The organism is Capnocytophaga sp. oral taxon 335 str. F0486 (assembly GCF_000277665.1).
Classification (GTDB): domain Bacteria; phylum Bacteroidota; class Bacteroidia; order Flavobacteriales; family Flavobacteriaceae; genus Capnocytophaga; species Capnocytophaga ochracea.
Genome location: NZ_AKFR01000032.1, coordinates 1 through 105,120, shown reverse-complemented (window position 1 = coordinate 105,120; position 105,120 = coordinate 1). Strand labels below are relative to the sequence as shown.

General features: G+C 42.0%; 82 protein-coding genes. 56 read left to right on the top strand and 26 right to left on the bottom strand.

Annotation, left to right across the window (positions count from 1 at the left end):
* Positions 1 to 519: 519 nt before the first annotated feature.
* The 7 genes from HMPREF1320_RS08080 (at position 520) to HMPREF1320_RS08050 (ending at position 6,300) form a co-directional block, all read left to right on the top strand.
* Complete coding sequence (locus tag HMPREF1320_RS08080) at positions 520 to 1,509, top strand: DUF4837 family protein (RefSeq protein ID WP_009418154.1); 990 nt, start codon at positions 520 to 522, stop codon at positions 1,507 to 1,509.
* Positions 1,510 to 1,640: 131 nt separating this feature from the next.
* Positions 1,641 to 1,841, top strand: coding sequence for a twin-arginine translocase TatA/TatE family subunit (tatA, locus tag HMPREF1320_RS08075; RefSeq protein WP_002674610.1), 201 nt, complete (start codon positions 1,641 to 1,643; stop codon positions 1,839 to 1,841).
* Positions 1,842 to 1,899: 58 nt separating this feature from the next.
* The gene (mutY, locus tag HMPREF1320_RS08070) at positions 1,900 to 2,919 is read left to right on the top strand and encodes an A/G-specific adenine glycosylase (protein WP_009418151.1); all 1,020 of its coding nucleotides are present in this window, start codon (positions 1,900 to 1,902) and stop codon (positions 2,917 to 2,919) included.
* Positions 2,920 to 2,981: 62 nt separating this feature from the next.
* Entirely contained in the window at positions 2,982 to 3,404 is a 423-nt protein-coding gene (locus tag HMPREF1320_RS08065; RefSeq protein ID WP_034554409.1) for a single-stranded DNA-binding protein, read from the top strand.
* Between the two features lie 56 nt (positions 3,405 to 3,460).
* On the top strand, positions 3,461 to 4,756 hold the full coding sequence (gene gldE, locus HMPREF1320_RS08060) for a gliding motility-associated protein GldE (protein ID WP_034554407.1): 1,296 nt from the start codon (positions 3,461 to 3,463) through the stop codon (positions 4,754 to 4,756).
* Between the two features lie 6 nt (positions 4,757 to 4,762).
* On the top strand, positions 4,763 to 5,677 hold the full coding sequence (locus tag HMPREF1320_RS08055; RefSeq protein WP_009418159.1) for a glutaminase: 915 nt from the start codon (positions 4,763 to 4,765) through the stop codon (positions 5,675 to 5,677).
* 11 nt (positions 5,678 to 5,688) lie between these two features.
* Positions 5,689 to 6,300 carry a DUF502 domain-containing protein gene (locus HMPREF1320_RS08050; protein ID WP_009418195.1) on the top strand — a complete coding sequence of 204 codons (612 nt, stop codon included), beginning with the start codon at positions 5,689 to 5,691 and terminating at the stop codon, positions 6,298 to 6,300.
* A 50-nt stretch (positions 6,301 to 6,350) separates the two neighbouring features.
* Here HMPREF1320_RS08050 and HMPREF1320_RS08045 read toward each other — a convergent pair whose 3' ends face one another.
* From HMPREF1320_RS08045 to HMPREF1320_RS08020, 7 genes are all read right to left on the bottom strand, one after another.
* Positions 6,351 to 7,295 (bottom strand): cation diffusion facilitator family transporter, encoded by a 945-nt coding sequence (locus HMPREF1320_RS08045; protein WP_009418204.1) that lies wholly within the window; start codon positions 7,293 to 7,295, stop codon positions 6,351 to 6,353.
* Positions 7,296 to 7,453: 158 nt separating this feature from the next.
* Positions 7,454 to 8,017 (bottom strand): hypothetical protein, encoded by a 564-nt coding sequence (locus HMPREF1320_RS08040; protein WP_009418197.1) that lies wholly within the window; start codon positions 8,015 to 8,017, stop codon positions 7,454 to 7,456.
* Between the two features lie 292 nt (positions 8,018 to 8,309).
* Positions 8,310 to 10,055, bottom strand: a complete 1,746-nt coding sequence (locus tag HMPREF1320_RS08035) for a thiamine pyrophosphate-dependent enzyme (RefSeq protein ID WP_009418194.1) — start codon at positions 10,053 to 10,055, stop codon at positions 8,310 to 8,312.
* Positions 10,056 to 10,765: 710 nt separating this feature from the next.
* The gene (locus tag HMPREF1320_RS11490; protein ID WP_157446762.1) at positions 10,766 to 10,939 is read right to left on the bottom strand and encodes a hypothetical protein; all 174 of its coding nucleotides are present in this window, start codon (positions 10,937 to 10,939) and stop codon (positions 10,766 to 10,768) included.
* Between the two features lie 62 nt (positions 10,940 to 11,001).
* The gene (locus HMPREF1320_RS08030; RefSeq protein WP_009418192.1) at positions 11,002 to 13,269 is read right to left on the bottom strand and encodes an aconitate hydratase; all 2,268 of its coding nucleotides are present in this window, start codon (positions 13,267 to 13,269) and stop codon (positions 11,002 to 11,004) included.
* The gene (locus HMPREF1320_RS08025; protein WP_009418202.1) at positions 13,266 to 15,473 is read right to left on the bottom strand and encodes an NADP-dependent isocitrate dehydrogenase; all 2,208 of its coding nucleotides are present in this window, start codon (positions 15,471 to 15,473) and stop codon (positions 13,266 to 13,268) included. The genes HMPREF1320_RS08030 and HMPREF1320_RS08025 overlap by 4 nt, the downstream gene beginning before the upstream one ends.
* Before the next feature lie 2 nt (positions 15,474 to 15,475).
* Complete coding sequence (locus tag HMPREF1320_RS08020; RefSeq protein ID WP_009418207.1) at positions 15,476 to 16,759, bottom strand: citrate synthase; 1,284 nt, start codon at positions 16,757 to 16,759, stop codon at positions 15,476 to 15,478.
* Positions 16,760 to 17,847: 1,088 nt separating this feature from the next.
* Here HMPREF1320_RS08020 and HMPREF1320_RS08015 point away from each other — a divergent pair.
* Entirely contained in the window at positions 17,848 to 21,153 is a 3,306-nt protein-coding gene (locus tag HMPREF1320_RS08015) for a DUF2723 domain-containing protein (protein WP_034554404.1), read from the top strand.
* A gap of 4 nt (positions 21,154 to 21,157) precedes the next feature.
* Here the strand turns inward: HMPREF1320_RS08015 and HMPREF1320_RS08010 are convergent, their stop codons facing one another.
* Both HMPREF1320_RS08010 and HMPREF1320_RS08005 read right to left on the bottom strand, forming a co-directional pair.
* Positions 21,158 to 23,095 (bottom strand): LTA synthase family protein, encoded by a 1,938-nt coding sequence (locus tag HMPREF1320_RS08010; protein ID WP_009418180.1) that lies wholly within the window; start codon positions 23,093 to 23,095, stop codon positions 21,158 to 21,160.
* A gap of 6 nt (positions 23,096 to 23,101) precedes the next feature.
* Positions 23,102 to 24,265, bottom strand: coding sequence for a glycosyltransferase (locus HMPREF1320_RS08005; RefSeq protein WP_009418172.1), 1,164 nt, complete (start codon positions 24,263 to 24,265; stop codon positions 23,102 to 23,104).
* Between the two features lie 62 nt (positions 24,266 to 24,327).
* Here HMPREF1320_RS08005 and HMPREF1320_RS08000 point away from each other — a divergent pair, with 62 nt between their 5' ends.
* From HMPREF1320_RS08000 to hemL, 5 genes are all read left to right on the top strand, one after another.
* Positions 24,328 to 25,101: a glycosyltransferase family 2 protein gene (locus HMPREF1320_RS08000; protein ID WP_009418155.1), complete on the top strand. Its 774-nt coding sequence runs from the start codon at positions 24,328 to 24,330 to the stop codon at positions 25,099 to 25,101.
* Entirely contained in the window at positions 25,091 to 26,116 is a 1,026-nt protein-coding gene (locus HMPREF1320_RS07995; RefSeq protein WP_083835383.1) for a hypothetical protein, read from the top strand. Before HMPREF1320_RS08000 ends, HMPREF1320_RS07995 begins: the two co-directional genes overlap by 11 nt.
* Before the next feature lie 8 nt (positions 26,117 to 26,124).
* Positions 26,125 to 27,483: an O-antigen ligase family protein gene (locus tag HMPREF1320_RS07990; RefSeq protein WP_009418170.1), complete on the top strand. Its 1,359-nt coding sequence runs from the start codon at positions 26,125 to 26,127 to the stop codon at positions 27,481 to 27,483.
* A 201-nt stretch (positions 27,484 to 27,684) separates the two neighbouring features.
* A complete protein-coding gene (locus tag HMPREF1320_RS07985; RefSeq protein ID WP_009418198.1) occupies positions 27,685 to 28,611 on the top strand; it encodes a PfkB family carbohydrate kinase in 927 nt (308 codons plus the stop codon).
* Positions 28,612 to 28,672: 61 nt separating this feature from the next.
* Positions 28,673 to 29,959, top strand: coding sequence for a glutamate-1-semialdehyde 2,1-aminomutase (gene hemL, locus HMPREF1320_RS07980; protein WP_009418191.1), 1,287 nt, complete (start codon positions 28,673 to 28,675; stop codon positions 29,957 to 29,959).
* Positions 29,960 to 30,735: 776 nt separating this feature from the next.
* Here the strand turns inward: hemL and HMPREF1320_RS07975 are convergent.
* The 3 genes from HMPREF1320_RS07975 to HMPREF1320_RS07965 are packed head-to-tail and all read right to left on the bottom strand — an operon-like array spanning position 30,736 to position 34,268.
* Positions 30,736 to 32,907: a glutamine synthetase III gene (locus HMPREF1320_RS07975; protein ID WP_009418164.1), complete on the bottom strand. Its 2,172-nt coding sequence runs from the start codon at positions 32,905 to 32,907 to the stop codon at positions 30,736 to 30,738.
* A 25-nt stretch (positions 32,908 to 32,932) separates the two neighbouring features.
* The gene (dinD, locus tag HMPREF1320_RS07970; protein WP_009418181.1) at positions 32,933 to 33,796 is read right to left on the bottom strand and encodes a DNA damage-inducible protein D; all 864 of its coding nucleotides are present in this window, start codon (positions 33,794 to 33,796) and stop codon (positions 32,933 to 32,935) included.
* A gap of 49 nt (positions 33,797 to 33,845) precedes the next feature.
* The gene (locus HMPREF1320_RS07965; RefSeq protein ID WP_009418185.1) at positions 33,846 to 34,268 is read right to left on the bottom strand and encodes a hypothetical protein; all 423 of its coding nucleotides are present in this window, start codon (positions 34,266 to 34,268) and stop codon (positions 33,846 to 33,848) included.
* Between the two features lie 287 nt (positions 34,269 to 34,555).
* Here HMPREF1320_RS07965 and HMPREF1320_RS07960 point away from each other — a divergent pair, with 287 nt between their 5' ends.
* The 14 genes from HMPREF1320_RS07960 to ilvA all read left to right on the top strand — a co-directional run bounded on the left by HMPREF1320_RS07960 (position 34,556) and on the right by ilvA (position 48,334).
* Entirely contained in the window at positions 34,556 to 35,791 is a 1,236-nt protein-coding gene (locus HMPREF1320_RS07960; RefSeq protein WP_034554402.1) for a hypothetical protein, read from the top strand.
* Between the two features lie 80 nt (positions 35,792 to 35,871).
* On the top strand, positions 35,872 to 36,090 hold the full coding sequence (locus tag HMPREF1320_RS07955; RefSeq protein WP_198006267.1) for a hypothetical protein: 219 nt from the start codon (positions 35,872 to 35,874) through the stop codon (positions 36,088 to 36,090).
* Positions 36,091 to 36,725: 635 nt separating this feature from the next.
* On the top strand, positions 36,726 to 37,376 hold the full coding sequence (locus HMPREF1320_RS07950; protein WP_009418165.1) for a hypothetical protein: 651 nt from the start codon (positions 36,726 to 36,728) through the stop codon (positions 37,374 to 37,376).
* Between the two features lie 158 nt (positions 37,377 to 37,534).
* The gene (locus tag HMPREF1320_RS07945; protein WP_034554399.1) at positions 37,535 to 37,807 is read left to right on the top strand and encodes a hypothetical protein; all 273 of its coding nucleotides are present in this window, start codon (positions 37,535 to 37,537) and stop codon (positions 37,805 to 37,807) included.
* The gene (locus HMPREF1320_RS07940) at positions 37,800 to 38,111 is read left to right on the top strand and encodes a type II toxin-antitoxin system YafQ family toxin (protein WP_009418174.1); all 312 of its coding nucleotides are present in this window, start codon (positions 37,800 to 37,802) and stop codon (positions 38,109 to 38,111) included. Before HMPREF1320_RS07945 ends, HMPREF1320_RS07940 begins: the two co-directional genes overlap by 8 nt.
* A 154-nt stretch (positions 38,112 to 38,265) precedes the next feature.
* Complete coding sequence (gene leuS, locus HMPREF1320_RS07935; RefSeq protein ID WP_009418178.1) at positions 38,266 to 41,220, top strand: leucine--tRNA ligase; 2,955 nt, start codon at positions 38,266 to 38,268, stop codon at positions 41,218 to 41,220.
* 62 nt (positions 41,221 to 41,282) lie between these two features.
* Positions 41,283 to 41,978 carry a hypothetical protein gene (locus HMPREF1320_RS07930; protein WP_009418153.1) on the top strand — a complete coding sequence of 232 codons (696 nt, stop codon included), beginning with the start codon at positions 41,283 to 41,285 and terminating at the stop codon, positions 41,976 to 41,978.
* Between the two features lie 403 nt (positions 41,979 to 42,381).
* On the top strand, positions 42,382 to 43,203 hold the full coding sequence (locus tag HMPREF1320_RS07925; protein ID WP_002674535.1) for a mechanosensitive ion channel family protein: 822 nt from the start codon (positions 42,382 to 42,384) through the stop codon (positions 43,201 to 43,203).
* A gap of 104 nt (positions 43,204 to 43,307) precedes the next feature.
* The gene (locus HMPREF1320_RS07920; RefSeq protein WP_009418193.1) at positions 43,308 to 43,478 is read left to right on the top strand and encodes a hypothetical protein; all 171 of its coding nucleotides are present in this window, start codon (positions 43,308 to 43,310) and stop codon (positions 43,476 to 43,478) included.
* Between the two features lie 46 nt (positions 43,479 to 43,524).
* Entirely contained in the window at positions 43,525 to 43,770 is a 246-nt protein-coding gene (locus HMPREF1320_RS11845; RefSeq protein ID WP_009418176.1) for a type II toxin-antitoxin system RelE/ParE family toxin, read from the top strand.
* A gap of 125 nt (positions 43,771 to 43,895) precedes the next feature.
* Positions 43,896 to 44,732 carry a leucine-rich repeat domain-containing protein gene (locus tag HMPREF1320_RS07915; protein ID WP_009418218.1) on the top strand — a complete coding sequence of 279 codons (837 nt, stop codon included), beginning with the start codon at positions 43,896 to 43,898 and terminating at the stop codon, positions 44,730 to 44,732.
* Positions 44,733 to 45,413: 681 nt separating this feature from the next.
* Entirely contained in the window at positions 45,414 to 46,226 is an 813-nt protein-coding gene (locus HMPREF1320_RS07910; protein WP_009418183.1) for a leucine-rich repeat domain-containing protein, read from the top strand.
* Positions 46,227 to 46,234: 8 nt separating this feature from the next.
* A complete protein-coding gene (locus tag HMPREF1320_RS07905; RefSeq protein WP_009418221.1) occupies positions 46,235 to 47,059 on the top strand; it encodes a leucine-rich repeat domain-containing protein in 825 nt (274 codons plus the stop codon).
* A gap of 87 nt (positions 47,060 to 47,146) precedes the next feature.
* Positions 47,147 to 48,334, top strand: a complete 1,188-nt coding sequence (gene ilvA, locus HMPREF1320_RS07900) for a threonine ammonia-lyase (protein ID WP_009418199.1) — start codon at positions 47,147 to 47,149, stop codon at positions 48,332 to 48,334.
* A gap of 125 nt (positions 48,335 to 48,459) precedes the next feature.
* Here the strand turns inward: ilvA and HMPREF1320_RS07895 are convergent, their stop codons facing one another.
* The 3 genes from HMPREF1320_RS07895 to HMPREF1320_RS07885 form a co-directional block, all read right to left on the bottom strand.
* A complete protein-coding gene (locus HMPREF1320_RS07895) occupies positions 48,460 to 50,046 on the bottom strand; it encodes a DUF5018 domain-containing protein (RefSeq protein ID WP_009418157.1) in 1,587 nt (528 codons plus the stop codon).
* A 95-nt stretch (positions 50,047 to 50,141) separates the two neighbouring features.
* Positions 50,142 to 52,433 carry a hypothetical protein gene (locus tag HMPREF1320_RS07890; protein ID WP_009418206.1) on the bottom strand — a complete coding sequence of 764 codons (2,292 nt, stop codon included), beginning with the start codon at positions 52,431 to 52,433 and terminating at the stop codon, positions 50,142 to 50,144.
* Positions 52,434 to 52,491: 58 nt separating this feature from the next.
* Positions 52,492 to 53,868, bottom strand: coding sequence for a vWA domain-containing protein (locus tag HMPREF1320_RS07885; RefSeq protein WP_009418152.1), 1,377 nt, complete (start codon positions 53,866 to 53,868; stop codon positions 52,492 to 52,494).
* Positions 53,869 to 54,101: 233 nt separating this feature from the next.
* Here HMPREF1320_RS07885 and HMPREF1320_RS07880 point away from each other — a divergent pair, with 233 nt between their 5' ends.
* The 19 genes from HMPREF1320_RS07880 to HMPREF1320_RS07790 all read left to right on the top strand — a co-directional run bounded on the left by HMPREF1320_RS07880 (position 54,102) and on the right by HMPREF1320_RS07790 (position 78,013).
* Positions 54,102 to 54,917 (top strand): leucine-rich repeat domain-containing protein, encoded by an 816-nt coding sequence (locus tag HMPREF1320_RS07880; protein ID WP_009418163.1) that lies wholly within the window; start codon positions 54,102 to 54,104, stop codon positions 54,915 to 54,917.
* 289 nt (positions 54,918 to 55,206) lie between these two features.
* Positions 55,207 to 55,917: a porin family protein gene (locus tag HMPREF1320_RS07875; protein WP_009418171.1), complete on the top strand. Its 711-nt coding sequence runs from the start codon at positions 55,207 to 55,209 to the stop codon at positions 55,915 to 55,917.
* 945 nt (positions 55,918 to 56,862) lie between these two features.
* Positions 56,863 to 57,282, top strand: coding sequence for a SufE family protein (locus HMPREF1320_RS07870; RefSeq protein WP_009418158.1), 420 nt, complete (start codon positions 56,863 to 56,865; stop codon positions 57,280 to 57,282).
* A 112-nt stretch (positions 57,283 to 57,394) separates the two neighbouring features.
* A complete protein-coding gene (locus HMPREF1320_RS07865; RefSeq protein WP_009418169.1) occupies positions 57,395 to 57,718 on the top strand; it encodes an iron-sulfur cluster assembly protein in 324 nt (107 codons plus the stop codon).
* A gap of 20 nt (positions 57,719 to 57,738) precedes the next feature.
* Positions 57,739 to 58,641, top strand: a complete 903-nt coding sequence (locus tag HMPREF1320_RS07860; protein WP_002674497.1) for a DUF3078 domain-containing protein — start codon at positions 57,739 to 57,741, stop codon at positions 58,639 to 58,641.
* 205 nt (positions 58,642 to 58,846) lie between these two features.
* Entirely contained in the window at positions 58,847 to 59,407 is a 561-nt protein-coding gene (locus HMPREF1320_RS07855) for a Crp/Fnr family transcriptional regulator (protein ID WP_034554396.1), read from the top strand.
* A gap of 75 nt (positions 59,408 to 59,482) precedes the next feature.
* Entirely contained in the window at positions 59,483 to 60,157 is a 675-nt protein-coding gene (locus HMPREF1320_RS07850) for an L-2-amino-thiazoline-4-carboxylic acid hydrolase (RefSeq protein ID WP_009418224.1), read from the top strand.
* Entirely contained in the window at positions 60,154 to 60,681 is a 528-nt protein-coding gene (locus tag HMPREF1320_RS07845; RefSeq protein ID WP_009411424.1) for a Crp/Fnr family transcriptional regulator, read from the top strand. The genes HMPREF1320_RS07850 and HMPREF1320_RS07845 overlap by 4 nt, the downstream gene beginning before the upstream one ends.
* 491 nt (positions 60,682 to 61,172) lie before the next feature.
* Positions 61,173 to 64,211: a SusC/RagA family TonB-linked outer membrane protein gene (locus tag HMPREF1320_RS07840; RefSeq protein WP_009418212.1), complete on the top strand. Its 3,039-nt coding sequence runs from the start codon at positions 61,173 to 61,175 to the stop codon at positions 64,209 to 64,211.
* Positions 64,212 to 64,449: 238 nt separating this feature from the next.
* Positions 64,450 to 65,934 carry a RagB/SusD family nutrient uptake outer membrane protein gene (locus HMPREF1320_RS07835; protein WP_009418177.1) on the top strand — a complete coding sequence of 495 codons (1,485 nt, stop codon included), beginning with the start codon at positions 64,450 to 64,452 and terminating at the stop codon, positions 65,932 to 65,934.
* Positions 65,935 to 66,069: 135 nt separating this feature from the next.
* The gene (locus tag HMPREF1320_RS07830) at positions 66,070 to 67,509 is read left to right on the top strand and encodes a SusF/SusE family outer membrane protein (protein WP_034554411.1); all 1,440 of its coding nucleotides are present in this window, start codon (positions 66,070 to 66,072) and stop codon (positions 67,507 to 67,509) included.
* Between the two features lie 204 nt (positions 67,510 to 67,713).
* Entirely contained in the window at positions 67,714 to 69,453 is a 1,740-nt protein-coding gene (locus HMPREF1320_RS07825; protein WP_009418188.1) for a glycoside hydrolase family 66 protein, read from the top strand.
* Positions 69,454 to 69,594: 141 nt separating this feature from the next.
* Positions 69,595 to 71,781 (top strand): glycoside hydrolase family 97 protein, encoded by a 2,187-nt coding sequence (locus HMPREF1320_RS07820; protein ID WP_009418196.1) that lies wholly within the window; start codon positions 69,595 to 69,597, stop codon positions 71,779 to 71,781.
* Positions 71,782 to 72,064: 283 nt separating this feature from the next.
* Complete coding sequence (locus HMPREF1320_RS07815) at positions 72,065 to 73,681, top strand: DUF6377 domain-containing protein (protein WP_034554393.1); 1,617 nt, start codon at positions 72,065 to 72,067, stop codon at positions 73,679 to 73,681.
* A 71-nt stretch (positions 73,682 to 73,752) separates the two neighbouring features.
* Positions 73,753 to 73,992 (top strand): hypothetical protein, encoded by a 240-nt coding sequence (locus HMPREF1320_RS07810; protein WP_009418182.1) that lies wholly within the window; start codon positions 73,753 to 73,755, stop codon positions 73,990 to 73,992.
* A complete protein-coding gene (locus tag HMPREF1320_RS07805) occupies positions 73,982 to 74,359 on the top strand; it encodes a hypothetical protein (RefSeq protein WP_009418167.1) in 378 nt (125 codons plus the stop codon). The genes HMPREF1320_RS07810 and HMPREF1320_RS07805 overlap by 11 nt, the downstream gene beginning before the upstream one ends.
* Before the next feature lie 130 nt (positions 74,360 to 74,489).
* Entirely contained in the window at positions 74,490 to 75,515 is a 1,026-nt protein-coding gene (gene galE, locus HMPREF1320_RS07800) for a UDP-glucose 4-epimerase GalE (protein ID WP_009418161.1), read from the top strand.
* Between the two features lie 686 nt (positions 75,516 to 76,201).
* Positions 76,202 to 76,948 carry an MgtC/SapB family protein gene (locus HMPREF1320_RS07795; protein ID WP_009418211.1) on the top strand — a complete coding sequence of 249 codons (747 nt, stop codon included), beginning with the start codon at positions 76,202 to 76,204 and terminating at the stop codon, positions 76,946 to 76,948.
* A gap of 12 nt (positions 76,949 to 76,960) precedes the next feature.
* Entirely contained in the window at positions 76,961 to 78,013 is a 1,053-nt protein-coding gene (locus tag HMPREF1320_RS07790) for an NAD(P)/FAD-dependent oxidoreductase (protein ID WP_009418223.1), read from the top strand.
* Between the two features lie 59 nt (positions 78,014 to 78,072).
* Here the strand turns inward: HMPREF1320_RS07790 and purD are convergent, their stop codons facing one another.
* The 6 genes from purD to HMPREF1320_RS07760 form a co-directional block, all read right to left on the bottom strand.
* Positions 78,073 to 79,344, bottom strand: coding sequence for a phosphoribosylamine--glycine ligase (purD, locus tag HMPREF1320_RS07785; protein ID WP_009418189.1), 1,272 nt, complete (start codon positions 79,342 to 79,344; stop codon positions 78,073 to 78,075).
* Positions 79,345 to 79,400: 56 nt separating this feature from the next.
* Entirely contained in the window at positions 79,401 to 80,171 is a 771-nt protein-coding gene (gene nadE, locus HMPREF1320_RS07780) for an NAD(+) synthase (protein ID WP_009418214.1), read from the bottom strand.
* A gap of 75 nt (positions 80,172 to 80,246) precedes the next feature.
* Positions 80,247 to 80,924, bottom strand: a complete 678-nt coding sequence (gene radC, locus HMPREF1320_RS07775; protein WP_009418205.1) for a RadC family protein — start codon at positions 80,922 to 80,924, stop codon at positions 80,247 to 80,249.
* Between the two features lie 86 nt (positions 80,925 to 81,010).
* A complete protein-coding gene (locus HMPREF1320_RS07770) occupies positions 81,011 to 81,988 on the bottom strand; it encodes a bile acid:sodium symporter family protein (RefSeq protein ID WP_009418166.1) in 978 nt (325 codons plus the stop codon).
* 267 nt (positions 81,989 to 82,255) lie between these two features.
* Complete coding sequence (locus HMPREF1320_RS07765; RefSeq protein ID WP_009418217.1) at positions 82,256 to 83,428, bottom strand: dicarboxylate/amino acid:cation symporter; 1,173 nt, start codon at positions 83,426 to 83,428, stop codon at positions 82,256 to 82,258.
* Between the two features lie 103 nt (positions 83,429 to 83,531).
* On the bottom strand, positions 83,532 to 84,269 hold the full coding sequence (locus tag HMPREF1320_RS07760; RefSeq protein ID WP_034554390.1) for a Fic family protein: 738 nt from the start codon (positions 84,267 to 84,269) through the stop codon (positions 83,532 to 83,534).
* Positions 84,270 to 84,584: 315 nt separating this feature from the next.
* On the opposite strand from HMPREF1320_RS07760, the gene atpD reads away from it, so the two are divergent.
* The 9 genes from atpD to HMPREF1320_RS07715 all read left to right on the top strand — a co-directional run bounded on the left by atpD (position 84,585) and on the right by HMPREF1320_RS07715 (position 95,100).
* The gene (gene atpD, locus HMPREF1320_RS07755) at positions 84,585 to 86,099 is read left to right on the top strand and encodes a F0F1 ATP synthase subunit beta (protein WP_002674457.1); all 1,515 of its coding nucleotides are present in this window, start codon (positions 84,585 to 84,587) and stop codon (positions 86,097 to 86,099) included.
* Positions 86,100 to 86,154: 55 nt separating this feature from the next.
* A complete protein-coding gene (atpC, locus tag HMPREF1320_RS07750; RefSeq protein ID WP_009418216.1) occupies positions 86,155 to 86,391 on the top strand; it encodes an ATP synthase F1 subunit epsilon in 237 nt (78 codons plus the stop codon).
* A 218-nt stretch (positions 86,392 to 86,609) separates the two neighbouring features.
* Complete coding sequence (locus tag HMPREF1320_RS07745) at positions 86,610 to 87,620, top strand: virulence RhuM family protein (RefSeq protein WP_009418184.1); 1,011 nt, start codon at positions 86,610 to 86,612, stop codon at positions 87,618 to 87,620.
* A 42-nt stretch (positions 87,621 to 87,662) separates the two neighbouring features.
* Complete coding sequence (gene dnaG / locus HMPREF1320_RS07740) at positions 87,663 to 89,633, top strand: DNA primase (RefSeq protein WP_009418215.1); 1,971 nt, start codon at positions 87,663 to 87,665, stop codon at positions 89,631 to 89,633.
* Between the two features lie 187 nt (positions 89,634 to 89,820).
* The gene (locus HMPREF1320_RS07735) at positions 89,821 to 90,591 is read left to right on the top strand and encodes a threonine/serine exporter ThrE family protein (protein WP_009418168.1); all 771 of its coding nucleotides are present in this window, start codon (positions 89,821 to 89,823) and stop codon (positions 90,589 to 90,591) included.
* A complete protein-coding gene (locus tag HMPREF1320_RS07730; RefSeq protein WP_009418222.1) occupies positions 90,578 to 91,159 on the top strand; it encodes a threonine/serine exporter family protein in 582 nt (193 codons plus the stop codon). The genes HMPREF1320_RS07735 and HMPREF1320_RS07730 overlap by 14 nt, the downstream gene beginning before the upstream one ends.
* A 24-nt stretch (positions 91,160 to 91,183) precedes the next feature.
* A complete protein-coding gene (locus tag HMPREF1320_RS07725; RefSeq protein ID WP_009418225.1) occupies positions 91,184 to 91,909 on the top strand; it encodes a YggS family pyridoxal phosphate-dependent enzyme in 726 nt (241 codons plus the stop codon).
* Positions 91,910 to 92,332: 423 nt separating this feature from the next.
* Positions 92,333 to 93,625 (top strand): MFS transporter, encoded by a 1,293-nt coding sequence (locus tag HMPREF1320_RS07720; RefSeq protein ID WP_009411503.1) that lies wholly within the window; start codon positions 92,333 to 92,335, stop codon positions 93,623 to 93,625.
* A gap of 257 nt (positions 93,626 to 93,882) precedes the next feature.
* Positions 93,883 to 95,100 (top strand): beta-ketoacyl-[acyl-carrier-protein] synthase family protein, encoded by a 1,218-nt coding sequence (locus HMPREF1320_RS07715; RefSeq protein WP_009418208.1) that lies wholly within the window; start codon positions 93,883 to 93,885, stop codon positions 95,098 to 95,100.
* Here HMPREF1320_RS07715 and HMPREF1320_RS07710 read toward each other — a convergent pair.
* Together HMPREF1320_RS07710 and HMPREF1320_RS07705 are read right to left on the bottom strand one after the other, a co-directional pair.
* On the bottom strand, positions 95,090 to 97,210 hold the full coding sequence (locus HMPREF1320_RS07710) for a GH92 family glycosyl hydrolase (RefSeq protein ID WP_009418226.1): 2,121 nt from the start codon (positions 97,208 to 97,210) through the stop codon (positions 95,090 to 95,092). The genes HMPREF1320_RS07715 and HMPREF1320_RS07710 overlap by 11 nt on opposite strands.
* 710 nt (positions 97,211 to 97,920) lie before the next feature.
* On the bottom strand, positions 97,921 to 100,143 hold the full coding sequence (locus HMPREF1320_RS07705) for an FAD-dependent oxidoreductase (protein WP_009418201.1): 2,223 nt from the start codon (positions 100,141 to 100,143) through the stop codon (positions 97,921 to 97,923).
* Positions 100,144 to 100,231: 88 nt separating this feature from the next.
* On the opposite strand from HMPREF1320_RS07705, the gene HMPREF1320_RS07700 reads away from it, so the two are divergent.
* Positions 100,232 to 100,939: a response regulator transcription factor gene (locus HMPREF1320_RS07700; RefSeq protein WP_002675838.1), complete on the top strand. Its 708-nt coding sequence runs from the start codon at positions 100,232 to 100,234 to the stop codon at positions 100,937 to 100,939.
* Positions 100,940 to 101,106: 167 nt separating this feature from the next.
* Here HMPREF1320_RS07700 and mutS read toward each other — a convergent pair whose 3' ends face one another.
* The 3 genes from mutS to HMPREF1320_RS07685 all read right to left on the bottom strand — a co-directional run bounded on the left by mutS (position 101,107) and on the right by HMPREF1320_RS07685 (position 104,748).
* Complete coding sequence (gene mutS / locus HMPREF1320_RS07695) at positions 101,107 to 103,689, bottom strand: DNA mismatch repair protein MutS (protein ID WP_009418210.1); 2,583 nt, start codon at positions 103,687 to 103,689, stop codon at positions 101,107 to 101,109.
* Positions 103,690 to 104,013: 324 nt separating this feature from the next.
* Positions 104,014 to 104,460 carry a PIN domain-containing protein gene (locus tag HMPREF1320_RS07690; protein WP_009418162.1) on the bottom strand — a complete coding sequence of 149 codons (447 nt, stop codon included), beginning with the start codon at positions 104,458 to 104,460 and terminating at the stop codon, positions 104,014 to 104,016.
* A gap of 6 nt (positions 104,461 to 104,466) precedes the next feature.
* A complete protein-coding gene (locus HMPREF1320_RS07685; protein ID WP_009418179.1) occupies positions 104,467 to 104,748 on the bottom strand; it encodes a hypothetical protein in 282 nt (93 codons plus the stop codon).
* Between the last annotated feature and the right edge of the window lie 372 nt (positions 104,749 to 105,120).

The following is a 105,120-nucleotide window of genomic DNA, read 5'->3' as shown; positions in this document are numbered from 1 at the left end:
AATCAACTATTTATATACCCTTCCTATACCAATCGTCCAAGATTCGTATAAGCTTCCTATAAGCTCTCTATAAGCTAACCCCACCCTTCTTATACTCTTTTTTCATCAAAAATCCTCCCTCCCCTCTTCCGAACTTCTCCGTTTCCTTCCGAATCCTCCACCATCTCCTCTGACCTGTCCGACTCGTCTGAAAAGTCCGCCCCGCCCCATTGCCTTTGGTGGTATTATTGGTATTTACTTCATTTTCCACCCGCCCGTCCTGCTACAACCGCCCGTCGCTTCTCCCGCATTTCACAAGGCGCAGCCTTGATTTTGTTTAAAATTTGTTTAATTTCTGAGGCACAGCCTCATTCCTCTAATACAACCTCACACCCCATTTTCTCATTTTCTCATTTCCTAATTTAACAGCCCGTGCGGCTCGCACCTTCTTCCTAATCTAACAATATTTTTTATCAAAAAAGTGATTTTGGAACGATTTTAGCTGTATCTTTTCTTATAAAGAAATAATCAGTTATTTTTATGAAACGCTTTTTATTTGCAAGCATCGCCTGCTCCTTGCTCCTATTGGGTTGTAACAATAGCAACAATAAAAACGGAGAAACTTACCTCCCCTCTTCAGTAGGGCAAATCAACACCCTCGCCGTGGTCATCGATAACGATCTCTGGGAAGGCGCCGTAGGCGATACCATTCGCCGTTACTTCGCCGCCCCTATCGATGGGCTACCTACCGAAGAACCCATCTTTTCGTTACATCAAGTGCCCCCACAAGTATTTGAAGGCAACACACGTAACAGTCGCAATGTGCTCATTGTGCATCGTGGTAATAAAAACGAAGCAACTATCAGCGACAATGTATACGCCAAACCACAAGTAGTATGCGAAGTACAAGGCAAACAAGTGCGCGATATAGCCTGTAAAGTCGAAGAATTTCACGACCAGTTTATCCTTGCGTTCAAGAACAACGACCTGAAAGAAACACGTCATCGTTTTAACAATGCCCTTAGCAAAGACAAACAAGTAGAACAAACCTTAGGCTTCAAATTCGTGATGCCCGCCGTGTACCAGGTGAGAAAATACGGCGACAATTTCTTCTGGATAGAACGCCCTATCAAAGGCGGTAGAGCAAGTATTATCCTTTACGAAATGCCTTTGGGAAGTATCCCTGCCGATGAAGAAGGGCGTGCTAAAACCATCGTAAAGATGCGCGATTCCATAGGCAAAAAATATATTCCAGGCCCCAAAGAAGGTATGTATATGGTTACCGAAACCTATTTGGCTCCCAGCATCAGCGAAATGAAAATAAAAGGACGTAAAACCATTGAAAGCAAAGGCTTGTGGGAAGTAAAAGATTTCGCCCTTGGAGGCCCTTATATCAATTATATTATTGAAGACAAAGCCCATAACCGCCTGGTAGTAGCCGAAGGTTTTTTATATGCCCCAGGCGTTGCCAAACGCGATATGCTCTTCGAACTCGAAGCCATTATCAAGTCAATAGAATTTAGTCGTTAGAAAAAGATTGCCAATTCAAAAAAGTTTTGTAATTTTGCACTATTATTATTTCTTTGTTCAGAATCGTCCGTTAAGTTTGACAATTCCGACATACCTAATCACTAATAACTAACAACTAAAATCTAATAACTATGCTAAGTATATTTTTAGGGGTAGTAGGTCCCTGGCAAGTAGTCATCATTGTAGCCCTTATATTGTTGCTCTTTGGAGGCAAGAAAATTCCCGAATTAATGCGCGGTCTGGGCACAGGTATTCGCGAGTTCAAAGATGCTACCAAAGAGAATAACGATACCGACAAGAAAAAAGAAAATACCGAGAAATTAGAAAATTAGCAACGTTGTCGCTTTTGCGTCCCATTGCATCACTCTTCTAACTCCTAAAATTCACAAATTGACAGATTGGCTCATCAATAAACTAACTTCTTGGTATAAAGTTGCGCAAAGGTCTTTGCCTTGGCGTGGCACCGCTAATCCCTATAAGGTGTGGCTCTCCGAAGTAATTTTACAGCAAACGCGCGTAGTGCAAGGTCTGCCTTACTACCAGCGTTTTATCAGTCGGTACCCTACCGTCACCGATTTAGCCAATGCCCCCGAAGAAGAAGTGCTCAAACTATGGCAGGGCTTAGGCTATTACTCGCGCGCTAAGAATCTACACCACACAGCGCAATATATCGCTACTGAATTAGGAGGTGTCTTCCCAAAAACCTATAAAGAACTTGTAAAACTCAAAGGTATAGGCGATTATACCGCAAGTGCCATAGCTTCCTTTTGTTACAACGAACCTTGCGCCGTAGTCGATGGTAATGTATACCGTGTGCTCTCTCGTCTTTTTGGTATTGCAACACCTATTAACAGTCCACAAGGTGCCAAAGAGTTCAAAGCATTAGCTTACGAATGTTTAGACAAGCACAACCCCGGCACTTATAACCAAGCCCTAATGGAGTTCGGCGCCTTGCAGTGCACTCCTCAGAGTCCCGATTGTGCAAATTGTGTATTACGTGACCACTGTTGGGCTTTTCATCATCAGCAAGTGGACGCCCTACCCGTAAAAATCAAGAAAATCACTATTAAAAAACGCTATTTCAACTATCTCGTATGGCTCAATCCTTACGGACAAACCCTTTTGCAAAAGCGCAAAGGCAAAGATATCTGGCACGGGCTCTATGAGTTTCCTCTACTCGAAACTCACGCTCCTGCTACTGCCGAAGAAATGGCCTCTATCTTACCCTCTGCTACCGTGAGCTTGTATAACGAAATGCCTGTAATCCACAAACTCACCCACCAGCATATTTATACTTCTTTTTGGATAGTTACCACCACCGAACTCCTTGATAATAGCATACTTATCGCCGATATACACAGCTATCCCGTATCAGCTCTCACTGCAAATTTCATTACCAAATTTTGGTAGTTTTAAAATTTTGTCGTACTTTTGGAGAATATTTAGATTATCAACTTTATATTTATATATCAATGAACGGAACTTTAAATAAAGTTATTCTCATAGGTCGTATGGGAGATGTTGTGAAGCTTACCTATTTCAGCGAAGGTAACTGCATTGGTCAGTTCCCCTTAGCCACTGACGATGAGTATACCAATCGCGCTACCAACGAGCGCATTAGCAGTACCGAATGGCATACTGTTATCGTTCGCAACAAGCTGGCAGAACTCGTAGAGAAATACACTCACAAAGGCGACCTTATCTATGTCGAAGGGCGCATCAAAACACGTAAATGGCAAACGGAAGATGGCGTGATGCGCCAAACAACTGAAATCCACGCTTCCGATGTAACTTTTCTACCAAATCCTAAACGTGATGGGCAACCTAAACCAGCTCCTAAAACAGCTGAACCTAAGGCTCCTGAACCGCCCGTAAGCACGGAGCCTCCTTTCTAAATGTGTAACGAAATAATAATATTTTGGAAACAGAACCTTTGTCGGTACTCTCATTAATGCCTTTCTTAAGCATTGATGTGGGTATCGTTATTCAATTTGCAGTGTTTATATTACTATTATTCTGCTCTGCTCTTATCTCAGGAGCTGAGGTAGCTCTCTTTTCGCTTACTCCTGCTGAGATTGAAACACTCAAAGAAGAAAAAACGCCTACCGGCAATATTATAGCCAAGCTCGCAGAGAATCCTAAAAAGCTATTGGCAACGGTACTTATTGCCAATAACTTGGCAAACATCAGTATCGTACTCCTCTTTGCCGATTTAGGCGACTTCCTCTTCGGTGGAATTACAACTCCTTGGGTACGGGCAGTACTCGATGTAGGTCTGGTTACCTTTGTGCTTTTGCTCTGCGGTGAAATTCTGCCTAAAATCTATGCCAATCGCAACAATATTTTGTTTTCACGGCGCATAGCTTACTTCATCTATTCTCTCGACACCTTCTTTACGCCCATCAGTATGCCGATGAAAAACTTTACCGTATGGATACAAAAGAAATTGGGCAAACAGAAAAGCAATATTTCAGTAGGACAACTCTCGCAAGCCTTAGAACTTGCCTCCGAAGAAGATACCACCAACGAGGAAAAGAAGATATTAGAGGGTATTGTCTCTTTTGGTAATACTGAAACCCGCGAAGTGATGGTACCCCGTGTAGATATCTTTGCTCTCAGCGAAGAGCTCTCATATCAGGAGTTGCTAAACGAAATCGTGGCGATAGGCTATTCACGCATTCCCGTATACCACGAGAATTTAGACCATATCACAGGGGTAATTTACATCAAAGACCTCTTGCCACATTTAGACAAAACTGATTTCGACTGGAATAGTGTGAAACGCAATGCTTTCTTCGTTCCCGAAAACAAGAAATTAGACGATTTGTTGAGCGAGTTTCAAGAGAAGAAGATACACCTCGCTGTTGTAGTAGATGAGTACGGTGGTACTTGTGGAGTGATTACCTTAGAGGATATTATAGAAGAAATTGTGGGAAATATCAACGATGAGTTTGACGATGAAGATGTAACACACTTCAAAATCAATGATAATGTCTTTATTTTTGAAGGAAAAACGGTTTTGAAGGACTTCTATCGCATTCTTGAATTTACTGATGAAGAAGAGGCTCTATTTGATGAAAATCGCGGTGATGCCGAAACGCTTGCAGGCTTTCTCTTAGAGATTTCGGGCAACTTTCCTCAGAAAGGAACACCTATCCTCTTTGGTAACTATAAATTCATTGTAGAGGCTTTTGACAAGAAACGCATCAAGCAAATCAAAATCATTAGAACGAACAATCCACAATAAATACATATGAAATATTCTAAAATAATTGACACTATATATCAATCTGTTTTATCTGCTGATAATTTAGGTAAAGTTCCTACTTATATCCCAGAATTGGCACAAGTGAACCCCGATAAGTTTGGGGTATATTTTTATAGCCTAAACAAACAATCGTATGGAATTGGTGATTGCGATGAAAAGTTTTCAGCACAGAGTATTTCTAAGGTATTAGCGCTTTCGTTAGCATATAGTATTATAGGCGACCAACTATGGCGACGTGTAGATGTAGAACCTTCGGGCACTTCATTCAATTCATTAATACAGTTAGAAGCCGATAACGGTATTCCACGTAACCCTCTTATCAATTCAGGGGCTATTGTAGTTTGTGATATTCTCCTCTCTATCTTGGAAGATGCTGAAGCCGATTTCTTAACTTTTGTAAGAGAATTAGCTAATGATGATAGTATAAATTACTCTATATTAGTAGCCGAGTCGGAGAAATCAGTAGGATATCGCAATTTTGCCTTATGTTATTATATCAAATCATTAGGGAACATAGAGAATGATCCTATTGAGGTACTCAATTTCTACTTTAAACTCTGTTCATTAGAGCTTACTTGCAAATCGATGGCATATATCTTCTCGTTTCTTGCCAACGATGGTATCCGTATGCACGATAGAGTTCAAATCCTTACTGAAACTTGTACTAAACGGGTAAACGCTTTGATGCAAACGTGCGGTTTCTATGATGAGTCGGGGGAGTTTGCTTTTAAGGTGGGACTACCAGGTAAAAGCGGTGTAGGAGGTGGTATTGTAGCTCTTTTGCCTAATCAATATAGCATTGCGGTATGGAGTCCGAAACTTAATAACAAAGGGAATTCGTATAGAGGAATGAAGTTCTTAGAAGAGTTTACCGCACAAACACATACTTCTATTTTTTAGTAATAAAATATATGTCAAAGAATTATTTCAGTACCTTTATCAAATACTTTTTTCAAGGGATACTTATCATAGGTCCGCTGAGTGCTACTATCTGGATTATTTGGTCGATATTCAAGAGTGTAGATAACCTTGTACCTGATATCTCAAAGGCTTACCCAGGGTTAGTTTTTGCTTTGGTTTTACTTGGTACTACTATTATTGGTTTTATTGGTAGTCGACTGATTTTAGGAAAACTGTTCGTGGGACTATTAGATTATTTAGTAGCTCATATTCCCGGTGTAAAGGTTATTTATTCTTCTATTAAAGATATTTTAGCTTCTTTTGTAGGTGACAAACGAAAACTTACTAATCCGGTATGGGTAAAAGTGAATGAAACGCCCGAAATATGGCGTATTGGGTTCCTTACCCAACCTTCTATGGATTTTGCTGAACTCAGCGAAATGGTAAGTGTTTATCTTCCGCATTCGTATGCTATTTCTGGTTGGGTGATTGTTACTTCTAAAGATAACATAAAGCCTGCTGAAGGTTTCTCTTCCCAAAAAGCAATGGAGTTTGCCCTTAGTGGCGGAATCCTTTCTAATACCAATAATACCAGTAATGCCAATAATACTGGTAATAAATAGTGATTTTATATAGTAGTTTATTCTTCGTTTAGGCTATTAACATTGTGGTATTAATTACATTTTTCTTCTTCGCAGTGGCAATTATCGGTGTCTATTTCAAAAGTGCTGTGGGTAATCCCTTCGTGTGAGAGCTTGTGCTTTAACTCGGCTTTAATATTCATAAATTCTTTAAGCGTAATACACTCTTTTAGTACAATATGAGCCGTGAGAGCGTTCTGTGAGCTACTGAGCGCCCAAATATGCAAGTGATGTACACTCTCTATCATTGGGTGCTCTTCTATAAGATGCTGTATATGCTCCTTATCGATGTCGTGAGGCACTCCATCTAAGATGAGTTTTACACTTTCTTTAAGTAATCCCCAAGTGGAGAACAGAATCACGATACCTACCATAAAACTACTGATAGGGTCGGCTAAGTTCCAACCGGTAAAATATACAATTGCCCCTGAGATAATTACCCCTACCGATACCAAAGCATCGAGCATTAGGTGCAGAAAAGCTCCTTTGACATTGATATCTGTCTTCTGTCCTTTGTAGAATAGGAATGCTGAAACTGCATTGATTATTACTCCTATAAAAGCTGTAAGCATAATTGCTGAACCTACCATTTCGGGTGGATTAGCAAGACGCTCGAAGGCTTCGATAAAGATTTTTATCACAATGTACATCAGTAGTACCGCATTGATGAGCGATGCGAGAATAGATGCTTTTTTGTAGCCATAGGTATAGAGCTGCGTAGCGGTGCGGTGGGCGAGTTTCATACCGATAAGTGAAATCACTAAACTGGCAACATCGCTTAAATTATGACTTGCATCGGAAATAAGTGCTAAGGAATCGACGCGAAAGCCTACTACAAACTCAATTATTGTGTAGAACAAATTCAACCCAATGCCTATGTAGAAGGCACGATTGAGAGTACTGAGGTCGGTTACGGTGTGATGATGGTGGTCGTGACCGTGGTGATGATGGTCGTGTTGGTGGTGTGAATGTTCCATAATAATTTTTTTAAGTAAAAGGTGCGAGCCGTACAAGTAGGTAAAAGGTAACACGCGATGCAAAGGTACGAATTATTTTGTAATAAGGGTGATTTTAAGGTAAAAAATAAAAGGTAAAGCCAGTTTTGCTGGCTTTACCTTTCTTGTTGTTACTCACTTTAAAGGATAAATTCCTTTGTGGTAACATTGGCAGGACGGTCGGTGGCTGTTACTATTACCTTATCGCCGGTAAGAGAAGCGTTTACCACAGTGGTGGTGTACACCCACTTACCTTCTTGAAAGGTAGCATTCCCCTCTTCTACAAGTGTAGCATCGTGGTCGGTGATTTTCACTTTCACGCCTGTTACTTTAAAAGTGTCGGACACTTGTACGACAATCTTTTCTCCGGTAACGGAACCTGTATAGTTTGAGGTATCTACCGCGTCAATCACAGGAGCTTTAAGATAATCGGCAATTGCCATATTATAGGGGGTGGTACCTGGACGCTTTTTAGCTTCCTCGGCATAGCTTTGCTTAAGTGCACTATTTTGCAAAGCGCTTTTAGCATAGAAAGCTGCTCGAGCAAACCTTTGCTGATGTAGCTGTTGTGCTTGGCTTGCTTTCTGAGAGCGAACGGGGGCTTTCCCTACGATGGTTTGTCCTGCGCGTTGGCGAAATACGATTTGGCGAGCTAACATACCGCTCAATCCTTCGGTTACTACATTGTTTCTACTTTTTGCCATAATAATTAATTTTTTAGATAAGAGGTCAAAGAACTAAAAGATGGAAGGCGTCGACTTTATATTTACCTTTTGTCTTTCGGCTGTTCCCCTTATCAAGTTTTTACGGTGCAAAATTCTGGCGATAATTTTTTATGGGCAAATTCTTATTCAAGGGTTGTAGGATTTTAGGACAAGGATTGTGCGTTTGAGATACAAGGCTAAGAATTGAAGAAATGAGAGTAACACAGTAAATACAAGAAAAAAAGTCGCTAAGCGAGATGCTTAGCGACTTTTTTATTATCAAAATTAAAATCTAAAAAACGTCCTTGATGTGTTTCATACTGTTGGCAATACTGCCTTTGGCTTCTGCAAAGTCGCCTTGACCTATTTTCTTGATGATGTTGGTCGCAAAACCTTTCATCTGTTCAAAAGTGATATGAGGAGGCATCGCTAAAGTATCGCGATTGGTGTAGATATTCACCAAAGTAGGTCCGTCGTGCTCGAAAGCTGCTTTTACGGTGGCTTCGAGGTCTTCGGTTTTGCGCACTTCATAGCCTTTGATGTTCATCAGGTCGGCAAGTTTGTCGAAAGGTGGGTTTACCATATTGGTTTGCCAATCGAGGTAGCCCGATACTTCCATTTCGAGTTTCACCATTGCGAGCGAACGGTTGTTGAACACAAATATTTTCACAGGGTATTGGTATTGCATCAGGGTAGCCAAATCGCCCAAGAGCATTGATAGACCGCCATCGCCACACATTGCTACCACTTGCCTGCCTTTGGAGGAAGCCGCTGCCCCAATTGCCATTGGGAGGGCGTTTGCCATAGAACCGTGATTGAACGAACCGGTGAGGTAACGTTTGCCCGTACCTTTGATAAAGCGCGCTGCCCACACTACATTCATACCTGTATCGACGGTGAAAATAGCATCGTTGGCGGCGTATTTATCCAAAAGTTTAGCTGCATATTCGGGGTCTATTTGGTTCTCTTCGGTTTTCTTTTTGGTGTAATCGTCCAATGATTTTTCGAGATCCAAATACTCTTTGTGAATCTCTTTGAGGAAACTATCGTCGGTGTGAGAGGTGAGTTTAGGCAATAAGGCGGTAATGGTGTCTTTCACATCACCTGCAAAACCGTAATCTACTTTGGCACGACGCCCAATGATATCGGGGCGTTCATCTATTTGAATAATAGTGTTTTTCTTAGGTAAGAACTCCGCATAAGGGAAGTCGGTGCCGAGCATTACGAGCACATCGGCTTTGGCGCAAGCATCATAACCTGAACGGTGTCCGAGCAAGCCGTTCATTCCCGCTATATAAGGGCTATCGGTGCGGTCGAAAAATATTTTGCCACGGAAAGAAGCCACGATAGGTGCTTTAAGGGTTTCGGCAAGCTGTTCTACTTCTTTCACCGCATACTGACAACCGTGACCGCAGTAAAGGGCTATTTTCTTGTTTTTAGCGTCGTTTAGTACGGCTGATAATTTGTCGAGTTCACTATCAGAAGGACGTACTACGGGTTTTGCTAAGAAGGTTTGTGTAGCAGTCGGTACCTCTTCGAGGTCGGCACCTGCCACATCGCCAGGGAGTCCCAACACCGCCACGCCTTTCTCGTTGATAGCCGTTTGTATGGCGCGTTGCATCATTGTGGTGAACTGTTTTGGGGTATTGGCTACATACACGTATTTACTGCAATCTTGAAACAGCAAGAAGGGATTGGTTTCTTGGAACCAGTGGGTACCGAATTTATGGGTGGCGCAGGTGCTGGCAATGGCAATCACAGGGTTGCCTGAGCGGTTGGCGTCGTAGAGTCCGTTGATAAGGTGTACGTGTCCAGGTCCTGAACTACCCATACAACAGCCTATGCCGTTTAGTTCGGCGTCCATAGAGGCTGCATAAGCTGCTGATTCCTCGTGGCGGACGTGTATCCACTCAAGGCGACCATCGCGACGGATGGCGTCGTTTACAGGGTTAAGGCTATCGCCGGTAATGGCATAGACTCTTTTTACGCCTGCTTGTACTAACATTTCGACCAATTGGTCGGATACATTTTTACTCATATGTTTTATTATTAATGGTTTTTTGTATGCAAAAATAATACCAATTAATACTTTTTTGAGTCGCACGGGCGAGAGAAATGAGAGAAATGAGGAAATGAGAGAATGAGGTGCGAGCTAGAGGAATGAGGCTACGCCTCAGAAATTAAACAAATTTTAAACAAAATCAAGGCTACGCCTTGTGAAATGCAGGAGAAGCGACAGGCGGTCGTAGCACGACGGGCGGGTGGAAAATGAGGTAAATACCAATAATACTACCAAAGGCAATGGACGGGTCGGACTTTTCAGACGGGAGGTTGGAGGATTCGGAAGGAAACGGAGGGTTTCGGAAGAGGGAAAGAAGGGTTTTTGATGAAAAAAGGGTGTAAGATGGGTGGGGTTAGCTTATAGAGAGCTTATAGGAAGCTTATACGAATCTTGGACGATTGGTATAGAAAGGGTATATAAGTAGTTGATAGATAGTATAATACAACAATGCAAAAAATGATAAAAAGAGGGTTTCGAGACGAAAGAAAAGAGAAGAGGTGATAGGACTTAGGCCATAGGCAATAGGGGGGAGTACGACGGAAAAGGGGAATCTAGAGACAAAAAAAGTGAAGGTAATGTAGGGTCGTAGTATAACAGGAAATAAACTTTGGTAAAGTGTGTACGAGCTACAAGCTCGCACCAGCGAAGGGCACTAGGGGATAACATTCCCCCTATCACATACTCCGCTATCGCGGACTTCCATTCAAAGGGGGAATGTAGCGACGGAAAGAAGAAGCTATCGGGGGAGGGTCGGAGAGGCTCAAAAGGGGAGAACCAAAGACAAAGAGGGCTATATTAACTTTGCCAAAGGTGCGAGTCGCACAGGCAGTCGTAGCACGACGGGCGATTAACTTTGGCAAAGTGTAGCGACGCAAATACTATTTTGAGACTTTTTCAGACAGCTTCTTTTTCACTATTCATTTTATCTTTCACTTTTCTCTTTTAACTGGTTCAGTGCGCTTCCTGCTTTAAACCAACCTATTTGCTGAGCGTTGTAGGTATGGTTACAGGTAATCACATCTTTGCTACCATCTTTATGTACAAATTCTAAGTGCAAAGGAGTGCCAGGCGCAAAGCTGGTAAGGTCGAGGAAGTTGATTACATCGTCTTCTTGAATCTTATCGTAATCGGCTTCATTAGCAAAGGTAAGGGCAAGCATTCCTTGTTTTTTAAGATTGGTTTCGTGAATGCGTGCAAACGATTTTACCAATACCGCTCGTACCCCCAAATGACGAGGTTCCATAGCAGCGTGCTCACGTGAAGAGCCCTCGCCATAGTTGTGGTCGCCTACTACAATAGAAGGGATACCCGCAGCTTTATAAGCGCGTTGTACTTTGGGCACTTCGTCGTATTCGCCTGTAAGTTGGTTTTTCACGGAGTTAGTTTTACCGTTGAAAGCATTTACCGCCCCTATGAGCATATTGTTGGAAATATTGTCTAAATGCCCGCGAAAACGCAACCAAGCCCCTGCCATCGAAATATGGTCGGTAGTGCATTTTCCTTGCGCTTTGATGAGGAGTTTAGCTCCTGTGATGTTCTTGCCGTCCCAAGGAGCGAAAGGCGTGAGCAGTTGGAGGCGGTTGGAAGTAGGTGATACCACGACCTCGATGTTGCTACCATCTTCGGCGGGAGCCTGATAGCCAGGGTCATCAACCGCAAAACCTTTAGAGGGCAACTCTTCGCCATAAGGAGGGGTGAGTTTTACCGCTTCACCTTGGTCGTTAAGCAAGGTATCAGTGATAGGGTTAAAGTCTAACCTACCAGCAATAGCCAAAGCCGCAACGATTTCGGGGGAAGCAACAAAAGCGTGGGTATTAGGGTTACCGTCGGCACGTTTGGAGAAGTTACGGTTGAAGGAATGCACAATCGTATTTTTCTCTTGCTTCTCGGCACCTTCTCTGTCCCACTGACCGATACAAGGGCCACAAGCATTGGTGAATACACGAGTACCCAACTGCTCGAAGATGTCTATGATGCCATCGCGTTCAGTAGTATAGCGTATTTGTTCAGAGCCTGGGTTGATACCAAAGGAAGCTTTAGGGGTAATTCTCTTTTCCAAGGCTTGTTTTACCACCGAAACCGCGCGGGTAAGATCTTCGTAAGACGAGTTAGTACACGAACCGATGAGCCCCCATTGCACCTCGAGAGGCCAATCGTTGGCACGGGCTACCTCCTTCATTTTGGATACAGGAGTGCCTCTATCGGGGGTAAAAGGCCCGTTGATATAAGGCTCTAAAGTAGAAAGGTCTATCTCGATGAGTTGGTCGAAATACTTTTCAGGGTCAGCATATACTTCAGGGTCGGCAGTGAGGTAAGGCGCAATGGCATCGGCAGCAAGGGCTACTTCTTCGCGCCCAGTAGCGAGCAAATAGCGACGCATCGCCTCATCATAGCCAAAAGTAGAGGTGGTTGCCCCTATTTCGGCACCCATATTACAAATAGTACCCTTCCCCGTACAGGAAAGCGATTTAGCACCTTCGCCAAAGTATTCCACAATAGCGCCCGTACCCCCTTTTACGGTGAGTATATCGGCGACTTTAAGAATCACGTCTTTTGGAGCAGTCCAACCGTTGAGTTTACCCGTGAGTTTTACGCCTATGAGCTTAGGAAATTTCAGTTCCCACGGCATTCCTGCCATCACATCTACAGCATCAGCCCCGCCTACGCCAATGGCGAGCATTCCTAATCCTCCAGCATTCACCGTATGCGAATCGGTGCCTATCATCATTCCGCCAGGGAAAGCGTAGTTTTCCAAGACTATTTGGTGAATAATCCCTGCGCCAGGTTTCCAGAAACCAATACCATATTTGTTGGATACCGAAGAGAGGAAATCGAATACTTCTTTAGACTGTTCAGTAGCCACTTTCAGGTCGGTTGCAGCGCCTTCTTTGGCTTGGATAAGGTGGTCGCAGTGCACCGTGGTAGGGACAGCTACTTTGCTTTTTCCCGCTTGCATAAACTGCAAGAGTGCCATTTGGGCGGTCGCATCTTGACAAGCGATGCGGTCGGGAGCGAAATCTACATAGTCTTTCCCACGCTCAAAAGCACGTGAAGGAGTGCCGTCCCATAAGTGGGTATACAATATTTTTTCAGCAAGGGTAAGGGGTCGTCCTACCACTTGGCGAGCTTTGTCTATGCGCTCAGGAAATTGGGCGTAGACCTTCTTTATCATTTCAATATCAAAAATCATAATATCTTTTTTAGTGTTTTACTTCCTTGCATTACTGTTGCTACTTTGGTGAAATCGGGGTGGTAATAACCTCCTAACTCTACCGGCGTACCTTGTATACGGGTGAGTTCTTCCACGATAGTCGCTTCGTTGTCTTTTAGAGCTTTGGCGATAGGAGCAAACTCTTTGGCAAGTGCGCTGTCTTGAGTTTGTTCCGCTAAGGTTTCTGCCCAGTAAAGTGCCAAATAGAAGTGACTTCCGCGATTGTCGATCGTGCCTACTTTGGCTTGTGGCGATTTATCGTTGTTCAACAGCTTACTCGTTGCCTCATCGAGGGTTTGGGCTAAGATTAAGGCTTTGGGGTTCTCGTGTTTTTGCGCAAAATGCTCTAACGAAGCTCCTAAGGCGAGAAATTCTCCTAAGGAATCCCATTGAAGATGATTTTCGGCAAGAAACTGTTCGGTTAATTTAGGCGCCGAGCCCCCTGCACCCGTTTCAAAGAGTCCGCCACCGTTCATCAAAGGGACGATAGAGAGCACTTTGGCACTAGTACCCAATTCCAGGATAGGAAACAAGTCGGTGAGGTAATCGCGCAACACATTGCCCGTTACTGAAATGGTGTCTTTGCCCTTGCGAGTGCGCTCTAAGGTGAAGAGCATCGCCGTTTCGGGCGACATTATACGGATATCTACCCCCTCGGTATCGCGTGTTGCCAAATAGTGTTTTACTTTTTTGATGAGTTGCGCATCGTGAGCGCGGTGCTCGTCCAACCAAAAGACCGCTGGCGTTTTGCTGAGGCGTGCACGTGTTACCGCTAATTTTACCCAATCTTGTATCGCAACATCTTTCGCAGTACACATACGCCAAATATCGCCTTTTTCTACCTTGTGCGATAAGTACACTTTACCATCGGTGCCTACCACCTGTACACGTCCGCTATGAGGGATTTCGAAAGTCTTGTCGTGCGAGCCGTATTCCTCAGCTTTTTGCGCCATTAAGCCCACATTAGCAACGCTTCCCATCGTAGCAGGATTAAACGCCCCGTGTTTCTTACAGAAGTCAATCACCACTTGGTAGATACGCGCATAAGTACTGTCGGGCAGTACCGCCAAAGTATCTTGAGCCTCGCCTTTAGCATTCCACATCTTGCCCCCATTGCGAATCATCGCTGGCATAGAAGCATCTACAATCACATCGTTAGGGAAATGCAAGTTGGTAATCCCCCTATCGGAATTCACCATTGCCAAGGCTGCTGCTCGTGTAAGTGCTCCCTCGATATCGTGCTTTAAAGGTTCTTGTTCTTCAACAGGTAATTGTGCTATTTTCGCCAGAATATCCGAAAGACCATTGCGCGCATTCACCCCTAAGGCTTTCAGTTCGCGTGGGTGTTTTTGGAACAAATTAGCAAAATAAGTCTCTACAGCATAGCCAAAGAGAATGGGGTCGGAAACCTTCATCATTGTAGCTTTCAGGTGCAAAGAGAGGAGTACACCCTTGTCTTTCGCTTCGGAAAAGGCTTTTTTATAGAATTTGCAAAGTGCTTCTTTGCTCATAAAAGTAGCGTCTATCACTTCACCCGTTTGCAAAGGAAGTTCGGCTTTGAGCACCTGTACCTCGTGTTTAGGGCTCATCAACTCTATGCGCACCACATCGGCTTTTTTGAGGGTTACCGATTGCTCGTTGTGGTAGAAATCGCCCGCTTGCATCGTAGCGACTTCCGTGAGACTCTCAGCACTCCACGCTCCCATTGAATGGGGGTGTGTTTGCGCGTACTGTTTTACCGATTTAGGTGCACGCCTATCGGAATTACCCTCGCGCAGTACAGGATTCACCGCACTGCCTTTCACCTTGTCATACCGCTGTTTGATAGCTGTTTCGGCTTCATTTGTAGGATTTTCAGGATAATCGGAGAGGGCATAGCCTTGCGATTGCAGTTCGGCGATAGCCGCTTTTAGTTGGGGTACCGAAGCACTGATATTAGGCAACTTGATGATATTAGCTTCCGGACACGTTGCCAACGCCCCCAATTCACTAAGCGCATCGGGCACCCGTTGTTCTGCTGTGAGAAAATCGGGGAAAGTGGCTAAAATACGCCCTGCCAATGAGATGTCTTTGGCTTCAAAGTTGATTCCTGAAGAAGCGCAAAAGCGTTTGATGATTGGCAATAGCGAATGGGTAGCCAAATAGGGCGACTCATCGGTAATGGTATAGATAATATTTTTCATTCTTATCGTTTATTCAATTCAACAAAAGCTCTTTCGGTGGCACCTACGTATATTTGTCGTGGACGACCGATAGGTTCTCCTCCTTGGCGCATTTCCTTCCATTGGGCAATCCAACCAGGGAGACGACCGATAGCAAAGAGCACAGTGAACATCTCTAAGTGCATACCTAAGGCTTTGTAGATGATACCCGAATAGAAATCTACATTAGGGTAGAGATTACGCGATTTGAAGTAGTCGTCTTCCAAAGCTACTTTTTCAAGATGTTTGGCAATGCTAAAAATTGGATCTTCTATACCCAAAGCATTGAGCACATCATCGGCAGCCACTTTGATGATTTTAGCCCGTGGATCGAAGTTTTTGTACACACGGTGCCCAAAGCCCATCAAACGGAAAGGGTCATTTTTGTCTTTTGCTTTATTAATGAACTTATCGACATCGCCTCCGTCTTTATGAATTTCTTCAAGCATTTCAATCACCGCTTGGTTTGCCCCGCCGTGGAGACGACCCCAAAGGGCTGAAACTCCAGAGGAAATACTCGCAAACAGACCCGCCTCGGAAGACCCCACCAAACGCACCGTAGAAGTAGAGCAGTTCTGTTCGTGGTCGCCGTGAAGGATGAGCAGTTTGTTGAGAGCACTCACTACCGTAGGGTTGATTTTATATTCCTCAGTAGGGATTTCGAAGAAGAGTCGCAAAATGTTCTCGATATAGCCCTTGCTATTGTCGTAATAATTCAGCGGTAAGCCCTCGCGTTTGCGGTATACCCAAGAAGCGATGATGGTTACTTTAGCAATGGCTTTACAGACCGCTTGATACACGTTTTTAGGACAATGTACATTTACTGGTACCGGATTGAAAGCGGTGAGCGCACTGGTAGCTGATGCTAATACCCCCATAGGGTGAGCCGAGCGCGGGAAACCGTCCATAATATGGCGCATATCCTCGTGAACAAGGGTATACTTGTGAATTGTTTTTTTGAAATCGTCATACTCTTCGGCAGTGGGGAGTTCTCCGAAAATAAGAAGATAGGCTACTTCGAGGAACTCGGCTTTAGCAGCTAAATCTTCGATGTTATAGCCACGATAGCGCAAGATGCCCCGTTCGCCGTCGAGGAAGGTAATGGCACTCTTGCAAGAACCCGTGTTTTTGTAACCCGAATCCAAGGTTACCAAACCCGTTAAGGCACGCAATTTTTCGATATTAATCGCTTTTTCGTTTTCGGTGCCTACTACGATAGGAAATTCGTATTCTTTCCCTTCAAAAATCAGTTTTGCTGTGTTTTCCATAGTACAATTTGTTTTTTATTTTTGGGCAAAGTAAGAAAAATTATTTCACATTTACAAATAAAATAGCGATAAATCTATCTTATTTAACAATCTTTAACGTTTTATGATTAAAATATAAGACAAATATATCTATAACGAAAAAAGAAATGAGAGAATGAGAGAATGAGAAAATGAGGTAAATGGCAATAATGCCAGAAATGCCAATAATACCACCAAGGGGAATGGGCAGGGAAAAATTAGCAGATTAGCAAATTTGAAAATTAGCAAATGTAGAGGGTTGGAGGATTCGGAAGGAAACGGAAAAGAACGGAAGTGAGTCGGGAGAAATTTTGGTGAAAAAAGGGTGTAAGATGGGTGGGGTTAGCTTATAGAGAGCTTATAGGAAGCTTATACGAATCTTGGACGATTGGTATAGAAAGGGTGTATAAGTGATTGATTTATACCGTAATACAACAGCGCTAAAAATGGTAAAAATGGGGTTTCGAGGCGAAAGAAAGAGGAAGAGGCACTAGGCCTTAGGCCATAGGCACTAGGGGGGAGTATGACGGGAAGGAGGAGGGATAATTAGGAAATTAGCAAATTTGAAAATGAGAAAATGGGGTGGTGTGGGGGCTTAAGGAATAGGCAATAAGGGGATAACATCCCCCTCTCACATACTCCGCTTCCGCGGACTTCCGTTCAAAAGGGGAATGTGGTGACGGAAAAGCGGAGGAAACCTCCCCCCTCTCACATACTCCGCTCTCGCGGACTTCCCTCGAAGAGGGGGAATTAGGGACGGGAAAAGTGAAGGGAATGTAGGGTCGTAGCATAACGGGAAATTATCTTTGGCAAAGTGTGTACGAGCTACAAGCTCGCAGCAGTGAAGGGTGGCTATATTAACTTTGCCAAAGTTTGAAACTTTGGCAAAGTATAGTGATAACAAATATCCCTCCTATCACATACTCTACTTTTGCGGGGCACAGACCCAACTGTCGTGAACTGGCTCCAAAGGGGAATGTTGTGAGGGTGTGTGGGGTTTATATCTGATTGACAAATTTGCTCATTTGGTAATTGTTTCTTACCTTTGCACTTTGAAATATAAAGTACTGATGACAGATAATCAATTTAAGAAATATAACCTCATTGTGGGGTGGGCTGTTTTTGCCGTAGCTCTTATCACTTATGGGCTTACGGTAGAACCTACGGTTAGCTTTTGGGATTGTGGCGAGTATATTGCTACCTCAGCGAAATTGGAAGTGGGTCACCCTCCCGGAGCGCCTTTATTCCAAATGATGGGCGCTTTTATAGCTGCTTTTGCTCCGAACTCGGATAAGATTGCGCTGTTTGTGAATTATATGTCGGTTTTATCGAGTGCTTTTACGGTTCTTTTCTTGTACTTCATCATTGTAAATTTGACCAAGAAAATCGCTTTAAAGAGAACCGATTCTGTTGAAGAAAAAACGCCTGCTACGCTTACCCAAGGGCAGTTTATCGCTGTTTTGGGGAGTGGGGTTGTAGGGGCTCTTGCCTATACTTTCTCGGATAGTTTTTGGTTTAACGCGGTGGAAGCAGAAGTGTATGCAATGGCAATGCTATTTATGTCGGCTATGTTTTGGGTAGGCATCAAGTGGACGGACAGTTTGCACGAACCACGTGGCGACCGCTGGTTGTTACTGATTTCGTTAGTAGTGGGGCTGTCGTTTGGGGTGCACTTTATGGCGTTACTGACCATTCCTGCCATTGGTATGCTTTATTTCTTCAAGAGTAACTACAAGAAAACGGTAGTGAACTTCATCATTGCTAATGTAGTTTCTATCGCTATTTTGCTGTTGATATTTAAACTAATATTACCTTACACGTTGGCGTACTTTGGTTATTTGGAAGTATTTTTTGTGAATAGCTTCGGTATGCCGTTCAACTCAGGGACTATTATCGCGGGACTCTCGGTTATTGCGTTCTTCTATTTTACGCTGAACTACGCTTATAAGCAAAACAAAGTGCGCTTGCAAACGGGCTTTTTATGCTTGTTGTTTGTGTTTATAGGGTTTTCGTCTTGGCTAATGATACCTATTCGCGCGAATGCTGATACGGTTATCAATGAGAACAGTCCGACTGATGCGCGTTTGCTATTAGCTTATTACAACCTTGAACAATACCCCGAAACGCATTTGTTCTACGGTCCTATGTATTCGGATAAATACGCTGGATTAGACGAAGAGAACCCGTATGAAGATGCGAAGCCAAAATACGAGCGCGATTATGCCTTAGGCAAATACATCATCGTGAATCAGTACAAAAACGCTCAGATGGCGTCGAATAGCAAACAAGAGGGTGTTTTGCCAAGAATGTGGAGTGCGCAACACGCGGCGAATTATATGAAGCTCACAGGACTACTTACGTTTAGAATAAAAGAAGAAGCTTATAACGAGCCGAAGCTCTATCAGTTCTTACAAGAAGTGCAAAGGCAAATGCAAATACAACCGCTTCCGCCTGAGCGTTACGACCAATTCCTTACCGAATATCGGGACTATATAGAAGTAGAGAAGCCAAGTTTTTGGAAGAATATGCACTACTTGTTCGAGTATCAGTTTGGGTATATGTACTTCCGCTATTTTGCTTGGAACTTCATAGGCAGGCAAGACGATGTGCAAGGCAAGATGGAGAATGACCACGGCAACTGGCTATCGGGCATTAAGCCTATTGATAGTTTGCGCCTTGGGTCGCAAGACAACCTTCCTGCCGATGTGCTGAACAATAAAGCTCGTAATACTTACTATTTCCTGCCTCTGCTCTTAGGACTCTTAGGGTTATTTTTTATGGCGACGAAGAGCGAACGCCAAACGTGGGTAGTGATGATGCTTTTCCTCTTTACGGGTTTGGCAATGAAAATATACCTCAACGAACGACCGTTTGAACCGCGAGAGCGAGATTATCCGTTAGTAGGTTCGTTCTACGCTTTTGCTATATGGATAGGAGTGGGTGTATATGCGTTATTCCACGCACTTAGGAGGGTGCTTTCGTCACGAATAGGAGCGCCTTTGGCAGTGGTAGCGAGTTTGCTTGCTGTACCTGTGCTGATGGCAAGTGAGAATTGGGACGACCACAACCGCTCGCAAAAGTATTCGGCAGAGTTTATTGCGGACGCTTATTTGAGCTCGGTAGTTAAAGATAAAGACGCTATGATATTCACCATTGGCGATAACGATACGTTCTTACTGTGGTATGCCCAAGAAATAGAAGGCTATCGCACCGATGTGCGGATAATTAATACGAGCTTGTTGCAAACGGATTGGTATATAGACCAAATGAAGCGCCAAGCGTACCAAAGTAGTCCTATCCCAGGTGAAATGGTGCACAAACAATATGCTCACGGGGTACGTGAAGGAGTGTATTTCCAAAAACGCACCGAGAACCGCTGGAACATTAAAGACTTTGTGAAATGGGTAACCAGCGATGACCCTAATACACAGCTCAGTAGCAGTAGTAGTGAAAGTAGAACCTTTAACTACTACCCTACGAACAAAATACGGATTCCTGTAAATAAAGAAAACGTACTAAAGAGCGGTATTGTAAAACCCGAAGATGCTGATAAAATAGTAGACTATATAGATATCACGCTCCCTAGTGCTATCGATAAAGCACGTATTGTGATGCTGGATATTTTGGCTTATAACGATTGGAAACGCCCGATATACTTCTCAGGAGGTAGTATGGACTCTGCTGAGTATATCTGGATGAAGGAGTACTTGCAATTAGATGGACTGGTGTACAAACTTGTGCCTATTAAAACAGAAATCGATAAGAACCACCCCTTTGATATGGGTCGTATAGACAGTAATTTGATGTACGACATCATAAAGAAATGGGATTGGGGTAATATGGGTAAAGCAGGTATTTACTTAGACCCCGAAACGCGTAAGAACAGTATTATCTTCCGCGGTAATTTGGCACGTCTTACCGAAAAACTGATAGAAGAAGGTAAATTAAATAAAGCCAAAGATATCTTGGATATCGGAATGAAGCATATGCCTTTGGAGGCTTATGGCTATTACTTCACTCTTGACCCTTTTGTACAAGGTTATTTTAGGGTAGGTGAGAAAGAAACCGCTCGTAAATTGGCTTTGCAGATATTTGGGAAATATCAAGAAGAACTGAATTATTACGCACACTTATCGCCAGATGAGCGATACGCTAATACTGCCAGAATACAGTATACCATAGACCGCTATGGAGAATTATTATTGCTCATAGCGCCTTTGGATAAGGATTTTTACGAAAGACAAGTAGAAGTGCTCAGAGCGAAGGCGAGTCCGTTTATGAAATCGCAAGAGCTTGATGAGTATATGAAGATGCTAATGGATGAGGAGGCGGATACGCTTGTTCAGGCAGGAGCGGAGAAAGATAGTGGAAATTAGGTAATCATTGCAGTTTATCATTAATGATTCTATTCATAAAATCTTGCATAAAGGCACGCAAATCAGCGATGCCTTTTTTCATTTCTTCATTATGGGCGATTTGGTCTTTGAGGTTGTGGGTGAGGTTTAAATCGTCCTTAGCATATACACCAACCACTTCACCTTGGAGGTCTAATACATAGATAAAATTACCTTGAATGAGCTGGTAGAACTGCGTATTGGTAACAAAAGCACGAGGAGTTTCATCGGCTTTGTTTGCTAGCAAGCTACGCCCCCAAGAGCGGAAAGGCTTTTGGTACCCCATCAAATCTACGAGAGTAGGAAAAATATCTATTTGTTGCCCCAATACATCTGAGCTCCCCTGTGGGATAAGTGCTTTATTAGGGCTAAACAAAATAATAGGCAAACGGTGGTGTGCTATCTTCTGTTTGTAATAATCGTAATAATCTTCAGTAGTATGGTCAGGGATAATGGCAAAGATAGTGTTCATATACCAATCTTCTTTTTTAACGGTATCAAAGAATTTTCCAATGGAATAATCGGCGTATTCCACTACGTTATGCATAGGCATATCGCCGGTATTAAAACGCTTGTTGAGGGGTTCGGGCACTTTATAAGGACCGTGAGAGGAAAGAGTAAAAACCGTTGCCAAAAACGGACGCTTCATTTGGTTGATGTTTTTTGCGAAGTACTGCAAGAAGGGTTCATCGTCTATACCCCAACTGCCATTATAGTAGCGCTCATCGTTGAATTCAGTGCGCCCTAAGTAAGTTTCATATCCAATTTGGTGGGTATAGCCATCGAAATTCATAGAGCCATTGGTAGCACCGTGCGCAAAGAGCGTTTGGTAACCCAAAGAGCGTGCGATTTCGGGCAAAGATGACACTTTGCGCTGAGCATAGCCCGACCTTACCCAAGCGGTTTGGAAGGTAGGCATACCTGCCGTTACAGCTGAAATGCCTTCAATAGAATGAACACTATTGGCATAAATATTAGTAAAATAGAACCCTTGTTGTGCCAAAGAGTCTAAGAAAGGTGTGTGTGTGCGGTAGTTTGGGATATGAGTATTTTGGTTCATCACTCCGAAGTATTCAGCGCCCATTCCTTCGAGAATGATGACTACTATGTTAGGCTGTTTAGTAATGCTGCGATGATATTGTTTGATTGGTTTGATATTTTGGGTAATATAGTCTTCGGTAGTAAATTTAAACTCTTTAAAACCTTTGTTTTTGCCCATAGTGCGCAGAATGGTAAATGGTGTATTGAGCAGTACATTCACTTGAGAGATATCGCGGGCATATTTGCTAGCGTCCATCACAGTAAGTGGAATCACCCCTTTTTTGAACGAGAAACCACGTATACCAAAAATAAGCGTAGGAGCCAATAGCACCAACACCACTACCGATGTGATAAAGTAAGGTTTTCGATGCATTACATTTTCTTCTTTCAGACGAAGTTTCTTGTAGAGGAATACCCATAGCACTACTGATACTAAAAAGACAGCAAAAATAGCCCAGTACTGCACCAAGAAGCCTGCGAGTAGCGTCAGTGGGTTGTGTTCGTTTTCTACCAAAGCCCAATCGTTAGTCGTAAGGCGTGTTTTATTATATGAAAAATAAGCAATATCGATAAAATCGAGCAGAAAAGCAGGTATATTGCAAATGAAGTACACCCAGAAGAGGACTTTTTGGAAAATAGGCTTGGTATTGATGAGCAGAGGGAGCACACTTAGGAAGATGAACAGAAGGTTCACGTAGATAATGGCGGTAGTATCGAATAGCAAGCCGTAGAAAGCGAGGTGGAAGAAGTCGGCTATGCCGTCTACGCTGAGGTGCGCCTGATTGAAACTATAAAAGGCGATGCGAGCTAAAAAGTAAAATAGGTAGACTAAAGCTAGTCGGTAGGCAAGGATTTTGTATTCGGCAGTGCGGAAAGATTTCATAGGTAATTACAATATGGTTTTAAACAATTCGTCCCATTGTTTTACGATTGTTTCTATACTATAGTCATTTGATTTAGGGATGATATTTTGTTGGATTTTGTTTCTCAAAGAAGCGTTATGCATCAATTCGGAAAGTTGGTGAGCATAATCGTTCATATCGAAAGGTTTTACAAGTATACCATTTACGCCATTAGGAGCAAGGATACCTCTTACCCCAGCAGAACAGTCGAAAGCGATAGGAACGACACCTGCTTGTTGGGCTTCCATTAGGACAGTTCCTTGTCCTTCCATTTGAGAAGAGAGGCAGAAGATAGCAGCCTTATTGTAATAAGGATAGATGTCATCGGTTTTACCGACGAAAGTAATGCGAGGTAGAGAACATTCTTCTACCATAGCGCGTAGTTTAGGGAGCTCTTTGCCGTCGCCAACAAGAAAGAATTGCCAATCAGGAAATTGCTCATATATCATTTCCCATATAGAGACTAATCGGTCTACACGTTTATCTTTATAGGACATACGACCTACGTATAGCAAAACGTTCTCTTTTTGCAAAGAGTAGGGAGTAGACACTGAAGGAATAGGGGTAGAAATCGCTTTTAGTTTGTGATTATCGGTGAGTTGTAGAGCTTGGGTGAGTTCATCTTTATAAGCTTCGCAGAGCACGGTAAAGGCGTTGTAATGTCTGTAGATAACGCGATATTTTTCGATTCTAATTTTTCTATACAGGTGGTAAGAAGGTATCTTGAATCCCCAGAAATAGAGAAAGTGTAATAGACTTTTCTTCGCTTTTTGCTTGAGATTTTCCAATTCATTTTCGGACTGCCAAAAGGTAGCTCCATAATGAGCAAAGATACATTTGCATTGAGTTCTCTTAAAGATACCTTCGCCAGAAGCGCTAAAACTCTTGCCTATGAAAGCTAAAACATCAATACCTAATTCGTTTACTTTATCGGCTAAAGACACATTAGGGCGAGAAAACAGGCGGGTTTTGCCTATATCGACAAAAGTGATATATTGTTTATCTTTATCGGTAAGCTCTTGGTGAGCGATGCGAGAAGAAAACACAAACACTTTATATCCTAAGGTTGTGAGATATGGTGCTATATTAGAGGTGATTTTCTCACCCCCTCCATAAGGGAATCGACCGTGAACAAAACCGATGTTGGGCATAATATTTTTATTTGAAATGCAAAAATACAGAAAAAATACTATCTTTGCAAAAAAATAATAAAATGTCACCTATATCTGAAAAAGTAAGCGGACTGATTATCACTTATAATGAGGAAAAAAACATAGCCGATGTGTTGTCGTGTTTTGACTTCTGCGACGAAATCATAGTAGTGGATTCGTATAGTAAGGATGCTACTGTACGCATTGCTGAGTCTTTCCCGAAAGTAAAGGTGATACAGCATAAGTTTGAAGATTTTGCGAAGCAGCGCAATTTGGCGTTAGCAGAGGCAACCAATGATTGGGTGCTTTTTTTGGATGGTGATGAGCGCATTACTCCTAAGCTTAGAGCTGAGATTATACAGACCTTGAGCTGCACAAACAAGAAAGACGCTTATTATTTTCGGAGATTATTTTTCTTTGCGGGGAAGCCTATATATTATTCGGGTACACAAGGAGATAAGAATTTTCGGTTATTCCGCAAGTCAAAATGCCATTACGTGCCTGAGCGCAAGGTACACGAGACGCTTGCCGTGGAAGGTAGTATAGGGGTACTTAAAAACAAGCTGTTACATTACTCGGTAAGCAATTATGATTCGTACAGACAAAAAGCGGTGTTGTACGGCAAATTACGCGGAGAAGAAATGTACGCTAAGGGAAAACATTACAGTGCTTTAAAGATGTATACTAAAATGTGTTTTGCTTTTTTTAAGACGTATATACTCAAGTTAGGTGTCTTAGATGGTAAAGAAGGCTTTTTGCTCAGTAAGGTTTCAGCCTTATCAGTATATGAGAACTTTAAAGCTTTAAAACGAGAAGAAGAAAAGAATGGAAAATAAAAAAAGTATCATATTATGTGCCCCTAAAGCTTTTGGGATTGACAAGGAAATATATGATCATCTAACAAAATTAGGGTTTGATGTTATATACCTCTCTTTGAATTCTAATTTTGCTTATACACCTTTCAAAAGAATTATAAATTTTTTGTTAAAAACGTTTTTTAACAAACATGATTACAAGAAGAGTATTCCTTTTCAAAGAGACAAAGACTTTTGGACGACTTTCAATCTTATAGAAAAGAAAGCAGATTATGCTCTTGTTTTTCGATCAGATTTATATCCTAAAAGTATTCTAAAAGCTATTAAGAATAAAGCTAACAAGTTTATAGCCTATCAGTGGGATAATTTTCGTATCTTCCCAGAAGGCAAACGTTATATTTCTTTATTCGATACTTTTTATACTTTTGACCCTTATGATGTCGATTTACAAAAAGGAATATTTCCTGCTACTAATTTTTATTTTCAAGACGATGCTCTTCCTAATGAGACTCTTACCCCAAGTGTTTACTTTTTAGGAAGTTTATATCCTAATAAAATGGATAGGGTTGCCTTAGTTTCTTCTATCCTTAAAATAACTCGGAAACTTAACTATCAACAAAATATATATTTTTTTAATACTGACAGAATAAAAGGAGTAGATTCTTATCAATCACAAGGAATCAATTTTATTGAACACCCTATAAGTTATAGTGAAAGTTTAGCTAATACCAAAAAAGCAACTCTTTTAATAGATATTTTAGGAGGAAAGAACAAAGGATTATCTTTTCGTGTTTTTGAAGCATTAAATTATGGCAAAAAACTAATAACCAATAATGTAGAAATTAAAAAATACGATTTCTATAACTCTAATAATATTTATGTTATAGAAAATGGCAATACAGATAATCTCAAAGATTTCCTACTTCTTCCCTATGAAGATATCCCCCAAGAAATTAAGGGGAAGTACTGTTTTGATAATTGGATACATTACATTTTGAACCTTGAGCCTTATACCCCTATTATTCTTCCTAAATAAATATCGTTATGAAACACACCTTATTATTCTCTCAATTATTTTGTTTATTTACTTCAGTAATTTTATTTTTTGCTCCTATTGCAATTAATCCTTATAATTCTACTGATATTCTATTGTTTTTCTATGTTGGGAGTGCAATAGTATTAGGACTTTCTTTTGTAGATATCTATCAAAAAAGAGATTCTTTATTGAAAGGTATTAGTTTTTTTAACGCTTTTATATCTATTTTTGCTTCTCTGATCGTAGCTATATATTTTTATAATCATAAAACCCCTCTAGGTCTTAGTATTGTTTTACTTTTACTTTGCTTGTTTTATGGTATCTATAAGAGGACTTTTTACAAACCTCATATTATAATGATTATTATTTTTATTTTTAGTACAATAAAACTTTTAAGTGTTTTATGGTCTAATAATATTAAAGAAGGGTTTGACCATATTGACTATTATTGCTTATTTATTTTTTTACCTATAGTGAGCTGTTTTTATAAAGTAGAAAAAGCTGACCTAAAATTATTTATTTATACAGTATTTTCTATTTTTTTAGGACTACTTATTTTAGAATTTATCTCCTATATTTTTTTGCTAAAAAGTTTAAATCAGTATTTTTTTGCTTTTTTATCTTTTAACAAAGGTTACTTAGGCTATATGGGTGAAGGGTATTTAGCAAAGTATTACAATATTATTCTTTGGACAAAAACAAGTCACCCAAGTAAGATGGCTTGGATTTGTATGGTTGTTGGTGTAGCAGGATACTGGCTTTGGCAAGAAGGAGAAAAAAAAATAATACCTACTTACCAACTATTATTATATTTTGCAACACTATTAATCTTTTCTTTTGCTGTACAAGCTCGTGTAACTATTTTAGGTATCTTTATACTGATGTCTTTATTCGTTTGGGTATCACTGATGAAACGGGTCAAAAAACCTAAACTGATTGCCCTTTTCACAGTAATAGTTTTTATTATAGGAAGCTTGATTACTAAGGAAATTATTACTAAAACTACGTTTTTTAATGATGAAGGACGTGCTAAAATCAATGAAGCTGCCTTAGTACATTTTAAAGAACACCCCTTTATAGGTGGAGGTGCAGGTTATGAAACCCAGCTAATTCACAGTTTAAACATCAACCTCAATAGCCTTCACAACGAATTCCTCACAGCTCTTTCTGACCAAGGTTTGTTAGGACTCTCTTTCCTATTACTTTTCCACGTATTAGTAATATACTACGGACTCAAAAACAAGTATTTCTTAGGGATTTACGTACTCATTGCCTTCTCCATCTTCAATGCTACCGAAGGTGTAATGGGCTTACCCATTTGCATTCCTTTCTTCCTCTTCTGCCTTATTCCTCCCAAACAAACTTAACATCTCTTTGCTTCTTTTAAAAGTATTCTTCTATCAACCTCCTTTTATAGATTTTTATCCTACACTTCCCTTCTGTTCAGCTTTCTTATTCTCATAAAACTTTTTTCACCTTTCCCTTCTCTCTATCCACTTTTTTCACTACCTTTGCCCCCGAAATCTATTACTCACAGATCCAGTGTTTACTGGTTTTACCTATTTTAAATGAATAAACTACTCATTCTCGGAAGTATCGCTTTCGACCAAATAGAAACTCCTTTCGGAAAAAGCAACGCTATTATGGGGGGCTCGGCTAACTATATAGCCCTTGCTGCCGCTCAGTTCGAAGTCCCCTCAGCTGTCGTCTCTATCGTAGGAGACGACTATCCACAAGACTACTTAAACCTCCTCTCCCAGCGCCATATCGACGTATCGGGCATTGAGATAGTGCACGGAGGAAAAACGCTCTTTTGGAGTGGCAAGTATCGTAACGATATGAACCAACGCGATACCCTCGACACCCAACTGAACGTGCTTGCCAATTTCAAGCCCGTAGTACCCGAAGCCTTCCGCAATGCCGAAGTGCTCTTACTCGGCAACCTCCACCCTACTCTGCAAATGGACGTACTCGACCAGATGCTATCACGCCCCAAATTAGTGGTGATGGACACAATGAACTACTGGATGAACCACACTTGGGACTTGCTAATGGAGGTAATCGCCCGCGTAGATATGATTACAATCAACGATGAAGAAGCACGCCAACTTACCAAAGAGTATTCGCTCGTGAAAGCCGCCCAGCGCATTATGGCAATGGGTGTGAAATTCGTAGTGATTAAAAAAGGCGAACACGGGGCGCTATTATTCCACGACGACAAAGTGTTCTTTGCGCCAGCACTCCCCTTAGCCGAAGTATTCGACCCCACAGGTGCCGGTGATGCTTTTGCTGGCGGACTCGTAGGCTATCTCACCAAAACCCGAGACTATTCGTTCAGCAATCTAAAAAATGCTATTGTTCACGGCTCGAACATCGCCTCGTTTTGCATCGAGAAATTTGGAGCTGAGCGCCTGCTTACCCTTACCCAAGACGAGCGACACGCCCGTTTGCAACAATTCCGTGACCTTACTCAATTTGACATTCAACTTAAGTAAGAGATAAGAAGTAAAAGTGTTATCTATTGCCTCTTATCTCTTACCTCTTACCTAAATAGATATGCTTTACAAAAGAAGTAGCGAACTATTCGCAGCCGCACAACAAGTACTCCCTGGCGGAGTCAATTCTCCCGTACGCGCTTTCAATGCCGTGGGGGGACACCCTATTTTCATCAAAGAAGCCCAAGGCACTTACCTCACCGATGAGGACAACCGCAAGTACATCGATTATATCGCCTCTTGGGGACCGCTCATCTTAGGACACGCCTACCCTCCGGTAATTGAGGCAGTAACCGAGCGCGCCAAGAAAGGTACTTCTTTCGGTATTCCTACCGAAGTCGAAGTCCAAATCGCCGAATTAGCGGTCTCAATGGTGCCTCATATCGATAAGATTCGCTTTGTGAATAGCGGAACTGAGGCTTGTATGAGTGCCGTTCGCTTGGCTCGTGGCTATACCGGTCGTGAGAAGATTATCAAGTTTGCCGGTTGTTACCACGGACATTCCGATGCTTTCCTCATTGAGGCTGGTAGTGGTGGCGCAACTTTTGGTAGTCCCAATAGTCCTGGCGTGACTCAAGGTACAGCTAAAGATACGCTTTTAGCAAACTATAACGATTTAGCCTCCGTAAAAAACCTCTTTGAAGCCAATCCTCAGCAAATTGCTTGCGTAATTATCGAACCCGTAGCAGGAAATATGGGCTGTGTGCCTCCTGCCGAAGGTTTCTTGGAAGGATTGAGAGAACTCTGTACCGAAAACGGGGCGCTTTTGATATTCGATGAAGTGATGACCGGCTTCCGTTTGGCAAAAGGCGGAGCGCAAGAGGTCTTTGGTATCAAAGCCGATATCGTTACCTTCGGAAAAGTGATTGGTGGCGGACTCCCAGTAGGGGCTTTTGCTGGTAGCAAAGAGGTGATGAGCTATTTAGCTCCCGAAGGTCCCGTGTATCAAGCGGGGACTCTTAGCGGAAATCCTTTGGCGATGAGTGCTGGATTGGCAATGCTCACAGCACTGAATGAACAACCTGAGGTGTTCGACAGTTTAGCCAAAAAGACAGCTTACTTGCACGAAGGCTTCGACAACGTACTGAAACGCGCAGGGTTCCCTTACCAAATCAATAGCTTTGGTTCGATGTTTACCCTCTTCTTCGCCGAAGAACCCGTAACCGATTTCGCCAGCTCAGCTAAGAGCAATACAGCACGTTTCCGCAAGTATTTTCACGGAATGCTACGCGAAGGTATCTACTTACCTCCAAGTGCTTTTGAAAGTTATTTCCTCAACGACGCCCTTACTTACGAAGATTTAGATAAGACCATCGGAGCTCTCAACAGAGTAATTATGGAGTTGTAACACTCATAGTTAGCGTCATACTACACTTTGTCAAAGTCTCTAACCGCACGTACTGCTACGATACTTTTTGACAAAGTGTTTTTTTATTATAGCTTATCAAAATTGGTTTGCGAATTTTCGTTTTACACTTTATCAAAGGTTCTACTTGCTCGTCGTACCACGACCCTACATTACCTTCACTTTTCCCGTGACCACATTCCCCCTTTGGAGGTAGCCAGCGACAGCTGGGTATGTGTAAAGGGGGAGGTTATCCCCTATCGTCTATGTGTCATAACACTTTGCCAAAGTCTCAAACTTTGGCAAAGTTAATGGTAATAAATCACGAGTTGTACTACAACCTTTCACCAGCCTGTGTAACTCACACTACTTTTCCGTCACCACACTCCCACTAAACTCCTCCAACAAATTTGCTAATTCCCAAATTTTCTAATTTGCTAATTCCCTTTTCCGTCATACTCCCCCCTAGTGCCTATGGCCTATGGCCTTTTGCCTTTTCTCTTTCTTTCGCCTCGAAACCCCGTTTTTACCATTTTTTGCATCGCTGTATTATACTATGAGTCAACCATTTGTATACCCTTTCTATACCAATCTTCCAAGATTCGTATAAGCTTCCTATAAGCTCTCTATAAGCTAATCTCACCCTTCTTACAGCTCATTTTTTACCTTTTACCCGAATTACTTCTTCCGAACTTCTCCGTTTCCTTCCGAACCCCTCAACTCTCCAAATTTGCTAATTCAACAGCCTGTGTGGCTCACACTGCCTGTGCGGCTCGCACTTAATTAAAAAACAGTTCGCGGTATTTCGTCAGTGTCCAAAGCTCGTCGTCTACCATAAGTTCGAGTTTATCGCAATGGTAGCGTATTACCTCAAAGAAAGGTTTTACTTGCGTGCAATAAGCATCGGCTTTGGCTTCAAAATCGGGTAAGTGATTGGCGTGCTTGCGCGCCTCTACCATTGCCTCTACCTGACTGTGGATCACCTTGATATGCTCGGAAATATGGCGTATGAGCTCCAATTGCTCGGCAGCTACTTCTTGATAGCTATCGCCGAATATTTCTTTTAAGCCTTTTACGTTCTCAATAAGCGTATTTTGGTAGCGCACGGCTGTTGGTACTACGTGATTGCGGGCAATATCGCCTAATACACGTGATTCTATCTGTACGGTTTTCACGTATTCTTCTAAGCCAATTTCATAACGCGCTAAAAGCTCTACTTTGCTCAGTACCCCTGTACTTTCAAACAAAGCCACAGCCTTCTCACTGATGTTTTCTTTGAGGGCTTCTGGTGTTGTTTTATGATTGCTTAAACCACGGCGGGCAGCCTCTTCCTCCCATTCTTTACTATAACCATCGCCTTCAAAGCGTATTTTCTTACTTTCCTTAATGTAGCGGCGCAATACTTTAAAGATAGCATCTTCTTTCTTCTTGCCTCCTTCTATAAGCGCATCAACGGCTTTCTTGAAGTCGGTGAGTTGTTGAGCTACAATGGTGCTCAGTACCATTGTAGGCTTGCCACAGTTGGCTTTAGAGCCCACTGCACGGAACTCGAACTTGTTGCCCGTAAAGGCGAAAGGCGAGGTGCGATTGCGGTCGGTAGTGTCGAGGAAGAGGTCGGGTATTTTGCCTACCACGTTCAGTTTAAGGTCGGTTTTTTCCTCAGGAGATAGGTTATCGGATGATACTTCTAAGGCGTCCAACACTTGGGTGAGTTGTTCGCCTATAAATACCGATACAATGGCAGGCGGTGCTTCGTTGGCACCTAATCGGTAATCGTTAGTCGCCGATGCTACTGAGGCTCTTAACAAAGGCTCGTATTCACATACTGCCTTGATAGTGCAGATGAAGAAAGTGAGAAATTGCAGGTTCTTGATAGGCGTTTTACTAGGTGCTAAGAGGTTTACGCCCGTATCGGTAACCAGCGACCAGTTGTTATGCTTACCAGAGCCATTTACTCCTGCAAAAGGTTTTTCGTGGAAGAGGATTACAAAGTCGTGGCGCTCGGCTACTTTGCGCATCACGTCCATTAGCAAAGAGTTTTGATCGACAGCAAGGTTGGCTTCTTCAAAAATAGGCGCCAACTCAAACTGGTTAGGTGCGACCTCATTATGGCGCGTTTTCACAGGGATACCAAGCAATAGGCACTCTTGTTCCAAATCGCGCATAAAAGCCAACACACGGCTGGGAATTGCCCCTAAATAGTGGTCGTCTAACTGTTGTCCTTTCGCCGCTTGATGTCCTAAAAGCGTTCTGCCGGTAATCATCAAATCGGGACGGGTATTAGCAAGGGCTTTATCGATGAGGAAGTACTCTTGTTCACAGCCTAAGGTAGTGGTGACTTTGCTCACATTCTTGTCGAAATAGCGGGCTACCTCGGTAGCAGCTTGATCGAGAGCGCTAAGGGCTTTGAGCAAAGGCGTTTTATTGTCTAACGCCTCGCCGGTATAGGCGATGAAGATAGTAGGGATACAAAGCACGGTACCATACACAAAAGGCGGTGAAGAAGGATCCCAAGCGGTATAGCCACGCGCCTCAAAAGTATTGCGGATACCGCCATTGGGGAAGCTGGAAGCATCGGACTCTTGTTGTACGAGCTGTCCACCCCCGAAGCGTTCGATAGCGCGGTCGCGGGTAACGGGCTCAAAGAAAGCGTCGTGTTTTTCAGCAGTACCCCCTGTAAGAGGTTGGAACCAGTGAGTATAGTGGGTAGCGCCTTTGGAGATTGCCCAATCGCGCATAGCGGTAGCCACTTGGTCGGCTACACGGCGGTCTATTTTAGTGCCATTGTGAATGGCGTTCATTACAGCGGCAAAGGCATCGCGGGTCATCAGTTGGCGCATAGCCTCTTCGTTGAATACATTTTGGGCAAACAGTTCGGAGCGTTTGCCATTTTCGGGTACTGCCACCGGTTTGCGGTTTTGTGCGGTAGTAAGAGCGGTGAATCTTAGCATAGGTAACAGGTAAGTTATTATTATTTTAGTTTTTAGGTAATTTTTGAGAGTTTTCGGCAATTGCTTTCTCATCACAAGCTACTTTGCGCTCTAATTTCTTAATATCTTCGGCGGGAGGTAATTCTTCTGGCTTGATACCACGTTGTCCTAACATTTGTCGGACGGTTTGGTTATTTTGTATGTGCTCGTGTGTGATGGCAGATTCGCCGTGCAAATCATTACTTTCCACATTGTAATTAGTCATTTCGGTAGCGAGGTTTTTAGCAGCAATGGTAAGCGTTGGCAAGAAATCTGCTAAAGGTCGGTTGGTTTTTACCCCTAACCGTAGCTTCATATCATCAGTAGTATGTCCACCAAAAAGAGCGGTATCTCCTTTGGAGCGGATACGCGAAAAGCCTTTATCATCAACGCCACGCTCATAAATATTCTGTGAGAGTTGCTTTTCGGCACTTCTGAGTTTATCGCGCGTTTCTAAACGAGAAAGCAAGTTAAGGCGTTCTTCGATGAGCTCTGCCTTACGTGTCTGTACCGCAAAATAACTCTGAGCAAAAGCCACTTCTTCTTTTTTAGGATCGCCATTCTGTGCAATGAGATAGCAGGCGTAACGAGTAAGCATAAAATCCATTATTTCACGCTTAGAACCACTGCCTAATTCGACCATTTTCGTGACCTCACGAAAATGGTCATCTACATTGATTTGTTGCGACTTACACGAAGCAACTGCTCGGTGTATCGCTACCGAAAAGTTCTCCCATCGGGCATAGCCCAATATGGTTTGCAACTCACGGGCAAACCACACTTCTATTTTCTCTTTGGCATCTTCACTTTCTATATAATGAGTAATGCCGTCAAACAGATTTTTGTACTGTAAAACACTGTTCTTATCCATAATGTTTTAGCGTTTTTAAGTTTCAAGGAGGAAATCTGTCCGATAACTACTACAACGTAATTGTAATCGTTGATTTTTCTTTCGCTTTAAGGGTAACCGTTTTCACTGTTTTCAAACTGTTCTTAGTAATTTCAGTGCCCGAAAGATTCTTCTTCCCTGCGTTGTCCTCAGTGTAATACACCACAAACTGATACACTTCCTGCTCATCAATCACATCTATACTCAGTACAAACGAGGCTATCCCCTCATCATCAGTCGCCGACTGCTTCGCGTGAAAAGTAGGGTGCGAGTCACTTTTGTGTTCCCACGCCCATTCATCGTAAGCATATACCTCCCAATTCTTTAAGGGCGTACCGTTGTTGTCTTTTACGTAGACGGTAACATCTACCTTTCCCTCTAATTTCTTAATATCCTCTTTACTACAAGAGAGTGCTCCAAAGGCAATAAGGAGCATTAAAATCGTTCTTTTCATTGTTCTATTATTTAGTTTTAAATTTTTACTCGTGAGTTTTTTGTTCTCAAATCGTTTTTATTCTACCTTCCGTGCTACGGATGCCTGTGTGGCTCAAACTACATATATGGTTCACACTTCCTCATTTGCTTATTTACAAATTTGCTAATTTTTCACCTGTGCGACTCATACTGCTTGTCGTGCTACGACTTCTATTGCGACAAAAGTAATCATTTTCCTTCATATCGTCACCTTTTTTACAATTTATTTTGTATTTTTGCACTATCAAGACCATAAATATTACCCAAATGAAAAGATTTCTTTACATCGGTTTAAGCGCTTTATGCCTTTTCACAAGTTGCCAAAAAGACAATAACAGCGAAGATAACGGCACTCTTATCTCCAGCAACACCCCCTTCCCAATGATGGCGTGGATAGGACTTTCCCCTCAATCCTCTACTGAAGCTTATCAAGAGATGAAACAAGCGGGCTTAAATTACAATATGTACACCTATTATTCCCCCCTTTCCCAAGTGAAAGAGGCTTTGAATAAGATGCAAAACCTACAAATGAAGAGTATTGTAAGTTGCTCAGAACTCTCTACCGATACCGAAGCAACCATCAAAGCCCTAAAAGACCACCCTGCTGTGGCGGGCTGGTTTATGGCAGATGAACCCTCAATGAAAGATTTAGATAAGATAGCTGCGAAGATGAAACGCTTTCAGCAAATCGACAAAAAAGGTATCTGCTATGTGAATTTCCTCTCAATAGACACTTCCGAAAAGCAATTAGGCGCCTCCTTTAATGCTTATCTTGAAAAAGCCACCCGCACCCTCCCTCTGCAAATGCTCTCTTCTACCTTCTACCCTATCGTACTCAACAAAGGAGCAAAAGAGAGAACCGTAAACGGATTGTGGTATAAAAACTTAGAAGTTTTCTCGGCAAAAGCCAAAGAATTACGCATTCCTCTATGGACGCTCGTGCTATCATCGTCCCACCCTCTCGGTGAAGGTGGATACCCAGAACCTACTCTTGCCGACCTCCGCTTGCAACTGTACACCAACTTAGCCTATGGTTCGCAACTGATGCAGTTTTTCACCTACACCACCCCTCCTGACAACCTAACTTACAAAGCGCCTATTGCGCCCGACGGCTCTAAAAATGCTACCTATTACCGATTAGCGCAAGCCAATGCCGAAGTACAGAAACTTTCCGGCGTGTTCGTGGGAGCAAAGATGCTCAACGTATGGCATACCGGCAAAAGCATTCCCGCAGGCACAAAAAGATTGGTTTTGCCCAAAAACTTTGAAGTCCTCAAAACAGGTGATATAGGAGCAACTGTTTCGCTTTTGCAGAACGGGTCACGCTACTATTTGATGATTGTAAACCACAGTCCTCTCAAAACGTTGCCCTTAGAAATAAAAGCCACTGCCGAAGTACAAGAAGTAAGCAAAGAAGCCCGCTTGCTCCCCGTCGATTGGACAACCTCTAAAACATACACCTTAGAAGCAGGAGATATGCGCCTTTACTCGTGGACAAAATAAAAGCCTTTCTATCTTATAAACTTCCCCCATCTTACCTCCACCTTTGCTTCACTACACTTTGTCACTCTCATCGCTACACTTTGCCAAAGTTTCTAATTGCTTGTCGTACTATGACCTTTGGCAAAGTTAATATAGCCCTCTTTGTCTTTGGTTCTCCCCTTTTGAGTCTCTCCGACCCTCCCCCGATAGCTTCTTCTTTCCGTCGCCACATTCCCCCTTTTGAAGGTAGCCAGCGACAGCTGGGTATGTGTAAAGAGGGAGGTTTCTATTACACTTTTCCCTTATTGCCTATGACCTAAGACCTCACACGTCCCCATTTACTAATTTTCTAATTTGCCAATTCCCTAATTATCCCTTCTCTTTTCCATCATACTCCCCCCTAGTGCCTATTGCCTAAGGCCTAGTGCCTCTTCCTCTTTCTTTCGCCTCGAAACCTCGTTTTTAACATTTTTACCCCTGTTGTATTATATTATGAATCAATTTTTTACATACCCTTTCTATACCAATCGTCCAAGATTCGTATAAGCTTCCTATAAGCTCTCTATAAGCTAACCCCACCCATCTTACACCCTTTTTTCACCAAAACCTCTCTCAGCTCTCTTCCGTTCTTTTCCGTTTTCTTCCGAATCCCTCAACCTCTCCTCTGACCTGTCCGACCCGTCCATTTCCCTTGCTGGTATTATTGGCATTTACCCCATTTTCTAATTCTCTCATTTGCTAATCTGCTAATTTTCCACCCGCCCGTCGTGCTATGACCCTTGTAATTACTAATGTTTAGAAGGTAGTTATCGAGAACTCTTATAGCACTATCGATAAAATTATAACCCAAAATAGTTGCATTTGGCATTTTTTTTGTAATTTTGCCCCCGAAATAATTTTAAGCAGGTGTACTTCTTATGAAGAACAGATGTAAGTCTTAAAGAAAACAATTTTTATGAAAAATGCAAAAAAGAGGTATTATTGTGCCATAATGATGGCAGTATTTTTTATGTTGGGTTTTACTGTAAAAAGTGATGAAGAGAGAACTACCGTAGTACCGCCCAGCTTTGTAGTAGATATACCTCGTTTGGTTACCGCTATGCCAAAAGAAATAACAAGCGAACCCAATCTGTTTTCCTTAAATCCACCACAAGTAGGAAAAAGTTTTATAGGCTTTAAAGAAGCCTTAGCCTACCGCGAGTCACGAGGCAATTATTTTATAGTGAATAGGTTTGGCTATATGGGAAAATATCAATTTGGAAAATCAGCTTTGCAGTTCTACGGAGTAAAAGACGCTCAGCAATTCCTCAATTCCCCCGAACAACAAGAACGACTTTTTACCCTTAGTCTTCAGCGCAACAAATGGTATTTGCGCAATGAAATCAAGCAATACGTAGGCACTAAAATTAACGGTATAGAAATTACCGAATCAGGCATATTAGCCGCAGCTCACTTAGTCGGAGCGCAATCAGTAAAAAAATATTTGAAGAAAAAAGGACGCTATGCCTTTGCCGATGGCAATGGTACTACGTTGCAAAACTACCTAAAACACTTTGCAGGGTACGACACAGCACACATTATCCCTGAAAAACTCCCACGTTTTTAGAAACATAAGTTAATCGAAAAACATAAACTTTCTTCATCTTTGTCAAGGTTTTATAATCTTGGCAAAGATTTCTATTTTCTTACTTCTCAGCATTTGCCAATCCCTAAATTTGCTCATTTGCTAATTACTTCATACCTTTGCACAAAAATAGAAGAAATATGAGAACTACAAATTACAAAATGATGAATTACAATGTAAGCATTCCTGAAGTTGATATGCCTATTTTTGAATCTCTCTTCAAGAAATACAATGTAATAGTAAAACCCGTGCACATATCCGAACCTACTGAAGAGTATGTACCTAATAAAAAAACTATTGAAGCTATTGAAGAAGGCGATATATTAGTAGAAAAATACAAAAAAGGACTTGTGAAAGGCTATACGAACGCTAAAGAAATGTTTAACGACATATTATCCGAAGATGATGAATGAAGATGATGAAAGCCAAGAGTTTTTGTACACCATTATTCCTACATCCATTTATAAAAAAGAATTGAAGAAATACAAAAAACAACCGAAGAAGTTTGACAAAATAGAGAAGATAGTACAAATCTTAATGAAAAAAGGAAGTGAAGGAATTCCTTTTGATAGATATCCTCATTTGCTGACAGGAAATTATAAAGGTTGTATGGAATGCCATATAGAACCTGACCTACTCTTGATTTGGAAACAATATGAAGAAGAAAAACTAATCACTCTAAATAGAGTAGGAACACATTCCGAATTGTTTAATTAAAACAAAAAAGCCCCGCTGGCGCGAGCTTGTAGCTCGTGCCTACTATAAATAGAGCTTGTAGCTCATACCAAATTTGCTCATTTGCTAATTACTTCATACCTTTGCACCATAATTGGCAAAGTTGCTAATTGACGAATCGACAAATTAACGACGAATGGTTTACAATCACAAAGAAATAGAAGCCTTTTGGCAAGAATATTGGGCTAAACACCAAACTTTCAAAGCCCAAAATAACAGCACTAAACCTAAGTACTATGTGCTCGATATGTTTCCTTACCCCTCAGGAGCGGGCTTACACGTAGGGCATCCGCTGGGGTATATCGCCAGCGATATTGTAGCGCGCTATAAGCGTCATAAAGGCTTTAACGTATTGCACCCTCAGGGTTATGATAGTTTCGGTCTGCCAGCCGAGCAATACGCTATCCAAACAGGGCAACATCCAGCCCTCACTACGGCACAGAATATTGCCCGTTACCGCGAACAATTAGATAAAATGGGCTTTTCATTCGATTGGAGTCGCGAAGTAAAGACCTCCGACCCCGATTACTATCGTCATACCCAGTGGATATTCATACAGTTGTTCAACTCGTGGTATAACAACGCAACCGACAAGGCAGAGCCTATCGAAACGCTTATCGCTCTCTTTGAAACAGAAGGCAATAGCAAGGTAAATGCTGCCTGTGACGACGATACCCCAACCTTCACTGCTGCCCAATGGCACGCAATGACAGCTGAAAGCAAACAACGTCATTTACTAAAATACCGACTTACCTACTTGGCAGAAACCGAAGTAAACTGGTGCCCTGCCTTAGGAACTGTACTCGCCAACGATGAAATTGTCAATGGCGTATCCGAACGCGGGGGTCACCCTGTGATTCGCAAGAAGATGACCCAATGGAGTATGCGCATCACCGCCTATGCCGAACGCCTTTTGCAAGGCTTAGACACCATCGATTGGAGTGAAAGCATCAAAGAAAGCCAACGCAACTGGATAGGAAAATCAGTAGGAGCCGAAGTTGTTTTTCCTCTAGTTCAAGGAGAGAAAACTGTAGTAACTAAAAGCAATAGTATTAATATCAATCAAAAAGAAACCAATAATCATAAGGAAGATAACACAGAAGTCTCTTTTACGGCTTCTCCCCTCTCCTTGGGAGAGGGGCAGGGGGTGAGGATCTTCACCACTCGTCCCGACACCCTCTTCGGCGTTACTTACCTTACTCTTGCTCCCGAGCACCCCTTAGTATTGCAAATTACTACTGAGGAACAACGCGCTGGGGTAGAAGCCTACATCGCTGCTACTGCCAAACGTTCAGAGCGCGACCGTATGGCCGATACCAAAACCGTATCAGGGGCATTTACAGGAGCGTATGCCGTGCACCCACTCACCGGCAAGCAAATCCCTATTTGGATAGGCGATTATGTATTAGCAAGCTATGGCACGGGTGCTGTAATGGCAGTGCCTGCTGGCGACGACCGCGATTATGCCTTTGCCAAACACTTCAAGGGTGCCAAAGGAATGCCCAATGTGATTAACATTTTCGATAAAGATATTTCAGAAAACGCCTTTACCGATAAAGAGGGAATGACTTACCAAAATTCGGATTTCCTCAATGGTTGTACTAACTTTGGCGAAGCCGTTGCCAAAGTGTTAGCAGCCTTAGAAGCCAGAGGAGCAGGCAAAGCCAAAGTGAATTATCGTCTCCGTGATGCTGTCTTCTCACGTCAGCGTTATTGGGGCGAACCTTTCCCAGTATACTATGAAAACGGCTTGCCACAGATGATAGGCGAGGAGCACCTCCCTATTCTCCTACCCGAAGTAGAGAAATACCTCCCTACCGAAGAGGGCAACCCGCCGTTGGGCAATGCCACTGCTTGGGCGTGGGATACCGCAAACCACAAAGTAGTGAGCAACGAGTTGATTGATAATCAAACTGTATTCCCATTAGAATTGAATACAATGCCAGGTTGGGCGGGATCTTCATGGTATTGGTTAGAGTATATGATGGAAAAAGACGCACGTGGAACCTTCCCTACCAAATCCGTAGTAGACTATTGGCAAAACGTAGACCTATATGTAGGGGGTAGTGAACACGCCACAGGGCACCTCTTGTACTCACGTTTCTGGAACAAATTCCTCAAAGACCGTGGTTTTGCCCCTACTGAAGAACCATTTAAGAAACTCATCAATCAAGGGATGATATTGGGAATGAGTGCCTTTGCGTATCGATTAGAAGGTACCAATACTTTTGTATCTAAAAATCAAGTAAAAGGGCAATCGGTACAACCTATTCACGTTGATGTTTCTTTATTAAAAGATACTTCGGATGAGTTAGACATCGAGAAATTCAAGACGTGGCGTAAAGAGTTTGCTAATGCAGAATTTATTTTAGAAGAAGATGGCAAGTATATCACAGGACGTGAAGTAGAAAAGATGTCGAAATCTAAATACAACGTAGTAAACCCTGATGATATTTGCGAGCAATATGGTGCGGATACTTTGCGCCTCTACGAAATGTTCTTAGGTCCTTTGGAACAAGCCAAACCTTGGAACACAGCAGGTATTTCGGGGGTATATAACTTCTTGCGCAAGCTATGGCGTTTGTATTTCAATGATAACGGCTGGCAAGTAACCGATGAAGCCCCTACGTCTGAAATGCTCAAAGCACTGCATAAAACCATCAAAAAGGTAAATGAAGATATCGAGAATTTCTCCTTCAATACCTCGGTGAGTCAGTTTATGATATGCGTGAATGAGTTATCAACGTTAAAATGCCATCATAGAGACGTTTTAGTGCCTCTTGCGGTACTGGTAGCTCCCTTTGCTCCGCATATCGCCGAAGAGCTCTGGAAAAGGCTCGGAAATACCGAAAGTGTAACTTATGCACCTTATCCCGTACACGAGGATAAGTATTTGCAAGAGGATAGCAAGGAGTATCCTGTATCGTTCAACGGCAAAGTACGCTTCAAACGCGCTTATGCTACCAGTATGAGTGTGGCAGAGATAGAGCAAGCTATCCTCTCCGATCCTCAAACCGCAGAACAGCTACAAGGCAACACTCCTAAAAAGGTAATTGTAGTGCCTAATAGGATTATCAATATTGTAATGTAGAAAAAAGTCGTTAGTCAATTAGTGATTAACGACTTTTTTCTTTTGAGTTTTCAGCCAAAATTATGGATACACTTTTTCTCTTCCCGTTTTTTATTTTTCTCTTGATTCTCCTCATTCTCGGTGTTAGTATGTACTTTATAATAGTGCACAAAAACGAATTTGAAGAGCGCTTGGCACTTTATCGTCCTCAGCACCAGCTGTCGCAAAAGCGGGAGGCTTATTTGAAAGGAGTGCGTAAGTTCCGCTTGTGGGTTACCGGTATTATTATTGTGATTTTTATAGCACCTTTGTTTCTTTATCTTGTGCTGATGATACAAGAAGGTGTAGAGGTGCTACACTTGTTGTTTCTTGATGAAATAATAGGGGAAACCCTCCTTTCTTTACTTATTCCCTTTTTGGTGTATTACCTCCTTTCTTATGTATTCAAGCGCAACGAAAAAGCTCTGCGTATGCTGGTAGAACAAATGAGCGATAGTGATTTCGACTTGCTGTTAAAAGTAAAAGATAGTCTATTTGTTCTCACTCGCTACAATCCGCCGTTTGTGTTGTGTAACAAGCAACTGTACTTCTTTATTTTCTATACAATTCGTGAAATTGACCCTGCTAAAATCACAGATATAGATTGGGGTTATGGCAAAAATGGTTTATATGTAAAAATCAAATCGCCTAAAGTCACAAGGATTACAATGTCGCGCGAGGCGTTGTCTCATCTCTTGCAAATCATTAAAAAATATAACTCGAAAATACGAACTTTCTAATTAGCAAATGAGGTGCGAGCTTGAATTAGAGGAATGAGGCTGCGCCTCAGAAATTAAACAAAAATCAAACAAAATTAAGGCTACGCCTTGTGAAATGGGGAGAGAGTTGAGTCGGAGTTTTCGGAGAAGCTTGAAGAGTTCCTGAATTATCGGAGAGAAACGAAAAACATCAAAAGAGAGTTGTAGGGAATTTTGGCGATTGGAAATTAGTTTGTATTTTTGCGCATCAATAGCTAAAAAAGAAAGATGCGAACCAAAGCCTTCGAGAGCTCACAGTTGGATATGTGGAGGTGAGTAATTGGCATATTTAGGATTTAGCAAATGAAGACTGGTCAGACGAGAGAGGACAGAGAGACGAGAGGGGCTGGTGAGATTTAGAAACTAAAAAATAAAACAAACAAAAATGAATGATTTTTCGACTGCGGATTTTGAAGGGCTCATTAAAGAGTGGATTACCGGACTTATTAAATTTGCGCCTACACTATTGTGGGCAATTGCGCTTTATTTTATAGGGCGATACATTATTCGGTTTATTGCAAAACTCCTTAAAGGCTTGATGGTACGCCGTGGAGTAGACGTGGCTTTGCAGGGATTCCTCTTGCAAGTAGTACGGTGGATACTCTATATTGCTCTGTTCCTTACTATCGTGCAAGTAATAGGTTTGCCTGCGACTCAGTTTATCGCGATTATTACCAGTGGTTTTGTAGCAGTGGGGTTAGCCTTACAGGGGTCGCTATCCAACTTTGCGAGCGGGATAATGATTCTTATCTTTAAACCTTTCCGCGTAGGCGATACCATTGAAGGTAATGGCGAAAAGGGGACAGTAAAAAACATTGGACTCTTTGCTACAACTCTTAACAAAGCCAACAACGAGCAGGCGATTATCCCCAATACCCAACTTTTTAGCAATAGCATTATCAATTACAGTAGGGAAGAGAAGCGCAGGGTGTACGTATTAGTAGGCATAGGTTACAGTTCGGATATTCAAAAAGCTCGCGAAGTGCTCTTGCAAATTGCCAAAGAAGAGCCCAAAGCCTTGCCTGACCCTGAGCCTGTGGTATATGTAGAGGAATTGGCTGATAGTTCGGTGAACCTTTCACTGCGCTATTGGTGCTTGACTTCCGAGCACGCAGGGTGTATATTCCGTACTTTAGAGACTATCAAAAACCGCTTCGACGAAGCTGGTATAGAGATACCATTCCCACAAGTGCAAGTGCATCAGTAGAGAGGCAGTGATTAATGGTTAATGATTAGTGATTAAAATTGTCCTTTATTCATTGTTAATTGGTTTTTATTTAGTATTTTTGCAACGTAAAAACATAAAAAACTATGGACGCAGAGCTTATAGATAATATCTTAACTGAAGACGACCTCCTTCTTAAACAACAAAAAGAAGCGAAAAAGTATAGTATACAAAAAGGTTTGGAGGAAGATAAGGCAGGGTTACATATTCCTCAAGAAGATGTAGAACAAGAAATGAATGCGATATTATGGTCGTAGTTTGGACTCCTAAAGCAAAGGAGGAGCTGAAAGAAATTCTTGTTTATTGGAAAAACGGAACAAAAGTAATACTTATTCAGTAAAACTGAATACAGAGGCACAAAAAGTAGTTAAATCTCTTATTGATAATCCATACATCTGGCCTATAGAACAAGGATATGAAGATGTCCGTTCTGTTTTAGTATTTTATAATTACTCTATTTTTTACAGAGTAGAAAACAATATTATTCGTATTCTTTCTTTTTGGGACAATCGAAGAAATCCTAATAGCTTAGATTTATTTGATTTTTAAAAAGAAAAAACATACAGATACCGGCTATAAAGATAGTCGGTATTTTTTTTGTGAATATTTCGTTGTTAATTGTTCTTTATTTAGTACCTTTGTGGCGTCTTTAACATCATAAAAATGATTTTACAATGAGAAAAATCTTCTTTTTGGCCTTCGTGGCTATTGCTTTGGTGAGTTGTCGTAAGAAAGATGACAACGGTAACGAGATAAACGTATCGCCTAATGACTACACTCTCAGTGCCGATGGTCTTACCTTAATAAAATGGACTAATAGTAGTACTATTTCTATTGATATGCAAGGGGATAGCAATTTGCGGAAAGTAAACACTATTGCCGAAAATGCTTTTAAAGATCTTAAAAGTTTAAGAGCGATTACTTTTTCGGACAATTTAAAAGAAATAGGTTCTGAAGCCTTTTCAGGAACGAACCTCAGTGATGGCGTAAACTTCAATTCTTATTCAGACGTTGTTTTTGGCGAGAGGGTTTTTTATCGTTCGAATATTAGAAAAGTGGTGCTCCCCAATACTAAAGCGTTATCTAACCGGATTTTTGCTGAATGTAGAAACTTAAAAGAAGTTACTTTTAAAAGAACGGGTATTATAGGCGATGGGGCTTTTTCGTCTTGTGGAACTCTTGAATTAGTAGATTTAACAGATGCGGGAGTTACTCATATAGGGAAAGAGGCTTTTGCTAACTGTAAACTTTTAAAAAAGGCAATCCTTTCGGTAACTATGAACTTAAAGACGATAGGAGATAAATCGTTTGCGAACTGTACTTCGTTAGAGAGTGTTACTATTCTTGCGCTTTACCCGCCGTATTTAGAGGGAGAGCCTTTTTCTGGAATAGCTAAAACTAAGTTTCCTACTTTTTATATCCCCAGAAAACCTAAGGATTTATTGGATATATACAAAGGGGATAACAATTGGAAAAATTTAGTTGATAAGATTCAGTTAATACCAAAATAATTAGGTGCGAGCCGCACAGGCAGTCGTAGCACGACGGGCGGTGTGAGCCGCACAGGCGGGGGAGAAATGAGAGAATGAGAAAATGAGGAAATTAACAGATTAGTAAATGAAGTAAATGTTAATAATACCTACCGACAATCAACTTTGCCAAAGTTTGAGATGAAAAAGTGATATGCTGGGACTGCTAGGAGCTTTCGAAAGATATCGGAAAAGAACGGAAGAGAGCTGAGAGAAATTTTGGTGAAAAAAGGGTGTAAGGAGGGTGGTCTTAGCTTATAGAGAGCTTATAGGAAGCTTATACGAATCTTGGACGATTGGTATAGAAAGGGTATATAAATGATTGATTCATAGTATAATACAACAATGCAAAAAACGGTAAAAACAGGGTTTCGAGGCGAAAGAAAGAGGAATAGGTGATAGGCCTTAGGCCATAGGCACTAGGGGGAGTATGACGGAAAGGAGAAGGGGTGATTAGAGAATTAACAAATTAGAAAATTAGCAAGGGAGAGCACGAGCTAAAAGCTCGCGACAAAAAAGAGGGAAGGTGGAGACGGAAAAAGTGAAGGTAATGTGAGGTTATAGTGCGACGAGCAGATGAGAAATTAGTGGATTAGTAAATTTGAAAATGAGAAAATTAGTAGCTTACAAAAATTGATAAATACGATAAAAAATAATTATACAATGAGAAAAGTTTTATTATTGGCTTTGGCGGTGGTTGCTTTGGTGGGCTGTCGGAAGAGTGATGATGACAGCAACGGTAACTCCACTGCTGATTATGAGCTCAGCGCTGATGGGCGCACGCTTATCAAATGGAAAAATGCGAACACTACGGTGCTTGATATGCAGGCTGATGAGAAGCTCAGAAATGTGAACACTATCGGGAAAGAGGCTTTTAAAGAACATCAGAACCTCCAATCGATTACATTTCCGAATAACTTGAAGGAGATAGAAAAAAGTGCTTTTGAGGATGCAAATCTCAGCGGTGAGGTTGTCTTTAACACGAAAGCTACCGTTGATTTTGGCGAAAAAGCCTTCTACCACACTCATCTGAAAAAGATAACATTCCCCAATATGAGTGTGTTAGGTATCAATGCTTTTTCAGTTTGTAGGGATTTAAAAGAGGTTACTTTTAACAAAGTAAAGAAATTAGGTGATTTTGCGCTGAGAGATTGCAATGCTGCCTCGCTTACCTTTGAGGGAACGGGGCTTACTGAAATAGGACACGGCACTTTTGTGGGGATGTGGAAGCTAAAAGAGATTACTTTACCTGAGACGCTTGCCAGAATAGAATCAGATGCTTTTTGGCAATGCATAGTGCTGAAAAAGCTTACTATTAAAGCGGTAAATCCACCTGCCTTGCATATAAATAGTATTTTTGGCACTAACGATAAAAGTGTGATACCTACTATTTATGTACCTAAGGGTTCGGTAGAACAATACAAAAAAGCGGCAGGCTGGAAAGATTTTGCGGAGAAAATACAAGCAATTAATTAAATTAAAGAATGAGAAAATTAGGAAATTTGAAAATGAGAAAGGTTTTATTATTAGCTCTTATAGGGATTGCTTTGGTAAGCTGTCGGAAGAGTGATGATGACAACAACGGTAACTCTACCGCTGATTATGAGCTCAGTGCTGATGGGCGTACGCTTATCAAATGGAAAAATGCGAATACTACGGTGCTTGATATGCAAGCTGACGAGAAGCTCAGAAATGTGAATACTATCGGGAAAGAGGCTTTTAAAGAACATCAGAACCTCCAATCGATTACATTCCCAAATAATCTGAAAGAGATAGAAGAGAGTGCTTTTGAAGAAGCAGACCTCAGCGGAGAGGTTATCTTTAACACGAAGGCTACGGTAGTTTTTGGTGAAAAAGCTTTCTTCAAGACAAAAATCAGAAAACTTACCCTGCCCAATGTAAAGGAACTGCCCTATAGCGTATTGTCAATGTCTTATAATCTCGAAGAATTACACTTCAATAAAGTAGAAATATTAGGATTTGGCGCTATTGGGTGGAATTATCTAAAAGAAATTAACTTAGAAAATACTGGACTCACCGATATAGAAACTGTGGGAATTTCGGGGTGTACGGAGATGAAGAGTGTTGTCTTGCCTGCAACACTGAAGACTATAGGGTATGATGCTTTTTGGTATTGCCAACAACTTAAAACAGTAACGATTAATGCAGTAAACCCTCCTGCCTTAGTGAATAACCCGTTTAGGGCTACTCGTATAGAAAAGATATACGTACCTAAAGGCTCGGTAGAGCAATACAAAAGAGCTACTTTCTGGAGTGCTTTTTCTGATAAGATATATCCCAAACCATAAGTATAAGTGTGAGCCACACAGGCGATTAATAGGGGTACAATTATACTATATTGAAGAGACATTAATTATTAACACTATTTGAAAATTATGAACTTTACCACAGCACGTGAGCACCTCAAGAGTGTGCTCCTCCCTACACACCTTATTTATAGTCCGCTCTTCTCAGAAGAATCTGGCAACAAAATCTACATCAAGCCCGAAAACCTTCAAAAGACAGGTGCTTTTAAGATTCGTGGCGCTTATAACAAAATCCTTAAACTCACCGAGGAAGAGAAAAAAAGAGGAGTTATTGCTTCTTCAGCAGGAAACCACGCACAAGGCGTTGCCTACGCAGCACGTGAATTGGGCATCAAAGCCGTGATTGTAATGCCTAAAACTACGCCTCTTATCAAAGTGCAATCTACCAAAAAGTACGGTGCAGAAGTAGTGCTCTACGGCGATGTATACGACGATGCTTACCAAAAAGCGAAAGAGCTAGAAGAGAAAGAAGGCTACGTGTTTGTACACCCTTTCAACGACCCTGATGTGTTGGAAGGACAAGGTACTATCGCCTTAGAGATATTGGAAGAACTGCCTAACACCGATGTGATAGTTGTACCTATAGGTGGTGGCGGACTTATCTCGGGGATCGCTTGCGCTGCTAAACAGCTTAAACCTGATATTAAGATTGTAGGTGTAGAACCCTCAGGAGCTGCTTCGGCAACCGAAGCGCTCAAGAAAAATAAGCTTGTTAGCCTACCTGAAGCCAATACCATTGCTGATGGAACAGCTGTAAAACGGATAGGAGAGCTAAATTTTGAGTATATCAAGAAGTATGTAGACGAGGTGGTGACCGTAGATGACTATGAACTTACGGAAGTTTTTTTGCTATTGGCAGAAAAGCACAAGCTTATCGCTGAGAACTCAGGCGTATTACCTTTGGCAGCACTCAAAAAACTTACCGACCGCGGTAAAAACGTTGTGCCTGTAGTAAGTGGGGGCAATATAGATGTGCTAATGATATCTTCGATGATAGGCAAAGGATTGGTGAGCAGAGACCGTATTTTCAACTTCTCGGTAAGCATTCCTGACCGCCCTGGTGAACTCGCTAAGATTACTCAAATTATTGCAGAAGTGGGAGCTAATGTAGTTAAACTCGCCCACAACCAGTTTAAGAACCTCTCACGTTTCCGCGATAAAGAAGTGCTTATTACGGTAGAGACCAACGGTACCGACCATATCCAGCAGTTGGTAAGAGCTTTTAAAGATAAAGGGTACGAAATTACCGCTAAGTAGTTGTTAGTAGGACAAACGCTTTTAGATTACTAAAAAAGACTTTGCCAAAGGGTCGTAGCACGACAGGCTATTAACCCCTTGGCAAAGTCTTTTTATTTTCTGTTAAGCTATACGACTTATTGACTTCAGACTTTTCTCAAAGAGAATTCTGCTTTATATTCTTTGCCGTTTTCTTCTATGAGCACATAGCCTTTGGGCAAGTCTTTTAATAAATAGTCGTATTCACTATCAGATAGTCTACGTGTACTTACTGCTGCTGGATATCTAGTCATATTTTCTATTTTCAGATTAGGAAATACAATAGCTTTTATAGAAGCATTACCTATTTCTTCATTAAAGAAAATATTAATTTGTTTAGCAAAGAAAGAGGCGTCTTTGTCTATAAGCTCAGCAGTACCTTTAACTTTCAAGCGTGGAGGAATTTCAGGAACAACTTTTTGAACGGTAACTTCTTGACCAAAAACCTCTGATTTCAGGTGTATTTGAGAAGATAATACTACCTTATAAGTACCTGACTCTACACTATTATCTATTTTAAAAGTTGCGGTGGTACCCCGGTGATTATAAGTACTTAAAGTTGCTTTTGTTTCTCCGTTTTTAATTAAAAGTAACTCGCAATATCTGTAATTAGTATTAAAACCTACGCTCATATAGGTAAAGTTTTCTCCTGTTATGGTTAATTCATCACCTGTTTTTAGGGTAGTTGTAGAGAGAGATTTGATTACTGGGGCATAGGTAGGCACTATGTTTATCGCTTGTCCGTCGCTGTTTACAAAGGGAAGCACCTGCTCTTTAGCACCACCTTTTACTACAAACTTAAAGTCATTTCCTCCGCTGAAAGCTCCAGCAGGTGTATTGAACATCTTAAATTCGAGATTGTAACCAGATATTTCTGCAACTGTAAGCTGGTAATCTTGTCCGTTTTCGCGTAGGTAATAGGTGTATTTTTTTAAGGCTTCAGCATTAGCGTATACTAGCACTTTAAAGACTTGCAAGTTGGTAGTTGCTAATGTTTGTACAGGACCTTCAAAAAGATTAATATCTAAAACATCTAAAACAATCTCACTACTATCTAAGGTAAAAACACCACTTTCCACTTCTTCTTTGTCGAAGGTTGCTTTAAAGCGATATTGACCGTTTTTATACGTTGCGGGCAAGACCACATATACACGTCTTTCTTTTTTGTCTATCTTTTGTACTTTGAGGTCGTAAGAGAGCGCGCTTCTGTATTTAAGGAGCTTTACTTTTATTTGCTCTTTTTTGACGGGTAATGTATTTACCTCGAAGAAAATCACCTCGCCTCCTGCTTTGTTTACCGTATATTCATTAGGAACGTGCCCAATTTCTATTGGGACTTGCGGTTGTTCGGTCTTTTCGGTGGTAACCAGTACTTTGTAGGTTTTAGTACTTTTGTTTTCGGCGGTTACAGTGTAGGTTACTTCCTTAGAGAAGTTTTGAGCTACCCCTGTATTGGGGCTTACGGTAGCGCCCTTAGAAACCGTGATGGTAGGAGTAAGGGTGGTGACATCGGTGTCTTCAGGTAATTGGGCGGTGATAGTGGTATTGCTGATAGTACCACTATAAGTGTTACCCTCTACGGTAAAGACAAACGAAAGAATGTCTTTTTCAGCGCTCAGTGGGAGCGTTTCATCATTGTCTTTCTTGCACGCAAAAGCGATGAGCAAGATGCATAAAACGTACAATTTTTTCATTGTAGATAAATTTTTTTGAATTGCTTGCTATTAGAAAGTGCAAAGATAAGACGTAATTAGCAAATGAGCAAATAAGGGAATGAGAAAATGAGGTACTACATCTCTCCTCGTTTCATCTTTTCGAGATTAGCTTTTACCTCCTGGCGTTGGGACTCAAATTCATCATTAGTTTTTGAAAGGAGTTTTACAGCTTTTTCTTCGAGCTTAATAGCTTCTTGTTTTTCACCGCGTGTGTACAAGAGGTGAGCGAGGGTATCTAAGTAATAAGGATTTTCAGGTTCTAACTGTACTGCTGAGCTTGCCCACTGATAGGGTTCTGCTAATTTTGCAGGGTCGTTTTTATGTTCTTCGTACACTTTCCAAGCGATGTTATTGGCGCGGTTAGCAAAGCGCATTTTGTAATACTTCCAGCTGTTTTCTTCATCGCTTTCGGAGAAAGCCTTATCGAGTGCTGCAATGAGGTTACTATCTCTCTTCAATAGGCTTTTATAGTATTCGCCGAAATAAGCACTGGCTTCTTCTACGTTGTTTTCATAGAGAAAATCGATGTAATCATCAGCGGTAAGTACATTCTTTTTGACACCTTCGATATAAACGGCTTTTACAGGTTCAAAAAGAGTTTTGTCGTTAAATACAAGGCGGTCGAGAAGAGTACTGAAGTGTCCATAGTTTGCTTCTATTACGCCTTTCTCTAAGCGTTGTTGATAGTCTGTATTGTCATCGTTTTTAGGAATGAGTTTTTCGTTATGAGCTTTTATTTCCTCGCTGAACTTCACCAAATAAGCGATTGCGTCTACATCAGTAGGGGAAGCGGGCTTTTCGGCATTGAAAATTCGGTAATAATAATCGCTATCGTTGCTATTAAGAGCGAGCAAAAGAGCATATTCAGGATCGAGTTTGCTATCGTTTTTATGAGCGTTTACGATGCGTTGCCATTGGGTAGTTACTTGCTCGGGGGTAAGTTGCATTTGGTAGATGCCTTTGGGGTTTTTGAAATCGGAGAAGTAATCTTCTTGCTCTTGCGCTATATAGTCGAAGGCTTCTTCCTCATTAGAGTCGCCTGTTTTTTGCACGGGACGATTTTTAGCTAACAAATACACACGCTGACTGTCTTTTTTGAGGAAAGTGGTAAAAATAGCTTGTAGGTCTTTTAAAGAAAGTTTAGGGTTACCCAAAGCCTTGTCGAGCGCACGAGCCATTGCTATCGTACCGAACTGCTGTCCGTAAGAATCACTTGTTACTATTTCGTCATTGGCAACCTCTTCGATAGTAGAGGGCTGATTGTAGAGCAGATTACCAGCTACGTCAAGCACAGCCATTTGGTTACCTGTAGGTATGCCTTTGGCTTTGAGGGTTTTCATATCTTTGGTAGTAGCCAAATAGAGTTCATACGGATAGCTTTTATATTGTTCGTTATCATTAAATTGATAGCCATTGCTCCCGCCTTCTTCTTTATATTTGGCAAAAAGGGCAGCGAATTGTTGTTGAGCCTCTTTGTTATCGGGTTGTTGGAAGACTATTACCAAACGGCTATATTTATCGGCTGAAGCAAGGGCAGCTTTTAAGTTCTTGGGCAGTGAAATATCTGCTTGGCTTTTCTGCTTAGCTCTTTTTTCAGGATTATATTCGGGGATATCCTGTTCTTCCTCAAAAGCGATGAGATATTCCCAATTCTTTACATTTTCCTTATTGCTACGGGCTACTTTTGCTGGATTAGGAGTGCTTGCCTTGTTACTGAACAGAATTGCGTTATCGGAATCGCCTTCGGTAAGAGAAATCGTTCCTTTATCGGGGTTGTAAGTCCCTTTTAAATTAAGCATATTATTGGTTCCTAAAAATTCTACTTCGACGGCATTGGTTGTCTTTCCGATAGGATATTTCTCAATAATTACTTCTTTGGATTTATTGTTAAATGCTACTGAATGGGCATTCACTAAGTAAAGGTTTTCAGTACGTGGCACTTCAAAACTTTCTAATACATAGTAACCAACTCCATTGCTGTCTTTTGTTTTTTCTACATTTTCCAATGAAGTGATTTTGTTATGTACACACACATATTCTACTTCACCTTTGTTGTTTTCGTAGCCTACATATAAGAAATGTGGGTCGCCAAAGAGCCCTGTTCCTATTTTAAAGGTTATTTGCAACTGAGAGCTATTGCTCTGTTTCTTCTCAACCAAAAAAGACGACGCATCGGAAGAGAACTCTATTTTTTTGTCCTTTAAGGTATAGTTGCCCGAAGCGCCTACCAATTCGTAAGTGTTGTTATTACCAATCCTAAGCTCCAAAGCATTGCCAAGAGAGCTGGCTTTGTAAGAGCCAGCAGGAATAGGGTTTTGGGCTATGAGAGATAGCGGAAATAGTGCTAATAGGGGAAGTGCTTTCATTTGAGTAAAAAATTAAAAGTTAAAAAGCTGAGACTTGTGTAGCAAAAAGTGAGCCAGATCATTCAGTATACTTTTTGATAAGGCGAATCATTAAGTCGCTGAGTTTTTCGACTTGATACTCCCCTACACTGGGTTCTAAATGGGCGTTACCTATACCGCTGTCGTCGGTGATAAAGACATAGGTACCATTGGTATATATTGCCATAAAACGCATTAAGAACTCGGTGGGCTTATCGATACCACTGGCTACGATAGGAATGAGTTTGATACCTTTCTCGGCAGCGGTTTTAACTGATGCTTGTACGCTTTTGAGTATCTTATCTTCGTGATGTGGGGGAGCATCGAGTACTAAAAAAGCAATACGTGTGCGTGCCTCGCCGTCCCATTGGAGTTTGTTGAGCTGGTTGAGGGCTGTGTGTACTGCTTCGGGGAAGTCGCCACCACCATCAGCTTTTTGGCTATTAATAAACTGAATGGTTTTATTGATATCCTTAGTAAAATCGGAATGTTTGACTACATACTCATCGCCTTCGTCGCGATAAAAGACCGTAGCGGTGCTTATTTTGAGGTTTTTATTTCCTTCTTCTACCTTACTGATTACGTTTTTTAAGTCCATTTTTAGGAACTCTAACTCATCGCTCATTGAGCCCGTAGCATCTACCATAAAGGCAATTTGTACTTCGTTTGATGCTTTTTTTACTTCATTTTTAAGCGCAATACGGTTGAGAGTGTTTTCGGTAATTGCTTTTTCTGTGCTCACCCACTGGTCGTTTACTTTTAGGCGCAAATGCTCGGTGTTAAGCTCTTTTTCTTTTTGGAAGGCACTCACCCATAGTTCAGCTTTACCCGTGTTATCGGTTTTAGCTGTCCATAGCAGGGTATTGTTGCGATAGAGCGCAACGGTAGCATTCACAGCAGGCTTGCCATTAGCGGTTACAAGTACCGCTATACGGTGATTGGTGTACATTTGCCAATGTTCGGGGAAAGAAGCAAATTCATTTTTATTGAGTGTTTTTTGATAGAAATCCCAACTATTGAGGTCGTTCCATTCACCGGCAGTTACCAAGCCGGACTGAGGTTGGGGGTCGCTTTCGAGACGATGTTTGCGGTGCTTAGGTTCAGTGCGTTTTGCTGGTTTGCTGGTTGCTACATCTTTTGCTACCGACATTTTAGCTGACATTGTACTTTCGTCACTTCTGCTAACATCGCCTGTTTTTTTAGAATGTTTTCTCTTAGTGCTCTTTTCGCCGTAGCCAACTACGGCTATCTCGGCTAATTCGCCACTACTTTCTTCTCGGTAATCGGTGGCAGAGTTTTCATCTCGGTATTCGGTGATACTGCTTCCACGATCAACGGGTTTATAAGCGTTTCGGTTGCCACAAGCTCCTATGAGTAGGGCAAGGCATAACAATAAAAAATAAGATATGTTTTTCATTTTGGAATATAGTTTTTGTGTTTCTAAGAGAAAGTATACGAAAATAATGCCAAATTAGTGCAATGATGCCGGAAATGTGGATAAAAAAGATTATTAGGGGGGAATGTAGTGGCAAAAAGACGAATGAAAAATAGTGTTATATGGAATAGCCGTTAAAATTGTCTTTTCGTTGTTTAAGTATAAAAACATTTTTGTACTTTTGTGACATTATTGAATTTTAAAATGTTTATGCAATGAAGAAAGTTTTATTATTGGCTTTGGCGGTGGTTGCTTTGGTGGGCTGTCGGAAGAGTGATGATGACGAGAACGGTAACTCTACTGCTGATTATGAGCTCAGTGCTGATGGGCGTACGCTTATAAAATGGAAAAATGCGAATACTACGGTGCTTGATATGCAAGCTGATGAGAAACTCAGAAACGTGAACACTATCGGGAAAGAGGCTTTTAAAGAACATCAGAACTTACAGTCGATTACATTTCCGAATAACTTGAAGGAGATAGAAGAGAGTGCTTTTGAAGAAGCAAACCTCAGCGGAGAGGTTATCTTTAACACGAAGGCTACTGTTGATTTTGGCAAAAGGGTTTTTTATCACACACATCTGAAAAAAATAGCGCTACCCAATATGAGCGTGTTAAGTAACAACGCTTTTTCAGCTTGTAGTGATTTGGAAGAGGTTACTTTTAGCAAAGTAGAGAAATTAGGTGATTATGCTTTCTTGTGTGACATCAATATTACTACGCTTAACTTGGAGGGAACAGGGCTTACTGAAATAGGATATGGCGTTTTTGAGGTAATGTGGAAACTAAAAGAGGTTACTTTACCCGAGACGCTTGCCAGAATACAGTCGAATGTTTTTTGGGATTGCATAGTGCTGAAAAAGATTACTATTAAAGCGGTAAATCCGCCTACTTTACATATTAACAGTATGTTTGGTACGAAAGATAAAAGTGTGATACCTACTATTTATGTGCCTAAGGGTTCGGTAGAACAATACAAAAAAGCGACAGGCTGGAAAGATTTTGCGGAGAAGATTCAGGCAATTAATTAGCAAATTAGGGAATGAGAGAATGAGAAAATGGGGTAAATGCCAATAATACCAGAAATGCCAATAATGCCAAACAATCAACTTTGCCAAAGGTTCGAGTCGCACAAGCAAAAACTTTGGCAAAGTGCATAAGGGTTTAATTTTAGGCAGAAGCTTTGGTAACGGTTGTGGCAAAGAGCTTGAAAATCAGGGGTTGTATTATATTTAACAAAAACTTTAACATTATTTTAACATATGGGGGGGGGGGGTAAATTCGTACTTTTGCTCTAAATTAATTTATAAAAGAAAAAAAATGTACAGAATTATTACCACTATTGCAGTGGCGTTTGCTACTATTACAGCGGTTAACGCCCAAGAGTTTAAAGTAGGAGCTAAAGCAGGATTACTTTTTCCTACAGTTTCTAATATTAAAACTACTTTTACCGATTCTGAAGGGATAGCAGCCATTGAATATAAAACAGGCTTTAAGACAGGCTTTCATTTTGGAGGTTTTGTAGAATACGGCTTTAACGACCATTTATTTGTAGAAGGAGGTATAGACTATTCTTTTCAAGGAGCTAAATTAAAATCATTTGAAGCTACTACCATAGATAACAATGGTAATATTGACATTCAAAAGGAAGATATTCAAAAAGGGAAATGGAATACGCAACAGCTTAATATTCCTCTTTGGGTGAAGTATGATATTGCTGGTTTTCGCCCTAAAGTAGGGGTAAACTTAGGTTACTTAACTAAAATAGAGATAAAAGGAGAAGGAGATAACCAAAAAGAAGAGACTCAATCACTTCCTCCTAAGAAAAGGTTTGACTTTGGTTTAGGTTTGGGTGCTGAATACAACTTGCCTTTTGGCTTATTCTTCGATGCTACTTTCAATTTAGGATTTACCAACTTATCTAACGAAAGTAAAACAGAATTAGACAATCAAGGAAGAGTTTCTTCCTTCCGTCCTTCTGTAGAATTTAAAAACCGTGTAATCCAAATAGGTGTAGGATATAAGTTTTAAAAGAACATTATTACTTAAAAGAAAAGACTGCTTTTTACAGCAGTCTTTTCTTGTTAAAGTACCTATCAAGAGTTGAACAAATTGATTATAAATATAATTCTTTACTCAGTTATAGATTTCCGACTCACTTATGAACCCCCCGACCCCCGAAGGGGGACAAGCCACAAATAGAATTACTTGGTTGAAAAGAAACATTCTCTTCTCACATATTCCGCTTTTGCGGGGCACATACCCAGCTGTCGCTGGCTACCTTCAAAGGGAGAATCTAGTGACGGAAAAGCGACAAACGGGAAAAATAGCAAATTAGGAAATGAGAGAATTAGAAAATGGGGTAAATGCCAATAATACCAAACAATCAACTTTGCCAAAGTTTGAAACTTTGGCAAAGTGTGTACCGCAAAAGTGATGTGCTGGGACTGTTAAGAGGATTCGGAAGGAAACGGAAAAGAACGGAAGAGAGCTGAGAGAAGTTTTGGTGAAAAAAGGGTGTAAGATGGGTGGGGTTAGCTTATAGAGAGCTTATAGGAAGCTTATACGAATCTTGGACGATTGGTATAGAAAGGGTGTGTAAAAAGTTGACTCATAGTATAATACAACAAGGCTAAAAATGCCGAAAACGGGGTTTCGAGGCGAAAGAAAAGGAATAGGCAATAGGCCTTAGGCCATAGGCACTAGGCGGGAGTATGACGGAAAAAAGAAAGAAATGATGAGGGACGAATGACGAATGACGAAGGTAATGTGGTAAAAATATCTCTTTTCTAACATATCCAGCTGTCGCTGGCTACCTTCAAAGGGGGGAATTAGGGACGAAGACATATTCCTTTAAAGGGGGAATGTAGCGACGTGACAAGAGGCTGTATGGAGCGTTAAAAGAGCGTTAAAATATTTGCTATTAGTTGTCAGTTATTATTTGTTTTATATCTTTGCGCCCTAAAAGTAACATAAATGACTATTCAACAGATTCAGAATGAGCTTATTGAAGACTTTTCGCTGTTTGATGATTGGACGCAACGTTACGAATATCTGATAGAATTAGGCAAGTCGTTACCTCTTATTGACGAAAAGTACAAGACGGAGGAGTACCTCATTAAAGGCTGTCAGAGTCAGGTGTGGTTACACGCCGAAGAGCAAGATGGTAAGCTTATCTTTACTGCCGATAGCGATGCGATTATCACCAAAGGGATTGTTGCTTTATTAGTGAAAGTGTTCTCTCACCAAACGGCTGAGGATATCCTAAAAGCGGATATGAGTTTTATTGACAAAATAGGACTGAAAGACCATCTATCACCTACTCGTGCGAATGGGTTGGTGAGTATGATAGGGCAGATGAGGGGATATGCTGCTAAGGTGTTAGGAAATAGATAAGAAGAAATACACCTAGCGGTGTAGAAATTAAACAAGTCTATTCAAATCAAACAGATATATCTTTATTAGATTTCTGAGGCGTTAGACTTATCTCTTAAAAAAGAAAAATTAAATGACTGAAGAAATAAATATAGAGCAATTGGGCGAGAAAATCGTTGAGGTGCTCAAAACGATATACGACCCTGAAATACCCGTAGATATTTACGAATTGGGGCTTATTTACGATGTGTTTGTGAACGAAGACTGCGATGTAAAAATATTAATGACTCTCACTTCGCCTAACTGCCCCGTGGCAGAGTCTCTCCCAATGGAGGTGAAGGAAAAGGTACAAAGTATTGACGAAGTGCACGAAACGATTGTAGAACTCACTTTTGACCCGCCGTGGCATCAGGATATGATGAGTGAGGTGGCGAAACTTGAATTAGGATTTTTGTAAAAATTATAAATAAATCACTTATGAAAAGACTTTTATTTTCAACTTTACTATTGTCTTCAGTAGCTGTATTTGCTCAGGAAGACCAAACGAATGACGGTGTAGCACAAGACCCTACGGCAGCTCCCACAGAGGAAGCTCCTGCTCCTCGATGGACAAAGGGAGGTAACGCTTCACTGATGTTCTCGCAAGCCGCCTTCAACCACGATTGGACAGGAGGGGGAACTAACAACGTAGCAGCAAGCCTTGCGGTGAGCTATGCTTTTAACTACAAGAAAGACAAATGGGCGTGGGATAACAACGTATTTGTTGATTACGGGATTACTAAACTTGAAGGTGATGACTATTCAAGAAAAACCACTGACCGTTTTGAGGTGAACTCAGTACTCGGTTACCAATTGAACAACCCTCAGTGGTACTATTCATTCTTCTTGAACTTCAAAACACAAATGACTGATGGTTACAAATATGAGAGCACAGGTCGTACGCTCATAAACCAAATGCTTTCACCTGGATACTTACAATTTGGTCCTGGTATGTTGTGGAAGAAGAGCGATAACCTAAAAGTGAACTTGGCTCCTGCAACTTCTAAAATCACGACTGCTAAAAGCCGTTGGACAGAAACAGGTCCTTTCTACGGTGTTGAACAAGGAAAGAACATTCGTTATGAACTCGGTTTCTACTTGAACGGTTATGCTAAGTTTACTGTAATGGACAATGTATCTTTCGAGAATATCCTCAGCTTGTACAGCAACTATCTCGACAAACCACAGAACGTAGACTTGGATTATACTGCAAACATTGTGATGACTATCAACAAGTACTTATCAGCTAACTTTACTTTCCAAGCTATCTACGACGACGACGCTGCTAAAGCCTTCCAAATTCGTGAAGTATTGGGCTTAGGAGTAAACTACAAGTTTTAGTGTGAGGTGCGAGTTGCACACACAATTGTAGCACATTAGCAATTAGTAAAAAATAGAGAAGGGACTACCTTAATGGTAGTCCTTTTTTGTTTTGTTATAGAGAGGTTGCGGATTATTCGGAGGAAGCATTTGTAAGAGCTAAGATTGGTATTTAGAAAAATAGTAGTACCTTTGCCTCACACATTATTGCTGAATTGGAGAAGAATTGGAGAAACTAATTGCATACATACAAAAAACCGTTCCTGAGCTAAAAATTCAGGAACAGATGCTTAGAGAGGCTTTCCAAAAAGAGAGCGTTGCTAAAGATGCCTTGCTGTTGGACTTCGGACAAGTGTGTGAGCATTATTACTTTGTAAACAAAGGGGCTCTTAGGATATTCTTTTACGATGAAGGAGAGGAATACACGAGCTGGATCGCTTTTGAAAATTACTTTTTTACAGAGCAAAATAGTTATACAGATTGCTTACCTTCTCGTTATGCTATTACAGCTATTGAAGAGACTGAAGTACTGAAAATACATAAACAACAAATGCTTTCACTTCTACAAAATAGCTATGAGTGGCAACAGTTCTTCATACAAAATGAGCAACAAACAATATTACGGCTGATGGAAACTATTGAACTCTTCCAAAGACAATCGGCTAAAAAGAGATATGAAGCCTTGTTCAGCTTTCCTGCCTTTATACAAAAAGTGAAACAAAAAGACCTTGCCACAATGCTCGGAATGACTAAATACTCTATCAGCAGGCTAAAATCTTACAAGTAAAGAGAAGAAGTTGCCAAATAGCAACTTTTTTGTGTATTGCTATGCGTAATTTTGCATTTATAAAACAAATGTAAAATGAACCAAGAAGAACAATACAGTTTTAGTCCGCTGGACAGCTATCAGTGGATAAAGAAAGAGGCTTTTGCTTATATAAAAGCCCAACAATGGATAGATGAAGCGTTGTTTGAAGACTTTTTAAACGCTTTTGAAGATTATTTTAAGCACTCATTACAAAAAGTATCTCATCTTATCAAGAATGAGTTGGACGAAGGGAATGTGCAATTTGCGGTTTTAGTAGTAGCTTTGTATGAAGCTTTTGTGAAGATAGGCAAGGACGGAAAAGAGGCTTTCAAATATGTGTGTCTTGCTATCAATGAGCCGATAGCTCCTTTTATGGAGCAAAACACAGAGGCTTTCTTAACAGCTTCGGAGTACCCTTTTAAGGCGATCGTGGAGATATCAAAAGCACGAGAAGCGTTTTATTTTGGCAAGAGTTTTGGCTTTGAACGCCTTATAGACAATGATTACGGTTATGTTTTGCAAATTAAAAAGTGTTTGTTTCACGAAGTACTAAGAGCTCTTGAGCATACTTTTTTGCAAAGAATTATATGCCAAGTAGACTGCGGTTGGATAAAAGGCATTAAAACAGAGCTACACAACTTACATTTTGCACGACCCACTACTTTTGCTACGGGCAATACCTGCCAAATGTGGTTTATAAAAGAAGAAAAAACAGAAGATATACAATGACCCTAAACCTCGATTTCCTCAGTCAGTATTTTACTGAAGTACATTTCGATAAAGATGCTCTCATCACCCGTGCAGGCGACGTGGAACACTCGCTCTATTACCTCAGCGAAGGCATCGTGCGCTTTTTCTACTACAACCCCACTACCGACAAAGAAACGACGGTGGATATCCTCTTTGCTGAGCAGTTTTTTATGTCGTATGCCTCGTTTGTAAAGCGTGAACCTTCCCTCTTCTCTATTCAAGCACTGAAAGACGTTACTGCCTATAAAATAGGGCGGGAACACCTTGAACACCTCATAGAACAGCAAGAATACTTACAAATAAAAGCTGATATTTTAGAGCATCTGCTGATTGAGAAGATGCAACGAGAGGCGCAGTTCTTATTGCAATCACCCGAAGAGATTTACTGCAATCTATTAGAGAAAGACCCTAAACTTATCCAGAATATCCCGCTGAAATATATTGCTTCTTATATTGGCATTACCCCCCAAGCACTGAGCAGGATTAGAAAAAGAATATTTTAATGGTTGATTATCGTTATTTTATTTTAGTAAAGTATAGCGTTACTAAGCTATTTTGGCTTTGTGTGCTGTAGGTGAACTTGGTGTTATTATCTGAAAAGACAAACGACAAGTCTACTTAGTTTTGAGGATTGTTAACGTTATAATATTTGCCACCCTCTTTTGCCTAGTAAAATAAATAAAGTTGTGGCAAGGAGCGCCGAAATAATAAGTTTTTTCATAGAATTGTTATTTTAATACACCACGCACACATAACAAATTATCCTTTGTCAAATGTTCTTTGTTAATTACTTTTACATTCTTTCTATATTTTTCGTTACCACTTTCTTTTTATTTTGTTGTTTATCAAACAGCTACATTTTTACTTATCTATATTTTCACTATCCAATGTTTTTAGTATATCTTTAACGTTTTATCTTTGCGCCAGAATTAGGTATCAGGTGTCAGGGGACAGGTGTCAGGCACAAACTCTTACCTCTTAACTTTTAACTAAGATGAAAGGAAAACAAAGAACTTTATTAAACAGTATTGGCAAGCTCGCCTTGCTACTACTTTTTAGCTTGCTTTCTACCGCCCTTTCTGCCCAAAACAAAAAGATTAGCGGAAAGGTAATCGATGAAAAACACCAGCCCGTACTGGGGGCATCGGTGGTGGTGAAAGGCACTACTAAGGGTACTACTACCGATTTCGATGGGAATTTCACGATAGAAGTACCTGCTAAAGCCACGCTATCGGTTTCATTTATAGGGTATCACACCCAAAATGTAGCGGTAGGCAACCAAAACCAACTCACTATCGTGCTCAAAGAAGAACAAGAGCTGTTAGACGAGGTAGTGGTGGTAGGCTATGGTACCGTCCGCAAGAAAGACCTTACGGGGGCTGTCTCTTCAGTGTCTAACAAAGCCCTCAAAGAGAAACCTATTGCCAATGCTGGGGAAGCTCTCCAAGGGCGTGCTGCTGGGGTGCAAGTAACCTCGGCGGGAAAACCTGGTGACAATGTGTCGTTTCGCATTCGCGGTATCAGTACGATTAACAACAGCGAACCGCTACTGGTTATCGATGGAGTACCTACCGACCTCGGTATCAACGCCCTCAATGTAGATGATATAGAAAATATCGATGTGCTGAAAGATGCTTCGGCAACAGCGATTTACGGTTCTCGTGGTGCCAATGGGGTGGTGCTCATCACTACCAAAAAAGGAAAAAATGGCGACGGCAAACTGTCGTTTAGCACCAATGTAGCTCTCCAACAAGCTACCAACTTACCTGTGATGCTCAACGCCCGCGAGTTTGCTTCTTTTCACAACGAAATGATTGCCAACTACAACCGCACCCCTGGGGTGAGTCCGCTTACACAACGTCCTGATTTCGCCAATCCTGAAGACTGGGGGGAAGGCACCAACTGGCTCAAAGCGCTTTTCCGTCCTGCTTTTATGCGTAACTATTCGCTTTCATACTCAGGTGGTAACGACAAGAGTAATTACTACGTATCAGGGGGTGTGTTCGACCAAGATGGGATTATCCTTAACACTTCTTACCGCCGTTATACAGTGCAGTTCAACGGCGAGTCGCGCGTAAAACCGTGGATTAAGTTTGGCAACAACCTCACTCTCAGCCACGACGAAAAGAAATCGGGCGACTACAACATCCGTATGGCAATGGCTTCTTTGCCTACACAACCTATTTACAATGAAGACGGTAGCTACTCAGGTCCGGATTCGCCTGCCCATCAGTACAGCGATATCCGCAACGTGATAGGTACTGCCCTTATCAACGGACAAAACACTACCAAAGGCTATAACATTTTGGGCAATATCTTTGCCGAGATTACTCCTGTAAAACATTTGGTATTCAAAACTACTGGAGGGCTCGATTTTAAATATTGGGACAACCGCAGTTTCTCCCCTAAATACAACTGGAAACCAATACCTAATCCGCTTTCTAACCTCTATCAAGATGCTAACAAGAGCACTACCCTCCTTTGGGATAACACACTCACTTATACCAATACTTTTGCCCAAAAGCACTTCCTCAATGTGATGGTGGGCACCAGTGCGCAAAACAACGTGTATAGCAAAATCAATGCAAGTGTGAGCAACTTCTTGAGCGACCAGCAAAACCAACTCAGCAAAGGCTTGGAAAACCCTACGGTAGGCGGTACGATGAACGATTGGGCTATCCTCTCCTTCATTGGGCGACTCAACTATACTTATGCCGATAAGTACTTGCTCACTGCTACGGTGCGTCGCGATGGTTCTTCGCGTTTCTCCAAAGAAAACCGCTGGGGTACTTTCCCTTCTTTCTCTTTGGCGTGGCGCGCATCAAATGAGTCTTTCTTCCCTAAAAACGACTATGTAAACGATGTGAAATTGCGCGTGGGTTACGGTATGACCGGTAACCAAGGCGGTATTGATAACTATGCTTATTTCACCAAATTGCGCACAGGGCAATATGTGTTCAACAACAATTTGGTTTCTACCCTCTATCCTCACGTGATGCCTAACCCTAATGTGAAATGGGAAACCGTAGAGCAATTCAACGGAGGGATTGACCTTGCACTACTCAAAAACCGCTTGAACCTCACTTTCGATGCTTATATCAAAAACACCAGCGATATGTTGGTGCCTATGGCGGTATCAGTAAGCTCTGGTTATTCGGATATCAACGTGCCAAGTATCAACGCTGGTAAAGTGGAAAACAAAGGGGTAGAGCTTACAGTGTCATCAGTGAATGTAAATAAAAAGGACTTCCAATGGAATACTGATGTAAACGTATCGTTCAACCGCAACAAAATCGTGAAAATGAACGATGGTGTGCCTTTGTTCACTGGTTTTGAGGCGTTCCTCACCAAATTGCAAATCCTCTCCGAGGGTCACCCTGTGAACGCTTTCTATGGCTATGTAATGAACGGACTTTTCCAAAACCAAAACGAGGTGGACAACTATGCTACTCAAGTGGAAAACGGTACCGCCCCTGGTGATGTGAAGTTCCGCGACCTCAACAACGATGGGGTCATCAATGCCGAAGACCGTACTTATATCGGTAATCCATTCCCCGAATGGACGTTCTCTATGAACAACAATTTCAACTACAAAAACATCGATTTACAAATATTTTTACAAGGCGTAGCAGGCAACGATATCTACAATGCCAACCGTATATGGCAAGAGGGAATGTCGGTGCCACAAAACCAAATTGCCAAAGTAAAAGACCGTTGGACTGGCGAGGGCACTAGCAATAGCATTCCGCGTGCTATCTATGGCGACCCCAACCAAAATGCGCGTCACTCTACCCGCTTTGTAGAAGATGGTTCGTATTTGCGTATCAAAAACGTAACTTTGGGGTATACGCTCCCTAAAGAGGTTACTCAAAAATTCCACACCGATATGTTGCGCGTATATCTGTCTTGCCAAAACCTCTATACTTTCACCAAATACAGCGGTATGGATCCCGAAGTAGGCACTGGTGGCGTTGATGGCGGTACTTATCCTGTAACCCGCACAGTTAGCTTTGGATTAAATGTGCAGTTTTAATAACCCCCGTTCCCCCGAAGGGGGACAATCTGAAGAAGTGAGTATTTAATTCTTACTTGTTATCTTTGGAGATTGTTTCCTTCTCTTTGAAAAGTCCGCGAAAGCGGAGTATGTGGGAAACGGGTGAGAGCAATAAAAACACAATTATAAACCATAAAACAATATTACCCCTCTGCAGCCTTTGTGGCTTGCCCCCCTCTCCCAAGGAGAGGGGGAACGGGGGAGAGGATCAATAACTATGAAAAAGATATTATACATCACCCTATTAGCATTTCCGCTCTTCACGGCTTGTTCTAAGTTTTTGGACAAGACCCCTTATGAAGATTCAAGTGCTGAAAACATAAGCGATGCGGCATCGGCAATTGCCCTTACCAATTCGGCTTATAAACCCTTGCAACGCTCTAACCTCTACAATATGCGCCTCTGGACGCTCGACATCGTAGCAGGCAACAGCATCGTAGGCGCTGGAGGTGGTAACGACGGACTCGAAACTATCACTCTTTCCAACTTCAACGCAACTGCCGATAACCCTTTGGCGCTCGAAATATGGCGCGGTTGTAACCCTGGTATTCTCTATTGCAATACGGCTCTAAAAGCTTTGCCTTCTGCCAATATCCCTGAGGATATCAAAAACCGCTGTATCGGTGAAGCCAAATTCCTCCGCGCGCACTACTATTTCCTTTTGGTGCAACTCTTTGGCGATGTGCCTCTTCAGCTCGACCCTAAAGAGAGTTTGACTAACAAAACGCCTTTCCGTCAAAGCAAAATGAAGATATACAACGAGGTGATTATCCCCGACCTCAGAGAGGCTTTCAACCTATTGCCCACACGCGAGCAATATAGCAATGCCGATAAAGGTCGCGCAACCAAAGGTGCTGCAGCGGGTATGCTTGCCAAAGTATACCTCACTTTGGGCAGATATAGCGAAGCTCTTGAAATGTGCAACGCTGTCGAAAACCTCGGTTATACCCTTAATCCTGATTATTCCGATTGTTTTGGCGCTGCCGAACGCAACAAAAACACTGCCGAGTCTATCTTTGAAATTCAGTATTACGGACTTACCAAAGACGATTTCTGGGGCGAAGAAAACCAAGCCTCTTGGCTCAGTACCTTTATGGGTCCTCGCAACAGCGGTTGGGTAGGTGGTGCTTATGGGTGGAATCAGCCTACACAAGAGTTTGTAGACCAATACGAGGCGGGCGACCTCCGCAAAGATAAGACGATTCTCTACGAGGGTTGTCCTAATTTTGAAGGAAATGTATACCGCGCTTCAATGTCTAACACGGGCTACAATGTGCGCAAGTTTTTAGTGCCACTAAGTCAGTCGCCTGATTTCAATACCAACCCTGCCAACTTTGTAGCGCTCCGCTTTGCCGATGTGCTCCTAATGAAAGCGGAAGCCCTCAACGAATTGGGTCGCACTACGGAAGCTGAAGTACCTTTGTACAAAGTGCGCACCCGTGCGGGTCTTACCCATCGCGCTGATATAGAGAACCTCACTCAAGCGCAAATGCGTGAGAAAATACGCCACGAACGCCGTATAGAACTCGCTTTTGAAGGACATCGTTGGTTTGATATGATTCGCTGGGACAACGGTCAGTATGCGCTCAATTTCTTGCACTCCATAGGCAAAACCAACGCCCGCGAGAAACACCTGCTTTTGCCCGTCCCTCAAAAAGACCGCGACGCCAACCCTAACCTCACCCAAAACCCAGGTTGGTAGTGCGAGCCGCACAGGCAATTAAAACAAATTACTTAATTAACAAATAAAAACAATTTCACCCTTGTCGCTTTTGCGGTTTCCCTCCCCCTCGCCTTCGGAGAGGGGGAGGGGGAGGGGGTGAGGACACAAACTAATATGAAACCATACCATTTATACATCGCCTTCCTCTTACTGCTCCTTACGGGCTGTAAAAAAGAGGACTATATGGAGCTCTTCAAAGAGGGGAAACCCTTTGAATTGAAAGCTCCTAAAGAAAATGTCGCCTTAGACGCTGCCAACCCCGAACAAGAAGCGATCAAGTTCACTTGGACGGCGGCTTCCAATCGCGGAACTAATGCCGCTATCACCTATACTTTCCAAATGGATGTGCAAGGCAACAACTTTGCGGGAGGTATCAGCGAGAATGTAGGTCGTGAAGCCTATGAGAGAGTGTATAAAAACGAGGAACTCAACAACCTATTGCTCAATACTTTCAAAGTTGCGGCAGACACCGAAGTTACGATGGAAGTACGCATCATTGCTCAAGTAGCCTCTGGCGAGGGAATGAAACAACACACCAATGTGAAGACGGTGGTTTTCAAAACGCATACCCCTATCAGTAATACGTTGTATATCATCGGTAGTGCTGCCCCTCACGGTTGGAGTGCCGATCAAGCCGAAGAGATGAAACCTGTTGAGGGTACTCCTAAAGCCTTTGCGTGGTCAGGACGATTGGCTGCTGGCGAAATCAAGTTCATCACTACCAAAGGTCAGTTTATACCATCGTATGGCAAAGGCAGTAATAATAGCGAATTGCACTTCCGCAAAACCGATGCCGATACAAGTGATGAGAAATTTACCATTGCCGAAAATGGTGTCTATACCGTAAAAGTGAACCTCATCAACCTCACTATAAGCATCACCAAAGGTGAAGCGCCTGAATATACCGAGTTGTGGTTCGTAGGTGAACCTACCGGTTGGAGCTTCAAGAAAATGACCGTAGACCCTGCCGACCCATTTGTGTTCCACTACAATGCCGATTTAGGCAACGGAGGTGAGTTCAAAATAGGTACTAAAGAAGGTGATTGGTCAGCAGTATTCTTCCGTCCGAAAGAAAATAATACGGCTGAAGGTAGCGACCTCCCTGTGAAGAAATGGGCTGGCGACCCCGATTACAAATGGAAAATTGCAGCAGGTACTTACAAGATTACGCTCAACACTCGTACGATGAAGATTGACATTGTGCCTTTCACTCCTTATACAGGAATGTATATGATTGGTAGTGCCACCGATGCTGGTTGGGATATCAACAATCCTATTACTATGGCTGTTGATAACAGCAATCCTAATGTCTTTACTTGGGAAGGTGACTTGAAAGCGGGCGAACTCAAATTCTCTTGCGACAAGAAAAGCGATTGGGGTGGCGACTGGTTCTTAGCTTCTAAAGCTGATAAAGCGCCCGCTGGTGTTGAAGAACCTATGCTCTTTAGTGCTCACGGCTCTAACCCCGATAACAAGTGGAAAATCACTGAGGCGGGCACCTACAAAATCACCCTCAACCAACTCACCCAAAAGGTGATAATCAAAAAGCAATAAGTTAAAAAGTCTCCACATACCCAGCTGTGTGCACTCGCTGGCTTCCCCCAAGGGGAGGGAGTTTAAGAGAGTTCAAGAACAAAACATCTTTATACGTGTTAAACAACCCTCCTTTCCGTTCGCATCTGCGGATTGCCCCTCTCTCCCAAGGAGAGAGGGAACGGGAGAGAGGCATAATTATTAATTGTTAATTATTAATTGAAAATGAAAGTTTTATATACTTTATTCTTCGCCACTACGCTCAGCCTCTTCTCTTGCGAGAAGAACGATACACCGAGCAACAACCCTATTACTTATGGCGAAACTTATTTGAAAATAGATATCAGCACCGATAAGGCGGTCTACACCCCTGGTAGCACGGTGCGCTTCTCCTTGGCGAGTATGCCTTCTGGTTCCTACAAAGTGCGCTACTCTCACTTAGGCGAAATCATTAAAGAAGAAGCCCTTACCAGCGCCTCTTGGCAATGGGTAACCCCTACCGATGACTATCGAGGTTATTTGGTGGAAATATACCAAGAAGCTGGCGGTAAACAAAATACTTACGGCAGTATCGCTGTGGATGTCTCTTCCGATTGGACAAAATTCCCCCGCTATGGCTTCTTGTCCTCTTATGGCAAAAATGAGCCTATCGAGAAGAATATTGACTTTATGAATCGCTGTCACATCAATGGCATTCAGTTCTACGACTGGATGTACGACCACCACAAACCGCTGGCTGGCACCCCTCAAAACCCTGCTAATGAGTGGCCAGACCTCTTCAAACGTCCCACTTTTCTTTCTACTGTAGGTGGCTATATCAGCGCTGCTCATAGCAAGGGTATGAAAGCAATGTTCTACAATTTAGCTTTTGGGGCGCTCAAAAATGCCGAAGCTGATGGCGTTGCCAAAGAGTGGTTCCTCTACAAAGACAATCAGCATAAAGAGAAAGACGCTCATATCTTAGGCGACTTTGCCCGCAGTAGTATCTACCTCACCAACCCTGGTAATGCGCACTGGCAAAACTACTTAGCAGGGCGCAACAGCGATGTCTATGCCGTTTTTGATTTCGATGGCTATCACATCGACCAACTCGGGGGACGTGGCACGGTGTACAATTACAATGGCAATAGCATAGACCTCTTGCCTCAATACGCTTCATTTATCAATGCAATGAAAACAGCACACCCTAACAAACGCCTTGTGATGAACGCGGTAGGGCAATACGGTCAAACTGAAATAGCAGGCACTAATAAAGTGGATTTTCTATATACTGAAGTATGGGACGAAAAAACCTACGACCAGTTAGCTCGCATTATCCTCGATAACTACAATCGTAGCAACAACCAACTTAAAACCGTTTTGGCTGCCTATATGGATTATGAAAAATCTAAGAATGCAGGTTTTGTAAACGAACCTGGCGTATTGCTCGCCAATGCTGTGATTTTTGCCTTCGGAGGGGCTCATTTAGAGATAGGCGAACACTACCTCGCCAATGAATATTTCCCTAACAAAAACCTCCAAATGAAAGCCGACCTCAAAAAAGCGCTCATTACCTACTACGATTTCTTGGTGGCTTACCAAAACCTATTGCGTGACGGCGGTAGTTATACCTCAGCGCAGGTAACTGCCGAAAATGCAACCATAGCGGCTTGGCCTGCAGCCAAAGACCAAATTGCTTGTGTGAGCAAAAAGGTAAATAGCAAAGAAGTGGTGCATCTTATCAATTTCAACGGGGTAACCTCTATGGACTGGCGTGATACTAACGGTACTCAAAAGAAACCTACCACAGTAACCGACCTTAAAACTACTGTTACTGTAACCGCACAACCCAAAAAAGTGTGGTTCGCCAGCCCCGACCTCTTTGGCGGTGCTCCTCGTGCCGTAGAATTTACCTATAACAACAACCAAATTACCTTCACCCTCCCCTCCCTCAGCTATTGGGATATGGTGGTGATAGAGTATTAATCCCCTCCCCAATCTCTCCCCCAAGGGGAGGGGCTTGTAGGACAGCACTTTAACTAACAAAATGAATTTTAATAAAAACACCCTTTCTGCATCTTGCCTCCCTCTCTTTCGGAGAGGGGGAACGGGGGTGAGGATTTTAATATGAGATTTCTTACTTTCATAACAATAACTATCCTCTCCTGTGCTACTGCTGTAGCGCAGGAGTTATTTTCGCCTAACAAAGCGCTGAAACTCTCTTTTTCGCTCAGCGCGGAAGGTACTCCTGTCTATTCGCTTTTTTACAAGGGAAAAGAAGTAGTTAAACCGAGTAGATTAGGTATTGAACTATTTAGCTCCAATGAAGTGAAATTTGGCGCTGAAATCACCAAAAAAGAGGGGGTAAACACCTCTCTCTACCATAATTTTGAAGTGGTAAATACCCAAAATACAACCGTTGATGAAACTTGGCAACCCGTATGGGGCGAAAGCCAAAACATTCGCAACCACTACAACGAGCTATTGGTGAGCCTCAAACAGAAGGACACGCACCGAGAAATGAACCTGCGTTTTAGATTGTTTGACGACGGATTGGGCTTCCGCTATGAGTTCCCCGAACAAAAACAAATGCCTTACTTTGTGATAAAAGAAGAACGCACCGAGTTTGCAATGACGGGTGATCACCAAGCGTGGTGGATACCAGGGGATTATGATACCCAAGAGTACGACTACCAGCAATCGCGCCTCTCCGAAATACGCGCTATCAACCAAAAAAGGCGTCAGGCGAATTTAGCACAAACAGGATTTTCGGATACAGGTGTACAAACTGCTTTAATGCTCAAAACTGACGATGGGCTCTACATCAACCTGCACGAAGCTGCTTTAGTAAACTACGGGGCGATGCACCTCAACCTCAACGATAAGACCTTCGTGTTCCAATCGTGGATTACCCCCGATGCCAACGGCGCCAAAGGTTATATGCAAACCCCTGCCCAAACGCCTTGGCGTACGGTAATTGTAAGCGATGATGCCCGCGACATTTTGGCTTCGGATATCACCCTCAACCTCAACGAACCTTGTGCTTTGGCTGATACTTCGTGGATTCACCCGATGAAGTACGTAGGGGTATGGTGGGAAATGATTACCGGTATGAAAGAATGGTCGTATACTTACGATGTACCCAGTGTGCATATCGGTAAAACCGATTACACTACCCTCAAACCCCACGGCAAGCACGGGGCTACTACCGAAAATGTGAAGAAATATATTGACTTTGCTGCCGAAAACGGTTTTGATGGCGTACTGGTAGAAGGTTGGAACATCGGGTGGGAAGATTGGTTTGGACACTCTAAAGATTTGGTATTCGACTTCCAAACACCTTACCCCGATTTTGATATTGAAGCTATTCACCAATACGCCAAAAGCAAGGGAATTAAGATGATTATGCACCACGAAACCTCCTCGTCTATCCGCAACTACGAGCGTTTTATGGACAAAGCCTATCAGCTGATGAACCAATACGAATACCCTGCCGTAAAAAGCGGTTATGTGGGCAATATCATTCCGCGAGGCGAAAACCATTACAGTCAGTGGGTGAATAATCACTACCTTTATGCTATTAAAAAAGCCGCCGACTACCGCATTATGGTGAATGCGCACGAGGCAGTGCGCCCTACGGGTTTGTGTCGCACCTATCCTAACCTCATAGGCAACGAGTCGGCACGCGGAGGTGAGTACCAAGCCTTTGGCGGCAGCAAGCCTAATCACGTGTGTGTGTTGCCCTTCACCCGACTCATTGGCGGACCAATGGACTATACCCCTGGGGTGTTTGAAATGGACATCAGCAAGAACAACCCCAACAATCATTCACACTGCAATGCCACTTTGGCAAACCAATTGGCATTGTACGTAACGATGAGCAGTCCGCTGCAAATGGCATCCGACCTTCCTGAGAACTACCGCCGTTTTCCCGATGCTTTTCAGTTTATCAAAGAGGTTGCTCTCGATTGGAGCGAAAGTCACTATTTAGAAGCCGAACCAGGGGCTTATATCACTGTGGCACGCAAAGCCAAAGGCACTCGCAATTGGTTTATAGGCAATACTGCCAGCAAGGATTTTACCTCCAAGATTCATTTCAGTTTCTTAGAGCCCAAAACTACTTATGTAGCTACTATCTACGCCGATGCCAAAGATGCTAACTACAAAACCAATCCGCAAGCCTATACCATTCAAAAAGTATTGGTAACCAACAAGAGCAAACTCACTTTGCACTCAGTAGCAGGCGGAGGTTATGCTATTAGCTTGTACCCCCTCACCGATAAGGCACAAGCCAAAGGATTAAAAAAACGATAGCAATTACAGTAATATAATAGTGAAATAGAAATCTGTCCGAAAAGTTTTGTTTTGTGAGGGCGATTTGCAAATCGCCCCTACAATGTAACTAAAAGCAATTGATTATCATAATCAACTTTGCCAAAGGTGTGAGCCACACAGGCAAAAACTTTGACAAAGTATAGCGATGCAAATGTGATTTTGAGACTTTTCGGACAATCTATTTATTTTTTGTAACCACCAAAACAAATTTGCTAATTTGCTAATTTTTCTTACTTTTGCCTCTGAAAATTAATGTTTGAAAATGAAGTACAAAAGCCTTATCATAACCCTCCTACTACTCCCCTACTGTGCTTTGGCTCAAATGGGGCAAAATCAAAAGCTCATTCACAACCTCACTGCACTTATCAAACAGAAAGATAACTACACCCAGCAAAAAGAACGCAAAATAAAGGAAGCTATCGACTTGTTACGAGTGCCCAAAGCCTCTGCTGAACAACGCTATGCTATCAATCAACGCCTCTTCGACGAGTTTAAAACTTATATATCCGACTCGGCAGTGTACTACGTGAAAGAGAATATCCGCATCGCTGAAGAACTTCAAAAACCCGACCTCCAAAACGATTCCCGCCTTTCTCTTGCCTCTCTCTACATCATTTCGGGCAACTACTTAGATGCTGCCGACCTGCTCAGGGCTATTGATAAAGAACAACTGCAAGAACCTCAGCTCATTCAGTACTACAACTGCTACCTCAACCTCTACAACAACTACGCTTTCAACAACCCCGATGCCAAAACCTATATCGCTAAAAGCAATGCTTACCGCGACCTCCTCCTCAATTTAGTCGATAAGAAATCCACTCACTATATCCTCCTCTATGCTGGTGTGCTTACCGATGCCGGCAGGTATGACGAAGCCGAAAAACTCCTACTCGACCGCTTCGCCCTAATGCACACCGATGAACACGAAAAAGCCGTATTAGGCTATGTGCTCGGCACGCTCTACAAAAAGAAAAAGAATGTCCCTAAACAAATAGAATACTTTGCTATTTCGGCGAGTTGCGACATCAAAGATGCTATTAAAGAAAACGCCTCGATGCTTGAACTTGCTTCAGCGCTCTTTCAATTAGGCGAAGTAGAGAACGCTTACACTTGTATCAAATCGGCGATGGAAGACGCTACTTTTTGCAACGCTCAACTGCGTTCCGATGAGGTGATGAAGATTTTCCCCATCATCGAAAAAGCCTATCAGGAACGCATTCACAGTCAGAATGCCAAATTGCGCAACGCCTTGTTATTAGTAGGATTGTTTGCCGTTTTCCTCATTATTGCCGTAGTATTGGTTACCCGCCAAATGAAGCGCATCGCCAAAATACGCAAGGAACTCTACCACAAAAACCAAGATTTAGAACAACTCAACGAACACCTGCGAGAGGTAGTAACCCAACTGAACGAAAGCAACGAAGTGAAAGAAGCCTATATAGGCGAGTTTTTCAACTTGTGCTCGGTGTACATCAGCAAATTAGAAAAATATCAAAAAATGCTTACCAAAAAAGCAAAAGACCGCAATTGGGACGAACTCAACAAAGTACTCCGCTCTACCGAGATGATAGAGCAAGAGCTGAAAGAGTTCTACAAGCTGTTCGACGATATTTTCTTGCATCTATTTCCCCACTTTATCACCGAGTTTAACGCTCTATTAGCCGAAGACGAGCGTTTTGCCCCTAAACCTCACGAAATGACCCCCGAGTTGCGCATCTTTGCCCTTATCCGCTTAGGCATCACCGATAGCTCTAAAATAGCCACTTTCTTGCACTATTCCACCAATACGATTTACAACTATCGCACCCGCGTGCGCAATAAAGCTATCGTACCGAGAGAAACTTTTGAAGAAAAAGTAATGAAAATAGGCAAGAAATAACACAAAAAGTAAGCTACTTTATTGCTAATCATTTCTTTTTTTGTACCTTTGTGGCGATAAAATAAAAACAAATGACTTACACAATCACCATAGACAATAGTCCGCAAGCTTTATCATTTATAGAATTCGTTAAGAATCTTGATTTTGTGTCGATTACTAAAACTAAAGAAAATAGTACAAAATCAAATGTTGTACTTAATGAACAAAAAGAACTCAAAAAACGTTTTTTTAAAGCGTTAAAAGAGGCTGACGACATACGTGCTGGCAAAAAAGAAGCTATTGATTTAGACGAATTGCTCAATGAACTATAAATTTAAAGCAACTCCCAATTTTGCTAAAGAATTAAAAACTTTAGCTAAAAAGTACAAGAGCCTCAAACAAGACATTGAGGAACTAAAAAAAGAATATGAAGAAAATCCACTTTTAGGCAATAGTTTAGGAGGTGGATATAGGAAGATACGTCTTAAAATATCTTCTAAAAAACAAGGCAAAAGAGGAGGAGCAAGAGTGATTACTCACGAAGTAATTCTCAATATAGCAACAGATGAAGAAACCACGTCTGTCCTTTTAATTTCTATTTATGACAAATCAGATTTTTCAACTATTGATATTACCCCTTTTAAAGATTTTGTAAAAGAATATCGAGAACAAGAAGAGGAAAACCTTAAAAATAAATGATGAAAATATACATCTTAGATGAAATAGAAGATAAGTACATCGGTAAGATAGGTACCAAAGAACGTGATAAGGTTGAGAAAAAAGTGCAATAAGTAATAAAGAAATACAACCAAAAGAAATTAATAAACAAATGAAAAAAATAGTAGTAACAGGCGGGTTGGGCTTTATTGGCTCTCATACCGTTGTAGAATTACAAAACGCAGGCTTTGATGTGGTTATCATTGATAACCTTTCCAATGCCCAAGAAAATGTAAAAGACCACATTGCTAAAATTACAGGTAAAATGCCCGTATTCGAGAAATTCGACTTGCGTGATAAAGCCGATGTACAAGATTTCTTCAAGCGTCATCGCGATGTGCAAGGGGTGATTCACTTTGCTGCCTCTAAAGCGGTAGGTGAGAGCGTGGAGAAACCACTTTTGTATTACGAAAATAACCTTACCAGCCTTGTATACCTCTTGCAAGAACTGAGCAAGTTGCCCAAAGCACACTTCATTTTCAGTTCGTCTTGCACCGTATACGGTCAGGCAGATGAGTTGCCTATCACTGAGAATGCTCCTGTGAAGAAAGCCGAATCACCTTATGGTAATACCAAACAAATCAGTGAGGAGATTATCAGCGATACTTGCAAGGTTACTCCTTCGCTCAATGCAATTGCTTTGCGCTACTTTAACCCTATTGGGGCACACCCTTCGGCTGAAATAGGCGAACTGCCCTTAGGCGTACCTCAGAACTTAGTGCCTTATATCACCCAAACGGCAATAGGTTTGCGCGAGAAACTCTCGGTTTTCGGTGGCGACTACCCTACCCCCGATGGCACTTGCATTCGCGATTATATTCACGTAGTAGATTTGGCGAAAGCTCACGTGATTGCGCTTCAACGCCTATTAGAAAGCAAGAATACTGAAAACTATGAGGTCTTCAATATAGGAACAGGTAAAGGTAGTACTATTTTGGAAGTTATTCAAAGCTTTGAACGGGTATCGGGCAAGAAATTGAACTACCAAATTGTAGGTAGACGAGCTGGTGATATCACCGCTGCTTATGCTAACACTGATAAGGCTAATAACGTACTCGGTTGGAAAGCCCAAAGCTCTTTGGACGATGCGATGCGCTCGGCTTGGCAATGGGAACAGAAAGTACGAGGTCGGTCGTAGCACGACAGGCGGGGAAATTAGCAAATTAGCAGATTAGAAAATTAGAAAATGGGTAGTAATAAAAATGGTTTTGACAGGTTTAGCTTGTTGGACAAATCGGACAGGTTAGGGGTTTCGGAAGGAAACGGAGATTTTCAAAAGGAGGCTGGGAGAGAATTTGATGAAAAAAGGGTGTAAGATGGGTGGGGTTAGCTTATAGAGAGCTTATAGGAAGCTTATACGAATCTTGGACGATTGTTATAGAAAGGGTATATAAGTAGTTGATTCATACTGTGATACGACAAGGCTAAAAATGGTAAAAAGAGGGTTTCGAGGCGAAAGAAAGAGAAAAGGCACTAGGCCTCAGGCCATAGGCACTAGGAGGGAGTGTGACGAAAAATCAAAAGAAACCTCCCCCTTGCCCCCTCAGAGAGGGGGAATGTAGCGACGAAAAGGGGAAAGAAAAATTAGAGAATTAGCAAATTTGAAAATTAGTAAATGGGGAGGTGTGAGGCCTTATACCATAGGTACTAGGAGATAACGTCTTACTATTCACTTACTTGGCTATCGTGAACAACCTTTTAAAGAGGGAATGTGGTGAAGGGTAGATGATAAAAAAGTTAATAACAATTTTTGGATTAAGAAAGGGAAGGGACTGACTGAGGAAACTCAGATAGTCCCTTTACCGCTCATTATATGATTAGATTATGAACGAGCTTTTAAACGATTTTTCTAATACACACTTCGTAGGAGAACTCTCCCTTGGGGTGGTGTGCTTCCGCTTGCTTTTAGCAATAGTCTTTGGCGGATTGGTAGGCTTTGAACGAGAACGCAAGCACAAGCCCGCTGGTTTTCGCACATATATACTCGTGTGCTTTGGCTCTGCGGTAGTTTCGATGATTCAAGACCAATTACGCGTTAGTCTTATTGACTTTAACGCACATTTTCCTGAACTGGCTGCTCTTTTCAAAAGCGATTTAGGGCGTTTGGGTGCGCAGGTGATTAGCGGGATAGGCTTTTTAGGAGCTGGTAGCATTATTAAAGAACGCGGAGAAAGTATTGCGGGAATGACTACCGCAGCGGGTATCTGGGCTACGGGTTGCGTAGGCTTGGGTATTGGCTGGGGTTTTTACAATATCGCTGTTGTGGCTATTGCTTTTATGCTTATTATTATGATATTCCTCAAAAGAGTGGAATCACAGCTCATTAAGAGAAATTTTGTAGGAGTTTTTCAGGTTACTTATGAGGAAGAAGAACTAAATGTGGCTGAAACTATAGAAATCTGCTCGGCTATTTTCCGACGCAAGTTAATGAGCATAACAAAAGTAGAAAAAGACACCGAAAATCACACGCTTACCTTTACGATTGCTACCGCTGATGTTTTGAGTATAGGCAGTGTGGTGAGTTTACTTTCGGCTAAAGAAGGGATTGCGGCAGTTTCGCAAATACAGTAAGAGCACATCGGTATGTATGATTTTATTATTATAGGCGGAGGCTTAGCAGGTGTTACTTTCGCTAACTTTTTGGAAAAACACGGCAAGAGCTTTTGTTTGATAGCCGACCGCTCGCAAGTAGCTAGTTTGATTGCGGGAGGAGTGTATAATCCGGTAGTTTTAAAGCGATTTACTCCCATATGGCGAGCCGAAGAGGTAATGAGTATTATTGAGCCGTTTTATGCCGAAATAGAGGCTAAAACGGGTGTTTCTTTTCATATATCAATGCCTGTGCTCCGAAAGTTCGCTTCGGTAGAAGAACAAAACAACTGGTTCACTGCTGCTGACCAGCCCTTGCTTTCGGGTTACCTCAGCACTGCATTAGTACCCGAAACCAATCCCGCAGTACCAGCTCCTTTTCTTTTTGGAGAAGTAATGCGTACGGGGAGAGTGGAAGTGAAGAAGTACTTATCGGAATGCCTTAGACGTTGGCAGGAAGAAGGAGTTTATCACGCTAAGACTTTCGATTATGAAGCACTTGAGATTTGCGATACACACGTGGTATATCGGGGAGTGGAAGCCCACAATATAGTGTTTTGTGAGGGCTGTGGCATTAGTAAAAATCCTTATTTCTGCTCTTTGCCAATGCGCCCTTGTAAAGGTGAGACCCTTACCTTTTACGCTCCCGATTTACAGTTGCACACTATCCTAAAAAGTGATGGTAGTATCATTCCGTTAGGGGGAGATACTTATATTATGGGAGCAACTTATGACCCCGAAGACCTTACAGATACGATTACAGAGGGAGCTCGCACAGAACTATTAGAGAAACTGCACAAGATGGTGCGTTGTTCTTTTGAAATTATCTCACACCAAGCGGCTTTGCGCCCGACGGTAGCTGATAGGAGACCTTTAATAGGAAGCCACCCGTTGTATCCTCATCTTTGGGTGCTGAACGGTTTAGGGACAAGGGGAGTACTCAATGCACCCTTCTGTGCTAAGACACTTTATGAAGCGGTGTACGAAGAGAAAGAGATTCCTAAAGAGATGAACATAGCGCGTTTCGCTAAACGACTTAGAAGATAAAAATAGGGAAGAGTTGCAGAACACAACTCTTCCCTATTTTTTCTTAATACTTAACTCATTTAAAGGTCTTTCCCAATGTCTTTTCGCCAGTAAGCACCTTCAAACTGTATCTTACTGATATTGTCGTAGGAGCGTTGTAAGGCTTCTTTGAAATCATCGCCAAGCGAAGTAATGGCGAGTACGCGACCGCCAGCGGTGAGGAGTTTACCTTCCTTCAAAGCAGTGCCTGCGTGATATACAGTGCTACCAACAGCTTTTTCTATGCCTATAATCTCTTTTCCTTTCTGGTAATCCTCAGGATATCCACCCGATACCATTACCACCGTAGTAGCGCTCTGTGGGGTTACTTTCAGCTCTTGTGAAGGCAAAGTGCCGTTGTAAAGAGATTGGAAAAGCGGAATAAGGTCGCTTTCTATACGGGGGAGAACAGCTTCGGTTTCGGGGTCTCCCATACGCACATTGTATTCTATCACGTAAGGCTCACCGTCTACTTTTATGAGTCCGATGAACACAAAGCCTTTATATACAATGCCCTCCTTGTGCAATCCTGCAATAGTAGGCTTTACGATGCGCTCTTCTATCTTCTGCATAAAGGCTGCATCGGCAAAAGGTACTGGCGAAACAGCCCCCATACCACCAGTATTGAGTCCTGTATCACCTTCGCCTATGCGCTTATAGTCTTTGGCGGTAGGCAATATTTTGTAGTTTTGTCCATCGGTGAGGACAAAGCAACTGAGCTCAATGCCTTCGAGGAATTCTTCAATCACCACCTTAGTACTTGCTTTCCCAAATTTTTCGTTGATGAGCATACGGCGCAATTCGGCTTGGGCTTCTGTTAAGTTATCTAAGATAACAACTCCTTTACCGGCAGCCAAACCATCGGCTTTCAGTACATAAGGGGCTTTCATCGTGCTGAGGAAAGCACAACCTTCTTCCACTGTATCCTTAGTAAAGCTCGCATATTTAGCTGTGGGAATATGGTGACGTACCATAAACTCTTTGGCGAACTCTTTACTTCCTTCGAGGGTAGCGCCTTGCTGTGAGGGGCCTATCACTTGCACGTGAGCAAGGGCAGGGTCGGCAGTAAAGAAATCGTACACTCCTTGCACTAAGGGGTCTTCCGGGCCTACCACTACCATTGCAATCTGTCTTTCGAGTACAAAGGCTTTCAGTGCTGGGAAGTCGGTAGGGCTGATAGCCACATTGGTAGCTACGGTGTGAGTACCCCCATTACCAGGGGCAATATACAAGGTGTCGCATAGCGGACTTTGGTGTAGTTTTACGGCAAAAGCGTGTTCACGACCGCCAGAGCCTAAGATAAGTATATTCATTTTTTTAATTTGCTGCGAGCCACACAGGCATATAATCTATCAATTTGCTAATTTTCTCATTTGCTAATCTTACAATACGGTATGGGTTGCATTTTGTGTTGGTTAGCACGGTTGAGGCGGGTATATATCTCGAATACTTCACGCTCTCTACCTCTAAATTCCTCAGCTTTTTTGCCTTGCTCAGTTTGGAGCATTGCCCATTCCAGCTCATCGTAAGTAGCTTTCAGTTGGTCTTCATCGCTACGGTCGTCGCCAAAAAGCCCGTCGGAAGGTTTTGCTTTGAGAATGCTTTTTGGGATATGCAGATACTCACCAAGTTTGTACACTTCACTCTTCATCAGGTCGGCTATGGGGCTTATATCTACCCCTCCATCGCCGTATTTGGTAAAGAACCCTACTCCGAAATCTTCAATCTTATTGCCCGTGCCTACTACTATATAGCCTTCGAGTCCTGCAAAATAGTAAAGGGTCGTCATTCGCAGACGTGCACGAGTGTTGGCAAGTGCCATTTCGTAAGTAGATTTATCAGTAGAGGGTATTTGTGTCACAAATTGGTCGAATACAGGAGTGAGGTCTACCTTCAGATTGTTCACATTAGGATAATGTGCTTTGAGAAACTCTATATGCTCCTCAGCGCGGCTCACGTGGCTTTCAGCTTGGTGAATAGGCATTTCGAGGCAGAGAGTAGGTAAGCCTGTACGCGCACAAAGGGTAGAGACGACTGCCGAGTCTACCCCGCCCGATACGCCTATCACTAACCCCTTTACACGAGCGTTCTGGGCGTAGGTCTTTATCCAATTAATTATTTGAGAAGCTATATTTTCCATTATATTGAAGTGTTTAACTCTTATGGCGACAAAAATACTACATTATTACTAAATCAGCAAATTTATCATTCACCATTAGAAAAGCCTTTCGTCTAAAAAACTCAAATACTCTTTCTCGGTAACGATTACGTGGTCTAAGAGTTTGATGTCTAACATTTCTCCTGCTGTTTTTACTCTCTGGGTGAGTTCGATATCTTCTTTGCTGGGAGTGGTGCTACCCGAAGGGTGGTTGTGTACTAATATCAACGCAATAGCTCCTTGCTCCAACGCTGTTTTGAAGAGCAGTCGCATATCTACGGTAGTATGGGTAATCCCTCCTGAAAAAAGTCGTGCTTTGTGTATCACACGATTGGTGCTATTGAGGTAGAGTACCCAAAATTCCTCGTGGGGCAACTCGCCTATGAGAGGTTGCATTAGGGCAAAAACGTTATGAGCTACCTCTATTTTAGGCTGTGGTTCGGGAGTTTCGGCAGCGCGTCGCCTGCCCATTTCGGTAGCGGCGAGAATCGTAATTGCTTTTGCCTGTCCAATACCTTTGAAGGTTTGTAGTTGTTGCAAACTCTGTTTGCCCAAAGTCGCCAAGCTATTATTCACCGAAGCCAAAATGCGCCTACTCAGCTCCACAGCACTCTCGTCCGCTGACCCCGAGCCTAATAGTATCGCCAAAAGCTCGGCATTACTAAGGGCTGTTTTACCCTGCGAAATCATCTTCTCACGCGGTTTATCGGTATCCGCCCAGTTTTTGATAGTCATAATTTTAGTTATTAGCCGTTATTGTTTGCAACGTGTTTCCTTTTACTCACATACCCAGTTGTGAGCTCTCACTGGCTTTACCTTAATTATCTATTACCTATCCTATTCGCCAGCCAGCTCACATAAAACAGCTGAAAGCTGTGATAAAGCATTATCGGCAAGAGGAACATCACTTTGTTATCGTCGGGAATACCCAATACCATCATAAATAAACTCCCGTGTACTAACGATTTCTTCGAGCCACAAAAAGTAGTAGTAATTGTATCTTCGCGGTTAAAGTGCAAACGGTGCGACGCCCATTGCAAGAGATAGTATACAATGAAAAACATTCCCACCACTGCTACTGCGATAATCGCAAAAGTAATCGGTGGGACACTGCCAAATATACGGTTTACAAAAGCCGTCGAAAAGCTCTCGTAGACAATCAGCAGGATAATAAGCCTATCAAACTTGCCTATCAGTTTGCCGTAACGCTCTATAAACTTCTTGCACAGCGGATTAAGCAAGAGCCCTAATACTATCGGCAACAGCACTTTTAATAATAATTGCTGTATAATTGCTACTTGGTCTACTGCCCCTCCACTATTGTTTTCCATAAAAGGGTGCATTAGCATAGGGGTAGCAAAGATTCCTATGAGCCCCGAGATAGAAGCGTTAAAAATCGCTGAGGGCACGTTCCCTTTTGCGATAGACACCATCACTACCGATGACGATACGGTAGACGGCAAGCAAGCCAAAAAGTATATCGAAAGCCACAACACGTAGAATTCTGTGCCCTGTGCTATCTTGTAAAAAGGCATTACCAAGAGCGGAAACAGCACAAAGGTAGCTATTTGTACCAGCAAGTGTAGCTTCCAGTTCTTAACGTCGTTCAGCACTTCTCGCAAGTTCAGTTTGAGTCCGTAGAGCAGGAAGATAATCACAATCCCCCAATCGATAAAGGTTCCTAAATTAAAGTAAGCGTTATAGCTTTCTCGATAAGGAATAAGGTAGCCCATAAGCACCATTAGTACCAAGAGCCACAAAAACGCGTTTTTAACAAAAAATTTGTGTAGGTTTGTCATTTGCTTTCGTTTTAACTATTGTTTTAGTTCCCGTAAAAAACTGATATTTAAATATTTATATACCTTTTCTATACTTATCTTCCAAGATTCGTATAAGCTTCCTATAAGCTTTCTATAAGCTAAGACCACCTTTCCTGTACCCTTCCAAGTGTTCTGAACCTTTTCGTTTCTTTTCGTCTCCATCTACCAATCTGTTAATTTCCTAATTCTCTAATTTGCTAATTTTCTAATTCTCTAATTTGCTAATTTTCTAATTCTCTCATTTTCTCATTTGCTAATTTTTTCATTCTTCCCGCATTTATCAACTATCAAAGCTACTGCACCGTCACCCGTTACATTACAAGCCGTGCCAAAGCTATCCATCGCTATATAAAGTGCAATCATTAGTCCTTGTTGCGCCTCATTAAAACCAAGAATACTGTTCAGCACCCCCAAAGCAGCCATAATAGCCCCTCCCGGTACCCCAGGAGCAGCAATCATCACCACTCCCAGCATCATTATAAAACCAGCAAACAGCGAAAAGTCATAAGGCATTCCTTGAAGCATCATCAGGGCAAGCGCACAAGCCGTAATCTTCATCGTACTGCCCGAAAGGTGAATCGTAGCACAAAGCGGAATCACAAATCCCGCTATCCGTTGCGAAATGCCTAATTTCAGTGCCTGCCTCAACGTTACAGGAATAGTAGCAGCCGACGATTGTGTACCCAAAGCCGTCGCATAAGCCGGTAGCATCGTAGCCAGTGCCTTAAACGGATTCTTCCCTGCAATACTTCCCGCAATCAGGTATTGGATAATGAGCAAAGCAATGTGCATCACAAAAAGAACCAAAATCAGTTTAAAGAACACCTTCATTATTGCCATTACCTGTCCGTTGAAGGTAATTTCAGCAAAAATACACATAATATAAATAGGCAATATCGGTATAATAGCCCTAACGATAAGCCATTTCACAATGTCGCCAAACTCTTTAATCACCTCTGTAAGTTTCGATTCTTCTCTAAACGACAACCCAATCCCGATGATAAAAGAAAACAGCAAAGCACTCATCACATCGGCCAAAGGAGGCATCTCAATGGTAAAATAAGGAGGCAAACTCTTTCCTTTATCTACAATGGCACCCAATTGTTCCCCCTGCAATAGCGAAGGAAAAAGAGATTCGCCCACCAAGTAAGTAGAAAAACCCGAGAAAAGCGTAAAAGCATACGCAATTCCTATGGTAATAAGCAGTAACCTACCTGCATTTTTACCCAAATCACTAATCGAAGGCATAATGAGCCCCATCAAAATCAGCGGTATTGCAAACTTTAAAAAGTTGCTAAACAATACCTGAAAAGTAATAAGAATGCGGTACAACCATTCAGGCGCATAATAGCCCAACGCTATCCCAAACAGGATACCACAAACTACCTTAAACAAAAGATTATTAAAAATATTTTTCATTTTCTAGATATTGAAATTATGCTTAAAATAAATCTACTACTAACTGCCCGTGCGGCTCACACTGCCCGTGCGGCTCGCACTGCTTGTCGTGCTACGACTCGTGCTACAACTTCTGCAAATACTCCCATTTCTTTTGTAGAAAATAATCGGCATATTCACTGTAATCACTCGTTTCATAAAAAGAAAGCAAAGCCTTGCGGTAGGTATTGATATCCTCTAAGCGAGTCGTGTGAATCGGTACGATATCGTTATTCATTAGCACAATACTCTCAACCAAGCGCGAAGTGCGCTTATTGCCGTCAATAAAAGGTTGCAAGCGCGCAATATTGCAATGCAAAAAAACCGCTTTCTCTAAAGGATTTTCTATTTCAGCCTGTTCCTCCATTATCTGGTCTAAGGCTTTTTCAATAAGGTGCTCCCCAGTAGGAGGTGTATAATCCGTTCCAGTAATCCGCACAGCGCGTTTGCGGATAATACCCCTCTCGCGGTTATCTATCAAATCAGCAATCAAGCGAGAGTGTAGCTCAAAAAGCAATCGTTTGTTAATCTCTTCGGTATTCCCTTTTTTGATATACTCTACTTCCGAAATAAAAGTGTTGTAAAGGTTTTTGAGCATTTTAGCCTCTTCATAGCGCCGGGGTGAAGTAATACCATCTTTCAAGAGCGTTTCCGTCTCCACAAAAGTATAAGTATTGCCTTCTATCTTCCCAGAGTAAAACGACCATATCACCGCCAAGTCTTGTATTTCCGAAGAATACAACTCACTTAGGGGTGAAAAATGGTTATGCTCCAAAATACGAGCTGCCAACGCTTGCTGTTCTGTTGTAAAGATGTGTTTCATTAAACTTTTAGGTTTTACGTGGCAAATATACAATATTTTCACCTTCCTTTGCTAAAACAAGTTCTGAAATTCAATAAGAAAAAGAAAATCCAAACCTTATATCTGTTGATAATCAACATTATAAAAACCTACAATAAAATATTTTTATAAAAAAGAATTACAAAGATTTGTCCCTTTTTAAAAAAGTCCCTACATTTGCACAATATTTAGGTTTCTGCTCATAGGTCTCATATTTCAGACCTCAGCTTCTGAAACCATAACACCTACAACCTATGGCTTAATGCCTGTGGTCTAAACAACTAAAAATAAAAAAGAATGTTACAAAAAGGAAAAGTAGCACAAGTAATTGGACCTGTGGTCGATGTAGAGTTCGCTTCTGATAATGAACTCCCACGCATTTATGATTCCTTAGAAATCACAAGACCCGACGGTACCAAACTCATATTAGAAGTACAATCGCATATAGGCGAAGACGTGGTGCGCGCCATCTCTATGGACTCCACCGAAGGGCTTAGCCGCGACACCGAAGTGATTGCCACAGGCAGTCCTATCAAAATGCCCGTAGGACACGATATCTACGGTCGCCTCTTCAACGTAATTGGTGACGGCGTGGACGGACTCGGCAACCTGCCCAAAGACGGCGACAACGGCTTGCCTATTCACCGCGAAGCTCCCAAGTTCGAAGAACTCTCCACCACTACCGAAGTACTCTTCACTGGTATTAAAGTCATCGACCTTATCGAACCTTATGCCAAAGGAGGTAAAATCGGTCTCTTTGGCGGTGCAGGTGTAGGTAAAACGGTGCTCATTCAAGAATTGATTAATAACATCGCCAAAGGACACGGCGGTCTATCAGTATTCGCTGGGGTAGGCGAACGTACCCGTGAAGGAAACGACCTGCTACGCGAGATGCTCGAATCGGGCATTATCAAATATGGCGAAGGCTTTATGGAATCAATGGAAAAAGGCGGTTGGGATTTGAGTAAAGTAGACCGCAAGGCACTTAAAGAATCAAAAGCTACCTTCGTATTTGGGCAAATGAACGAACCTCCTGGAGCACGTGCGCGTGTAGCCCTCTCAGGACTTACCATTGCCGAGTACTTCCGCGATGGTGCAGGCGAAGGTCACGGTAAAGACGTGCTTTTCTTCGTCGATAATATCTTCCGTTTCACCCAAGCAGGTTCTGAGGTATCCGCTCTTTTAGGACGTATGCCATCAGCGGTGGGTTACCAACCTACGTTGGCTACCGAAATGGGTGCGATGCAAGAGCGCATCACCTCTACCAAGCACGGTTCTATCACCTCAGTACAAGCGGTATATGTACCTGCCGACGACCTTACTGACCCTGCTCCGGCAACTACCTTTGCCCACCTCGATGCGACCACCGTATTATCGCGTAAAATCGCCGAGCTCGGTATCTACCCTGCGGTAGACCCTCTCGATTCTACTTCGCGTATCCTTACCCCCGAAATTTTAGGTAAAGAGCACTACGAATGTGCACAACGCGTAAAAGAGCTCTTACAACGTTACAAACAATTGCAAGACATTATCGCTATCCTCGGTATGGAAGAACTTTCAGAAGACGATAAAGTAGCCGTTGCTCGTGCTCGTCGCGTACAGCGTTTCTTGTCACAGCCTTTCCACGTAGCCGAGCAGTTTACCGGATTACCAGGAGCTTATGTAGATATCAAAGATACTATCAAAGGCTTTAATATGATTCTCGACGGCGAACTCGACCACCTTCCAGAAGCTGCCTTCAACCTTAAAGGCACTATTGAAGAAGTAATCGAAGCAGGTGAAAAAATGCTTGCCGAAGCACAAGCTAGTTAATAAGAAAATTAGCTAATGTTAAATAACAACAAAAAAGCCCGTATGGCTCGCACTTATGTTAGTAGAAATCTTTACTCCTGAAGCCCTTTTGTTTAAAGGTGAAGTAACCTCGGTGAAGGTGCCTGGGGCTAAAGGACCATTTGTAATATTAGAACACCACGCCCCTATTATCTCATTGCTTACGGCAGGCGAGGTAAAGCTCTTTGAGGGTAAAAAAGAACTGCAACATTTCACTATTACAGGAGGTACCTTGGAGTGCAACCAAAACAAAGTAGTGATTTTAGCAGACTAAAAGAAAGGTTTTTTTTTATTTCATCGTAATTAAAAAATTAAATGTAAATAACCGACTCTTGTAAAAGCAGTCGGTTATTTGTTTTTTGCTTTTCTGAAAAGAATGTTATATCTTTGCATTGTCAAATCTATAATCAAATACACTTATTAAAAATAATAAATATAACACAACTTTCTTGTCTCTTAACTAAGTATTTTTATGAGCCCACAAGGGGTAAAATGATTGACAAACAAATAAACCCTATGGAATCACAGTTTCTTATATACCAAAATCAAGAAGGGAATATCAAGATAGACGTACGCTTTCAAGATGAAACGATATGGCTTTCATTAGACCAAATGGCTACTCTTTTTAGCCGTGACAAATCTACTATATCACGACATATTAAAAACATTTTTGAAGAAGGGGAACTATACAGAAACTCAGTTGTTGCAAAATTTGCAACAACTGCGACCGATGGTAAAAACTATCAGGTAGAATATTACAATCTCGATGTGATCATCTCAGTAGGTTATCGTGTGAAATCACAACAAGGAACGCGTTTTCGTATTTGGGCAACTCAGCAACTCAAAGAGTATTTAATCAAAGGTTTTGTGTTAAACGACGAGCGTTTTAAGCAAGGTACTGCGATGAACTACTTCGACCAGCTCCAAGAACGCCTCCGTGAAATACGAATCTCTGAACGGTTCTTCTACCAGAAGATTAAAGATATATACAAAACCAGTATAGACTACAACCCTCAAGATGAGCAAACCATAAAGTTCTTTAAGGTAGTGCAAAACAAACTCCTATGGGCGGTTAGTGAGCAAACAGCAGCCGAGATAGTCTATAATCGTGCTGATGCCTCTTTACCCCTTCTGGGTATGCAATCCTATGACAAAACAGCTACTGCCACTATTAAAAAAAGTGAAGTAAGCATCGCCAAGAATTATCTCAACGAAGAAGAAATAAAGCTTTTGGGCTTGCTTGTAGAACAATATTTAGCTTTCGCCGAAACTATGGCACAACAGCAAACGCCTATGTATATGAAAGACTGGATAGCCCGCTTGGATATTATCCTGCAACTCAATGGCAGAGAGCTCTTACAACACGCTGGTAAGATTTCACACCAAATGGCTATAGAGAAATCTGCCCAAGAGTATGAAAAATACCAAACTAAGCAACGCCAAATAGAACGTAAAAACAGCCTTAAAGAATTAGAGGACGACCTGAAACAATTAACAAATTAACCCCTCTTATCTCTTATCTCTTACCTCTTATCTTAAAAAACAGTGATTTCAAAAAACACTATCGACAAAGTATATGACCAAATGCGGGTGGAGGAAGTTATTGGCGACTTCGTCCAACTCAAGCGTGCAGGCTCTAATTACAAAGGATTGAGTCCGTTCTCCAACGAGCGGACACCCAGCTTTATGGTCTCGCCCGTAAAGCAAATATGGAAAGACTTCAGTAGTGGCAAAGGCGGGAATGCTATTGCCTTCTTAATGGAGCACGAGCATTTCACCTACCCCGAAGCCATTCGCTATTTGGCTAAAAAATACCATATCGACATTGAAGAAACCCAGCAATCTTCCGAAGAAAAAGCACAAGCCGATGAGCGCGAGAGTCTCTATATCGTCTCAGAATACGCCCAACAATATTTTCAGGACACCCTTTTCAATACCGAAGCCGGTAAGGCTATCGGTATGACTTATTTCAAAGAGCGCGGTTTTACCGAGGAAACAATCCAAAAATTCCGCTTAGGCTTCTCCCCCGACGAGTGGACAGCCTTCACCGATAACGCTCTTGCCAAAGGCTATCAGTTAGAATTCTTAGAAAAAACGGGGCTCACCATCGTCAATGGCGACCGTAAGTTCGACCGCTTCAAAGGGCGTGTAATGTTTCCCATTCACTCTATGAGCGGACGCGTATTGGGCTTCGGAGGGCGTATCCTTACCAACGACAAGAAACAAGCTAAATACCTCAACTCTCCCGAAAGTGAGATTTACCATAAAAGCAAAGTGCTGTATGGCATCTTCTTTGCCAAACAAGCCATTGCCAAAGCCGATAACTGCTATCTGGTTGAAGGATATACCGATGTGATTCAAATGCACCAAAAAGGCATCGAAAATGTGGTAGCTTCTAGCGGAACAGCACTTACGCAAGACCAAATCCGCCTCATTCACCGCCTTACCCCCAACATCACAGTGCTGTACGATGGCGATGCCGCTGGCTTACGTGCTTCCATCCGTGGGGTAGACCTCATCTTGGAACAGGGTATGAATGTAAAGGTCTGCACCTTCCCCGAGGGAGACGACCCCGATAGCTTTGCCCGCAAAACCGCCTACGAAGACCTCGTGTTATACCTCGAAAACAACGCCTCCGATTTCATTCGCTTCAAAGCCTCCCTCCTAATGCAAGAGGCGCAGAACGACCCTATCAAAAAAGCCGAAACCATACGCGATATGGTAGAGAGTATCTCTAAAATCCCTGACCTTATCAAGCGGGAAGTATATGTGCGCGAGTGCGCTACCATTATGGATATCTCGGAACAAGTGCTCTTCTCTACTTTGGCGCAAATTCTCAAAAAGGACTTTTATGAAGGACAAAAAGTAGAGCGCAAACAATCTACTATGCAAGTGGTACAAACGCCAGAAGAGACTCAAAAACGCACGGTAAACCGTTTGGAGGTGTTAGAACACGATTTAATAAAGATTCTTCTTTCTAAAGGGAATGAAGACTGTGTTTTCACCGATACTATTCTGGTAGAAGAAGAAAACGGCGACCTCAAAGAAAAACAAGTACAGCAAACTCTCAAAGTTTACGAAAAAGTATTCCTTGAACTTCAAGAAGACGAAATAGAGTTCGCTAACCCCGATTTCAAGCAGATATATGACCAACTAATGACAATGTTCCAAGAAGATGCTTCCTATGATGTGAGTAGGCTTGCAAACGAACTTCCTGTGGAACTCAGTGCTAAGGTATCCGATTTGGAAATGGAAGACGAGTTTAGACATTTAGACAACTGGTTAAAACGAGATATTGTCGCAAAGGAGAAAGACAGAGACCTCAACAGAATTATCTCGGATATCATTCTAAATATTCGTTTGTTATTAATAATGCACCTCATCAACAATTTAGCAGAGAAAGTACGTACTGAAATAACAGATGAAGAACGTAAAAGTGTTATGGAGGAGGTAATAGGTTATAACCAACTAAAAACAATATTAGGAAAGCGCTTGAATGTGATAGTAAATTATTAAATCTTCTCCTTTTTGTCATTCTTCATTATTTTTGTACTTTTGCACTTTCTAACAAGAATTCTTTGCTTTTGCTTGCAAGAAAGACTTTCTTTTAGAAGAAAACAGCAAGGAATACCAAAAGCAATTTGCCCGAACAGTCTGACAAGCTTGATAACTAACCTCCTAAGAACTAACGTCTAAAATATATATGAAGCCCATAGAACGAGCGGCAAAACTCTTTGCCGATATCAACGAACTGCTGATTTCCAGCGGTGCCAATACCCGTAGGGTAGAACGCAATGTAGAACGCATCTCTAATGCACTGAACTACCATTGCGAGAACTTCTATTCGCATTCGGCTATCGTGCTAACAATACAGGACAAAAGCACAGGCGAAAAAGAAACTATCGTGCGCTCTATCCCGCATCACGGAGTGAATTTCAGTGCGATTTCCGATATTAGTATCCTATCGTGGGAGGCTATCGAAAAGAAACTCCCTATTGAGGAAATCGAAGAGCAGGTAGCTACTATCAAGGCGCGTCCGCATTACAATATGTATGTAATGTGGTTTTTTGTATCGATTGCAGGAGGCTCATTAGCCTACGTATTTGGCAAAGAAAACGCAAGTTATGCCGAGTTCGCTATGTCGTTTCTCGCTACTTTATTAGGGTTAGCAGGTAGACGTATTTTGCAGTTGCGCAAGTTCAACGTGTATATCTGTTGGGGTTGGGCTGCTTTCGTATCGGTGGCTGTGATGAGCATCTTCCGCTTGCTTGGAGTACAAGACTATCACAATGCCTTGGCAGCTTGTGTATTGTGGTTAGTGCCTGGGGTACCTCTTATCAATGGCTTTATCGATATGCTCTCAGGCTGTATTGTAGCAGGAATTGCTAAACTCACTCACGCTGCTATTTTAGTGTTTATGATTTCATTAGGTTTTTATTTAGCTTTACTATTATTCGGTTATGAACTTCCTTGATATATTTTTAGGTTTAGCAGAACGCATCTTTTGGTCGATGTGGATTTCTATCGGTTTTGCTTTATTGTTTAACACTCCACGTCGTGCTTTATGGATAACAGGTGTATTAGGCGGTATAGGGTGGGGTATTAAGTTCATTCTATTAGCAACCTTAATGCCCGAACAAATCGTGATTACTTCTTTTCTGGGGGCTTGTGTGGTAGGGCTCTTAGCGGTGTATTTTGCCCACCGTGTACACACACCTCCTATTGTGTTTACCATTCCCGCCGTAATTAATATGATTCCTGGTAAATACGGCTATGAGTTTATGATGAAAATCATACAAATAGTAACCGTTGAAACCTCACAAGACGAAACATTAGATTTACTCTACCAAACCTTCAAACTCGGTTTACAAACAGGCTTTATTACTATGTGCTTAGCCTTTGGGGTGATTGCTCCTATGCTGTTATTTAACACCTACTCGGTAAAAGGTAAAGACCTAAACGACCTCATCAAACGTCGCCTCTTGCGCAAGAAAGCTGAAGGCAATTTACCAAAGGAAGAAGTGGAGAATGAACCGATATAGTTAATTAATAATTGATAATTAAAAATGGAAAATATATTACAAAACATCACCTTAGTACAACAACGTATTACCAACACTTGTGAGCGGGTAGGTCGCAAGCCGGAGGAAGTAAAATTGCTTTTAGCTACTAAAACGGTAACTCCTGAGCGCATCAAAGTAGCATTAAATGCAGGATATACGCTCATCGCCGAAAACAAAGTGCAAGAGCTCAAAGAAAAGTATGAAGCGCTGAAAGATACCCCACATACCAATCATTTTATCGGTCATTTACAAACAAATAAGATAAAAGATATTTTGCGTTACGAAGTGAGTTGTGTAGAATCGGTAGACCGCCTCGATTTAGCCCAAAAACTCCACAACCGTTTGGAGAATGAAGGTAAAGAACTCGACATCTTTATTCAGGTGAATACCTCTAACGAAGAAAGCAAATTTGGTGCCGACCCTTCTGAGGTGCTCAATCTTGTAAAGCAAGTGGCTACACTGCCTACCCTACATATCAAAGGACTGATGACTATCGGTCTGTTTAGTGCCGAAACCGAAAAGGTGCGCGCCTGCTTTAAACTCCTTAAACATCTCCAACAAGAGATTATTGCTCTCAACCTCCCTAATGTAGACCCCCGAGAGCTCTCAATGGGAATGAGTGGCGACCTCGAAACCGCTATTGAAGAAGGTGCCACTATCGTGCGGGTTGGTACCGCTATCTTCGGTAAGCGCATCTACCCCGATAGCTACTATTGGGATGAAAAATAGTCATTAGCTGTTAATGATTATTCTTTAAGCCTTTAGCTATCGGTATCGAACACATTCGAATAGTCTGACTCGTCCGTATCAAAACTTTTGCAAATTTTCAACTGTCCTTCGTGCTACGACCCTCCCTTCATTTTATAATTTTTCTTCCTCTTTTCTTCTTCCACTGGCGTGAGCTTTTAACTCGTGTCCCTATTTATTAATTTCTTAATTTTCTGATTTTTAACTTCTAACACCTAACATCTAATATATTTCATAAATAAACCTTAAAAAAGTTTTCGTTTTTGTTGTGTTTTATATTTTCTTTATTTACTTTTGCCCCACTATTTACTAAATACAGTAGTTAATAGGAGAAATAAGTAATTTCTAACAACTAATTCCCTTCTCCTATTCCCTATTTTCTAAAATAATAAATAACTAAAAATAATGGAACACCAAAATCAACAAAACAAAAGTTACGCATTACCCATTGCGATGATGTTCGCCTTATTCTTTATGATATCATTCGTAACGGGCTTACAAAACCCTTTCGGGGTAATTGTAAAAAACCAATTTATGGCAAGCAACCTCGAATCACAATTGGGGAACTTAGCCAACTTTATCGCTTATGCCTTTATGGGGATTCCAGCAGGGCTAATGCTACAACGCATCGGTTATAAGAAAACTGCTTTAACAGCTATTGCCGTAGGCTTCGTAGGCGTTTGTATTACTTTCCTTTCAGGTAATATGGGTAGCTTTGGAGTATACCTCACTGGGGCATTTATCTCAGGCTTCTCTATGTGTATGCTGAACGTGGTAGTAAACCCAATGCTCAACACCCTCGGTGGTGGTGGTAAACGCGGTAACCAACTCTTGCAATTCGGAGGCGCTATCAACTCTATCGGGGCAACTATCGTACCTGTATTGGTAGGCTACCTCATTGGTACTATCAGCGCCGGTACTTCTATCGCCGATGCCAACCCTGCCCTCTTCTTAGCAATGGGTATCTTCGCTTTGGCATTTATTGTACTTGCCCTAATGCAAATACCCGAACCTCACGCAGCGGTAAAACAAAAAGATGTAACCGATAAACACAGTCCACTATCTTTCCGTCACTTTATATTAGGAGCGATAGCTATCTTCCTTTACGTAGGGATTGAAGTAGGAATTCCCAACATAGCAAATCTTTTTATGACCAGTAGTCCAGAAATGAACGGCTTAGCAATAGATACCACTATTGCAGGTTCAGTAGTAGGTACCTATTGGTTCTTGATGTTCATCGGTCGTCTTACCGGAGGTTCATTGGGAGCGAAGTTTTCAAGCAAAGGAATGCTTACTTTTGTGTCTTCCTTAGGAATTCTTTTTGTTATCTTAGCTATATTAATACCCGAAACACAAATGGTAAATATGCCTGTGTTCAAATCTGATATATCTTTTGGGTTAGCCGAAGTGCCAATAAGCATAATGTTCCTTATTCTTTGTGGCTTGTGCACCTCAGTAATGTGGGGAGGTATCTTCAACCTCGCTACCGAAGGTTTGGGTAAATATACAGCCGCTGCCTCAGGTATCTTTATGGCGATGGTATGCGGGGGTGGTATTTTGCCAGCTATCCAAGGTTGGGCTGCCGATGCTTTTGGTTATATCCAAAGTTACTGGGTAATTGTATTAGCATTGCTATTCCTCTTGTATTATGCCCTCGTAGGTAGTAAAAATGTAAATACCGATATCAACGTAGATTAATAATCAAATTTCCCTAAGTTAGAAGAAAGACTGCTCCCACTTTTAGTGGGGCAGTCTTTCCTATTTTCTCTCCTAAAATTTCTTCAAGCTTCTCTCATACAGCAAATTTTCCCTTCGTTCTATCTTCATTGAAACCCCGTGTCATTGATTGAGTGTTTCTGGCATTATTGGCATTTCTGGCATTATTTGGCATTATCAGTATTATTTCTTACCTTTGCCCCACTTTGTTAATTATCAATTGTCAACTGTCAATTATTATGAGAGTAGTTATCACCGGAATGGGTATTTATTCCTGTATAGGCACTTCACTGGGCGAGGTGCGCGATTCGTTATACCAAGGAAAATCGGGTATTGTTTTCTTGCCCGAACGCAAAGAATACGGCTATCGCTCTGCCCTCACAGGCTTTGTAGAAAACCCCGACCTAAAAGGACTCTTAGGTCGTCGCGAGCGTATTTCTATGGGACAAGAAAGCGAATTTGCCTATATGGCAACCCTCGAAGCGCTTAAAAATGCCGGTATCGATAGCGATTTCTTACAACAAAACGAAGTAGGAATCCTCTACGGTAACGACAGTGTAGCCGAGTCGGTAATTCTCACAAACGATAAGATAAGAGAAAAGAAAGATACTACCCTCGTAGGCTCTGGGGCGGTATTCCGTACGATGAACTCTACCGTAACGATGAACCTCTCTACTCTCTTCCAATTGCGAGGGGTAAATATGAGTATCAGTGCCGCTTGTGCCAGTGGGTCGCATTCGGTAGGCTTAGGCTACTTGCTTATCCAAAGTGGTATGCAAGACTGCGTAATATGTGGCGGAGCTCAGGAAATCAACAAGTATAGTATGGGCAGTTTCGATGGTCTTGGGGTCTTTTCAATGCGCGAGGGCGAACCCACTTTGGCATCTCGTCCCTTCGATGCCAGCAGAGACGGCTTAGTACCCAGTGGAGGGGCAGCTACTTTGGTCTTGGAGAGTTATGAGTCGGCGATGAGGCGTGGGGCAACCCCTATCGCTGAGGTGGTAGGCTACGGCTTTTCGTCTAATGGCGGACATATCTCTACACCCAATGTAGAAGGACCTGCCCGTGCTATGGCGCGCGCCCTTAAAAATGCAGGAATGCAAGCCAGTGAAATCGACTATATCAATGCGCACGCCACTTCTACCCCCATAGGCGATGCCAACGAAGCAAAGGCAATTTATGAGATTTTTGGCAGTCATATTCCTGTGAGCTCTACCAAATCGATGACTGGACACGAATGTTGGATGGCAGGAGCTAGCGAAGTGATATACTCAGTGCTGATGATGCAAAACAGTTTTATAGCTCCTAATATCAATTTTGAAACCCCCGATGAGGCTTCTGCCAAGCTAAATATTATTCCCGAAACTGTAGAACGCCCTATTAAAGCCTTTTTGAGCAACTCTTTTGGCTTCGGAGGTACTAACTCAGCGTTGGTAGTAAAGGCGTTTATTTCTTAAACTCTAAACGTCCTCCTGCAATAATTTCTTCATAAGTAATATATCCTCTATTCAGTGGTTTGTCGTTGAGTAGTGTTTTTGCTTTACTGTCTTTTCTTTTTTCAATCGTAAAAGTCTTGCCGTTCTCTAAATGCAACATAGCTTTATCGAATAGCGGTTCACTTAGATAATACCTACTGTCGGCGGGGTTGAGAGGATACAAACCTAAGGCGGAAAGCACATACCAACTGCTCATTTGTCCGCAGTCCTCATTACCACAATGTCCGTCGGGGGTGTTTTTGTATTGAGTATTCAATATTTCGGTAACGCGCTGGATGGCTTTCTCGGGGTGAGCTGTAAAGTGATAGAGGTAAGCCACGTGATGACTCGGTTCGTTACCGTGCACATACTGTCCTATCATACCAGTACTGAAAATAGGCAGTTTCTCATCGGGGGTAACTGATAAAGTGAACATCGAGTCGAGTTTTTGTTCAAAAGCCTTAATGCCTCCCATTGCATCGCGCAATCCTTCGATATTTTGTGGCACAAACCAACGATAGTGCCAAGCGTTGCTTTCGCAGAAGTATTTACTATAATCTTTGGGGTTAAAAGGCTTGATAAATTGCCCTTTGCTATCCTTAGGGCGAAAGAAAGTAGTTTTTTCGTCGAAAAGATTACGCCAGTTTTCAGCGCGTTTGGCAAAGTAAGCCTCATCTTCTTTTTTATTCAATGCTTTGGCAAATTGTGCAATACACCAATCGTCGTAAGCGTACTCTAAGGTTTTGGACACCGACCAGTTTTCATCGGATTTATCCAAATCGTAAGGCACATAACCGTATTGCTTATATAAGTCGATTTCGCGTTCGTTTACCATTGCACTTTGCTTGCAAGCCTCGTAAGCCAAAGGAATATCTATTGGAATTTTCTTAAAATACGCATCTACGATAATAGGTACAGCGTGATAGCCAATCATCATATTGGTTTCACCTCCTTGCATACTCCACACCGGTAGCGTACCATTTTCGCGGTAGTGTGCCAAAAAACTACTGATAAAATGGGCGGAAGCTTCGCGGTGTAACAAGGTATAAAGCGGATGAGCCGCACGGAAAGTATCCCAAAGAGAAAAAGTATCATAACGCTTTTCGGGGGCATCGACATCGCTGAAAAGATTAGGCGCCAACATCGATTGGTAGAGCATTGTATAGAAAATTGTTTTTTGCTCCTCAGTACCGCCTTCTACCGTAATCTTCTGCAACTGCTTTTCCCATAAATTGCGAGCCGTCTCGCGATAGTCGTCGAAAGCAAAGTGAGGCGCTTCAACTTCCATATTTTTATACGCTTCTGCAATGCTGTGCATAGAGAGGGCTGTTTTCACTACAATGGCTTCATTATCGGCGGTAGCATAGCGGAGTACAATTTTAGAACGGTTGCTCTTGCCGTTTTCTTTTTCTTCTGTAAACTCCTTATCAGCAAAGGGCTTGGAGAGTTTTATGACGAAATAAACCTTTTGGTTACGCGCCCAACCGGTAGAAAAACGATAGCCTTCCAAAGTTATATTATCCAACACTTTTAGATAGGTTTCGGTAGGTTTATCCCAGTTGATGCTATAACCTAAATCTATTGTAATTTTAGACTGTTCGTCTTTAGGAAAAGTATAGCGTTGCACTCCTACACGAGGAGTGGCGGTAAGTTCTGCTTTGATACCATAACTCAGCAAATCGACGCTGTAATAGCCAGCCGTAGCGGTTTCGCGCTTATGAGAGAAATAAGAGAAAGGCAAACGGTTGTTTGCCTCTATGCGGTCGTTAAATCTGCTATTGGTAGGCATTATGAGCACATCGTAGAGGTCGCCCGCACCCGTGCCTGAGAGGTGGGTGTGTGAAAAGCCGGTAATGATGCTATCGGGGTAGAAGTAGCCCGAAATTCTGTCCCAGCCAGGGATACCTATATCGGGGCTTAGTTGCACCATTCCGAAAGGAGTCATCGCTCCTGGGTAGGTGTTCCCCGTACCATCGGTACCGATAAACGGATTTACGTAATTGGTGAGTTGCTTTTTAGGCAACTCTTTTTGTTCTGATGCGTTGTGGCAAGCCGTGAGGGCAAATGCTAAAAGGTAAAAGTATAGTTTCATATGGGTTGAGAGTTATGAGTTGCAAAGATAGGAAGTAATTAGAAAATTAGCAAATGAGAGAATGAGAGAATTAGCAGATTAGCAAATGAGGAAATTAGGAAATGGGGGAAGTAACTTTTTGAAACATCAACTTTGCCAAAGGTGCGAGCCGCACAGGCAAAAACTTTGGCAAAGTGTATACCCCTAAAAGTGACACTTCTGAGACATCGGAAGGAAACGGAAAAGAACGGAAGAGAGTTGAGAGAAGTTTTGGTGAAAAAAGGGTGTAAGATGGGTGTGGTTAGCTTATAGAGAGCTTATAGGAAGCTTATACGAATCTTGGACGATTGCTATAGAAAGGGTGTATAAAAAGTTGATTCATAATATAATACAACAAGGCTAAAAATGTTAAAAACAGGGTTTCGAGGCGAAAGAAAGAGGAATAGGCAATAGGCCTTAGGCCATAGGCACTAGGGGGAGTATGACGGAAAAGGGGAAGAGAAATTAGAGAATTAGCAGATTTGGAAATGAGAAAATGGGGAAGTGTGGGGTCTTAGGGAATAGGTAATAGGCGGAAATATGAAGGAAAAGGGGAAGAAATGATGGGGGAAGAATGACGAATGACCAAGGTAATGGGAGGTCGTGGCACGAGACGGAGTATAACTTTGGCAAAGGTCGTAGCACGACGGGCGAGTAGAGACTTTGCCAAAGTTTTTTATATAACTATAAAATTACCCTCCGAAATCGTCTTTAAAGATGGTTGTGGCGGGTACGTTTTCTTTTAACAAGAGCTCTTGCATTGCTTTGGTAAAGCTATTGGTTCCGACAATGTAATACTCACAATCGGTGAGGGTGTGGAGATGCTCCTTTAAAAAATCGGTATTGAGGCGCTTTTGGGTGGCGGTGAACACAGGCAGATAGGTATAGTTAGCCAAAGTGCTATGTTGTAAATCGCTGTGAAAAGCAGCTGAGGCTTCGGTTTTATTGGAGTAAAATACTACTACTTCACCTGCAAATTGCTGTTGTACTAAGGTTTTGAGCATAGGGAGTACTGGGGTAATGCCAATCCCTGAGGCGAGGAACACAATGCGCTTATTTTTTCCTTTAAGAGTGAAATTACCCATAGGAGCGAATATCGTGGCTGTATCACCTATCACCATTTCGACAACACTTTTCTTAAAACTGCTATCGCTGAGGCGCATTGCAAACTGCAAAGTATCTTCATCAGGATGAGAGACCATTGAGAGCGGACGCAAAGGCATATCCAATTCGGTATAACGAGGGTTGTTGAGGCTCAATACGGCATACTGTCCTGCTTTATACTGCAAATCTTTAGGTTTTTCAAAAGTGAGCAAGATAGTGTTATGCGCGATAATTTCTTTTGCTAAGAGTTTTACACAGCGTTCATCGGCGAGAGTTGAGGGCCTGTAGTTGCGCCATTTCACTTGGGTTTTCATCTTGCTTGCCGTCATAAAACCGCTGTAAATCGCCCCTGAATAACCACCCCCCGAAGGCGCCCAAGCCGAGGCAAAGTACAAGTTTTTCAGCGGTGAAGCGGTGAGTTTATCGCGTTTAGGGTAAGTTTGTTTCACCGATTGCACATAACCATAGGGGGTACCTTGTGGGTTTAAAGTGTATCTTTTTATCGTTTTGGCAGTCGCTACCTCATAATACTCCAAGTAATCAAGAATAGTGGGGAATTCAGCTTCTAAACGCGCTAAAAACAACTGTGCGACTCTTTCCTTCTTCTGCTGATATTCTGCTTCGCTGAGTCCTTCCCATTCTTTGAGGTAATCAATGGCACAAATTACTCCTACCGTCTTTCCCTCAGGAGCTAACTGGGCATCTACCATTCCGTAATTCACAAAAGTAAATGATTTTTGAGCCCAATCACCTTGCGAATCGGCTTTTACATCTTTCAGTTTATAGTCTTTTTGACCTTGAATGATGGTAGAATAATGATTTACGCCGAGTTTTTTCAAATCGGTATTGAAACCCAAATAAATGGTGAGCAAGGAACAGGCGAGTTCTAAAGGCGCTACCTTTTGTGCTAATTTAGAGCGATAAGGCTCGGGGAGCATCTGGGCGACCATAGGTTGGGCAGCATTGGCGACCACACTATCGGCATAGAGCGATTGTTTAGCTGTCGAACTGTTGAACGTATCGCGATAGCTCACCCCCACCGCTTGGTTGTTTTCCACCAAAATCTCTTCTACGAATTTACCTGTAAGCACTTGTCCGCCACGTTTTTCAATAAAGCGCACCAAGTAGTTAGACAGCGATTGCGAACCCCCTTTCACGAAGTTGCCCCCTCCGTTTAGATAGCTACCTTGTGCCATCAGGAAGTACATCAGCGAGAGGTTATAAGGGTCATCAGTATAATAACCCAAATTAGCCGTGAGCACGTTTTTGAGCGCTTCATTTTTGATATTTGCATCCAGCCAATCACCTGTGTTCATTGTAGAAGTTTTGATGATCGTGGGAATCAAGAAAGGCATCAGCGGGTAGAGCAATATATTGAGCCATTTGTTGCGGGGGAGCCGGCGCATTTCGGCGTAAAGCCTATTGATGAGTCCAAAAAAGCGTTCGATTTCGGCTTTGCTATCGGGAAAATCGGCGATGAGTTTTTCTTTGGTTTCTGCCCCGTGATGCAAAGTACACTGGAAGTTTTGCTTCTTCAAATGGTAGAATTCGGGTACTTTTAGAAATTCTACTTCATCAAACACCCCTAAAAGTTCTAAGATAGGACGTTTAGGGTCGGTTTCGTGGAGTCCGTCGATTTCGTGCAAACCTACTTCCATTAAGTAATCTTTGCGCTTAAAAGCAGTAGCACAACCACCCGCGATATAGTGTTGTTCGAGCACAATTACCTTCTTGCCCCAGAGTGCCAAAGTAGCTCCAGCGATGAGTCCGCCCAAGCCACTACCTATAATAATACTATTGTAATTTTTCATCTTTGAGAAATAATTATTAATTTTGGGGCAAAATTACGGCGGTTGCGCAAGTGTGGCAATACGCAAAAATAACCATTTTTAATTGACGATGAGCACCTCAGCTTCTATGGAAATCTTGGCACAGAAGTATATCCCTTATGCCGAAATGCTTGCAAAAATAGGGAATAATGCTGTTTTTATAGTAGATAAAAACGAGCATTTCTATTTTATTTCCGATAAGTTTAAACTCTTTGGTTACGACGATATTCCTAAGAACAACAGTAACGAAATACAAGATTATCCGCTAAAACGACGCATTCACCCCGATGATTTGGAGATGAAAGAGCTCATAGATGAGAAGATTTACGAGTTTCTATCGTCCTTACCCAAAGAAGAACAAGTGCACTACAAATACATTTACGACTATCGCGGAATGGCAACCGATGGCACTTATGGGCGCGTGACTAACGAGGTGCAACTATTAGAAGTTACTGACGATAATTACCTCGCCTTAGGCATTATAGAAATTGCCCCTGACCAATCGGAGAGTTTGCCGGTAAGGGTGCAAATGAAACACTGTATAACAGGGGAGATTATTCCCATAAAAATAGAAGAAGAGAAAGCTTTTGCACTTACGCCGCGGGAGAAGGAAATACTCACACTTGCCTCTCAAGGTTTTTCGAGCAAAGAAATAGCTGAACAATTGTTCATCAGCACTTACACAGTGAATAGACACCGGCAAAATATACGGGAAAAGTTCAATGTAGAAAGCCTTATAGAAGCGATTGATATAGCGAGAAGGAAAGGAATATTGTGATAAGTAACAGGTTTATTGATTTTTAAATTGTTTAGTTGTTATAGACTTTACCAAAGTGTAGTGATGCTACTAAAACCTCCCCCTATCACATACTCCGTTCTCACGGACTTCCTCAAAGAGGGGGAATGTAGCGACGCTACTCATTTACTAATTTCCAAATTTGCTAATTAGCTAATTCTTTTTCTCATTTCGTTGAGTTTCATCAGTGCCTCTACGGGGGTGAGGGTGTTGATGTCGAGACTGAGTAAATCTTCTTTTAGGGCTTCTAAAAGTGGGTCGTTCATATCAAAGAAGCTCAATTGCATTTCTTTTTGGGCGTTTTTAACCACTTCGGCAGTGGGTACTACATTATGACTCTCTTCGAGCTTTTTAAGCATTTTATTTGCCTTCTGAATGACATATTGGGGCATTCCCGCCATCTTCGCAACGTGTATCCCAAAACTGTGCGCTGAACCGCCCTCGGTGAGTTTGCGCAAGAAAAGTACACTGTCTTTGGTTTCTTTTACCGATACATTGTAATTCTTAATGCGCTCGAACTGCTCACTCATCTCGTTGAGTTCGTGGTAGTGGGTAGCAAAAAGGGTTTTGGCTTTGCTGGGGTGCTCGTGCAAATATTCGGCGATTGCCCACGCTATGGAAATACCATCGTAGGTGCTAGTACCACGCCCGATTTCGTCCAAGAGCACCAAACTTCTATCGGAGATGTTGTTCAAAATGAGGGCTGCCTCATTCATCTCGACCATAAAAGTAGATTCGCCCATAGAAATGTTATCGCTTGCTCCTACACGGGTGAATATCTTATCGACAATACCTAATTGAGCGCTGGCAGCAGGCACAAAACTGCCTATCTGTGCCAAGAGGACTATCAGAGCAGTTTGTCGCAGGATAGCTGATTTACCCGACATATTAGGTCCAGTAATCATTATGATTTGCTGGCGTTCACGGTCTAAATATACATCGTTGGCAATGTAGGGCGTACCAACGGGCAATTGCTTTTCAATCACAGGGTGGCGACCGTCTTTAATCTCAATGGCATACCCTTCGTTCATCTCGGGGCGGTGATAGTTGTTTTCCATCGCCAAAGTAGCAAAACCACAGAGGCAATCCAGCTGACCGATAAGTGTGGCGTTCGTTTGTACCTGACCGATATACTCACTGATAAAAGCAATCAGTTCGGCGTATAACGTTTGTTCTAACTGAGCGATTTTTTCTTCAGCACCTAATATTTTGGCTTCGTATTCTTTGAGTTCTCCCGTGATATAACGCTCGGCATTTACAAGGGTTTGCTTGCGTATCCAATCAGGCGGGACTTTATCTTTATGAGTGTTGCGCACTTCGATATAGTACCCAAACACGTTGTTGTTATCTATTTTCAAAGAAGGAATACCTGTGCGCTGGCTCTCGCGCAAGAGCAAATCGTCTAAATAACTTTTGCCCGAATGCGAGAGACCGCGTAGTTCGTCTAATTCTGCCGAAAAACCTTTGACGATAGCATTGCCTTTGGCGATGTTCACAGGGGCATCTTCACTGAGTGTTTCGGCGATGCGCGCACTGAGCTGTTCACAACTGTGGAGCTTGTCGCCCAAAAGGGTAAGCGATTCATTAGCAGAAGCCAAACACAACTGTTTTATCAAGGGGATATGTTCCAAGGAAGCGCGCAATTGCACTACCTCCCGCGGATTGATTTTCAGGGTAGCGACTTTAGAAATCAGTCGTTCGATGTCGCCCATACGGCTGAGGGCTGTTTTCACCTGCTCTAATACATCGATGTGTTTCAAAAAGTAATCGACCACCTCGTGACGCTGACGGATTTTGTCTAACTTCTTCAGCGGTAACGCCAACCAGCGTTTGAGGGTACGGCTACCCATAGGCGACAGCGTTTTATCAATCACATCGAGCAAACTCACCGAGGGGGTGGTATTGCCCGCATAGAGTTCCAAATTGCGAATGGTAAACTTGTCGAGCCATACATAAGCCTCTTCGGCGATGCGCTGAATGGCAGTAATGTGTTGGAGTTGGTGGTGTTGGGTTTCGGATAAATAGTAGAGGATAGCCCCTGCGGTAAGAATCGCTTCGGTGAGTTCGTCTATGCCAAAGCCTTTGAGAGAGTTGGTTTGAAAGTGTTTGGTAAGTACCTGCTGGGCGTAATCGTCTTTAAAAACCCAATCTTCCAAGTAGAAACAGTGGAAGTCGTCGCCAAAATGCTCGGCAAATTCCTTTTTTTGGTGTTTAGCAACGAGCAGTTCGCTAGGGCGGAAGTTCTGTAAGAGCTTATCAATATAGGTTTTATCGCCTTGCGCTACCAAGAACTCACCGGTAGAAACATCGAGAAAAGCTGCCCCGCAACTTTGTTTGCCCAACCATACTGAGGCTAAGAAGTTGTTGCTCTTGCTTTGCAGTATATCGTCGTTGAGGGCGACTCCTGGGGTAACGAGTTCGGTAACACCTCGCTTTACGATGCCTTTCACGAGTTTAGGGTCTTCCAGCTGGTCGCATATTGCCACGCGGTAGCCCGCTTTTACGAGTTTGGGGAGATAGGTATTGATAGAATGGTAAGGAAAACCCGCCAATTCACTGCGCTCGGTACCGTTGTTGCGGTTGGTGAGCACAATGTCGAGGGTATGAGCGGCTTTTACGGCATCTTCACCGAAGGTTTCGTAGAAATCGCCTACCCTAAACAGCAGTAAAGCATCAGGATATTTACTTTTTATCTGATTGTACTGCTTCATCAAGGGGGTTTCTTTTGCCATAGTATTAATTTGTCAATTAGCTAATTTGGTGCGAGTTGCACGGGCTATTATAATAACGTTTTGTATTTTTGGGCAAAGATAGTAATAATTTGTTAATTAGCTAATTTGAAAATTAGCAAATTACAGTGACTATAAAATTGGACTGCGGATAAATAGACTTATTTTTTTTATGGGCGAGAATATCCATTCGAGAATAGTGCGAAGATGTACTATTAAAAAAGCGGCTCAATATAGCAATGAAAAGCAGAGGAAGCAACAAAACATATAACATATCCTTTATGTGGGAGGAAAGTTTCTTCAACTGAAAATAAGTAAATATAGGTTTTATTTTTTGTAGAGATGTTCGCTCAGTTCTTCTGTAGAGGTAAAGAAATGTCCGTAACCTTTTTCAGTAAGCCCCTTTACAAGGATTTTATCAGAAGTCCATATTTTGTGTTTGATTTGCAGATGAAGAGCAATAAAAGGATAATCTTTTATATCTATATCAGCAACTATTTCTTTTGCTTTAATAGCATTAACTTTTTTTACATCTTTTTCACTTACAATGGTAATACCTTCTAATAGCTTTTTAAAATCGGTTAATAGTTCCTTTTTTGTTTTCTGATTTTTAAAGCGTTTTACCAAATCAGGAATGTGCTCGGTTACTTCGGCAATTAGATAGTCAGGCACTATATATTGTATTTTCTTCCTTTCGGCTAATATAGAAGCTGTACGTCCTGTAGGATTTACAAGAGCACTCATAAAAATGTTACTGTCGGCAATGATAATCATATAATATTAAATATTAAAATGTTTATCCCAACGTTTAGCTATATTGTGATTTATCTTCTTAGAGATTGTCATCACAAACGCGTAATCCTCAGGGGTCATTTCTTCTTCTTTAGCAGCTTCTACGATTTCCTCAGGGGTCATTTTTAATACTTTAGAAGCGTCCAACACTTCCTGAGAATACTTAGGTTCTTTTTGCTTTGTAACTTTTACAAAATCGAGTGTTTTAAGATATCTCACAAGATGTAGTGCTTGTGGATTGTTATCAGCAATGGTAATTGTGTAAGACATAATATTTTCTATTTTCGGCAAAGATACAAGATAATTAGCAAATGAGCAAATGTGGAAATTAACAAATGAGAAAATGAGTAGTGATAAAAATCGTTTTTTGACGGGTCAGACTTGTTGGACAAATCGGATAGGTTAGAGAGAGCGGAAGGAAACGGAGAAATTCAAAAGAGAGGAAGCAGGGTTTTTGATGAAAAAAGGGTGTAAGAAGGGTGGGGTTAGCTTATAGAGAGCTTATAGGAAGCTTATACGAATCTTGGACGATTGGTATAGAAAGGGTATATAAAAAGTTGATTCATAATATAATACAACAATGCTAAAAATGTTAAAAACGGGGTTTCGAGGCGAAAGAAAGAGAATCCTCACCCCGTCCCT

What these genes read in the sequence shown, in the direction of transcription:
- HMPREF1320_RS07890 (WP_009418206.1), bottom strand. Translation starts at nt 52,433, where the DNA reads ATGAAAGCACTTCCCCTATTAGCACTATTTCCGCTATCTCTCATAGCC.
- HMPREF1320_RS08055 (WP_009418159.1), top strand. Translation starts at nt 4,763, where the DNA reads ATGAAATATTCTAAAATAATTGACACTATATATCAATCTGTTTTATCT.
- HMPREF1320_RS07705 (WP_009418201.1), bottom strand. Translation starts at nt 100,143, where the DNA reads ATGAAAAATTACAATAGTATTATTATAGGTAGTGGCTTGGGCGGACTC.
- mutS (WP_009418210.1), bottom strand. Translation starts at nt 103,689, where the DNA reads ATGGCAAAAGAAACCCCCTTGATGAAGCAGTACAATCAGATAAAAAGT.
- hemL (WP_009418191.1), top strand. Translation starts at nt 28,673, where the DNA reads ATGCTTTACAAAAGAAGTAGCGAACTATTCGCAGCCGCACAACAAGTA.
- HMPREF1320_RS07735 (WP_009418168.1), top strand. Translation starts at nt 89,821, where the DNA reads ATGAAGCCCATAGAACGAGCGGCAAAACTCTTTGCCGATATCAACGAA.
- HMPREF1320_RS08040 (WP_009418197.1), bottom strand. Translation starts at nt 8,017, where the DNA reads ATGGCAAAAAGTAGAAACAATGTAGTAACCGAAGGATTGAGCGGTATG.
- HMPREF1320_RS07715 (WP_009418208.1), top strand. Translation starts at nt 93,883, where the DNA reads ATGAGAGTAGTTATCACCGGAATGGGTATTTATTCCTGTATAGGCACT.
- HMPREF1320_RS07725 (WP_009418225.1), top strand. Translation starts at nt 91,184, where the DNA reads ATGGAAAATATATTACAAAACATCACCTTAGTACAACAACGTATTACC.
- HMPREF1320_RS07815 (WP_034554393.1), top strand. Translation starts at nt 72,065, where the DNA reads ATGAAGTACAAAAGCCTTATCATAACCCTCCTACTACTCCCCTACTGT.
- HMPREF1320_RS07810 (WP_009418182.1), top strand. Translation starts at nt 73,753, where the DNA reads ATGACTTACACAATCACCATAGACAATAGTCCGCAAGCTTTATCATTT.
- HMPREF1320_RS08080 (WP_009418154.1), top strand. Translation starts at nt 520, where the DNA reads ATGAAACGCTTTTTATTTGCAAGCATCGCCTGCTCCTTGCTCCTATTG.
- HMPREF1320_RS07835 (WP_009418177.1), top strand. Translation starts at nt 64,450, where the DNA reads ATGAAAAAGATATTATACATCACCCTATTAGCATTTCCGCTCTTCACG.
- HMPREF1320_RS07850 (WP_009418224.1), top strand. Translation starts at nt 59,483, where the DNA reads ATGAACCAAGAAGAACAATACAGTTTTAGTCCGCTGGACAGCTATCAG.
- atpD (WP_002674457.1), top strand. Translation starts at nt 84,585, where the DNA reads ATGTTACAAAAAGGAAAAGTAGCACAAGTAATTGGACCTGTGGTCGAT.
- HMPREF1320_RS08000 (WP_009418155.1), top strand. Translation starts at nt 24,328, where the DNA reads ATGTCACCTATATCTGAAAAAGTAAGCGGACTGATTATCACTTATAAT.
- HMPREF1320_RS07960 (WP_034554402.1), top strand. Translation starts at nt 34,556, where the DNA reads ATGAAAAGATTTCTTTACATCGGTTTAAGCGCTTTATGCCTTTTCACA.
- HMPREF1320_RS07860 (WP_002674497.1), top strand. Translation starts at nt 57,739, where the DNA reads ATGAAAAGACTTTTATTTTCAACTTTACTATTGTCTTCAGTAGCTGTA.
- HMPREF1320_RS07845 (WP_009411424.1), top strand. Translation starts at nt 60,154, where the DNA reads ATGACCCTAAACCTCGATTTCCTCAGTCAGTATTTTACTGAAGTACAT.
- HMPREF1320_RS07865 (WP_009418169.1), top strand. Translation starts at nt 57,395, where the DNA reads ATGACTGAAGAAATAAATATAGAGCAATTGGGCGAGAAAATCGTTGAG.
- leuS (WP_009418178.1), top strand. Translation starts at nt 38,266, where the DNA reads ATGGTTTACAATCACAAAGAAATAGAAGCCTTTTGGCAAGAATATTGG.
- HMPREF1320_RS07795 (WP_009418211.1), top strand. Translation starts at nt 76,202, where the DNA reads ATGAACGAGCTTTTAAACGATTTTTCTAATACACACTTCGTAGGAGAA.
- HMPREF1320_RS07940 (WP_009418174.1), top strand. Translation starts at nt 37,800, where the DNA reads ATGAATGAAGATGATGAAAGCCAAGAGTTTTTGTACACCATTATTCCT.
- galE (WP_009418161.1), top strand. Translation starts at nt 74,490, where the DNA reads ATGAAAAAAATAGTAGTAACAGGCGGGTTGGGCTTTATTGGCTCTCAT.
- HMPREF1320_RS07975 (WP_009418164.1), bottom strand. Translation starts at nt 32,907, where the DNA reads ATGCTAAGATTCACCGCTCTTACTACCGCACAAAACCGCAAACCGGTG.
- HMPREF1320_RS07840 (WP_009418212.1), top strand. Translation starts at nt 61,173, where the DNA reads ATGAAAGGAAAACAAAGAACTTTATTAAACAGTATTGGCAAGCTCGCC.
- HMPREF1320_RS07885 (WP_009418152.1), bottom strand. Translation starts at nt 53,868, where the DNA reads ATGAAAAACATATCTTATTTTTTATTGTTATGCCTTGCCCTACTCATA.
- HMPREF1320_RS07985 (WP_009418198.1), top strand. Translation starts at nt 27,685, where the DNA reads ATGAATAAACTACTCATTCTCGGAAGTATCGCTTTCGACCAAATAGAA.
- HMPREF1320_RS07875 (WP_009418171.1), top strand. Translation starts at nt 55,207, where the DNA reads ATGTACAGAATTATTACCACTATTGCAGTGGCGTTTGCTACTATTACA.
- HMPREF1320_RS08005 (WP_009418172.1), bottom strand. Translation starts at nt 24,265, where the DNA reads ATGCCCAACATCGGTTTTGTTCACGGTCGATTCCCTTATGGAGGGGGT.
- HMPREF1320_RS07950 (WP_009418165.1), top strand. Translation starts at nt 36,726, where the DNA reads ATGAAAAATGCAAAAAAGAGGTATTATTGTGCCATAATGATGGCAGTA.
- HMPREF1320_RS07820 (WP_009418196.1), top strand. Translation starts at nt 69,595, where the DNA reads ATGAGATTTCTTACTTTCATAACAATAACTATCCTCTCCTGTGCTACT.
- dinD (WP_009418181.1), bottom strand. Translation starts at nt 33,796, where the DNA reads ATGGATAAGAACAGTGTTTTACAGTACAAAAATCTGTTTGACGGCATT.
- HMPREF1320_RS07995 (WP_083835383.1), top strand. Translation starts at nt 25,091, where the DNA reads ATGGAAAATAAAAAAAGTATCATATTATGTGCCCCTAAAGCTTTTGGG.
- HMPREF1320_RS07965 (WP_009418185.1), bottom strand. Translation starts at nt 34,268, where the DNA reads ATGAAAAGAACGATTTTAATGCTCCTTATTGCCTTTGGAGCACTCTCT.
- HMPREF1320_RS07765 (WP_009418217.1), bottom strand. Translation starts at nt 83,428, where the DNA reads ATGAAAAATATTTTTAATAATCTTTTGTTTAAGGTAGTTTGTGGTATC.
- HMPREF1320_RS08065 (WP_034554409.1), top strand. Translation starts at nt 2,982, where the DNA reads ATGAACGGAACTTTAAATAAAGTTATTCTCATAGGTCGTATGGGAGAT.
- HMPREF1320_RS08015 (WP_034554404.1), top strand. Translation starts at nt 17,848, where the DNA reads ATGACAGATAATCAATTTAAGAAATATAACCTCATTGTGGGGTGGGCT.
- HMPREF1320_RS07830 (WP_034554411.1), top strand. Translation starts at nt 66,070, where the DNA reads ATGAAACCATACCATTTATACATCGCCTTCCTCTTACTGCTCCTTACG.
- HMPREF1320_RS08025 (WP_009418202.1), bottom strand. Translation starts at nt 15,473, where the DNA reads ATGAAAAATATTATCTATACCATTACCGATGAGTCGCCCTATTTGGCT.
- atpC (WP_009418216.1), top strand. Translation starts at nt 86,155, where the DNA reads ATGTTAGTAGAAATCTTTACTCCTGAAGCCCTTTTGTTTAAAGGTGAA.
- HMPREF1320_RS07700 (WP_002675838.1), top strand. Translation starts at nt 100,232, where the DNA reads ATGAGCACCTCAGCTTCTATGGAAATCTTGGCACAGAAGTATATCCCT.
- HMPREF1320_RS07790 (WP_009418223.1), top strand. Translation starts at nt 76,961, where the DNA reads ATGTATGATTTTATTATTATAGGCGGAGGCTTAGCAGGTGTTACTTTC.
- HMPREF1320_RS07805 (WP_009418167.1), top strand. Translation starts at nt 73,982, where the DNA reads ATGAACTATAAATTTAAAGCAACTCCCAATTTTGCTAAAGAATTAAAA.
- HMPREF1320_RS07910 (WP_009418183.1), top strand. Translation starts at nt 45,414, where the DNA reads ATGAGAAAAGTTTTATTATTGGCTTTGGCGGTGGTTGCTTTGGTGGGC.
- HMPREF1320_RS07930 (WP_009418153.1), top strand. Translation starts at nt 41,283, where the DNA reads ATGGATACACTTTTTCTCTTCCCGTTTTTTATTTTTCTCTTGATTCTC.
- HMPREF1320_RS08010 (WP_009418180.1), bottom strand. Translation starts at nt 23,095, where the DNA reads ATGAAATCTTTCCGCACTGCCGAATACAAAATCCTTGCCTACCGACTA.
- ilvA (WP_009418199.1), top strand. Translation starts at nt 47,147, where the DNA reads ATGAACTTTACCACAGCACGTGAGCACCTCAAGAGTGTGCTCCTCCCT.
- radC (WP_009418205.1), bottom strand. Translation starts at nt 80,924, where the DNA reads ATGACTATCAAAAACTGGGCGGATACCGATAAACCGCGTGAGAAGATG.
- HMPREF1320_RS07945 (WP_034554399.1), top strand. Translation starts at nt 37,535, where the DNA reads ATGAGAACTACAAATTACAAAATGATGAATTACAATGTAAGCATTCCT.
- HMPREF1320_RS07870 (WP_009418158.1), top strand. Translation starts at nt 56,863, where the DNA reads ATGACTATTCAACAGATTCAGAATGAGCTTATTGAAGACTTTTCGCTG.
- HMPREF1320_RS07920 (WP_009418193.1), top strand. Translation starts at nt 43,308, where the DNA reads ATGGACGCAGAGCTTATAGATAATATCTTAACTGAAGACGACCTCCTT.
- HMPREF1320_RS08020 (WP_009418207.1), bottom strand. Translation starts at nt 16,759, where the DNA reads ATGGAAAACACAGCAAAACTGATTTTTGAAGGGAAAGAATACGAATTT.
- HMPREF1320_RS07915 (WP_009418218.1), top strand. Translation starts at nt 43,896, where the DNA reads ATGAGAAAAATCTTCTTTTTGGCCTTCGTGGCTATTGCTTTGGTGAGT.
- HMPREF1320_RS08030 (WP_009418192.1), bottom strand. Translation starts at nt 13,269, where the DNA reads ATGATTTTTGATATTGAAATGATAAAGAAGGTCTACGCCCAATTTCCT.
- HMPREF1320_RS07745 (WP_009418184.1), top strand. Translation starts at nt 86,610, where the DNA reads ATGATTGACAAACAAATAAACCCTATGGAATCACAGTTTCTTATATAC.
- HMPREF1320_RS07990 (WP_009418170.1), top strand. Translation starts at nt 26,125, where the DNA reads ATGAAACACACCTTATTATTCTCTCAATTATTTTGTTTATTTACTTCA.
- HMPREF1320_RS07895 (WP_009418157.1), bottom strand. Translation starts at nt 50,046, where the DNA reads ATGAAAAAATTGTACGTTTTATGCATCTTGCTCATCGCTTTTGCGTGC.
- HMPREF1320_RS07770 (WP_009418166.1), bottom strand. Translation starts at nt 81,988, where the DNA reads ATGACAAACCTACACAAATTTTTTGTTAAAAACGCGTTTTTGTGGCTC.
- nadE (WP_009418214.1), bottom strand. Translation starts at nt 80,171, where the DNA reads ATGGAAAATATAGCTTCTCAAATAATTAATTGGATAAAGACCTACGCC.
- HMPREF1320_RS07685 (WP_009418179.1), bottom strand. Translation starts at nt 104,748, where the DNA reads ATGTCTTACACAATTACCATTGCTGATAACAATCCACAAGCACTACAT.
- HMPREF1320_RS07730 (WP_009418222.1), top strand. Translation starts at nt 90,578, where the DNA reads ATGAACTTCCTTGATATATTTTTAGGTTTAGCAGAACGCATCTTTTGG.
- purD (WP_009418189.1), bottom strand. Translation starts at nt 79,344, where the DNA reads ATGAATATACTTATCTTAGGCTCTGGCGGTCGTGAACACGCTTTTGCC.
- HMPREF1320_RS08035 (WP_009418194.1), bottom strand. Translation starts at nt 10,055, where the DNA reads ATGAGTAAAAATGTATCCGACCAATTGGTCGAAATGTTAGTACAAGCA.
- gldE (WP_034554407.1), top strand. Translation starts at nt 3,461, where the DNA reads ATGCCTTTCTTAAGCATTGATGTGGGTATCGTTATTCAATTTGCAGTG.
- HMPREF1320_RS07925 (WP_002674535.1), top strand. Translation starts at nt 42,382, where the DNA reads ATGAATGATTTTTCGACTGCGGATTTTGAAGGGCTCATTAAAGAGTGG.
- HMPREF1320_RS08050 (WP_009418195.1), top strand. Translation starts at nt 5,689, where the DNA reads ATGTCAAAGAATTATTTCAGTACCTTTATCAAATACTTTTTTCAAGGG.
- HMPREF1320_RS07720 (WP_009411503.1), top strand. Translation starts at nt 92,333, where the DNA reads ATGGAACACCAAAATCAACAAAACAAAAGTTACGCATTACCCATTGCG.
- HMPREF1320_RS07905 (WP_009418221.1), top strand. Translation starts at nt 46,235, where the DNA reads ATGAGAAAATTAGGAAATTTGAAAATGAGAAAGGTTTTATTATTAGCT.
- HMPREF1320_RS07710 (WP_009418226.1), bottom strand. Translation starts at nt 97,210, where the DNA reads ATGAAACTATACTTTTACCTTTTAGCATTTGCCCTCACGGCTTGCCAC.
- HMPREF1320_RS07760 (WP_034554390.1), bottom strand. Translation starts at nt 84,269, where the DNA reads ATGAAACACATCTTTACAACAGAACAGCAAGCGTTGGCAGCTCGTATT.
- HMPREF1320_RS07880 (WP_009418163.1), top strand. Translation starts at nt 54,102, where the DNA reads ATGAAGAAAGTTTTATTATTGGCTTTGGCGGTGGTTGCTTTGGTGGGC.
- tatA (WP_002674610.1), top strand. Translation starts at nt 1,641, where the DNA reads ATGCTAAGTATATTTTTAGGGGTAGTAGGTCCCTGGCAAGTAGTCATC.
- HMPREF1320_RS07825 (WP_009418188.1), top strand. Translation starts at nt 67,714, where the DNA reads ATGAAAGTTTTATATACTTTATTCTTCGCCACTACGCTCAGCCTCTTC.
- HMPREF1320_RS07690 (WP_009418162.1), bottom strand. Translation starts at nt 104,460, where the DNA reads ATGATTATCATTGCCGACAGTAACATTTTTATGAGTGCTCTTGTAAAT.
- HMPREF1320_RS08045 (WP_009418204.1), bottom strand. Translation starts at nt 7,295, where the DNA reads ATGGAACATTCACACCACCAACACGACCATCATCACCACGGTCACGAC.